The organism is Rhizobium sp. 01N424, assembly GCF_056399485.1.
This window is the reverse complement of the sequence record NZ_JBFTRK010000012.1, coordinates 56,735-144,153: the sequence shown is the minus strand read 5'-3', so window position 1 is coordinate 144,153 and position 87,419 is coordinate 56,735. Positions and strand designations below refer to the sequence as shown.

The following is an 87,419-nucleotide window of genomic DNA, read 5'->3' as shown; positions in this document are numbered from 1 at the left end:
GAGGCTGGAGATCGAGGTGGGCGTCAAGGGCGCAAGCTCGATGCCAGGCCGGGTGAATTTCATTGCCGCGGCACCGCCGGCCGCACCGATTGCAAGGACCGCAAAGGCCGCAATTCCGAAAGCCGCCAGATGCGTTGCCGGCCGGCGCGGGCCGCCCCTGCGGAGCGGCCGCTCAGGCGAGGTGTCGGGAGCGTCGTTTTCCATGGACATGATGCTGTCTCCAGTTCGTTGTGACTGGAGGATGATAGGCGTGTCCGGATCGACGCAGGCTGAACGTCGCGGTTCAGTTTCAGTTAAGCAAACGCGCCCTAGTTCTCACGAAGACATCAGAGAAACTGGGTTCACGATGCGCGTATTGCTGGTCGAAGACGACGACGATCTTTCCAGGCGGATTGCCGCCAGCCTGCGGACGGAAAACTTCGTGGTGGATGTCGCCAGGAACGGAGAGGATGCCGAGCACGCTGGCCTGACTGAGATCTTCGACGTCGCCGTTCTTGACCTTGGCCTCCCGAAGATCGACGGCGTTGCGGTTCTCAAATCCTGGCGAAGTGCGGGCAGGTCGCTTCCTGTTCTCGTGCTGACGGCCCGCGACGGCTGGCCCGACAAGGTGGCGGCTTTCAAAGCGGGGGCGGACGATTACCTGACCAAACCCTTCAGGGTGGAGGAGCTCATCCTGCGTCTTCGGGCGCTGGTCCGGCGCTCGACGGGCCATGCTTCGTCGCAGATATCGTGCGGCGATCTTACATTCGACGCGCAGCTCGGTACATTTGATCTGGCTGGTCTTCCGCTGAAGCTGACCGCATTCGAATGGCGGGTCCTGTCCTGCCTGATCCTTCGCAAGGACGCGATCGTCGACAGGCGAGAACTCATCGAACGGGTCTACGAGGGCGATGCCGACGTGGATTCGAATTCCATCGAGGTGATCATCGCCAGGCTCCGGCGCAAAATCGGCAGCGACAGGATCGAAACGGAGAGGGGGCGCGGCTACAGGCTGACGGATATTCGATGAGAGTACCGTTGCTGTCTTCGCGCCGCACGATCGCAGGCCGCCTGATCGCCTTCTCCGTCCTCTACGCCGCCGCAGCACTGCTCATCGCCTCGCTGGTCTTGTGGTTCATCGTTGCCGCCGTGGTCCGGGAGCAGGTTGATCAGCGGCTCGACATGCAGATCGACGCGGTCAAAAGCGCATTATCAGTAAACGCGGATGGAAGTCTTGCTCTGGCAGGTAATCTCGACGGGCCGCCGTTCGATCGCCTGGGTTCGGGATGGTACTGGCAGGCGCGCGTGGGCGAGCACCGCATTGCTTCAAGATCTCTGGCCGATGGCAGCGTCTCGGACCCGCCGCGCCCGTTCGATTGGCGCCGGATCCTGACGGGGGATCCGCAGCCTGCCGAAGGCTCCAGTGACCGGGGTCAGGCTCTGCATTTTCGCGTCGGCCAGGTGTTCGTTGGAGGTGTTTCGGTTGAAGTCCTGGCGGCCGCGCCGCGCCATGCCCTGACCGCGCCCGCGTTGCGCGCGCTGTCCTACCTGATCCCTGCCATGGTGGTTCTCGGCTGTTGCCTGGTCGTGGGGATAGTTCTGCAGGTTCGCTACGGTCTTGCACCCTTGCGCACGCTGTCTGGGCAGCTCTCTGAGATTTCGGCAGGGCGCCGCCGAGACCTTTCGCCTGCAGAAGTCGAGGATCTTGATCCTGTCGTCAACGACATCAATCGATTGCTCGACGACAACAGGGCGCGGTTGCAGGAAACAAGGCTGCAGTTCGCGAACCTAGCACACGGACTGAAGACACCTGTGGCCAGCCTTTACCTCGCACTTGATGACAAGAACGATCCAGGCCGAGAGGCGCGTCAGCTTGTCAAGCGTATCGACCGGAAGATTCGGCATCATCTCGGAAGTGCCAGAGCCGTTGCCGCCGGAGGTGGTTTGGGCTTTGAAACCGAGGTGCGGCCCAGGGTGAATGACCTGCTTCAGGTCATGTCGGCGATCTACGTCGATCGCAAACTCGCGGTCGCCAATGGCGTCATAGACGACCTTGTCGTCAACTGCTCGCCAGAGGACGTCGACGAGGTGATGGGTGCCATCATCGACAATGCCTTCAAATGGGCGGCGACATCCATCGTTGTGAAGGGCGTGCGCGAAGGGAAAATGCTGCTCTTGACTGTCGAGGATGATGGGCCGGGCATCGACGCTGGCCGTCTGGCCGAGGCGGTCTCACCTGGCGTGCGGCTGGATGAGACTGTGCCCGGACACGGTTTCGGCCTCTCGATAGCACAGGAGCTCGTCGGGCTCTTCGGCGGCAAGCTTCATCTCAAGCAGAGAGAAGGTGGAGGACTGGCAGCAACCGTTGCATTCCCGCTGTCGATTACCCTGCCCTAGGCGACCGCTGGCTATGTCGCGCAGACGTTTTAGGATGCATTGGCGCCCCTTCCGGGAGCCATCGGGGCCTGATCAGCCCTTCTGTTCGAAGTGCTCTTCCAAATCTTCCCAGCTGACGTCCATTGGCCAGGCCGCCGATATCAACGGAATGGCGACGTGACCGTAATAAAATGAAAGTTGGCCCTCGGCCTTGCTTTCGCCTTCGCCAGCGATCCGGCTCGTATAGATCGCGGAGATCAATCCGGTTCGATCGGATCCCGATTGGCAGTGAATCAGGATCGGTTTCGGCGCGGCAGCCATAATTGCCACGATCTCGTCGGCGCGTGTCAGCGCAAGTTTTTTCGAAGCCGACATTCCGAAATCGACATGTTCGACGCCGAGTTCCTGGGCTGTTTGGATTTCCGCCTGATACCAGGCCGCGTTCTGCTTCTCTCCACGCAAATTGATAATGCTCTTGATGCCGTGTTCCTTCACATAGGTATCAAGCTGCGAAGGCGTCGGCTGTGCAGAGCGGTAGAGCTGCCCCTCGATGACAGTGTGAAAATTGCCGACGACCTGGAGGTAGACCGCGTAGCCGCCCAGAGCTCCCGCGACCGAGAAAGCCATCCCGAATGCAATGGAGAGTTTGGTCCGGTTCTTCATTTTTGCCTCGCAAATCGCTCGCTACGAGGCAGATGGAGTGATTTCCTGACGGACACCTGAATGTCGGTTTCATGACTATTTGCAGAAGAACGCAGCGCAATCAGGCTGCCCATGCCGCGGCATCAAAGCAGACGTTGACCGCCAATCCAGGTGCGTCATCTGCGAGGTCTATATGGGCAGAATGCAGATCGGCGATGGCTCTTACGAGGCTGAGACCCAGTCCGTTGCCCGGCGTGGTGCGGCTCTTGGAAGCGCTGTGCTCCGCTTCCGTTATTCGTTTCCTGAAGCGGAGCAAGCGTCGGAAGCGGGATCTACGCCAAAACCGACGAGAGAAACTCCCGCGTGCGCTCTTCGCGTGGCGTGCCGAATATCTCGTCGGGTGCGCCCTGTTCGCAGATACGTCCCTTGTCGAAGAAGCAGACGCGGTCCGAGACTTCCCGGGCGAAACGCATCTCGTGGGTGACGAGCAGCATGGTCAGGTCATGCTCGTGCGCCAGGCCGCGGATCACCGAAAGCACTTCGCCGACCAGCTGGGGATCGAGCGCCGAGGTCGGCTCATCGAAGAGAAGCACCCGTGGGCGCATCGCCAGCGCACGGGCGATTGCCACGCGCTGCTGCTGGCCGCCGGAGAGCTGGGAGGGATAGAAATCCTTCTTGTCGGCCAGCCCCACCATATCGAGCAGCTTGAGCGCACGCGCCTCGGCCTCGGCCCGCGCGATGCCGAGTACCCGGAGGGGCGCCTCGACGACATTGCGCAGAACGGTCATGTGGGGAAACAGGTTGAAGCTCTGGAACACCATGCCGACATGGTTCCGGATCTGGCGCAGATGGCTTTCTGAGGCCTTGAATGGACCCTTGCCGTGCGGTTCGTGATAGGACAGGCCCTGTAACGTCAGCTTGCCGTCCTGAAAGGGCTCGAGTGTCATGAGGATGCGCAGCACGGTCGATTTGCCCGAACCGGATGGGCCGATCAGTGTCACCTTCTCGCCCTGCATGACGCTGAAGTTGAAGCCGTCGAGGACCGTCAGGGGACCGAAGCGCTTCGCGACATTGGAAAATTCGATGATGGGCGGATTGTTGTTTTCGGTCATCGCAAGGGGATTCCTGCTTTCGGAAGAGCTTTCTGTAATCGGTGGAGACCGGCCGAGCAGATCAGCGTCAGGAGAAGGAAGATCAGGCCGACAAGGGTCAGCGGGACGAGATATTCGAAGGTGCGCTCGCCGATCATGTTGGCGAGGCCCATCATTTCCATAACGGTGACAACAGACAGAACCGGCGTTTCCTTGATCATGGCAACGAGATAGTTGCCCATCGCGGGAACAATGCGCGGGATGGCCTGCGGGATGATGATGTCTCGATAGGCCTGCATTCGCGTCAGATTGAGCGCCGTTGCCGCTTCCCACTGGCCGCGGGGTACAGCCTCGATCCCGCCTCGATAGACCTCCGAGGTATAGGCCGCATATTGCAGACCGAGCGCCAGCGCGCCGGTGAGAAAGGCGGGTAGTACGACGCCGAAATCGGGCAGCACGTAATAGAGAAAGAACAGCTGCACGAGCAGCGGCGTGTCGCGCAGGAACTCGACGATGAAGGCCGTCGTCCAGGAGATCGCCACCACGCGGCTGCGGCGCAGCAGCGCGAAGACGAGACCAAGCACGAGCGCGATGGCAAAGCCGGCGGCCGCCGCCTTCAACGTGACCGTCAGGCCGATCAGGATGATGGGCAGGATCGAGCTCGTAAAGGTGAGCCACGTCGTCGTATCCCATTCATATCCGTACATCATGTGATCAAATCCTCACGGGCGGGGCATCGGCGGGAAGGCATGGCCGCGCCGCACGAAACGCTCGATCACGCGGATCGCCACCATCAACACCAATGACATGGCGAAGTAGCAGACCAGCGTGATCGAATAGATGCTGGCGCTATTCAGCGTGATGTTGCGGATCGATTGTGCCGCGAAGGTGAGATCGGCAATCGAGATCAGCGATACGAGCGAGGAGAGCTTCAGCGTCTCGATCGCCAGATTGCCGAAAGCCGGCATCATCTCGACGATCGCCTGCGGCAGCGAGATGCGAAACAGCGTCTGGAAACGGCTGAAATTCAGGGCGCGGGCGGCCTCCTGCTGTTGCACCGACACGGATGTCAGCGCGCCGCGGACGATCTCGGCACCGTAGCCGCCGGCATGTGCCGCCAGCACTAAAATTCCGGTGGTGATCGGATCGAAGCTCAGCCCGACAAGCGGCAATGCGTAATAGAACCAGAAAAGCTGGACGAAGAGCGAGGTGCCGCGAAAAAGCTCGGTGTAGCAGAGCGCGACGGTCCTCAGCACCGGTCCGCCCTCGACGCGCAGGATGCCGAAAACGAAGGCAAGCACCGCGCCGACGGCGAGCGAGGCCAGCGTGATCGTCATCGTGATCATCGCACCGTGCCAGATCATCGGCAGGTAGGCTGTCCAGTTCATGCGGAAGTCTCCTGGTCCTTAGGAGTGGCGCCCGATCAGCGGTGATCGAGCGCCTTTTGCCGTTACTTGCCGGCGCAGAGGTCTTCGACCTTCTTGCCCGCCGCCGCAGCGATGCTCTGTTCGGATACACCGTACTTGGTCAGGATCGCCTTGTACTCATCCGTCTTGCGGAACTCGACAAGAGCGGCGTTGAAGGCATCGCGCAGTTCCTTGTCCTCGGGGCGGAAGGCAAAGCCGCCATAATTGCGGACCGGCGCCTCCTTGACGATCGGATCCTCGAACGGCGCGGCCTGCTCGACCTGTGCCTGGCCCTTTGCCAGTGCCGCGACAGTCAATTCCGTCGCTGCATAGGCGTCGGTGCGGCTTTGAACGGTCGGGATCGCGTCGGCATTGGCCGGAATGAAGACGATCTGCTCATCCTTGACGCCGACGGCGCGCAGGAAGTCGACATTGTTGGCGCCCGAAACGACGGCAACCGTCAGCGACGGGTCCTTGGCGATATCGGCATAGGTCTTCAAGCCCTTTGGATTGCCCTTCTTGACGAGCAGGCCTTCGCCATAGGAGGAGTTCGGCTCGGTGAAGGCAACCTGCTTGCAGCGTTCCGGCGAGATATTCTGCTCGGCGGCGGCAAAATCGAAGCGCTTGGCCTTGAGGCCGGGGATCAGCGTACCGAACGGCGTCACCGTCCAGTTGATCTCGGCAATCCCCATGGATTTCAGCACGGCGCTGGCGACATCCGGGCCGATACCGGCAGAGGTGCCGTCGGGCTGCATGTAGGAATAGGGCACTTCGTTGGCCGTGGCAGCGCGGATATAGCCCTGCTCCTTGACCTCTGCGAGCGTCAGGGCGCTGGCAGATGTTACGCCCAGGATCAGGGCAAGGGCGGAAAGGCCGGCGATCGTCTTGATAGGCATGCGAATTCTCCTCTGGTTAGGGTTTGCGGTCCGTTTTCGGATCTCGCGTCGGTTTCTCTTGGTTATGTCTCTCCCGTGACCGTGGCGATCACGGAAAGGCAGTCGCCGGCCTTTATCAGGCCGGGTACGTGGCGAGCCGCGAGCACGCCATCCATGGCGGTGCGGTACTCGATCGGTGCGAGGCCGGTCTTGCCGGCCGGATAGACGCGGGCGATGATCTCGCCGTTTCTCACGGGATCACCGAGATCTACGGCGAAGGCGATCAGTCCCTCATCCTCGGCAAAGGTGAAGCAGTCGCTCGATGGCATATCCAACCAACGAGTGGGCGTGACATTCGGTTCACCCGAAAGGATCCCGGCATGCCGCAAAAGATTGAGGCTGCCCCGGCGCGCAATCCCGATCGAGCGTGCCGTGGCCGTCCCGGCGCCGCCGAGTTCGGTGGTAACGAAGGTCTTGCCCATCTCTTCTACCGTTGTGTCGAGCATGCCGACAGCGTCGATCTCCAGCATCCTCATGGAGAAGGGGGCAGCGAAGGCGGCGACGGCATTAAAGCAGCGCGCCTCCTGATCCTTGTCCGGGAGTTCGTGCGCGGCGGCATAGGGCAGGAAGTCCAATGTCCTGCCGCCCGAGTGGAAATCGAGAACGATATCGGCGAGCGGGAGCAGATGTCGCGTGACGTAATCGGCGATCTTCTCGGTCACCGTGCCATCTGGGCGGCCTGGAAAGCTGCGGTTCAGGTTTCCCCGATCGATCGGCGACGTCCGCGTTCCGGCGCGAAAGGCTGGATAGTTGAGCGCCGGAACGATGATGATGCGACCATTCACTTCGGAAGGATCCAGGGTCTGCGCCAGTTCGAAGAGTGCCGCCGGCCCTTCGTACTCGTCGCCATGGTTGGCGCCGGTCAGAAGTGCCGTCGGGCCTTTGCCATTGGCGATGACGCAGATCGGGATCATCACCGAGCCCCAGGCGCTGTCATCACGGCTATAGGGCAGGCGCAGATGTCCGTGCTGCACGCCCTTTGCGTCGAAATCGACGGAGGGCGTAATCGGCGAGGGACGGAGCGCAGCGCTGGTCGGCATCGCCTCAGCCCTTCACGAACAGTTGGCGCGGCACGTTCGACAGGCATTCGACGCCGGTCTCGGTGATCGCTATACTCTCGGTGATCTCAAGCCCCATATCTTCCAGCCAGAGGCCGGTCATGAAATGGAAGGTCATGCCGGGCTTCAGCTCGGTGCGGTCGCCGGGACGCAGGCTCATGGTGCGCTCGCCCCAATCCGGCGGGTAGGAAAGCCCGATCGGATAGCCGGTGCGGTTGTCCTTGATGATACCGTATTTCTTCAGGACGGCGAAGAAGGCGTTGGCGATATCTTCGCAGGTGTTGCCGGGCTTGGCAGCCGCAAGACCAGCTTCCATGCCTTCGAGCGTTGCCTTTTCGGCATCGAGAAAGGCTTGCGTCGGCTTGCCGAGGAAGACGGTGCGCGACAGCGGGCAGTGATAGCGCTTGTAGGCGCCTGCGATCTCGAAGAAGGTGCCTTCGCCTGAGAGCATCGGCTTGTCGTCCCAGGTCAGGTGCGGCGCGGATGCGTCGGCGCCTGATGGTAGAAGTGGCACGATTGCTGGATAGTCGCCGCCGAACTCCGGCGTTCCCCGGATGCCCGCGTCATAGATTTCTGCGACGAGATCGCATTTGCGCATGCCAGGCTCGACCACCTCGACGATGCGCTTGTGCATAAGTTCGACGATCTTGCCGGCCTTGCGCATGTAGTCGAGTTCGGTCGGGCTCTTGACGGCACGCTGCCAGTTGACGAGGCCTGCGGCATCCTTGAAGCGGGCATTCGGCAGGTTCTTCTGCAACGAGGCGTAGGCAGCCGCAGAGAAGTAATAATTGTCCATCTCCACGCCGACCGTGAGGCCCGACCATTTTCGCTCGTCGATGATCTTCGAGAGCAGGTCCATCGGGTGCCGTTCGGTCGACTGCACATAATGATCGGGATAGCCGACGATGTTGTCGTGGTGGAGGTAAGCGGTGCGCCTGGCGCCGTTGGCGTCCTGCTTGCGACCATACCAGATCGGCTCGCCTGATGGCGGCACCAGCACGCATTGGTGCACATAGAAGGACCAGCCGTCGTAGCCGGTAAGCCAGTGCATGTTCGACGGGTCGGTAACGACCAGCAGATCGATGCCGGCCTTTTCCATCGTATGACGGGTCTTGGACAGGCGCTCGGCATATTCCTCACGCGTAAAGTTCAGCGTCACACTCACGCGGCATCTCCCATTTCTCTTTTGTTTTCGATTGTCTGGCCGCTGTCTGCCGCGACGGCGCGGCTGACGGCCAGATTGGCGATCGCGGTGTCCTGCACACCGGTGCCCGTCAGGTCGGCGAAGGTTATGTCTTCGGCACTTACGCGGCCCCTTGCCTTGCCGGCGATCACCGCTCCAAGTTCTGCAAAATGCTGTTCCGATGTGGCAAAACCGGCTTTGATGGCGTGGTGCAACTCGCCGAGAATGCATGTCTGCGACAGCCGGTCGGCAATGTAGGTGGTGCGGGCGAAGACGGCCGGATCGATCTCGTTCTTGTGTTCGGAATCCGATCCCATCGCTGTCAGATGCTGGCCGCGTTCGAGCCACTCGGCCATCAGGATGGGCTTCTCGGCCGGCGTCGTGGTGACGATGATGTCGCTGCCGCGTATGGCCTCGCGCGGATCGGCAAAGGCGGTAACGTCGATCCCGTATTGCCGTGCGCAGTCTGCGGCCAGCTTCTCTGCTTTTGCGTGATCACGCGCCCAGATGCGCGCCGATCTGATGGGACGAACCAGCATCAGTGCCGCAAGCTGCAACTGCGCCTGCATGCCGGCGCCGAAGATTGTGGCGACGGAGGCATCTCCTTGCGACAGATGGCGGGCGGAAACGGCACCGGCTGCCGCGGTGCGCACGTCTGTCAGGTAGCCGTTGTCGAGAAGAAGAGCTTCCACCAGGCCCGTCTTGGCGCTGAACAGGATCATCAAGCCGTTGAGGCTGGGAAGGCCAAGCTTCGGATTGTCGAAGAAGCCAGGGCTCACCTTGATCGCGAAGCCGTCGAAACCCGGCACATGGGCCGTCTTGACGTCCACTTCGCCGCGGAACTCGGGAATGTCGAGACGCAGGATCGGCGGCATCGCAACCGGCTGGGTCGCAAGCGCCAGAAACGCCTGCTCGACGCAGTCCACAGCGGAAACATCGAGGCTGACGACGGCACGAAGGTCCCTTTCCGTCAGGATACGAATGCGGCTCATGCGGCGCCTCCCGCGATGATGTGGCGGTGAACCCCAGGATCGATATTGCCGCCCGATAGGATCACGGCCGTAAGGCCCGAGAGCGCGACCTTGCCTGCAAGGATGGCGGCGATGCCAACGGCACCGGCACCCTCGACCGTCTCGCCTTCTTCGCGCGCGGCATGGCGAATGCCCATTGCGATCTCGTCTTCGGTCAGCAATACAACCTCGTCGAGCAGATCGCGGCACAGCTGGAAGGTCACGCGGTTCGAGAGGCCGATACCGCCACCCAGCGAATCCGCCAGCGTCTCTTCCTCGCGCACGGCAACAGGTCTACCGGCGGCGATCGATGCATGCATCGCCGCGCCGCGCTCCATCGAGATGCCGATGATCCGCACCCGAGGCTTCAGCGACTTGACCGCGACAGCGATGCCAGCCGCCAGCCCGCCGCCGGAAAGGGGGACGAGAATGGTCGTGAGATCCGGCAGGTCCTCGACGATCTCGAGGCCGATCGTGCCTTGGCCGGCAACGACGTCGGCATGGTCGAACGGCGGGATCGGCATCAGTCCATGGCTTGCGACGAGCCGCTCGACCTCGTCCTGCGCATCGTCCTGCGAGACGCCGACAATGCGGATGTCCGCACCCAGCGCCCTTATGGCTTCGACCTTGTTGGCGGGCACCAGCGACGACATGCAGATCGTTGCCGGGATGCCAAGTGCGCGCGCTGCAAAAGCGACGGCCCGGCCGTGATTGCCGGTCGAGGCGGTGACGAGACCACGCTCGCGTGCGGCCGGATCGAGCGAGAGGATGGCGTTTGTCGCGCCGCGCAGCTTGAAGGCGCCGATCGGCTGGCGTGTCTCGAGCTTCAGATGAACGGGTTGGCCGGCATGCCTGGAGAGCGCAGCGGAGTAAACGAGCGGCGTGCGCGTCACGCGGTCCCGGATGCGGGCGGCAGCGCGCTCGATATCAGCCAGGCTGACCGGCAGCGTCTCGTCGTCTGTTGATCTCGGCAGTGTCTCGCTCTTCATGATTGTCATGTTGAGAGCGAACTAAAATCATGTCAATTATTATATTGTAATGATTCAATGATTGTGCCAAGAGCCGGACGTCAGCCGATGGAGCCGACGTCATAGACGGGCGGCAGCTGCTCGAAGGCCTGCCGCACGGTCGCCAGCGCCTTCCTGAGGCTCTTGTGGCTCATTCGTCCGCCAAGGCAGATGCGGATGCCGCCGCCGTGGCCGGGGCCTGCAATGAAAGGCTCCGATGGCGTGACAGCGACCTTCTGGTTGGCGAGGGAGCGCACCAGGCCGTCCTCGGTCCAATGTTCAGGCACTTTCAGCCAGGCGCAGAGTGACAGCGGGTGGCTGGATGCGAAATGGGCGCCGAGGATTTCGGCTGCGATGGTTTGGCGCGCGCGTGCTTCCTCCCGCTGTATTGTCAGCAAATGCTGCGCCGTGCCGTTCTCGACCCAGCGCGTGGCGATTTCGGCGGTCAGGTAGGTGCCGCTCCAGCTCGACACGCGCAGAATGGAGGCCGCGCGGATGGAATAGGCGGGTGGGACGACGAGATATCCGACCCTGAGGCCCGTCAGCACCGTCTTGGTGAAGCTTGTGGCGAAGAAACCGAGGTCAGGCAGCAGCTCGCTGATCGAGGGCAGGTCCTCCTCGATCATCAGCCTGTAGACCTCATCTTCGACGACGAAGACGCCGTAACGCTGGGCGATCTCGGCGATCGCGCGCCTGCGCGCCGCGCCGGCAACGTGGCTGGTCGGATTGTTAAGCGTCGGAATGAGGACCAAGGCCCGTACGCTACCCGCGGCGCAGGCGGCTTCCAGGGCATCGGGCAAAATTCCTTCAGCATCGGTGGGCAATCCCTTCAGGCTGAAGCCGAGGATATTGGACAGGCCGATGATGCCGTGATCGGTGAGATTTTCGCACAGCACGACATCGCCGGAGCGGATGATGCAGCTGAGCGCAAGGAAGATGCTATGCGCCGCTCCGTTGGTCACCAGGATGCGCTCGGCGCCGGCGCTGACGCCCATCGGCCGCAGCCAGAGCTGCGCTGTCTCGCGATGGCGGTCGAGCCCGGCGATCGGACGGCAGGGCCGCATGAAGCTGGCGATATCGCTGTCTGCGAGCTCGCGGAAGATTTCTCGGGAAGCGTCCTCATGCGCGTCTAGATAGACGGCGCGGATGATGGAAAGGTCTAGCACTTCGTTTTCGCTGTGGTCGAGCATCATCCGGCCTGCGCGGTCGGTCACGCGCGGCCTGACGAAGGTGCCACGGCCGATCTCGCCACTGAGATAGCCGAGCCTTTCTGCTTCCTTGTAGGAGAGGCTGACGGTCTGGACCGACAGCCCGATTTCGCGCGCCAGATCGCGATGTGTCGGCATCCGATCCATCGGCTTGAGAAGGCCGGAATCGATATCGGCGATGATACGCTCGGTCAAAGCCGAATGCTTCGTCTCGCCCTTTTGCTTTGCTAGGCTCGGGCGCCAATTGACCGGTTTTGTCGCGGAAATCGGTTTTGTGGCGAGCGGATTGGCTTGGCGGCGCATGAATTGTCTCGTTCTAACGGAAAGTATTTCATGACATTATGCACGTTCCGAACAAAAAGATGAAGCGCTGAGCATAGTGAGCGGCGTTCCTCACGACCCTTCGTCCGGTATATTCAGGATTTCGGCGTCGTGATGTCTCCAAACCCCGCCGCCGTCACGGTCACGACGGTGAAGTAGAGCGCATCAACGAAGCCTTCGCCTCCCGCTCTTATCGAAGAACGACTGAATGACGGAGCCTGTCCTGGTAAGGGCTTCGCTATCTAACACGATGGTGCCGCTGAGCGGCCCCATGCCCGGATCACCGTCGACCTGGAAGGCACGGCGCGGGCCGGCGGCGGCCTGTTCCTGTCCGCGCGCGACTTCGCCCGTCTTGGCGATCTGATCCGCCGCGGCGGCGCACGCGACGGAAAACAGATCATTCCCGCGGACTGGATCCGCGACACCACGACCGGCGGCAGCCGTCATGCCTGGACAACCGGCAACTTCGCCCCCTGGCTCCCCTCCGGCTCCTACCGGAACCAATGGTACCAGACCGGCAACGCCGACGGCGCCTTCTTCGCACTCGGCATCCACGGCCAATGGCTCTTCGTCAACCCGCGCGCAGACCTCGTGATCGTCAAATTCTCGTCACAGCCGAATCCGGTGGATGATGGCCTGAAGCAGATGAATATGGCGCTATTCGATGCGATTGCGGAGATCGCTGGATAGGGCGGTGGTAACGCAGGCGGCGGAAGCTCGCCCGCCGGCGGCGTCAATTGTCCCCGGCGAATTCGACGGATGAGATTTCGACCGACCAATCCAGGTCGCCCGGCGACGGGTTGCCAGGCAGGGTTTGCAGGCCGCGATACGAATTGAGCGCCCAGCACGTGCCGTAGGTCTCATGCGGTCCGATGATCTTGTAGCTGGACAGATAGTCCGAGTAGGTTTCGATGCTGAAACCTGGACGTTTGGCGATCAGGCGAAAACGCACCGTGTTGATCGCGCGGTCCGATCCGTTGGAAAGTTCGACGAAAACCGGCTTGTCCGCTGTCTCACAGCCGCGCGTTGAACTCTTGCCCACCACGAGCCTTGCCATGTCATCGCGACCGGACTGTTGGGAGTAAAAATATGCGGCAATGCCCCCGCCGGCGACAATGAAGACCGCAAGAGCAATTAATGCAGGCCGGGGAAACAGAAAGAAGAAAACAACAAATACAACGACGGCAACGATCAACAATATCATCTGGCGATGCCCCTTTGATGATGACCTAGTGTCATTGGCCCGGACATGCAAGGCTGGGGCCTGGGATGATCGTTTCATCCGCTAGCTATCGGCGCGTATAGGGCCATGCCATTGTGGCAGGAGAGGTTCGTCCTCGCCTTCGGATCTGCGGCTCGATGCCCTCTTGTTTTCGATTGCCAATGCCGTGACGCTGACGGTGCGCCAATCGGATCGATAACGCGGCTCTCTGGAGGGCCAGAACCATGCCTGATGTTGCAGACGCCAGTTCGAAGCCCGTGCTCGTGTGGACCGGCTTTCTGGCGATGTGCATAGGCATGTTCATGGCCATCCTCGACGTTCAAGTCGTTGCGACTTCGCTGCCGACAATCCAGTCAGCGTTGGCAATCGACCCGGACCAGATGAGCTGGATACAGACCGCCTACCTGATCGCTGAAGTGGTCGCGATACCCCTGACCGGTTTTCTGACGCGCCTCCTCAGCATGCGGTGGCTGTTCGTCGCCTCCCTGAGCCTCTTTGTTGTCGCGTCGGCCGGCTGCGCCACGAGCGGCAGTTTTGACGGCCTCGTTGCCTGGCGCGTTCTTCAGGGCTTCTCCGGCGGCACATTGATCCCCTCGGTATTCTCGGCGGTCTTCATCCTTTTCCCCGCGGAGCGGCAAACAATTGCGACGACTATTGCCGGCGTCCTCGCGGTTCTCGCGCCGACGGTCGGGCCTATCGTCGGCGGCTGGCTGACGGAGACCTATTCGTGGCACTGGCTGTTTCTGGTCAACGTCATCCCTGGCATCCTCGCGGCACTGGTTGCCGCGCGATCGCTGCCGCGGGAAACCGGCGACATTTCCGAGCTCCGAAACCTTGACATATCAGCGCTTATGCTGATGGCGGCGAGCCTCGCATCACTGGAAATCGCCTTGAAGGAGGCTCCGACCAGCGGCTGGGGGTCGCTCTACGTCATCTCGCTTCTCATCTTGTCGATCGGATCGGGATTTGCCTTCGCCGCGCGGACGTTGCGCCGGTCGCGGCCGCTGGTGAACCTCAACAATTTCCGCGACCGGAACTTCCTGGCGGGATCGATCCTCAGCTTCATCCTTGGCATCGGCCTGTTCGGATCGGTCTATCTGATGCCGGTCTTTCTGGCTTTTGTCCGCGGACATAACGCCCTGGAGATCGGCATGACCATGCTTGTCACCGGGATAACCCAGCTTGCGACGGCACCGATCGCCGTGGCGCTGGAAAAGCGCGTGGATGCCAGGCTGTTATCTGCCTTCGGCTTTGCGCTATTTGCGGCGGGTATCGCCATGAGTGCCTTCCAGGATCCACGTTCCGATTACGATGCGATGTTCTGGCCGCAGGTTGTCCGCGGCGCCGCGATCATGTTTTGCCTTCTGCCGCCAACGCGCCTGGCGCTCGGAACGCTGCCACCAGACCGGGTCCCGGATGCGAGCGGGCTCTTCAACCTGATGCGCAACCTCGGCGGCGCCATCGGTATCGCTCTGATCGACACGATCATCTACACCCGGTCGGATCCGCTGGGGCAGGCGCTTTTGGTGCGGCTGCAGGCTGGGGATGTAAAGGCCGCGGCATTCGCTGGAATTCCAATGCAAATGATCGCTGGTCAAAAAGGACCGCTGAGCGAGGAGACGATGGCGGCGATCGACCCGCTTGTGCAAACTGCGGCGACAGTGCTGGCCCTCAACGAGGCATGGATGGTCATGGCCGTTCTTACAGCGTGCGCGATGCTGTGTCTGCCCTTTGCCCGAAGAGTTGCTTCGGCCGGGTGATGCAGCAGGGTGATCGACCACGGAATACTTGTCCACCAAAACATTCCACGGTTTGAAACCTCACTTCTCGGCTTCTTTATGAAATATATTTCATTGCATGAATTATATTGACAGTACTCATTGCCTCAAGCTAACTGACATTACCGGCGTTCGAGGAGGAAATCCGGTTTCACGAAAAAGGCGCAAGCGCGCCGTCGGCTTTTTGGGAGGGGCTTCGGCCTCGAGGAGGAACTTTGCGCAATTTTCTAGGCACAACTGCGATAGCCCTTTTGGCTGCCGCGACATTGAGCACTGCAGCATCGGCAGCGGAAACAGACAACCCGTTTCGTTGCAAGCCGGGCGAAAAATACGTGATGAACGTGATGGTTTCGGGCGTCGAATACTGGTTTCCGGTCTATGAAATGTTCAAGCAGGCAGGTCAGCAGCTCGGTTGCGAGACCGCCTATACCGGCACACCGGAATATGACGTCAACAAGCAGATCGCGACCTTCGATCAGGCTCTGGCTCAGAACCCAGCCGGAATTCTCGTTCACCCGATGAATTCTGACCCCTTCATCGAGCCGATCAACCGGGCGATCGACCAGGGCACGGCCGTTGTCACCTTCGCGGCGGATTCACCGCTTTCCAAGCGCATTTCCTTCATCACCTCGGACAACACGCGCGAAGGCACCTATGCCGCTGATGCGATTGCCGAGAAACTGGGTGGTAAGGGCGAGTATGCGGTTCTGGAAAATCCGGGACAGGACAACCACGACAAGCGCATCGCCGCCTTCATCGCCCGCATGGATGAAAAATATCCGGACATGAAGCTCGTCGGCCGGGCTGCTTCGAACCAGGATCCGAACAAGGCCTACCAGGGCCTGATGAGCCTGGTTCAGGCACATCCGAACCTCAACGCCGTCTTCATGCCGGAAGCGAACTCTGCAATCGGTGCGGCTCAGGCCAACAAGGAAAGCGGCGGCAAGATCCTGGTGATGTGCGCCGACGTCAACGCCAATATTCTCGACATGATCAAGGCCGGCGAAGTGTTCGGTTCGATCAATCCGAACCAGGGCATGCAGGGCTATATGGGCTTCATGATGCTTTGGCTTGCCAAGCATCCCGAACTGATCGATCCGATGAACGATGCCAAGCGTTCGGGCTTCAACCCGATGAGCATTCCCTTCGTCGATAACGGCCTGTCGATCGTGACGGCTGCCAATGCCGATGATTTCTATTGGGACAAGTATCTGAAGCGCCGTGGTACCAAGGGTATCGAGGAATAAGCTTTCAGCAAGGCTGCCTGGGGTGAGGAGATTCCGGGCAGCCACGCAGAGCAGGAAGGAGGGAGATTGTCATGGTTCACGCGCCGGTCTTGGAGATACGCAATGTCAGCAAACGCTTTGGCGCGATCAAGGCTCTGACAGAGGTGACGTTTTCCCTTGAAAAGGGCGAGGTTCATGCTCTCTGCGGTGAGAATGGCGCGGGAAAATCGACGTTGATGAACATCATCGCCGGCGTATTGCAGCCGAATGAGGGAGAAATCCTTGTCGATGGCGCAGCGGTCAAGATCGCTTCCCCTGCCTTTGCCCAGTCGCTGGGTATCGGCCTCGTTCACCAGGAAATCGCGCTCTGCCCGGATGCGACGGTTGCCGAGAACATGTTCATGGCGGCAACCAACCGCCGCCGCTCGCCCTTCATGAATTTCGCCAGGCTGGAGCGCGAGGCGCAGGCGGTGATGAACCGCCTTGCTCCGATCGACGTCCGCCAGAAGGTCTGCGATCTGCCGATCTCGAGCCAGCAGCTGGTCGAGATCGCCAAGGCGCTGACGCTCGACTGCCGCGTCCTGATCTTCGACGAGCCGACGGCGGCGTTGACCGAGGCTGAAGCGCAAGTATTGTTTGGCATCATCAACGATCTGAAAGCCCAGGGCATATCGATCGTCTATATCAGCCATCGCATGGCCGAGATCTTCAGTCTCTGCGACCGGGTCACCGTCTTTCGCGACGGACGTTATGTTTCGACGGAGAACGTGTCCGAAATCACGTCGGAAGACATTGTCCGCCGTATGGTCGGCCGCGAAATCACGCAGCTCTATCCCGAAAAGCAGCCTGTTTCCGAGCGCGGGGGAGAGCCCATTTTGTCCATCCGCGATCTCGGCGACGGCAAGCGCTTCCATGATGTCAGCTTCGAGCTGCGGAAGGGGGAAATCCTGGGGATCGGCGGTCTGATCGGCTCCGGCCGGACGGAGATCGCGGAAGGAATCTGTGGCCTGCGCACCGTAACCGAAGGCGACGTCAAGCTGGAAGGCAAGGCATTGCGGACGGCATCCTATGCAGATGCGGTTCGGGCGGGCGTGGTCTATCTGTCGGAGGATCGCAAGGGTTCTGGCGTCTTCCTCGATCTGTCGATCGCGCAGAATATCGCCGCTCTCGATCTGAAATCGCTGACCGGGCGGTTCGGGCTCCTGAACACGAAGGCGGAGGCAGAACGGGCAACGGATCTCGCGCGCCGCCTGGGCGTCCGCATGGGTGGCATCGACATGCCGGTCTCATCGCTTTCCGGCGGCAACCAGCAGAAGGTGGCGATCGCCAAGCAGCTGGCGGTCGATCCGAAAGTTATCCTCATGGATGAGCCGACCCGCGGGATCGACGTCGGTGCCAAGTCCGAGATTCACCGGCTGCTTCGCGATCTCGCGCGGTCCGGGATCGGCATCGTCGTCATCACCTCGGAGCTGCCCGAGCTGCTCGGTCTTTGCGACCGGGCGGTCGTCATCCACGAAGGCCGGGTTGCCGGCGAACTCGAAGGCGAGGCGATGACCGAAGAGGCGATCATGCGGCTAGCCTCCGGTGTCGGCACGCGGCAACACTTCACAACAAAGGCATCAGAGCATGCCGTCTGAAGAAAAAGCAGGGGCAGGAGACCAAACAATGACAGATCACGCATTGGCGGCGGCGAAGGAACGGCCCTCTTCCTGGAAGAGATTCGGAACGATGCGGGAGGCGGGGCTGATCGCTATCATTCTCGCACTGTGCGTGCTCATGAGTTTCGCCTCTCCACACTTTCTGACGCTCGGCAATTTCAGAGCCATGCTGATGTCCTTCTCAGTGGAAGGCATCGTCGTGGTCGGCATGACCATCCTTCTGATCGTCGGCGGTATCGATCTGTCCGTCGGGTCCGTCGTCTGTTTCTCGATGGTGCTGTCAGGCTCGCTGTTTCTGATGGGCCTCGATCCGTGGAGCGCGTCGCTGATCGGAATTCTCGCGAGTGCGCTGATCGGTTGCGCGATGGGTTTCTTTGTCACGGTCATCGGCCTCAACCATTTCATCACCTCGCTCGCGGCGATGGTCATCGTGCGTGGGGTCTGCCTGATCATCACCAAGGGAACGCCGCTCTCGCTGTTCACGCTGCCGCCGTCGTTCAAGGCGGTCGGGCAGGGAACGTTCTACGGGGTGCCTTACGTCATCCTGATCTTCGTGGCGGTCGTTGCCATCTTCGATTTCCTGCTGCGCCGGGCGACCGCCTTCCGCAAGGTTTTCTATACCGGCAGCAATGAAAAGGCAGCGCTCTATTCCGGGATCAAGACAGACCAGGTGAAGTTCTGGGTGACGGTTCTCTGCGCCACGCTGTCAGGTGTCGCCGGCGTCATCTACATGTCGCGCTTTGGTGCGGCCACCCCGACCTTCGGCGTCGGCATGGAGCTTAACATCATCGCGGCAGCTGTTATCGGCGGTGCATCTCTCAGCGGCGGGTCCGGGACAATCCTGGGTGCTATCCTCGGCATTGCACTTCTTTCGGTCGTCACCAGCTCGCTCATTCTGCTCGATGTCTCGGTTTACTGGCAGGACATGATCAAGGGCTGCATTCTGCTGGCGGCGGTTTCCATCGACCATTTCCTTCACAAGCGGAAGGCTATCTGACATGCGGATTGCAAAACCGAAATCTCCCGCCGCACCGCGCGAAGAAATCGTCATTGCGCGGCAGATGCATCAAGCTCTGGTGCTGCACTTCCTTGAAGGACTGACGCAGGCACAAATCGCCGACCAGCTTGGCATCTCGCATGCCACCGTCAACCGGCTGATCAAGCGCGGGCGCCAGCTCGGCCTCGTTGAAATCAAGATCAAATCGCCGGTCGAGCCGTTGGTCGACATGGAAGAACAGCTTCTGGCTCTCGGCGGCATCAGCCGTGCCATCGTGGTGCCGACCGTCTCCGACAATCCGCAGACGGCTTTGCAGGCGGTTGGCGAGGCGGCAGCACGTCTGCTTCTGGAGCAGATTGCCGACGGGGACACGATATGCATCACCGGTGGCAAGGGCGTCAGCGCTGTCGTTGCCGGTCTTCAGGCGCCGCGCCGTTTCGATGTCGAAGTCATTCCGGCAACGGGCTGTGTGCAGGGCAAGCACTATACCGATGTGAACCACGTCTCGACGATGATGGCGGATAGGCTGGGGGGCCGGTCATACCAGATCCACGCGCCTCTCTTTGCCGACAGCGCGGCCGAGCGCGGCATGCTGATCAACATGCGTTCGGTTGCCGATGTCTTCAAAAGAGCGCGTGAGGCCAAGGTGGCGATCGTCGGCATCGGCTCGATCCTATCCGACGACTCCAGCTATTACGATCTCCATCCGTCTTCCAGCACCGACCGCGCCGCGATCGAGCGCTCGGGTGCCTCATGCGAACTGCTTGCTCACTTGCTCGATGACGCAGGCGATATCTGCGACTACAGCCTCAACCGTTCTCTCGTGTCGCTGACGCTGCCGGAATTCGCGTCGATCCCGACGAAGATCGGCGTGGCAAGCGGGCCGAACAAGGCGGGTCCTATCCTCAGCGTCATGCGCGGCCACCATCTCGATACGCTGGTCACCGACGAGGCGACCGGTGCACGCGTTCTGGCGCTTGCAAGCTCGGAAGGAGGACGCGCATGAGCGGGCAGCAATTGACACGCGAAATCGGACGTTCGGGCGTCGCCGCCTCGGCGGTCGGCCTTGGCACCTGGGCTATCGGCGGCTGGATGTGGGGCGGCACGGACGAGGCGGAATCGATCTCCGCGATCCAGGCCTCGCTCGACGCCGGTGTGACCTTGATTGACACGGCGCCGGCCTATGGTCTCGGCCGGTCGGAAGAAATCGTTGGCAAGGCGCTCGCCGGCCGACGCGACAAGGCGGTCATCGCAACGAAGTGCGGCCTGGTCTGGCATACGGACAAGGGAACGCATTTCTTCGATCAGGACGGCAGGCCTGTTCACCGCTATCTCGGCCGCGATGCGATTTTCCATGAAGTCGAAGAGAGCCTGCGCCGCCTGGACACCGACTATATCGACCTCTACATCACGCATTGGCAGGACCCGACGACGCCGATCGAAGAAACGATGCGGGCGCTCGAAGATCTGAAAACATCAGGCAAGATCCGCGCGATCGGCGCCAGCAATGTCAGTGCCACCGAGCTCAAGGCCTGTATTTCCGCTGGCGGTCTGGATGCCATCCAGGAGCGTTTCAGCATCATCGACAGAGAGATCGAGGCCGATTTGTTGCCGCTGACCGGCGCAAACGGCATTGCGACGCTGAGCTACTCTTCTCTCGCACTTGGCCTCCTGTCCGGCGCGATCGGGCCTGAGCGGGTCTTTTCCGGGGATGACCAACGGCGGGACAATCCGCGCTTCTCTGTGGCTAACCGCGAGAAGGCGCTGGCTTTTGCCACGGCCATCCGGCCGGTCGCCGACAAGCACAGGGCCAGCATCGCGCAGACGGTCATCGCCTGGACGCTTGCCCAGCCCGGCGTCACTTTCGCGCTGTGCGGCGCCCGCAATCCGGCACAGGCGATCGACAATGCCCGGGCCGGAACCATACGGCTGGACGCGGAAGATCAGTCGGCCATCGACGCAGCCATCTCAGCGAAACTGACCGATATGGACAGGTAACGGATCGCCATCATGAATCGTGAAGAGACGTTGGACGGGCTTCGCCAAAGCCCGAAAGTGGACGTGTGTGTCATTGGCGGCGGTATCAACGGCATCAGCGTCTTCCGGGAGTTGGCGCTACAGGGGGTCAATGTGCTTCTCGTCGAGAAGCACGATTATTGCTCTGGTGCGAGCGCGGCGTTGTCACGCATGGTGCATGGCGGCCTTCGCTACCTGGAGAATGGCGAATTCAAGCTGGTGCAGGAATCGCTGATGGAGCGTGACCGGCTGCTGCGCAACGCCCCGCACTATGTTGCCCCTCTGCCGACGACAGTGCCGGTTTTCGATATCTTCTCGGGGCTCGGCAACGGCATCGTCCGCTTCCTGGGCTTGACCCGCCGGCCAAGCCGACGCGGCGCCGTTGCGATCAAGGCGGGGCTCTGCATCTATGACTTCCTGATCCGCAAGCGGGCCATGATGCCGTTGCACCAGTTTCGCAGCCGGCGGGCCACTCTCGCCAAGTGGCCGGCGCTCAATCCTGATATCCGGAGCTCCGCCACCTACTACGACGCCTGGGTGAGCCACCCGGAGCGGCTTGGCATCGAACTGCTGGACGACGGACTGTCGGCGCAACCACAGGCGCGTGCATTGAACTACGCGGAGATCACCGGGAAAGCCGGCGGCTATGCCCTCCGCGACAGTATCGGCGGCGCGTTGGTGGCGATCGAGCCGGCACTCATCATCAACGCAACGGGCGGATGGATCGACATTACCAACAACACGCTCCTTATGCCGGATGCCCGCCCGGCACCTCTGATGGGAGGAACCAAGGGCTCGCATCTCATCATCGACAATACGGCTCTCCACGATGCGCTTGGCGGCCACATGATCTATTACGAAAACGAGGATGGCCGGATCTGCATCCTGTTTCCCTATCTGGGCAAGGTGCTGGTCGGCTCCACCGATATTCGCGTCGAAGACCCGGAAACGGTGCGCTGCGAGGCCGACGAGCGCGACTATATCCTCCAGTCGCTTGCCTTCGTCCTGCCGGGGATCGAGATCCGGCCGGAAGAGATCAGCTTTCAGTTCTCCGGCGTGCGGCCGCTGCCGGCGAGCACGGACAGTTTCACCGGCCGCATCCCACGCGATCATTTCTGCACGGTCATCGACGCCGATGACGGCGGTGCGGCGGTGGTGTGCATGATCGGCGGCAAATGGACGACGTTCCGGTCCTTCGGCGAATTGGCAGCAGACATCGCGCTGGAACGGCTGGGCAGGCAGCGGCAGATCTCGACCGCTGACCGGGCAATCGGCGGCGGGCGGAGATTTCCACTCGATCGTGCAGCCTGGATCGCTGAAGCCGCGGCGGGAAAAGGGCTCCCCGCGGCGCGCATGGCAGCGCTTTTCTCTCGCTACGGCACAGAAGCGGAGGCGATCGCGAGCTTCATCGCAGCCGCACCCGATGCAAGCATGCCGCATGCGGACTACTCGGCGCGCGAACTGCTTTTTCTTATCCGCAACGAAGCGGTCGAACGGCTGGACGATGTGCTTCTCAGGCGAACCACCCTTGCCATAAGCGGTGATCTGTCCCTGCAGATGGTGGATGCCGTGCTCGATCTTATTGCAACCGAGAGATCCTGGACGCCGGCGCAGCGCGAGGCCGAACGCGCCCGCTTTCTCACCCTCTTGCGCGAACGTCACGGCGTTGCCGAAAGCACACTTTTCGAACGGAATGAACAAAGGAGCATGGAATGCGAAACAACAGCAAAGTCCGGATGAACAGGCTGTTCGGTGGTGGCCGTTGCCTGGACGTGGCAATCGATCATGGAGTGTGCAACGAGCCGTCGTTTCTGAGCGGCCTGGAAGACATGCAAACGGTCGTCCGGGCCCTGGTCGATGCGGCGCCCGATGCAATCCAGATGAATTACGGCCAGGCCGACCTGCTGCAGGATGTTGCGGGCAAAGACAAGCCGGCGCTGGTCATGCGCGTCGATATGGGCAATCCGTACAACAGCACGCGCCACCGCCACATGTGGGCCGTGCTGCAGAACGAGGCGGAACCTCTGATCGGCGCCATCGAGATGGACGCGGCCTGTGTCGTCGTCAATCTGTTCATGCTGCCGGATGAGCCGGACCTGTTCCGCCAATGTGTCCAGAACATCGCCCGCATCCGTGCGGATTGCGACAAATACGGCATGCCGCTGATGATCGAACCGCTGGTGATGCAGCCGGTCGACAAGGCCGGCGGCTATATGGTGGACGGTGACGCCGACAAGATCGTCACCCTGACCCGCCTTGCCCGTGAGATGGGAGCCGATATCGTCAAGGCAGACCCGACGACCAATGCCGAGGATTTTCACCGGGTTGTCGAGGCGGCGCGGTGCCCGGTGCTGGTGCGTGGCGGCGGCAAGGAAGACCTTCGTGCCGTCTTTGGCAAATCGGCGGCCTTGATGCGGCAGGGCGCGGTCGGCATGGTCTATGGGCGCAACATCTATCAGCACGCCAACCCCAGTGCGGTTGTTCGAGGATTGATGGCGATCGTGCATGACGATGCTGGCGGCGACGATGCCTTCGAGCTTTATCAGCGCGGCTAAGACTCAATAAAAACCTTGGGAGGGGTTCCGCATGGCACGTTATCTACTGGGGCTGGACGCCGGCAACACGGTCATCAAGGCCGTGATTTTCGACGCGGAGGGCAATGAAATTGCCGCCGCATCCGCGGAGGGACACAGCCGGATGCCGCATCCCGGCCACGTAGAGCGTGGGCTCGACGAACTCTGGTCGAATGCCCGCAAGGTCATTCGCCGCTGCATTGAGCAGGCCGCCATCGAACCCGGGGATATTGCCGGCGTCGGCTGTGCCGGTCATGGAAACGGCCTCTATGCACTGGATCGGGGCGGAGAGCCGCTGCTCGGCATCCAATCGCTCGATACGCGAGCCGCTGCGCTGGTGGAGGAATGGCAGTCGCAAGGCGTCGGCGATCGGACACATCCGATCGCCCGGCAGCGTCCCTGGCCATCGCAGACGCCAACCTTGCTGGCCTGGCTGAAGCGTCACCGGCCGGACCTGTTCAATCGTATCGGCACGGTGTTCCTCTCCAAGGATTTCGTCGTCAACCGGCTGACCGGCCGCCGTGTCAGCGATGTGTCCGATATGTCCGGAGCTGGCCTGCTCAATCTTGCCGAGCGTCGCTATGACGCCGCACTGATGGAGGCCTACGGTCTTGGTGACCAAATGGATCTCCTGCCGCCGCTGATCGAAAGTGCGGATATCGCCGGTACGGTGACTGAAGAAGTCTCCCGGCAAACGGGACTTGCCACGGGCACGCCTGTGGTCGGCGGGCTGTTCGATGTGGTCGCGTCGGCCCTCGGCTCTGGCGTATCGCGCACCGGCAGTGCGTCGATCATCGCAGGTACGTGGAGCATCAATCAGGTTATCATCGATGGCCCCGACCTCGACGGGCCGGTCTTCATGTCATCGACCTTCGATCGCACCCGCTACATGGCGATGGAGAACAGCGCCACCTCGGCTGCCAATCTCGAATGGCTGGTCAAGGAGTTCTTCGAGGGCGATCACTCAGCGGCCAGTTCGCCATTTGACGCATGCTGCGCGCTAGCTGGGGCGATCGATCCGGCCGCAGACGATCCGCTCTACCACCCCTATCTCTATGGTGCTCAGCAGGACGGCCATGCGCGCGCCGGCTTCTACGGCATTGCGGGTTGGCATAGCAAAGGCCATCTGGTGCGCGCGGTGCTCGAAGGTGTCGCGTTCGGTCACCGTCAGCATATCGAGACGATCCGGAAGGCAGGCGCAGTCTTCAACGAAGCGGTGCTGTCAGGGGGTGGATCGCGAAGCCTCATCTGGCCACAGATCTTCGCCGATGTGCTTGGCGTTCCCGTCACCGTTGCCCGCTCGCGTGAGACCGGCGCACTTGGCGCTGCGATCGCGGCCGGCACCGGCGTCGGTCTTTTCGCAGACTTTGAAGCAGGTGCCGAAGTAATGGTCCGCGTTGAGCGGCACTACCGGCCGGACACCACGCTGGAAGCGCATTATGCACGACGCTACGCGCTCTACACCGACATCGCCGAGGCGATGGCGCCCCTTTGGCGGCGGCTGACGGCAGTCCCTCCTGCTTCGGCGGAGGCCGCGGCTTGACCATGCACAGAGATGAGACGCCGGTTGATGCAGGAACCTATGACTTCATAATTGTTGGCGCTGGATCGGCAGGGTGTGTCTTGGCAAACCGGCTGTCGGCCAATCCAAACAATCGCGTTCTGCTTCTGGAAGCTGGCGGAAGTGACCGTTACCACTGGGTCCATATTCCGATCGGATACCTCTTCTGCATGGGTAATCCGCGGACGGATTGGATGATGACGACGATGCCGGAGGCTGGCCTCAACGGGCGTTCGCTTCCCTATCCGCGCGGCAAGCTTCTCGGCGGCTGCTCCTCGATCAACGGAATGATCTACATGCGCGGCCAGGCCGCCGACTATGATGGGTGGCGTCAGGCGGGCAATGCCGGTTGGGGCTGGGACGACGTCCTTCCATATTTCCGCAAGTCGGAAGACAACTACCGGGGAAGTTCCGAAATCCACGGCGCGGGCGGTGAATGGCGCGTGGAGCGTCAGCGCCTCTCATGGCCCGTTCTCGATGCCTTTCGGGATGCGGCCGAGGAACTCGGCATTCCAAAGACGGATGATTTCAATGGGGGCGACAACGAGGGCTCCGGTTATTTCGAGGTCAACCAGCGGGGTGGGATGCGCTGGAACACCACAAAGGCCTTCCTCCGGCCCGCCATGAGATGCCCCAATCTCCGCGTCCTGACCGCGGCGGAAACGGAAAAACTCCAGTTCGACGGCCGGCGGGTCACCGGCGTCCGCTTCCGGTCGAACGGCAAAATGCATCATGCGCAAGCTTGCCGCGAGGTCATCCTTTCCGCCGGCGCGATCAACTCGCCGAAGATATTGGAGCTCTCCGGGATCGGCAGACCCGATGTTCTTCAATCGGCCGGAATCGATGTGGTTCACCCGCTTGATGGCGTCGGCGAAAACCTGCAGGACCACCTGCAAATCCGCACGGTCTTCCGTATCGAAGGCGCAAGAACGCTGAACCAGCTCTATCACAACCTTCTTTCCCGCGCGGGAATGGGGTTGGAATATGCACTGCGCCGCTCCGGCCCTCTTTCCAAGGCCCCGAGCCAGCTGGGCATCTTCGCAAAAAGCGATCCGTCGCTGGCAACCGCGGATCTTGAGTATCACGTTCAGCCGCTCAGCACCGACAGGCTCGGCGAGCCGCTGCATCGCTTCCCTGCCGTCACGGTCTCTGTGTGTAACCTCCGCCCCGAAAGCCGCGGCACGGTCCATATCTCAGGGCCAGACACGTCGGTAGCTGCGGATATAAGGCCAAACTATCTCTCGACCGCCGGCGACCGTATCGTGGCGGCGAGATCGATCCGTCATGCCCGCAGTCTGATGCAGGCCAAGGCAGTGTCGCGCTTCGCGCCCAAGGAGATGCTGCCGGGCGCAGAGTTTCAGAGTGACGAAGACCTGATCCAGAGAGCGGGCGATATAGCGACGACGATTTTTCATCCGGTTGGAACATGCCGGATGGGAAGCGATGAACATGCAGTCGTTGATCAGGAATTGCGTGTCAGAGGGATTGTGGGGCTGAGGGTCGTCGATGCGTCTGTCATGCCGACGATTGTGTCGGGCAATACCAATTCACCTGTCATTATGATTGCCGAGAAGGCCGCCGACATGATTGCCAATTAGCCGGGCTGTCGTGATGCGGCACCGCCCAAGACATTGAGCCACGCCAGGCAAACATCACGCGTGCTTCTTGCCGTCAACGACGGTTCGCCGAACGTATCGGACGTCACCTTGGAGCCTGAACTGATCGTCCGAGGCAGCACCCGATAGAGATAGCTTCGGGATAACTGCGCCTTCCGCCGAAGCTATTCGGCTCGCCGCCTTTACCGATATGTCCGGCAAATTAGAAAAATAATTTAGCGGGTCGTAAAGCGAAGGAATTAATAGCCTATCAAATTTCTAGATTTCATCGAATTTTATGTCGCGTTCCGATGCTTCCGGTGGCCGATCCCTTCGCCATCGCAAATGGAACCGAGGAGGAATTCGGTGGCACGACAGATCAGATTGGGCGCGTTTCTACCTGGCGGTGGCCAGCATATTGCTTCGTGGCGCCACCCGGACCAGCCGGTCGATGGCGCAACCAACCTCCAGTTCCACATCAAGCTCGCGCAGGAAGCCGAACGCGGCCTGTTCGATGCCTATTTCCTGGCTGACGGGCTCGCGGTTGCCTTTGGCGGCGGCATCGAAGGCGGAAACGCAAGGGTCGTCGGATTTGAACCCGTGACACTTTTCTCCGCTCTTGCGCCGTTTACAAAGCATCTGGGCTTCATCGCCACAGCATCGACGACCTATGAAGAGCCATATTCGGTGGCCCGCAAGTTCGCCTCGCTTGATCTGATTTCCGGCGGGCGAGCGGGATGGAACGTCGTCACGACAGCGACGGAAGCAGCAGCCCGGAATTTCAACCGGGACCAGCAGCTTCCCCATGCCGCACGATACCGCCGCGCAGCCGAGCATGTGAGTGTCGTCAAGAAGCTCTGGGAAAGCTTCGAGGACGATGCCTTCATCCGTGATCGCGAAAGCGGTGTTTATTTCGACGTGAACAAGGTCCACCGTACGGATCACCGCGGCGAGCATTTCAAGGTCGAGGGACCGCTGAATGTCAGCCGCTCCCCGCAGGGTCACCCGGTCATCGTTCAGGCGGGCCAGTCCGACGACGGCCGCGACCTTGCCGCGGCTACCGCCGAGGTGATTTTCACCGCCCACCAGAAGCTCGATACCGCGCAAGAGTTCTATCGCGACATCAAGGCCCGTGCCCGGACGCATGGACGCAATCCAGCTCATGTTCTGGTCATGCCGGGCGTCTCGCCATTTGTCGGCCGGACGGAAGCCGAAGCGCGCGAAAAATACGAACGTCTGACGAGCTTGATCATCGAGGAAGACGGTCTCGCTCTCATCAACGCATTAAGCGGCGGCGAGCTTGATCTTGCCGGCGCCGATCTCGATGGCCCGCTCCCGGCAGCGCCGCCGACGGAAGGGATGAAAAGCCGCCAGGACTTGATCCGCCGCATCGCCGACGAAAACAATTTCTCGATCCGGCAGCTTTACCAGTGGATCGCCTCCGCAAGGGGACACTACACGATCGTCGGCTCGGCCGTGCAGATTGCCGACACGCTTCAGGAATGGTTCGAAAATGAGGGGGCGGACGGCTTCAACATCCTGCCGCCGTGGCTGCCCACCGGCCTCACGGACTTTGTCGATCTGGTGATCCCGGAGCTGCAGCGCAGAGGGCTGTTCCGCACCGCCTACGAGGAGAACACGCTCCGCGGCAATCTCGGCCTTCCTTTCCCGCATACCCGCTGGGCAAGCGCAGCGTCTGAAGCCGCGGAATAGCAAAAAGCCAACAAGGAGACATGCAGATGGCAATCAATGATGACCAGCCAGCCGTATTGCAGGGCTTTCAGGCCGGAGCTTTCTGGCGGGAAGGGGCAGGCAGAGAGTTTCTTTCTTTCACCGGAAACATCTTCTCCCGCTGGGGGCTTCTCATCGCATTCGCCGTCTTCTGGCAGATCGCACCGTCAATGGGCTGGACCAACAAGGCCGTCCTGCCGCCGCTCAGCATCATTGTCCAGGCGCTCTGGAACGGAATTGCCGCTGGTACCTTCTCGAATGATATCCTGATCAGCCTGCAACGGGCCGGTATCGCCTTCGGAGCGGCGGCTGCCGTCGGTATCCCGCTCGGGCTGTTCATGGGGCAGATCCGCGTCATCGAGCGCGCCCTCGACCCGATCCTCCAGCTTTTCCGCCAGACCTCTGCGCTTGCGCTCTATCCCGTCTTCATTCTGCTGCTCGGGCTTGGCGAAGCGTCGAAGATCTTCGTCATTTTCTGGGCGACGCTGTTTCCGATCCTCCTGTCGACGATCGGCGGGGTGAAGCAGGTCGATCCCAAGCTTCTCGAAATGGCACGCGTCTATGGCGCCGGCCGCTTGACCATCTTCCGCCGTGTCGTGCTGCCGGCGGCATTGCCCCAGATTTTCGTCGGGTTGCGCCTTTCCGCCACGACAGCCCTCCTGCTCTTGATTGCTGCGGAGATGATCGGCGCGAATTCCGGCGTCGGTTTCCAGGTCATGAATGCGCAATACAACTTCCAGATCCCGATGATGTTTGCCGCGATCCTGCTTCTGGCGCTGCTCGGGCTATCCGCGAACTTCGTCCTCGAACGCCTGCAGGCCCGGCTTTGCCGTTGGACCAGGGTCAAGAACTGAAACGCATGCTTCTCAGCCCGACAAAGGGCTGATCCACCAAAACTCAGGAGATTGAAATGCACATTCTGCGCCGTTCCGGCGGTCACGCCCTCGCGCTCACCGCCGGCCTGTTTCTAGCCGCTTCCACCAGTTTCGCCGCCGCTGCCGAACCGGAGCAGGTGACGATCCGGTTCCTCGCCAGCCAGGGTGGCCTTGCTGCCCACGAACTGGCGGATGCGCTGGGCTACTTCAACGGCACCGGCATTACGCTCAAGAATGTCGGTTACGCGCAGGGCGGTCCGGCATCGCTCTTTGCACTCGCCTCCGGCGATGTCGAGCTCGGCAGCGCTGCGACCGCAGCCGTTTTGAACTCGGTCGCCAGCGGCAATGATTTCATCGCGGCCTATGCTTCGAACGGCATCAACAAGACGACGGAAAGCATTTTCTACACGCTTGACGGAAGTCCGATCCATTCGATCAAGGATCTGGCCGGCAAGACGATCGCCGTCAACACGCTTGGTGCGCATCTGGACTACACGGTCCGTGAGGCGCTTCATTCGGTCGGCCTTCCCGAGAATGCCGCAAAGCTCGTCGTCGTGCCGGGCCCGCAGCTCGAGCAGGTCCTTCGCTCGAAGCAGGTTGATATCTCCGCGTTCGGCTATTGGCAGAAGACCTTCGAAGGCGCTGCCCTGAAAAATGGCCCGCTGCAGAAGGTCTTCGGGGATACCGACGTTCTCGGCGAAATCGCCGGCGGCTTCGTCGTTCTGCGCCGCGATTGGATCAAGGAGCATCCGCAGGCTGCCAAGGTCTTCGTCGAAAAATCCGAAGCGGCCCTCGAATATGCGCGCCTGCATCCCGAAGAGACGAAAGCCGTCATCGCAAAGGTGCTCGCTTCGCGCGGTGAGAATGCCGATATCGCCCAGTATTTCACCGGCTACGGTGTGCGCGAAGGTGGCAAGGCGGTGACCCGCGATCTGCAGTTCTGGATCGACATCCTGGCACGCGGCGGCGTTCTTCAGCCGGGCCAGCTCAAGGCCGAGGATATTCTCTACAATCCTGCCAACTTCGCAGTCGCGAACTGAGGAGATCAGCGATGAGCATCGCCGAACCGGCAGTCCGTGGCGAAGTCACGATCCGAAACCTCTCGAAATCCTATTCGATCAAGGGCCGTCGTCTCGACGTGCTTCAGGGCGTCAGCAATCACATTCGCGCTGGGGAAAGTCTTGCGATCGTCGGTGCATCAGGGTCGGGCAAGACAACGCTGCTTCGGGTGCTTGCGGGGCTTGAGGATGCCGATCGCGGCGAGGTTCTGATAGACAGGCAGCCGGTTCGCGGTGTTGGCCGCGACCGGGCGGTTATTTTTCAGGAACCGCGGCTGCTGCCTTGGCTGAGCGTGCTCGACAATGTCGCCTTTTCGCTGGAAAATCGTGGGCTAGGCAAGTCGGAAGCCCTTGCAAGCGCCAGGCATTACATCAAGCTTGTCGGCCTCAGCGACTTTGCCGATGCCCTGCCATCGCAGCTTTCGGGCGGCATGGCGCAACGCGTCGGCATCGCGCGGGCGCTTGCCGTCAAGCCCGAGATCCTGCTGCTGGACGAGCCGTTCGGAGCGCTCGATGCGATGACGAAAATCACCATGCAGGAGGAGCTGGCGCGCATCTGGCGCGAAGAGCGGGTGACGATGATCCTCGTTACGCATGATCTCGAGGAAGCCGTCTATCTGGCCGACAGGGTGCTGATCCTGCCCAAGGACAAAGGCGGGCGGACGCGCGAGATCGAGGTCGATCTTCCAAGGCCGCGAAACCGCAGCGAGCCGCGCTTCGTGCGGCTGCGCGAACAATTGCTGAATGAATTTGGCCTGCATTGATGGCGCGCCGCAAGCGCGTTTGAAGGGAGACTTTTATGCCTAGACGTGACCGCCAAATGAGCCTCGGTGCTTTCCTGCTCTATACGGGACATCATGTTGCCGCATGGCGCCATCCAGGCGCATCCGACAGCACCCGCTTCCGGGACTTTGCGCAATTCGCACGCATCGCCGAAGATGCCAAGTTCGATGCTGTCTTCCTTGCAGATGGCGTCAGCGCCCGTATCAACGATGCGGCGGCCGCGAGCCGCAAGGCTCATTCCGGGTTCTATCCCTTCGAACCCGTCACGTTGCTATCGGCCTTGTCGGCGGTCACGAGCCGGATCGGCTTGGTGGCGACGGCATCCACCTCTTTCTCCGATCCCTACAACCTTGCGCGGCAGTTTGCGTCGCTCGATCATCTTTCGGATGGCCGGGCAGGGTGGAACCTCGTTACCTCTGCGGATCAGGGCGCCGCCTTCAACTTCAGCCGCGACGCCATCATTGCACATGCCGATCGTTATCGGCGAGCTGAAGAGTTCGTCGATGTCGTGACCGGCCTGTGGGATAGTACCGATGATGACGCCTTCAGCCGCGACCGGGAGAACGGGATCTATTTCGATCCCGAGAAAGTCCGCGCGCTTGACCACCGCGGCACCTTCTTCCAGGTGCGCGGACCGCTGAATATTCCCCGACCTCCTCAGGGACGGCCTGTCGTCATCCAGGCGGGCTCCTCCGAGCCGGGCAAAGAGCTTGCGGCACGAACGGCAGAAGCGGTTTTCACGGCACAGCAGACATTGGCGGGCTCGGTTGCCTTCTATAGCGATCTGAAGGGGCGTCTCTCGAAATACGGGCGCTCCGCGGATGACCTCAAGATTCTGCCCGGAGTTTTCCTCGTCGTCGGAAAGACCAGGCAGGAAGCGAGCGACAAGTTCGAGCAGTTGCAAAGCCTTCTTGAGCCGTCTGTCGGGCTGGACATGCTCGCCGATCTTGCGGGCGTGGAGGACATAAGGACGATGCCGGTCGATCTGTTGATATCGGATCTGCCGGAGACCGAGGGCGGGAAGAGCCGGAGGGCGCTTTTCCTCGAGCTTGCGGCTCGCGAGAACCTGACGCTTCGTCAGCTTTACGAGCGCGTGGCGGGCGCCCGCGGCCACTGGCAGATTGTCGGTTCCGCCGAGGAAATCGCCGACGAATTGGAGGAGCGTTTCGTCAACCATGGGGCCGACGGTTTCAATATCATGTCACCGGCGCTGCCCTGGGGCCTGTCGGACTTCGTGGAGCTCGTCGTCCCGGAACTGCGCCGCCGCGGCCTCTTCAGGCAGGAATATCAGGGGCATACGTTGAGGGATCATCTCGGTCTTTCCCGGCCAGGCTTGCAGCAGGGCGCACTTCCGAAGGTGGCGGCCGAGTGATGTGAGGGCGCGCGCGCTACGGCGATCGCTTCGGATGCCGTGCGGGAAACGCGGCGCCCGTTCTCAGTGAATGGACGTATCGTGCTCGGAACGCCGGCCGTAACGGCGCAGAGCTTGGCCTAAAAGCTCCACCATTTCCATTTCGCCGCATCGCCGCGCCAGATCATGCGCCTGCAGGCAATGCCAGAAGAGCCTCTCCGATGGCATCGGCTGGCCGATTGACGGGTAGACAATGCCCGCATAGTGCGAGGGCGTGCCGTTCGCGTCTCGAAAGCATCGCCCGAATGCCGAGACGCCGACCTCCGTGGCATCCGGCCGCACGATCCGGTAGTCGCGCTGGTAAGCTTCGCCCGTGACGATCGCTTCGTGAATGGCCTTGGCAACATCTGGTCTGTCGTCCTCACGGATGCGGTCGAGAAACCGGACGATCGGCAGACCACGCTCGGCTTCGCGCGAATCCAGCCCAAAGAGATCGGCCAACGCGGCATCGGCATAGACAGTGTCGTCGCTCAGCTGCCACATGAATATCCCGGCATCGGCGGACCGCGCTGCAGTGTCTTCGGTCATATAGTCGTTCATCCGGCCGCCGCCCCAAACTGAAACATTTTACGGTCCTTTAATCTCATCTGCGGAATCGTTTTGCTATCCCGAGAAATCGGGATGCGGGCAAATATTTCAAGGCGTTAGCTTTCTAACATTGATCGGCATTGCGACGCCTGGTCGGAGTTCGGCCTTCACACAATTGGTGCATTAAACTGCACATTGTCGGCGTCCTCCGGCGTTCGGGATACGGTTTCCGGTCAAAAGGGGCGTTCTTCCACATCAGGGCAGCCGCCACGCAGCAGAGATGCCACTGATCTGGTACGGCTTCGGAACGGCTCCTGCAGCCGAGACCGTGCGAAAGCGCGGCTATGCAACAGATCTGCAGGAGTAGAGAACGGCGTCTGCTGTGTTGCGGCTCCCATTCGCGGCCGGTCAGGCGATGTCGTCGGCGCGATTTCCGCCTCGGCGGTGGAACTGCGGATGACGCCCGAGCGCATCGCGTTTCTGGGACCGGAGCTTTCCAAGTCGCAACCGATATCTCCCATCGGCTGGGCTGGCGCTCTCCCGATCAGGGCAATCGCGGCCATTCCGAATTCAACGACGTTTTCAGCGACTGAGGGCAGCTCGCCCCGTTCTCGATCTCATGGTCAAATCCGCGCGACGGCACGCAGCTCTTCGGCGGTCGTGACGGGAAAGCCGAAGAATTCGAGATAGGCCGGAATCTGCTCGAAGAGCATGTCGGTGCCGACCTGGAATTTGCAGCCTCTGTCGCGCGCGGCGTCAAGGAACGGCGTGATCTCGGCTTTCATCACGACTTCGCCGACGAAGGTTTCCGGCGATAGACGCGAGACATCGACGGGCAGCGGATCGCCCTTGCGCATGCCAAGCGGCGTCGCGTTGACGACGATGTCGAAACCATCGGGATCATTCGATCCTGACGTTACCGCCGTTTGCGGATAGTGTGCGTTCAACCGGGCCTTCAATCCATTCAACGCTGTCTCGCTGGCGTCGTGAAGCGCAATGTGCTTCACACCCGCGGCGGCAAGGGACGCGGCGATCGCCGATCCGACGCCGCCGGTGCCGACGATAAGAACCTTGGTGCCCTCGACCCGCTGGCCCTTGCGGACCAACCCGCGGACGAAACCTTCGCCATCGAACATGTCGCCGATCAGCTGCCCGTCAGCGCCGAGCTTTACCGCATTGCAGGATCCTGCCACCTTCGCATTTGTCGAGATCTCGTCGAGCAGGCCCATCGTCGTGGTCTTGTGCGGCATGGTGACGAGGGCGCCATGGATATTGGACAGACGGAAGACCAGCTTCAGAAAATCGGGATAGTCTTGCGCCTTGCATCCCATCGGCACGACGACGGCATCGATGCCGTGCTTGTCGAAATAGGGATTGTAGATCAGCGGCGCCTTGAAGGTTTCCGTGGGGTAGCCGAGATGGGCAATCAATCGGGTCGTGCCGCTGATCATGACAACCGTTCCTTCTCGCGCCGTGCATCGGCCTTGAGGTGAACGGTCATCCCTGAACGCGCCGATGCCTTGATCGCTTCGATGACGCGCAGTGTCTCCAGACCTTCCCGTCCGCTGACGAGTGGATTGGCGTTGCCACAGATGACGTCGCAGAAGTGATTGAGCTGAGCGGCAAGCGGCTCGACGGCATCGAAGGGCAGGCGCTCCTTGACGAGGCGTTCCAGCCAGTTCGGGGCTCCGGCGTTTGTCCAGAGCGTCATTTGCGGAATGGAGAGCGAGCCGGCGGTGCCGCCGATCTGGTAGCATATCTGATCCTGCCGGGGGTAAGACGGGTTCTCACCCGCCGTCATTTCCCAACTCCAGGGCGATGCTGCGGCGTCCGACGCGTTGAACGTGGCGAGGACACCGCTTTCAAAGCGCATGACCACGACAGCGGTGTCTTCGACCGGATATCCGCGTGCCGAACTTGACTGCATGGCGTGCACGCTGTCGACATTCCCGAAGAAGTACCGGAAGAGATCGACGTCATGGATCATGTTGATGAGGATCGGGCCGCCGCCTTCTTCGCGCCGCCACTGAGCGGTGAAGTAATCCTCAGGCTTGGCAACCCAAAAGGTGCCCTGCGCCGTCAGCACCTTGCCGAGCCGTCCCGTCTCCAGAGCGGCTTTGACGGCTTGAGCCATGGGGTTATGGCGGCGGTGATGACCGACGAGGATCGGCACACCTGCGGCCTCCGCCGAGGTGACGATGATTTCGGCGCCAGCGGCATCGTCGGCGATAGGCTTTTCGATGAGAGCCGGCAGCCCTGCTTGAACCGCTTCAATGGTATTTTCGACATGCAACTGGTTCGGTGTCGCGATGACGACGCCGTCGAGCGTGCCGCCTGCGAGCGCTGCGGCAAGCGAGGGGAACCATGGCGCTTTCTTCCCTGCCGCATATTCGCGGGCTGCATCCGTCGGATCGATGATCGCGGCAAGTGCCGTGCGCCGTCCGGCGCCGATCGCCTCGATATGGCGCTTGCCGATCAGGCCCGCGCCCATGACCGCGATTTTCAGGGATGCCGTCTGCTGGTGGGTCGCCATTGCACTCGAACCTAGTTACGCAGGATTTCGCCAAGAAACTGGCGGGTGCGCTCGTGGCGCGGATTGGTGAAGAACTCGGCCGGGTGCGCCTCCTCGACGATCGCGCCGCTGGCCATGAAGATGACCCGGTCGGCGACCTGCCGCGCGAAGCCCATTTCATGGGTCACGCAGATCATCGTCATGCCCTCCTCGGCGAGACTGATCATCGTATCGAGCACTTCCTTGACCATTTCCGGGTCAAGCGCCGAGGTTGGCTCGTCGAACAGCATCACCTTCGGGCGCATGCACAGCGCCCTGGCGATCGCCACGCGTTGCTGCTGGCCGCCGGAAAGCTGGACCGGATATTTGTTGGCCTGCTCGAGGATCTTCACTCTGGCGAGCAGCGAGCGGGCGCGTTCCTCGGCTTCGGCCTTTCCTGCGCCAAGCGCCCGCATCGGTGCCAGCATGCAGTTTTCGAGCACCGTCAGATGCGGGAAGAGATTGAACTGCTGGAAAACCATGCCGACTTCGCGGCGGATCGCATCGATCGCCTTGGCCTGGTTGCCAAGCAGGATGCCGCCAACGCGGATCTCGCCTTTTTCGTAGCTCTCCAGATGGTTGATGCAGCGGATAAGGGTCGATTTGCCGCTACCCGAGGGGCCGCAGAGCACGATCCGCTCGCCGGTGCGTACCGACATGTTGATGTCGTGAAGCGCCTGAAATGCGCCGTACCATTTCTCCACGTGGCTCATGGTGATCATGGTTTCGGTCGATGATGTGGAAAGGCTGGTCATGGTCTGGTTCCCATCGCGGCGGTCAGCGGGCGGCAGAGGCGGCGAAGCGCCTTTCAAGCCGCGCACCAAGGATCGTCAGCGGGCAGCACATCAGGAAATACAGCGCGCCGACGATGCCGAAGACGGTCAGCGGCTCAAAGATCTGGTTGGAGATCATGTTGCCGGCGCGGGTGAGCTCGGTGAAACCGACGATCGAGGCGAGCGACGTTCCCTTGATCAGCTGTACGAGGAAGCCGACGGTGGCGGGGAGCGAGATACGGATCGCCTGCGGCAGGATCACGTCCTTCATCCGCGACATATATTTGAGGCTGAGGGCCTTTGCCGCCTCGGTCTGGCCGCGCGGTACGGCATCGATGGAGCCTCGCCAGATTTCGCCGAGATAGGCACTGGCATGGAGCGTCAGGCCGATGGCGACCGCCAGCCAAGCGTCGAGCTTCAGCCCGATCAGGGCGAGGCCGTAATAGACGACGAAAAGCTGCATCAGCAGGGGGGTGCCCTGGAAAACCGCGATGTAACCGGCCGTCGCCCGCTCCAGCAGCGGGATCTGCGACGTGCGCGCCAGCGCCACGCCGAGCCCGGCGATGCCGCCGCAGACAAAGCCGATGGCCGAAAGAAGAACGGTCCATTTCAGACCGATCAGGAGGAAGATGAATTCTTCTCTGCCCATGGCTGCCTCCTACTTGACCGGATAGGTGAAATATCGGGCCGAAAACAGTGCGAAGAGGCGCATCATCAGCCAGGAGATGACGAGGTAGAAAAGCGTTACCGTGAAATAGACCTCGAAGCTTCGGAAACTGTCCGACTCGATGCGCTGGGCAACCGATGTCAGTTCATAGGCCGAGATCGCCGAAACGATGCTGGTCGAAAGCGTCAGCAGCACGAACTGGCTGGTCAGCGACGGGAAAATCGCCCGCAATGCCGGCTTCAGGATGATAAGACGGAAGACCTGTGCCTTATGCAGGCCAAGCGCCAGCCCGGCCTCCATCTGGCCCTTGGGCACCGATTGCACGCCGCCCCTGATGATCTCGATCGCGTAGGCGCCGCCATTGATGCCGAGCGCAATGATCGCCGTCGGCGTCGGATCGAGCCGGATGCCGGCAAGCGGCAGGGCGAAATAAAGGAAGAAGATCTGCACCAGAAACGGTGTGTTGCGGATCAGCTCGACAAAGCCAATGATCAGCCAGCGGACCGGCTTCAGCGGAGAATCCCTCAGCGCCACGCCGCCAATGCCGATGACGATTGCGAGCAGCATGCCGCAGATCGCCAGGAGAAACGTGCCGAGGCAGCCAAGCAGTAGGCTCGGGAGCCCATCGATGACAGGCGTAAAATCAAGCTGGTAGTTCATGTTTTCGCCGCTCCCACCATGCCTGCCATAGCCTCGATGGCGAGTTCGTAGCCGCGGGCGCCGAAGCCGATCATGATGGCGGTGGCGATGCGCGACACGAGGGACTTATGGTAGATCTCTTCCCGGGCATGGACATTGGAAATATGCAACTCGATCTTCGGCGGATCAAAGGTTTTCAAGGCGTCGAGAAGTGCGATCGAGGTGAATGTATAGGCGGCCGGATTGATGATGATGCCGCAGGCTTCCTTGCGGGCCTGGTGGATGCTTTCCACCAGCTCACCTTCGAAATTGGTCTGGCGGAAATCGACCTCGAAACCCAGGCTCGTTGCCTTGGAGAGGCACATCTGCCGGATATCGGCGAGCGTTGTTGAGCCGTAGATGCTGGGCTCGCGTTCACCGAGCAGGTTCAGGTTCGGTCCGTTGAGGACGAAGATGGTCTTGGTCATGTCGCGCATCTCAAACGGGATAGATTTCGGGCGCAGGGCCGGATTGGCGGGCATCGCGATGCCCGCCTTGGGTTTGGATAGTTGCGAGCTTTTGGCTCAGTTGACGGCGAACGGAATGCCTTCGAGCTTCTCCGGGAATTCCGGTACCGGCACCTTCATCCACTTGTCGTAGATTTTCTTCAGCTCGCCATTGGCCTTGATCTTGTCGACGAAGGCGTTGATCGAGGCGTTGATTTCCTTCTCGCCAAGGCGGGTGCAGGCGCCGTTGTAGAGCTTCTGGAATTCAAGCTTGTTCTCGAATTCGCCCGGGCGGGCCTTCTCGACGCGATCCATGTAGAAAATGTTGCCGCCGAGGGCCTGTACCTGGCCGGAGACCAGCGCCTGTACGCTCGGCGCATCGCCGTCGAAGCGGCGGATGGTTGCCGTCGTCGGGGCGTTCTTGGTCACCTGCGTGTCCTGTGCAGCGCCTTTGGCTACGCCGATCGTCAGGTTCGCCATGTCGTCGTTGGTTTTGATCGACATCGTTTTCGGCGCGATCAGCACGATGGCATTGGCGACATAGGGCTTGGAGAACTGGACGGCCTTGGCGCGGTCCGGCAGCATTGCCATGGTGGCGAACAGCACGTCCACGCGGCCGGTCGTCAGGGCAGGAATGCGGTTATTGACCTCGAGCGGCACGAATTCGACCTCGACGCCCAGTTCCTTGGCATAGAGCGTGGCGATGTCGGCGTCGAGACCATCCTGCTTGCCGGCGCTCGTAACGAAGCCCCAGGGCGGATTGTCGCCCTGAATGCCGACGATCAGCTTTCCGCGCGCCTTGATTTCGTCCGGTGTGATGGCGGCTGCCGGGCTTGCAAGCCCAATCGCGGTCACGAGAGCCGCGGCTCCCAGCATCGCATTACGGCGTGTCAGCATCGATTTGAACATGTGTTTCCTCCTCCGTTTGCCGGCCGTCCGACTGCAGCAGTCATCCTCTCCCCGACCGTATGCCGCCATAATTGCCAGAGGTACGATTTCAAATCAACCTATTTTTCAAGAAACCTATGATGATTCATAATTCACCAACTGAATTGAAATCCTCACGACATTCTGCATAATGCCCATAGCCGATTTCCGCGGAGATCTGCGTAGCCGCCCATCCGGCGGCACAGCATGAAAGGATTCCAGATATGAAGACCTCGATTGCCACGGTGAGCATCAGCGGCGAGTTGCCCGAAAAGCTCGAGGCCATCGCCAAGGCCGGTTTCGACGGCGTGGAGATTTTTGAGAACGATTTTCTGGCCTATGACAGCAGCCCTGCCGAGGTCGGCTGCATGGCGCGAGACCTCGGTCTGGAGATCACGCTGTTTCAGCCTTTCCGCGACTTCGAGGGCATGCCGGAGCCACTGCGCGGCCGGACATTCGATCGTGCCGAGCGCAAGTTCGATGTGATGCAGGAACTCGGAACCGACCTCGTACTCGTCTGCTCCAATGTGTCGTCCGTAGCCCTTGGCGGCATCGACCGTGCCGCCGCCGATTTCCATGAGCTCGGAGAGCGCGCGGCGCGAAGAGGGCTGAAGGTCGGCTACGAAGCACTTGCCTGGGGCCGCTTCATCAACGACCATCGCGACGCCTGGGAAATCGTGCGCCGCGCCAATCATCCCAATATCGGGTTGATCCTGGACAGCTTCCACTCGCTGTCGCGCAAGATCGATGTCAATTCGATCCGTTCCATCCCGCCGGAAAAGATATTCATCGTCCAGCTCGCCGATGCACCGCTGATCGACATGGATCTGCTCTATTGGAGCCGTCATTTCCGCAACATGCCGGGAGAGGGCGATCTGCCGGTCTCGGCCTTTGCCGAGGCGGTCGCCGCAACCGGCTATGATGGCTATTTTTCGCTGGAGATCTTCAACGACCAGTTCCGTGGCGGTTCGACGCGCGAAATCGCGGCCGATGGCCACCGCTCGCTGATCTATCTCGGCGATCAGGTCAGCCGGAGCACCAAGACAGCAATCGGGGCAGCCATGCCGCCGCGTGCCCCTGCCGAGGGGATCGGTTTCATCGAGTTCGCGACCGACGAGGACGAGGCGGGCGAACTTGAAGACCTCCTTAAGGCGCTTGGGTTCCGCAAGGCGGGCGTGCATCGCTCCAAGAGGGTCAGCCTTTACCAGCAGGGCACGATCCGCATTCTCGTGAATGTCGATCCGGCCGGCTTTGCCAACGCGGCCTACGCTGTGCATGGCACTTTTGCATACGCGATGGCACTGGTTGTCGATGATGCTGACGCGGCCTACAGGCGGGCGCTGGCGCTGGATGCCGAGCCTTTCCGCCAGACCGTTGCCGAAGGCGAGCTGGAAATCCCAGCCATTCGCGGTGTCGGTGGGGGGCTGATCTATCTGATCGACGGCAAGAGTCCGCTCGGCCATTTTTCGGAAATCGACTTCGAACCGGTGGAAGGCGATGGCAATGCGGATGCAGGGCTTCTCGACGTCGATCACATTGCACAGACCGTTTCCTACGATGAGATGCTGACCTGGATGCTGTTCTACACCTCGATCTTCGAGACCCGGAAAACGCCGATGGTTGATATCATCGATCCCGGCGGCGTGGTGCGAAGCCAGGTCATCGAAAATGCCAGCGGATCGCTTCGCATCACCATGAACGGCGCTGAAAATCGCAGAACGCTTGCCGGTCACTTCATCGCGGAGAAATTCGGCTCGGGCATCCAGCATCTGGCCTTCTCGACAGCCGATATCTTCGCCACCGCCAAAGCGCTGCGCGAAAAGGGTTTCAAGGCGTTACACATCTCGCCCAACTATTACGACGACGTCGAGGCCCGCTTCGGGCTCGATCCCGATCTCAGCGAACGGTTGAAGGCAGAAAACATCCTCTATGACCGCGACGACGAGGGTGAGTATTTCCAGCTCTACAGCGGGACCTACGGGGAGGGGTTCTTCTTCGAGATCGTCGAGCGCCGTGGCTATCGCGGCTACGGCGCGCCGAATGCGATCTTCCGGATTGCGGCGCTGAAGAAGCAGATGCGGCCGGACGGCATTCCGAAGGACGCCTTCTGACTGCCATCGCTAGGCGATGCGGCAGCTTTTCACCACATGTTCAACGCCGCTCGATATGTGGCGGCGGATGACGGCGCGGGCGCCCTCGAGGTCCCGCTTCAGCGCGAGTTCGAAGAGGAGCCTGTGATCGTCGACAACCGCCTTGCCGCGAAAACTCCGCGCCAGCATATGATAGCGCAGGAAACGGTCGAAGACGGAAGACAGCGTTTCCATCAGTGTCGCCGAATTGCAGGCGGAGACGATCGCCTGATGAAACTGCCAATCGTAGCGGACCCAGTCGATCGTGCGTGAGGCGTCGCCGGCAAGCAGCCTTTTTTCGGCGGCTGCTAGCTTGTGATGGGCGGCGACGATACGCCCCTCCCATTCGAGATTCCCTGCGGCAAATGACAGGCCGATGGCATGGGTCTCCAGCACAGTGCGAAGATCGGCGAGTTCCTCCAACTCCTTGAGCGAAGCGGGGCTGACTTCGAAGCCGCGCTGGCCTTCGGCGAGCACCAGGTTTTCGGTGGTCAGGCGGCTCAGGATCTCGCGCAGCGACGACACACTGATGGAATAGTGCTCCTTTGCCTGCTCCAGCTTGATCTTCGCACCCGGCGCCAATGTCCCGGAGATGATATCCTGACGAATTTGCCGGGAGACGACGTCGCTGACAGTCTCGGAATGTTCACCGGTCACTTTGAGCATTGGTTCCTCTACGTCCCGCACCACGGTGCGTGGAATACATTATCCTGCCGATAGGCGAATGGTCGCCAGCGAACCCTTGCTCAGCGCATGTTCGACGCCCTGCTGAATATGCCGCTGCAATATTCTCTTCGCCGTCGTGATGTCGCGCTGAAGTGCCGCCTCCAGCAGTTGCTTGTGCTCTTCTTCGGCAACGCCGCCGCGATAGGACAATGCCACCATCTGATATCGCAGATATTTGTCGAACACCGCCGAATGCGTTTCCATCAGCAGGCGCGATCCGCAGGCCGAGATCAGAGCCTGGTGAAATTCCCAGTCGTAGCGCTTCCAGTCTTCCGCCCTGCTGGTATCGCCCGAGGCCATCACCTCTTCCATGCGCGCCAGCTTGTAATGGGCCGAGACCAGCCGCGCTTCCCATTCGACATCGCCCTGTTCGAAGGCCTGCTCCAGCGCGTGCTCCTCGAGAAGCAGACGCAGCGCTGCTGTCTCCCTGAGGTCGGCGACCGAAACACGCGCGACTTCGAAGCCGCGCTGCCCCTCGGCAACGACGAGGCCTTCTGATGTCAGGCGGTTGAGAATCTCTCGCAGTGTGCTGACGCTGGTTTGGTAGGCGATTCTCAGATTTTCAAGCTTGAGCTTCTGCCCCGGCGAAAGCCGCCCGAAAATGATATCCGCCCTTATTTGCCGGTAGCCGCTCTCTGCGACGGTCTCGTTTGAGATTTCGTTCAACGGCCATTACCTCTGATATTCCTGTTTCCTTCATATATAACGGAATAAGTATGCCGTATTCAACAAGCGAAAATGCGATTGGCGGCCATCCTGCGGGTGCTGAACCCTGCTCGCCGGATCTATACGGGATGGCAAGCGTCTTGACGGATCTCGCAGCGATGTTCTGCGGCAGCCTTGCCGTGCTGTTCCACCGGCACTGCGCACATCTGGTATGGGCACGCGCTACCGGTGATTTGTTCTTCCGTCCGGTCGTGGCGGGCAACGGTTTTTCAATCTGGACCGCGACCTTGAACGGATCTGTGTTTCAGTCCGCTCGATCGTCTCTATGCTGGGTCCATCGACGCCCGCAGGATACGAGGACTTTCATGACGGCCCTGAACGACGCCAACCCATCCGGCAGTGCGCTGCCTGTGCTTGATATCTCGCAGTTTCATGGCCGGGAACGCGATGCTTTCGTGGCAGAGCTCCGCCATGTGCTGCATGATCATGGCTTCTTCTATCTCACCGGGCATGGGGTCGAGCAGGCTTTCATCGACGATGTCATTGCCGCGTCCAAAAGGTTCTTCGCGCTTCCGATGGACGAGAAGCTGAAGATCGAGATGATCAAGTCACCGCATTTTAGAGGATACAATCGCGCCGGGCAGGAACGCACGCGCGGCGAACAGGATTGGCGCGAGCAGCTCGACATCAACACCGAAGGCACGGCTGCGGAGATCGGTCCCGGCACGCCGCCATGGAAATGGCTCCAGGGCCCGAACCAGTGGCCGGAAGCCCTTCCTGAACTGAAACCGCTTCTTCTCGCCTATCAAGCTGAAGTGACAAGGATTGGCATCGATATTTTGAAGGCCATCGCTGTTGCGCTCGACCAGCCGGAAGATGTCTTCGCCGGTATCTACGATCCGCAGCCGTCGCAGCTTCTGAAGATCATCCGGTATCCGGGCCGGGATGTCGCCGAGACCGATCAAGGCGTCGGGGCACACAAGGATGGCGGCTTCGTCACCGTTCTTCTCCAGGACAAGACGCCCGGCCTGCGCGTTCGCACAGAGGCCGGCGAGTGGACCAGCGCGCCGCCGGTTCCCGGCACCTTCGTCATCAACACGGGCGAACTCCTTGAACTGGCGACAAACGGTTTCGTCCGTGCGGACGTGCACGACGTCGTCGCACCGCCCCGTGGCGTCGAGCGGTTCTCCGTGGCGTTCTTCCTGGGCTCGCGTCCCGATGCGACGATACCGGTGATCGAGCTTCCCGAAGCGCTTCGCAGCAGTGAGCGTGGCGTGACCTCAGATCCGCTGAACCCGATCTTTCGCGAAGTGGGGATCAACCAGCTGAAGAGCCGCCTGCGATCTCATCCTGATGTCGCTCAGGCCCATCATGCTGATCTGGCGAAATCCATTCTCGGATCATAGCCCGGCCCAAAGCCGGGCTGGCAACACTTCCAGTTTCCTAGATGCCGGATCCATCGAGGTTCTGATGGTCGTCGCCCGCCCAGGGCGCCGGCATCGAGCTGCGTCCGAGATTTGCGGAAGGCATCGGCATCCAGCACTTCAATTCCGGTTCGGCATATTCGATGATCTGCCCGGGCGAGGAATCCGACGCGCGCCAGCCTTCGCCGCCAAACTGATCGCCATTCGACCAATAGGCGAGATCGACTTCCGCCGATCCCTGCTCGGACGGACGGATCGTCACCAGAATCCGGCTGCCGTCTCTCGGCGCACTTGCCATCTGGCGCCAGCGGTCCAACTCTTCCACCGTTTTCTCCTCCTGCCTTGATACGCTTGTAAATGTCGTCCTGACATCGGGAACGGTCAACTTAAACTTTCAGCAGGTCCGAGGACCCGATGCCAACTTCCAGACATAGGCCGCGCGCCCCAGAAGATGCTGGCCTTTTCGTATTTCAGGCGCTAGCGCTGTGGCTCAGACGGGATCGAGCATGAAAGGGCATTTGAATGATCGAGAGAATTGGCTTGGCGGCGCGTTGGAGCGACGCGGTGGTCGTCGGAAACCTGATCTTCCTCGCCGGCCATACGGCTGAAACCACCCGTGGCCAGCCGGTGCGGCTGCAGACCGAGGATGTTCTGGCCAGCCTCGACGATACGCTGGCGCAGGCGGGCGTCAGCAAGGAAAATCTCGTCAGCGTCACCATCTATCTCTCAGACATTTCGGGGTTTGACGAGATGAATGCGGCTTGGGATGCGTGGGTTCCGGCGGGACATGCGCCGGCTCGTGCAACGGTCGAGGCCAGGCTGGCTTCGCCTGACCTCTTCGTTGAAATGACGGCGATCGCGGCGAAGTAATCGTCCCGTCAGTCTCGCAAAGCAGATGCGGGATCAGCGGGCGCTGAAGGCGACCTTGGCGATCTCGTTGGCCAGCTGGTCCTGTGTGTAGGGCTTTCCAAGCCTTGCGACATCGAGATCGACTCCTGGGGGAAGCTCGGCATAGCCGGACGCAATGAGGATCGGCAGAGCCGGCGCGATGGCGCGCACGGCTCTCGCCAGGTCGCCGCCGGTCATGCCGGGCATGGAATAGTCGGTGATGACAAGATCGAAAGCCGATCCGTCACCGAAAAATTCCAGCGCCTCCGTTCCTGAATGGGCTTCGACGACGTCATGCCCGAGATCCATCAGCATGTCGGCAGAGCTCATCGCGATGAGAAGGTCATCATCGACAAGCAATATCCGCTTCGGCCCAGACGCATTGCCGGCAGCCTGTGGCGGGATGACGATCAATTCCGGCTGTGCAGCGCTGGAGATCGATACAGGTATCCACAACTCTGCCGTCGTGCCCTTGCGAACTTCGCTGGTCAGTTTGAGGTCGCCCTTCAGCTGCGATGCAAGGCCATGGATCATCGACAGGCCGAGACCGGTTCCCTTGCCGAGCTCCTTGGTCGAGAAGAACGGCTCGATCGCCTTTTTCAGCGTCTCCTCGTCCATTCCGTGCCCCTGGTCGGCGACGGAAAGGATGACATAGCTGCCAGCCGCTAGCTCTGCCGTCCCGGATATCTGCTCGGATTGTCTGAGTTCGATACGAATGGTGCCGCCGTCAGGCATCGCGTCACGGGCATTGACGGCGAGATTGAGCAGCGCCAGTTCGACCTGGTTTGCGTCTGCGGAAACGAGGGGAAGATCATCCGGCACCAAGGTTTCGACAACTATAGTCGATCCGACGGAGCGCTTGAGAAGGTCTTCCATGCCAAACACCAACGCCCGCATATCGACCGGGTCGATGCGAAGATCCTGCCGCCTGGAAAAGGCCAGCAGACGCTGAGTCAGCGACGCGCCTCTCCTGGCGCCCTGCTGGGCGCCGTCGATCAGGCGCAGCGCCCTGGCGTCGTCTCCCGCATGTTTGCGCAGCAGTTCAAGATTGCCGAGAACTGCCATGAGAAGATTGTTGAAATCATGCGCGACCCCGCCGGTCAGCTGGCCGATCGCCTCCATCTTTTGAGCCTGCCTCAACTGTTCTTCGGCGCGCTCGCGCTGACTCACCTCTGCCATGACGACCGCGTGCGCCTGTTCCAGCTCGCGGGTGCGCTCGGCGACACGCTCCTCCAGAAGCTCGTTCAGCTGCCGCTGGTGTTCCTCCGCCTTGAGGCGGTCGGTAATGTCAGCCGAAACGCCGACAAGTTTGATCGCCTTGCCCCACCGGTCCTTGTAGAGCTGTGCCCGGATTTCGGCCCAATGCACCGATCCGTCTTTCCAGATCGTCCGGTACTCGATCGAATAATCCGCTCCGCTTTCGATCGTCGCCCGGACTGCGGTCAGCATCCGGCCGACATCTTCTGGGTGAATGATAGCGAGCAGATCGGTATACGAAAACGCATCGTTCGGGCTGCGTCCGAAAATCGCTTTGCAGGTCGCCGATGTGGTCAGCTCGTTGGTGGTGAGATCGAGCTCCCAGGCGCCAAGCCGGCCGGCGCCGAGCGCGGTCTGCAGGCGGCGCTCACCCTCATCGAGAGCCTCGATCCGCGATCGTGCCTCATATTGCCGCCGGCGCCCGCGCATGGCGGAACGCGCCACGCTGATGAAGGTGGTTGCATGGAACGGGCGCTCAACGAAGCTGACATTTCCGAGCACTTCCGAGAGCCGGGCGGCAGCCGGATTGCGTTCGGGGCCGCCACCGCGATTGGTGAGGATGATGAAGGGAAGGTCGGACCAGCTCGGCTGCACTTCGATCCAGGCGGAAACGGCGCGCAGATCGGCGGAACGAAATGCTTCCTCGGTGATAACGGCAAAGGCGACAGCGTCGCCAAGGTTGGCGGCAAAGGACGGCAGATCGGACACGATCCTTGCCTTGATGCCTGCCTCCTGCAGGAGAGACGCTGCAATTTTCGAATCCCGGCCGACTGGAGCGTAGATCAGGCCGATGGTATCGCTGTTAGGAATCGGTGCCGTCCTCATCTGACAATGGAAGGAGCGGCTGTCTTTCTCCAACGAAATTCGGGACGCCGCGCAGCACTCCCTGGAACCCCGAGAGCGGTTCGCCAAGCGACAGTCCGGCATTGGAAATTCGAAATTCGCGGATGGTATCCTCGTGCGGCCCAGTTCGCTTCTTGATGACGGAGACCGCGCGGCGCACCTTGCCCAAGGCTTCGAAATACCGGAGCAGGATGACGCTGTCGGCGAGATAGGTGACATCGACGGGCGACTTCATGTCGCCGACAAGACCGTGCTGGGCGACGGTCAGGAACGTATTGGCGCCTTGCCGGTTCAGATATTGAAGCAGCTCATGCATGTGCAGAATGAGGGCGTTTTCTTCCGGCATCGCGGCCTGATAGCCGTTGATGCTGTCGATAATGACCGTTTTTGCGTCATAGCTGGCAACCCTGTCTCTGACACGCTGCGTAAACTCTCCCGGTGAAAGTTCGGCCGCATCCAGCTGCTCGATATGGATAGACCCGTCGTCGCGCATCTTTTCAAGATCGATGCCCATCGACTTTGTACGTGCGAATAGGAGCCCCAGTTCCTCATCGAAAATGAAGATCGCGGCCCTCTCGCCCCGCTGTACCGCCGCATTGACGAATTGCAGGGTAAACAGGCTTTTGCCGGTACCAGCCGGGCCGATCAGCAAGGTGCTGGATCCACGCTCGATGCCGCCGCCCAGAAGACGATCGAATTCGTGCAGCCCGCTGGAGAGGGTGGTCCGCTCGAACCCGGTCTTGTGCTCAATAGCGCGCAGGCGCGGGAAGACTGCGACTCCACCGGTTTTGATGACGAAGTCGTGGTAGCCGCCGCGGAACGACTGGCCGCGGTACTTGATGACCCTGAGGCGGCGGCGCTCCGACCCATAGTTAGGCGCCAGCTGCTCAAGATGGATGACGCCGTGGACGACGCTGTGCACCGTCTTGTCGAGGCTATCGGACGTCATGTCGTCGAGCAGCAGGACGGTCGCATCCGATCGCGAGAAAAAGTGCTTCAGCGCCAGAATCTGCCGGCGGTAGCGGAGCGAACTCTGCGCAAGCAGGCGGATTTCCGACAGGCTGTCGATAACGACACGCTGCGGCTTGATCCGCTCGAAGGCCTCGAAGATCAGCTTGGTCGTTTCTCCAAGTTCCAGGTCCGACGAATAGAGCAGGCTTTGCTGCTGGTCGGCGTCGAGCAGACTTTCCGGCGGCACGAGTTCGAAAATCTCGACCCGCGAGTCGATCTCCATACCGTGCGACCTGGCGCAATCACGAAGCTCCTCATCGGTTTCGGAGAGGCTGATGTAGAGACAACGCTCGCCGAGTGCGGCACCCTCGAGAAGGAACTGCAGCGCGATCGTCGTTTTCCCCGTGCCGGGAGATCCTTCGAGCAGAAATACATGTTTGCGGGTAAACCCGCCGGCAAGCACATCGTCGAGGCCCTGGACGCCAGTCTCTGCCTTGCTCATCAATACCTTATCCATGCTTCCTCCGAATTCGCTAAAATACTTAGGGCGGATAGCGCATGGTAACAAGGCGGTAGCCGCGCACGAAAACCGGGTGTCATCGTGGCGCAGGCGCTACTGATTTCGGGCATCACTAGCGGGTGCCGCGAGCGTCGAGACGTTTGGCGGGCCGCCGCATGCCCCTTTCAGGGCTGTGGCGGCCAGCGTCGGGTTACTTGGCGATCTTGTCCTGGGTCTTGGTCTCGAAGTCCGAGGCATCGTGCCGCTCGTGCAGCTGTTCGGACGGGTCGCCATGGACGCGGTTGACCATCCGGCCGCGCTTTACGGCGGGGCGTTCGGCGATCTCCTGCGTCCAGCGCTGCAGATGCTTGTAACTTACGACGTCGAGGAACTCGCCGGCCTCGCCATAGGCCTTGCCCTGCGCAAGATTGCCGTACCACGGCCAGATCGCGATGTCGGCGATCGAATATTCGTCGCCAGCCATGTATTTGTTATCGGCAAGCTGGCGGTCGAGCACATCAAGCTGGCGTTTGACCTCCATCGAGAAGCGGTCGATGGCATATTTGATGTGAATCGGCGCATAGGCATAAAAGTGGCCAAAGCCGCCGCCGAGATAGGGCGCCGAGGCCATCTGCCAGAAGAGCCAGTTCATGGTCTCCGTCTGCGCCTTGTGATCTGCCGGAAGGAAGGCGCCGAACTTCTTTGCCAGATAGAGCAGGATCGATCCACTCTCGAAAACGCGGGTCGGCTCTGGCGTCGAATGGTCGAAAAGGGCAGGGATCTTCGAGTTCGGATTGACGTCGACAAAGCCGGAGCCGAATTGGTCGCCGTCACCGATCCTGATCAGCCAGGCATCGTATTCCGCGCCTTGGTGGCCGAGCGCCAGCAATTCCTCGAGCATGATGGTGACTTTGACACCGTTCGGCGTGGCGAGCGAATAGAGCTGCAGCGGATGCTTGCCGACCGGCAGAACCTTGTCATGGGTTGGTCCGGCAATCGGCCGGTTGATATTGGCGAACTGGCCGCCATTACCCTTGTCCCAGGTCCAAACCTTGGGGACTTCGTATCCTGCCGGGAAATTGTCGGCGGGGTTCTTCTCTGCCATTTTGTCGGTCCTTTTCAATCGGCGCATTCTGGTTCAGGTTGAGAACCTAACGACAAATGTCACGCTTTCAACCGCTTCACGGCGGATATTGCTGCAAAGCGGCAAATGGGCGCTGGCGAAGAGAACAGGAGAGGGAAGGGCGTCCGTGCAGCCCTGCCTGGGCGACCATGCAGCGGCACCATTCGCGCGACGGAAGATGTGCCCGCAGGGCGGGCACATCGGTTTTCATCTGAAACTCAGGCCTTGAAGAAAGCCAGGAGGTCGGCGTTGATGACGTCGGCATGGGTGGTTGCCATGCCGTGCGGCAATCCCTTGTAGACCTTCAGCTCGCCCTTCTTCAGGAGCTTGGCTGAAAGCAAGGCGGAATCGGCGATCGGCACGATCTGATCGTCGTCGCCATGCATGACGAGGACGGGTACGTCGATCGCCTTGAGGTCGTCGGTGAAGTCCGTCTCGGAGAATGCCTTGATGCAATCGTAATGGGCCTTGGCGCCGCCCATCATGCCTTGGCGCCACCAATTGTCGATGACCCCTTCGGAAACCTTCGCGCCAGGCCGGTTGAAGCCATAGAAGGGACCGGCAGGAATATCGTGGAAGAACTGCGCGCGGTTGGCGACCAGCGCGGCGCGGAAGGCGTCGAACACCTCGATCGGCAGGCCGCCCGGGTTCTTGTCCGATTTCAGCATGATCGGAGGAACGGCGCCGAGCAGCGCCGCCTTGGCAACGCGGCCGCCACCGCCATGCTTGGCGACATAGCGCGCAACCTCACCGCCACCCGTCGAATGGCCGACATGGATGGCATCCTTCAGATCGAGATGCTTGGCGAGTTCGGCAACGTCGGCTGCATAGGTGTCCATATCGTTGCCGGTCGCCGTCTGGCTGGAGCGGCCGTGCCCCCGGCGGTCATGGGCGATGACACGGTAGCCCTTGTCGAGGAAGAACAGCATCTGGGCATCCCAGTCGTCTGCACTCAGCGGCCATCCATGGTGGAAGACGACCGGCTGGCCCTTGCCCCAGTCCTTGTAGAAGATCTGCGTGCCGTCCTTGGTGGTGAAGGTATTGCTGCTCATCGTAGTGTTCTCCTTTGGCGATTGCTTGGTCTTGGCTTCTGCGCTTTGGGCAAGCGGAATGGCGGCCGCGGCGGCGAGGCCCAATCCGGCGGCCATCACTCCGCGACGGGTTGCTTGAATGTCAAACTGGCTCATCTCGGATCTCCGTGTTATATGTTTCGCAATACTTATTATCGCGATAAACAAAAGCTAGCGTCTCATTCCGCGCTTGTCCAGAGAAATAATTATCGCGATAATATTTTTTGCGGTATATGGAGCGAAGACGACTGGAGATTGCCTATGCCACTGCCTCTCGATAACCAGCTTTGCTTTTCGCTCTATGCCACCAGCATCGCCATCAACCGCACCTACAAGCCGATGCTCGACGCCATGGGCATCACCTATCCTCAGTATCTGGTGCTGAATGCGCTGGGCGAGGATGACGGCATGACGATCGGCGCCATCGCCGAGCGGCTATCGCTGGAATCGAGCACCGTCACGCCACCGGTCAAGCGAATGGAGCAGGCTGGCCTTGTCGCGCGGCGCCGGAGCAAGGAAGACGAACGGCAAGTGCATGTCTGGCTGACCGATGCCGGAAAGGCTCTGCTGCAGCAGAGCAACTGTCTCGGCGAGACGCTGCTGGCGCGTTCAGGCCTATCGATGGAAGGCATTGGAGCGCTGAATGAGAACGTAAAGCGGCTTCGCGCCGCGCTGACGAGCGAAGAATAGCGGTATCGAAACAGCTAAGGGCTTGAGCCGCCTACGCAATGCGAGGCAGCCCAAGCGCGTCTCCAATTGTTTGTCGTCACGGTATCCGGCGCTACTCCGCCGCCAGCCGCGCGCCGGTCCGCCGGTAGGTTGAGCCCGGATGCGGGGCCACGAGCCTCGGCCCTTGCCCCCCCAGCTTTTCGCGGAGCGCGCCCTTGCGGTAATCGGTCTTGTAGACGCCGCGCCGCTGAAGCTCGGGGACAAGAAGATCGACGGCATCCTCGAAGCTCTCGGGGGTCACCGCGTAGGCGAGGTTGAAACCGTCGACGTCGGTATCCTCGACCCATTCCTGCATCAGGTCGGCGACCGTCGATGGCGAGCCGACGAAGACCGGACCGAAGCCGCCGATGCCGACCCAGTCGGCCATCTCGCGCACCGTCCATTCCTTGTTCGGATCGATAGTGGTGAAGGTCTCGACCGCTGACTGCACCGCGTTCGTATGGCGATGGCGCAGCACTTCGTCCGGGCCGAACTGGCCGAAATCGATGCCGGTCCATCCCGAGATCAGGGTGAGGGCGCCTTCGAGCGAGGCATACTTCCGGTATTCGTTGAACTTGCGTTGTGCCTCCGCGTCGGTCTCGCCGAGGATCACGGTCTGCAGGTTGAAGGCAAGAATTTCGCGCGGATTCCGTCCGGCGCGCTCGGCCGCCTCGCGGACATTCGCGACATAGCGCTTCAGGACAGGCTTGGAGGGGGCAGCAACGAAGATGCATTCCGCGTGTGCACCGGCAAAGTCCTTGCCGCGGCTGGAGGCACCCGCCTGGTAGAGAACCGGCGTGCGCTGCGGCGATGGTTCGCTAAGATGGATTCCGGGCACCGTGAAATGCTTGCCGGCATGATTGATCGGATGGACCTTTTCGGGATGGGTGAAAATGCCGGCATCCCGGTCGCGCACCACGGCGTCATCTTCCCAGCTCCCCTCCCAAAGCTTGTAGCAGACGTCGAGATATTCATCGGCGAGATCATAACGGTCGTCGTGGTTCGTCTGCGCCGGCTGGCCGATATTCAGCGCGCCGCTGTTAAGATAGGAGGTGACGATGTTCCATCCGACCCGGCCCTTCGTCAGGTGGTCCAGTGTCGAGATCCGGCGGGCGAACGTATAGGGGTGCTCGAACGACAGCGAAGCCGTCAGGCCGAAACCCAGATGCTCGGTGGCGTAGGCCATGGTTGGAATGATCTGCAGCGGATCGTTGACCGGAACCTGTGCGGAATGGCGAAGGGCTGCATCGACATTGCCGTTCAGCACGTCGTAGACGCCGAGCACATCAGCAATGAACAACCCGTCGAATTTGCCGCGCTCCAGGGTCTTTGCCAGATGCACCCAGTAATCGAGATCCTTGTAGTTGGCGGATTTGTCGCGCGGATGCCGCCAGAGACCTGGCGACTGATGTCCGACGCAATTCATATCGAAGGCGTTCAGCCTGATTTCACGTGTCATGCGCTTGTTCCTGAAGCGGCGGCCGATCGATGTCAGGCCGCGGCGGTTTTCCGGTTGATGAAGCTGAAGGCCAGCACCGCAAAGATCAGCGTTCCTGTCGCGACCTGCTGCCAGTAGAAATTGAGGCCGGTCAGGAGCAGGCCGTTGGCGACGACGCTGAGAAGCAGGACGCCAAGGACGGTGCCGGGAATGTTGGGGCGGCCGAGCGGCGAAAGTGTCGTGCCGATGAAGGTTGCGCCGATGGCATTCAGAAGAAAGGCATTGCCCGAGGAGGGGATGTAGACGGTGACCGTCGCCGTCAGCACAAGGCCGGCGATCGCGGCGATCACGCCTGCGAGGATGAAGGTCGCACCGACGGGTATGCCAAGGTTGATCCCGGAATAGCGAACCACGCTTGGCTGGATGCCGATCGACAGCACCACGCGTCCGAAACGCGTCCAGGCGAGGATCGCGGCCGATGCGGCGATGACAGCTGCGGCGATCACCAGCGGCACCGGTACGCTGGCGATCGTCCCGTGCCCGAGAAACCGGAACGCATCAGGGATCCCTGATGGCGGAAGATAGACCGGATTGCCGCCGTTGGTCAGCAGCTGCTGGATGCTGCGGCCGATGAACAGAGTGCCGAGTGTGGCGAGGAAAGGTGCCACGCCGATGACGGAAACCAGTACCGCATTCACAGCGCCGACGAGTGCGCCCGCGGCGAGTCCGGCAAGGGCGGCCAGCGACACAGGCTCGCCAGCGAGCACGAGGGAGACGAAGGCGAAGCTTGCGAAATCGACCGCCGTGCCGACCGAAAGATCTATACCCCCGGCCGTGACGGCGAATGTCATGGCGATCGAGACGATCGCCAGCAGCGTGAAGTTATTGACGAGGATGCTCTGCAAGTTGCCGACGGTCAGAAATGCCGGCGCGAGGATCGAGAACAGCGCGAAGACCCCGACCAGAGCCGCGATCAGTCCATAGCGGGCAAGGTTAGCGATCGACCCCTCGGCGAGTTTCAAGCCGGCCATATCAAGCCTCCCGTTTGCGCAGCAGGGTCGTGGCCGAGACCACGATGAGGATGAGAAGACCCTGGACGCCGCTGACCAGTGTGCTCGGGAGGTTGAGAAGCTGGAAGCCGTTGGTCAGGAAGCCGACGAACAGCGCCGAGATCAATGTTCCCGGAATTGTTGGAACCAGACGGCGCGAGAACACCGAGCCGAGAAGCGCGATGACCACGACGGGGAGCAGCGCTTCGCCGGAACCGGTGGTGCTGCCGCTGAGATAGGAGACCGAGAGAATGCCGGCCACCCCGCCGCACAACCCGCTGGCAATGAAGGCGCCTGCGAGCAGGCGCTTGACCGGCAAGCCGGCGGCCCGCGCAGCATCCGGAAACTCGCCGACTGCATAGAGCCGCAGGCCAGCCGGCGTGTATTGGATGATCGCCCCGGCAAGGGCGGCAAACCCGAGCAAGATATAGGCAAGGAACGGGATGCCGAAGCTGTCTGACGAGGAGATCGCCGTCAGGAAATCGGTCGATGCCGGAACGACGGTATTTTGCGTCAGCACGAGCTCCAGACCGGCGGCTATATTCATTACTGCGAGTGTCGCGAGCAACGGCACGATACCGGCGAGCACCACCGCGGCTGCGTTGACCGCACCAATCGAAAGGCCGGTCAACAGTGCTGCGCCGGCAGCAGCCGGGTCGCTGAAACCCAGCTGGATCAATGTCGCGTAGACTGCGGCGCTCACGCCCATATTGGCGGCAAGAGAAAGGTCGATGCCGCCGGTGACGACATTGGAGCCGCCGGCGATCAGCACCACCGTCAGGCCGATTGCCAATATCCCTGAAATTGCCGATTGGCCGAGCACATTGCCGATATTGCCGACAGAGAGGAAGTAAGGCGCAGTGAGTGCAAACGCGACCAGGATGACCGCGAAGACGAGCAGCGAACCGAAACGAAGGATCGCCGCTGCCGAGGCGCCGCCGGCGCGCGGTACATCGGCGAGATAATCCGGGGAGGGAGCGACCTGGATATCAGCCGACATGATGCAATCCTTCCGAAGCGCCCGTCGAGATCGCAAGCACTTCATCGGTTGTGGTTTCTGCTGAGGCGAGTTCACGGATCAGCCGTCCGCGGAAGAACACCAGAATGCGATCGGTGATGCCGACGAGCTCGGGCAGGTCGGAAGACAGCACGACGACGCCAGCGCCGCGCGCCGCAAGCTCACCGATCAGCGTGTAGATCTCGACCTTCGAGCCGATGTCCACACCGACTGTCGGCTCGTCGAGCAGATAGATCTCGGAATGGCGGCTCAGCCATTTTGCGATCGCCACCTTCTGTTGGTTTCCGCCCGACAGGGTGCGTACCAGCGCATTCCCGCCGGTCGTTTTGATCTGCAGACGCCGGATCAGGTCATCCGTGTCGCGCCGCTCGCCCGCCAGCTTGAGGAACCCGAAGCGGCTGTAGCGCGATAGGCTCGGAAGCGTGATGTTTTCGGTGACGCTGAGGTCGAGGCTGACGCCGTTTCCGCGCCGGTCCTCGGGAACGAGCGCGATATGGCTCTCGACCGCCGCCGATGGGCTCTTCGGGTCGATGGTCCGTCTGCCCGTCTTGATCGTGCCGTCTGCGGCGCGCTGGAGGCCGAAGAGCGACCGGATGAGATCCTTGGCGCCGGAGCCGAGAAGCCCGGTGATGCCGAGCACCTCGCCGCGGCGCAGGGTGAAGCTGACATTGTCGAAGCGGCCGGGCGCCGACAGGCCACTAACGTCCAGAATTGCGTCTCCGAGTTCGACCTTTCGCTTGGGGAACATCTCGCCGATATCGCGTTCTATCATCAGGCCTGCGATCGTCGTGGCAGGTGCCTCGCTGATCGGCAGGGAAGCGACGCTGAGCCCGTTGCGCAGCACCGTCACATGATCGCAGAGGTCTTCGATCTCGTTGAGATAGTGCGAGATGTAGATGATGGTCACACCTTCGTCGCGAAGGCGGCGGATCAGCTGGAAGAGGATATCGGCTTCGCGCCGGACGAGGGCAGCAGTCGGCTCATCAAAGACGAGAACCTTCGGCTTATGGAGCAGCGCCCGAGTGATCTGCACGATCTGCCGCTCGGCCGTCGATAGCTGGCTGATCAGCGCGTGTCTTGGCAGATTGACGCCGAAATAGTTTGCAAGCAGCTCTTCGGCGCGCTTCTGCATCGCCCGGCGATTGAGAAACGGCGTTCGAGCGATACGCCGCTCGTGACCGAGAAACAACGCCTCGCCGACCGTGAAGGTTGGAACCAGCAGCCGGTCCTGGTGGATGAAATGGATGCCGAGTTCGTCGCAGAGATGCGGCGTGAGCCTCTCATATGGCTTGCCATCGACCTCGATCGATCCGCCGTCCGGCACATGGAAGCCGGCAAGGAGCTTGATCAACGTCGATTTGCCGGCCCCGTTCTGGCCGACAAGGCCGTGTACCGTGCCGCGCCGGACGGCGAGCGATGTTCCGGCCAGCGCCTGCGCACCGCCGAAGCGTTTCACGACCCGGTCGAAGCGAATGATGACGTCGCCGGTTTCAGCTGTCGGCGCCACTGCGGATGCACTCATGTCGGATTGTTCCAGAATTTTGGAGTGTGGACCCTCCCGCAATCGAAAGGGTCCGCCTCAAGATCAGCCGATGCCGAGTTTCTTGATGATGTCGGAGACATTCTCCTTGTTGGCGAGCAGCGCCGGGACATAGCTTTCGCGCGGCAGTGTCTGGCCAGACAGCAGCTTGGCAACATTGCGGATGGCGACGCGGCCGATCTCGGCTGGCTGCTGCGCCGCGTCGGCGCCGGCGGGCGACTTCGGATCGGCAACGAGCTGCAGAACCTCGGGGCTGCCATCGACACCGTAGGTGCGGATTTCATTGCGTCCGGCGGCTGCGATCGCCTGGGTGGCGCCAAGCTGCGGAATATCCCATGCAGACCAGACGGCCTTGATCGAACCCTTTTCCGGATACTTGTTCAGGATCGCGGTGATCTGCGTGAAGGCGTCCTGTACGGTGTTGGGGATCACATCCCGCAGTTCCGGCTGGATGATCTTCACCTTCGGGAAGTACTTGACGACGTTGACGAGCTGGTCGTAGCGAATGGCGCAGGGCGTCACGCCGTAGAAGCCGTTGAAGACGACGATATTGCCTTCGCCGCCGATATCGGAAACGAGCTGCAGCGCCAGGTCCTTGCCGATACCCCAGTTATCCGAAGTCGTGTTGTTCAGCGAATTCGTCGAGCCGACATCGACGGTCAGGACGGGGATCCCCGCGTCGCGCGCCTTCTTCAGCCACGGGTCGATGACGCTCAACGTCCCCAGGATCTGCACGAGCGCGTCTGGCTTCTGTGCCACGAGCGTCTGCAATTGGGCGATCAACTTGCCGTCGTTGCGGCCGGCGTCGACGGCGATCGGCTCGCCGCCGAGACGCTTCACCTCTTCGATCTGGGCATTGTAGACCTGAAGATCGAAGTAGTGGTCGGTGCCCGTCGCGCTGATGGCAATCCGCTTGCCCTTCAGCGAGAGCGCTGCATCATCGGCGCGCGCTACCGGCGCCGTCAGCAGGCTGGTACCTGCAAAGGTCGCTCCTGCGACCGCTGCAAACTTCAAGATTTCACGGCGTCCAAGGCCGTCCCCAATTTCCTTAGTCATGGCCATATCCCTCAATTTCAATAGTACATAAAATATATGGAAATAAAGGACAAAGGAGGTACGTTATTCCAAAAGTTCAGAGTGTTGGCGAAAATTTGGCGGGCCGGGCAGGGCTGCTAGCGATCAGCATTGCGGCCCAAGCCGAAGGTCAAGGCCAGCGCGCCGACCAGCACGGCGCCCTTGACGAAGTCCTGCGTATAGTAGGGCGCATTGAGCATCGTCAGCCCGTTGAGCAGGACGCCGACGAAGACGGCGCCCGCAACGGTCCCAAGCACATTCGGGCGGCGCAGGTTAAGAACGGCAAAGCCGATCAGCGACGCTGCGACGGCATCCATTAGCAGTGAACCGCCGGATGAGACATCGCCGCGCCCGACACGTGCGGCAATGACGATGCCGCCCAATGCGGCGAGTGATCCCGATATGAGGTAGGCAAGCGTCTTCAGCCGTATCGTTGAAGCACCGGCAAGCCGCGTCGCCAGTTCATTGCCACCGGTGGCAAAAAGCAGGCGGCCTATGCGCGTGTGTTCGGTCAGCACGTATAATGTGACGGCTACGGCTGCCATCAGCACGACCGAGACCGGCAATGTGGCGAAAAGGCTGTATCGGCCGATCATCAGGAATGCCGGATCGAAGGCGCCCGATGCCTTCGATCCGTCGGGCAGGATGAGCCCGGGAGAAATCGAGCGGCCAGCAGTCGGAATAAGCTGCAGGCCAGACAGCAGAAACATCATGGCGAGCGTCGCCAGGAGATCAGGAACCCGCAATCTGACGATCAGCAGGGCGTTGATCAGCCCGACCGTTGCGCCAAACGTCAGCACCAGCGGCACGGTGATGAAGGCATCGAGCTGCCAGACGATCATCGCGTAGCTTGCCGCCATGACGCTGGAGGCGGCGATGGCGCCGATCGAGAGGTCGAAGCCGCCGACGGCCAGCGTCACCGTAACGCCCGCGCCGAGAATCGCGACGACCGAGACGGCTTGGAGGATGCTCATCAGATTGGCGACGTTCACAAAGGCCGGTTCGGCGATGCCGAAGCCGATCACCATCAGGCCAAGCAAGATGAAGACGGCACCCGATCGCAGCGAGCGGCCAAGCGCCATGGCACGGCCGGCAATACTTTGCCGAGCGGGCTCCTTGCTCCGCGTTTCAAAGGCGTCATCGTCGATGCTCGTCATATCGTTGGTCCATGTGTGGTGAGGGTTTCGCTGACCGGAAGGAGCGTATGGCCGTCGATCGTCACGATGCGATCGGCCACCTCGAGAGCTTCTTCCGGATCCGACGTTCCAATCAAAGTGGCGCGGTCCCGGCGCGAGCGGATCGCCTTGATGATGTCGTGCCGTGCGCCGACATCGACGCCCTGGAAGGGCTCGTCGAGCAGCAGCAGCCGGCTCGGCTCGGCCTCCCAGCGGCCAAGAACCGCCTTTTGCTGGTTGCCGCCGGAAAGGGCCCAGACCGAGGCAAAGGGACCGGCAGCCTTGATGCCGATCCGGGAAATGGCGAGCGTCGCTTCCCGCGCTTCGCGCCCGCCCGCGATCAGGCCGAACGGATACCATTTCTTCAGATGGGGAAGACTGATGGTGGCGGCCAGCGAGTTTCCCGGCCAGGCGGCAGGCATGAGAGACGCGCGATGCCGGTCTTCACCCGCCATCGCAACGCCTGCCGCAATCCCATCCGCCGGTGACCTCGGGTGATAGGCTTTGCCATCGAGCTCCATTGTGCCGCCTGCAAAGGAGGCCGCGCCGAAGATCGCCGACAGAAGCCGGCTCTTGCCGGCGCCGAGCACGCCGGTAAGAGCCACGACCTCGCCTTCGGCGATCTCGAGATCGAACGGTACGCTCGACGGCAGCAGCCTGATATCGCGCATCGCCAGAACGGCTGGGCCAACAGCGTCTCGCGCCGCGGGCCGTGCCAGTTCGAGCTTGCGGCCGATCATGGTCTCAAGCGCACGGGAGAAGTCGATCGGCTGCGAGAAACCCTCGACGACCCGCCCGCCGCGCATGATGACGGCGCGGTCGGCAATCGCCCTCAGGTCGGCGGTTCTATGAGAGATATAGAGGATCGCCAGACCCTTTGCGCGCAAGCGGCGCAGGACATCGAACAGGCGCTGGCTTTCGTCTCCCGAAAGACTTGCGGTCGGCTCGTCGAGGATCAGCAGTTCGGCATTGTTTGCAAGCGCGCGTGCGATAGCGGCAAGCTGACGGTCGGCGGTGCTGAGATCGGCGAAGTCCCGGTCGAGCGGGAGGTCGAAGCCGGCAGTATCGAGAATGGCGCGTGCCTGCCTGCGCACGCTCCTGCGCGATATGAAGAACGGCGCCGAGCCCTCGGCGAAACGGTTGAGAAGCAGGGTATCTGCGACCGTCAGCCCGGCCGCTCCGGCGAGATCGGTCGATTGATGAACGGTCACCACCCCGGCTCGCGCCGCTTCAGATGGCGTTTTCGGGGCGAACGGCCGGCTGTTCAGTTCAATCAGGCCGCTATCTGCCGGAAAGACGCCCGAAAGGATTTTCACTAGTGTCGATTTGCCCGCGCCGTTGGCGCCCATCAGCGCAATGATCTCGCTGCGCTCGATCGACAGGCTCGCGTCGGCGAGCGCGACTGTGGATCCAAATCTGTGGGTGATGTTTTCGACGTGAAGAAGCGGCATCAATCATATCCGGGCTTTCGGGCCGGCATATTGGACCGCCGGGGGCGTCCCGTTCCAGGCAAGCGATTGCCCGTGCGGGCTGTGTTGCGAAACAAAGAATCTCCCGGGGCTCCGAAAATCGGATGATTTAATCTACTAAAAACATAGAGTTTATATCTAATAATTTCATGCGCCGCCGGGATCGTTCTGCCCGTCAGACGGTGCCTGCCATCGATCACAAGGACAGCGACGATGAAATCTCTTGCACGGCTTGCTTTTTCTGCAGCCGCCCTCTCCGCATCTCTCTCCGCCGCCGCCTTTGCCGGTGGCCTGAGCGGCGCCCCGGCTCCCTTCGACAAGGGCGGGGTCAAGGTGGCGCTGATCAGCTACATCTCCGCTGGCGATTTCTTCCAGGCCTATCAGGCCGGTGCCGAGGCTCAGGCGAAGGCACTCGATATCGATCTCCGCGTCTTCCCGGGGCGCCAGGACGCGGCCCAGCAGCGCGAGCAAATCCTGCAGGCGATCAATCTCGGCGTGGCCGGTATCGTCGTCGATCACGGCCTGCCGGAATCGCTGAGCGACGTCGTCCAGCAGGCAGTGGACAAGGGGATCAAGGTCGTTGCCTTCGACGTCAACCTCAACAATCCAAAGATCCCGCAGGTCGAGCAAAGCGACCATGAGCTTGCCCAACTTGCCCTGAAACAGGCAGTCAAGGACAACGGCACCAGCTTCAAGGCGGGCTATGTCTACGTCGCGGGCTTCGCGCCTCTCGACCGCCGCAACGAGGTCTGGGAAAAGTTCAAGGCCGAGAATTTAGGCGTCACCGAGAAGGCCCGCTTCGGCAATGTCAGCGACACCACGGCGACCTCGACGGCCGACCAGGCAAAGGCGGCGCTGACCGCCAATCCCGACATCAATGTCGTCTTCGCACCCTATGACGAGTTCGCCCGCGGCGTGAAGCTTGCGGCCGGTGACCTCGGTATCTCCGGCAAGCTGAAGATCTATTCGGCCGACGTTTCGACCGCCGACATCCAGGAGATCACCGAAGAGGGCAGCCCGTGGGTCGCAACGGTCGCGACCAATCCGGCCGTCGTCGGTGCCGTATCGGTTCGCGCAGCAGCCCTGCAGATCGCCGGGCAGGACGTTCCCCACCAGATCACCGTCAAGCCTGTGCTCCTGACGCAGGAGGGCCTGCGCGCCGCCGGTGTCAAGACGATCGAGGACCTCGCCCAGAAGATCCCGGAATTCAGCGCCAGCGATGCGGTGACCGCGAACTGGATCCCGGCAAAGCTTTTCTAGGCTGACATTCTCGATCTCCCGGCGGGGACCACGAGGCCCCGCCGGCTCCAATTTCATAGAACCGGAGTTTTCATCATGAGCCAGTCCAATGTCGTCTTTGCGGCCAATCGCAGCACGACGCGCGAGGACCTTTTTACCCGTGCGGAGGAGATCTCGGCTGATCTTTCCGCCCGCGCAGGCGAACTTGACCGCGATGGCCGTCCGCCGATCGGCGAGATCGTCAAGCTGAAGAACGCCGGCCTCCTAAACGCACTCCACGATATCAAGATCGGCGGAGGCGGGCTCGATTGGGTGGATGGTCTGCGGCTGGTGCGTATCCTCGCGCGCGGCGAAAGCTCCATCGGCCAGCTGCTCGGCTACCACTACGTCAACAGCCAATATATCAACTGGGCATTCGACGAGCCCCGCGCGCAGGCACTGAGTTCCGAGACGGTGGCAAAGAGCCTCTATTGGGGAGCAGCGGTCAATCCGCGCGATCCGGGCCTCGTGCTGACGCGGCGCGGCAACGGCTATGTGCTGAACGGTCGCAAGTCCTTCTCCACGGCAGCGCACGTGTCAGACTATATCAATGCCAATGCCGCGCTTGATGACAAGATTGCCGGTTTTGCAGTGCCGACAAGCCGGCCGGGATACAAGGCGAATGATGACTGGGACAATTTCGGCCAGCGTCTTTCCGACAGCGGCAGCGTCGAGTTTCATGATTTCCCCGTCTATGAGGACGATTTCGTCGCCGCACCCGCGCCGGCAGATGAGGCTCCGCCGGTGCTCTCGACCTTCAACACGCCGCTGATCCAGCTGGTCTTCGTCAATTTCTATCTGGGAACGGCAGAGGGCGCGCTGAACGCTGCCGTCGACTATGTCCGCACGACGACCCGCCCCTGGGTGACGTCGAATGCGGCCCGCGCTGCCGACGATCCCTATATTCTTGAAAGGGTCGGCGAGCTCACAGCGGCGGTCAAGGCATCGGCAGCACTTGCCGATGTCGCAGCCGCGGTGGTGCAGGAGGGGCTGGCGAAGGGGCATGCGGTGACGGCGCGCGAGCGCGGCGAAGCTGCCGCCGAAGCCTATGCCGCCAAGGTGCATGCGACCCATGTGTCGCTGGATGTCACCTCGCGGGTCTTCGAGCTGATGGGCGCCCGCGCGACGGCGGAAAAATACCGTTTCGACCGCTTCTGGCGCAATGTGCGCACGCACACGTTGCACGACCCGGTGTTCTACAAGGCCAAGGAAGTCGGAGACTTCGTGCTGAACGGCCGAATACCCGACGTCAGCCTCTATAGCTGAGGTCATTGTTGCGAAAACAAGAAACCCCTTCGCGGCTGTGCGGAGGGGTTTCGTTTTATTCGTCAGAGCGCGCCGTTCTTCCGTGGAATGACGCCGTTCAGATGGTAATTGCCGACGACGTGATATTTCCAGCGGACGGGGTCATGAAGCGTGTGGGTGCGGGCATTGCGCCAGTGCCGGTCGAGATTGAGTCCCGTCTTCACCGAACCCGTTCCCGCCAGTTCGAACAACGTCGCCGTCGCCTCAAGGGCGATCTCCGTGGTCAGCACTTTTGCCGCTGCGACAGCAAGGCTGGCCTCGACCACCTTCTCTTCACTTGTATCGGCCTGCGCGGCATCGACCTTGCGTCCGGCACGTTCGAGAAGCGCGCCAGCGGCTTCCAGTCTGATAGCGATCTGGCCGGCCTTAGCGATCGTCAGCGGGTCGTCGCTAGCGCGCTCGGCGCCGCTGTTCATCCACGGCCGCGCCTTGTGCGTGACGAAATAGACCATCTCCTTGAAGGCCGCCCGGGCGATGCCGAGATCGACGCCGGCGTGAATGATCTGCCCGACGGAACCGATGGTCGAGGGCCGCTCGAAACCGCGGTGATGCGACACCACCGCGGCGCGCTCGACGAAGACGTTGTTCAGGATCGTGGTGCCGCTGCCCGTGGTGCGCTGGCCGAACCCATCCCAGTCATCGACGATTTCGATACCCTCGGTTCCTTTGGGCAGAAAGGCCATCACCAGATGATCCTCCTCATCCAGTGCGAAAACGGTGATCCAGTCCGCAAAGATCACGCCGGTCGAATAGTATTTCGTGCCATTGATCCGGTAGCCGCTGCCATCACCGGTTATGCGGGTCTCATAATGTCCAACCGTCTTGGTGCCGCGTTCGGACAGCGCGTTGCCGAACCGGCGCCCGGCCAGGGCTTCGGCGAAGAAGGTTTTCTTCTGGTCTTCGCTGCCGTCGGTCCGCAGCGCCTCCAGAATGTAGAAATGGTTCTGGGGGATCTGGCCGAGCGAACCGTCCGCTTCCGAAATAATGGCGGTGATCTCAGCGAGGACTGCGTTGGAAATGCCAAGACCGCCGAAGTCTTTCGGCACGGTGATTGCCAGAAGACCGGAGGACGAAAGCCGGTCGAGCTCTTCGAAGGGTAAATTTCTTTCGGCATCCCGCTGCGATGCAGTTTGCGCGAAGCTCTCTGCAAGCTCACGGGCGATCCGGATGGCCTCGTCTTCCGTCGCTATGCGGTGCGCGGCAGGCCTTGCTGCAGGAGGTGAAAAAGGCGCGTTCATGGTCGCTTCCTGTGGAATAAGCCGTGGCACCGTGCGTGGTGGGCCGGGGTTGATTGTCCCGCGCATCTAGGCACCAAAGCGTAGGGCCTCACAACAATATAAATTCCATAAAAATTATGGAGAATAGAACTCCATTTCTCCACGGCAGCTTGGCTGCAGCATAGTCTCTATCGATTGCAGGCTGGCGCCGGTCGAGACAAGCCGGGTCGGCGGTGTTTTAGCCGGACGCTTTGGAGGCGATGACAGATATGATGGGCGCAAAGACGGAAAAGACGATCGTCCTGCTGCTCTGCGCCGGAACCGTTGCCTCGCTGTTTCTGGCCTTCGGCTAGGGAAGCGCTTTCAGATCACGTAATCCGGTTCGGAAAGGCTCTGGTCCATCGTGACGCCGGGCAGGCCGGAATGGGGCTTGCCGACCACCCGCGCCGGACGCCTGCAACGGATGTATAGGGGGCGACGGATGCGATGACGACGCTGCCAGCGCCAACCTTTGCGCCCATGCCGATCTCGATATTTCCGAGAATCTTGGCACCCGCGCCGATCAGGGCGCCCCTTCGGACTTTCGGATGCCGGTCGCCATCCTGCTTGCCGGTTCCGCCGAGCGTGACGTTCTGGAGAATGGAAACCTCATCTTCCACTACGGCGGTCTCGCCGATAACCAGCCCGCTGCCGTGGTCGAGCATGATGCTCTTGCCCATCTGTGCTGCCGGGTGAATATCGACGCCGAAAATCTCCGAAACCCGGCGCTGCAGATGCCTTGCCATATGCAAACGCTTCTCGTGCCACAGCCAGTGGGCGACGCGATGCGCCTGCAGGGCGGCGAAACCCTTGAAATACAGAAATGGCGTCAGGATCTCGGCGTTTGATGGATCGCGCTCGCGCACGGCGATCAGGTCGGCAACGGCTTGCTCAATGATATCCGGCTCCGAGACCAAGGCTTGCGCGACCGCGGCCAGGAGTTCGTGCTGATCCAGATCGTGATCGGCAAGTTTGTGAGCGATGCGGTTGGCAAGCGCCTCGGCAAAACTGGAATGGTAGAGGATCGCCGCATTCATTGGGCGTACAAGCGCCCGGTCCTTCGCCGCCGCGTCGGTTGCCTCCCGGCACAGCGCGCTCCAGATCTCGGCTCTTGCGAGCGACAAGGGCGCAAAATTCGAGAGCTCGTTCAACATGGCATGCGGACTTGCCATGCCTTTTCCTCCAGCCGGCCACTCAGGACTTCAGATTAGGGCCGCCGCGCCGGGGACAGAACGCATAGAGTTCGCGCATTGCAGACCAGGGGATAATTTTCCTCCCGGATTGGCGCTAAGCGCGCAAAAAACAATCCCGATATCGCCGCCTTGTCGACAGCGGGCGGTAGCGTCTTCACGCTTAACGCGGTGAACGGCACTCCGCCTGCCCACCCTTGCCAGTGGCGTAGGTGTTGTCGGTCGGATTGTAGGACGGGAATTTCTTGGCGCACCACTTGATGTGGGCAATCTCCGCAGGCGACAGAAGCCAGTTTTCAGCTGCCGCGGCCTTACCGGTTTCGGCGGAATAGGCGGCAACGGATGCGTTGGTTTCGGAATTGCCGGCGACGGCCGGGGGATCAATGCGGAAGGCAAACGCGGAGGATGCGCCGGACATCACAATCGCGGCGGTTACCGCGCATGCTGCCAGAGATTTCGCCACCGTAGACATTTGCCAACTCCAATCGTCGATCTGCACATCAACGGAGAGACCAGCGGTTTTGTTCCGGAAGTGCTGCTGGGCAGGCAAACGGGCTCGGGCAGGGATGTTACTTTTCGACGATCGCGATCTTGCCGTCTTCGGAGATCAGCGGGAACACGCCGGTATAATCCCTGATCGAGGGATGATCCGGAAACACCGCCTTGTGGCCGGCGGCGGTGATCACCATGACTTCGGCTCCGGCAGCCTCTCCAGCCTTCACCCCGGCTTCGACATCTTCGAACACGAGGCAGCTTTCCGGCAGCACGCCGAGCTTTCTGGCGCCAAGAAGATAGCATTGCGGATCGGGTTTTCCGGAGGTCACGTCATCGCCGGTCACGATCTGCTGTGGGACAGGCAGCCCGGCGGCTTCCAGCCTGCGGATCGCCAGCGCCTTCGTGGACGAGGTAACGATCGCCCAGCGTTGCGGCGGCAGCGCCGCCAGAAATTCAGCAGCGCCCGGAATGGCGACGATACCGTCCACATCCTCGATTTCGGCCTGTGTGATCTTTGCGGCCTCAACCTCGGGATTGACGCCCGGAAGATTCAATTGCCGGATCGTGTCGACGCCCCGCTTGCCGTGCATGGTCGGCAAGAATTCGACGGGATCCAGCCCGTGACGTTCGGCCCAGACACCCCAGACCCGTTCGGCGGCAGCCGTCGAGCTGAGGATGGTTCCGTCCATATCGAAGAGAAAACCGGAAAAGCGTCTTTTGCTGTCGAGAGGCACGTGCAGACCCTCCAGGATCGGTCTCGGGCGTTCCACCTTATCGCCCGCCGAAGGTGTATTGAACAGCGCAGGATTGGAGAATCTTCCGCTGCACCAGAGTGAACCAGCCGCATTGCGTATTTACGGCTGGTTCACCATGACCGCCGCATCTGCCTTCGCAGACCCCGAATGCCGGTTAAGTGTTTCCTGAAACTCGCTCCCGAGTCGCCTCAAGAATAGGAACGTGATGAGCTATCTGACATTCGACGTTCAATCGCTTCTGCGCGAGCTCGACCAGTTCGCGTCGGAGCTTTCGGGCCTTGCGAAATCGGTCGAAGTGACGGCCCTCGAACTCCGGTTCGCCATGCTGCGCGCGATGATCGAAGACTGCATGGGCATCAGTTCGTCAAACGACAATCTTGCCCGCGAAAGCCTGGATGGAGCCGGACATGCGAGCTGACACCGCGGTGCTCCGCACCTCGCTTGCGCGCATTCGCGCCGAAGCGCAGCAGATACAAGCCGCCGAACTGCCGGCGAAGACCACGGCTTTCATCGCCGAGCTGGAGCGCCTTGCCGTGTCATTGCCTGAGATGACCGATATCGCCAGGCGCAACGAGCTGGTCAGGATCGGGGAATTGGCGACGGCGCTTTCCACCTGGATCGGCGATCGCAATCCTGGTGCCTCTGCCGCCTTCGAAGAGGCGGCCCTTTCGCTGGGCATGATCCAGTCCAGCGAGAGCGAGTTGCTGGAAGCCATCGTCGGCGTGGCGCGATCGGCGCTCGCGCTTCTTCGCGGGTAAGGGATCCAAGGGTACGGCAGCGGGCTCAATGGCCGCCGCGGGATTCAGGATTGATGGTCAGGACGGTCGCTGCCAGTGCATCCCTGACGTTGTAGCCGATATCACCTTCGGCCTTGATGAGAACGTAAAACACCCGCACCGCCTTCAATTTGGCATCGACGGCATCCGTTTCGGCGTCGCTGACGAGTGTGACAATATGGGCCCTGTCGGTCTCGGCTGTGCCGAGAGCCTTGAGTTGGGGCAACACTTTCACCCAGTCCTGAAGTTCGGGAAGATAGACTAAAAAGCGATTCACAGTGTGCTCCTTCAATAAGGAGCAACGTCCTATCACTATGGCCCGTGACGCCAGCGTGACACCACCAAAGGTCTTCGCTGAGCGGCCGGATGGAGCCCGGCGGCTACCGGGGATATGCAAGCCGGGACCCAAAGACGCCCGGTTTGCCATTCATACGAATCGGTCGGCGATGTCCGGCGGTCTGCCGCGCTTCGGCGTCAGGCGGCCAGCGAATCCTCATCATCTGCCAGATAGTCCAGCAGATCGTAGAGTACCTCCGTCTCGTCCTCGGTCTCAGGACGTTTCGTCGGCGGAACGTTCTTGACGGGCGCCTTGGCCCGTTGCCGGAAGGTTGCCCGGGGAACCCGGACTGTATTTGCGCGTCTGTTTGCCATCTGCTGCCTCACGCGTAACAAGGAGGATCAAAAGCTTAAGGCCTCACTTAATCACCAAACGCTTGAATAGTCGCGTGACGCCGGCGTGACATGGGGATGCTGGAGACGGGCGGACGCCGCCATCAGTTCACGTTGCCTTCGCACATCGGCACGGGCCGCGCCGGCTGAGGGGGATGGTCCGCCTTGTACTGGGCGATGACCGGCTCGAGTTTTTCCTTTGGCCAGAATGCCGGCGTGCCGATCGCCTTGAGGCAGGATGCATTCCAGTAGGGGCCGTTCGGCGCCAGCGTGCGGCCACCGGCGACGGACTGCGCGACGGCTTTGATATCCTTGGATTCCGGGTAGATATAGAGCGTCGTCGGATTGCCATCGATCATCGAAAGCACCTTCGGCGCGTCCGATGGCGACCAGCTGGTGCAGCCGTCGCTCCGCCCGCCTGCATAGGTGACGAGCTTTCCGAGCGGAACATAGCCGGTGCTGTTCGCATAGGTGCTCTCAGGCTTCTTCTGCATGCAGATCCCCGAGACGAGGGCCGCCGCATGGCCGCCGATGGCGCGTTGCCTTGCATTGGCCGTCTCTCCGATGCCGTCGAACTGCACGAAGGAGCGGATGAAGGCGGCTTCGCGATCGGCACTCGTGCGGTAATAGCCCTTGAAGGAAGTCTTGATCTCGCTGGTCAGATAGGCGCCGCCGGCGGTCAGATTGGAATCGAGGGCGTTGCCAAAGTTTTTGGCGCATTCCCGGCCGTTGGAAAAGTTTGCCACGCCCTGGAGGTTGCGGCCACCGCCATGTCCTGCGGAAATGACGCGAAACGATCTGTCGGCCTCGCAGATCACATAAAACCGGCCATCCGACAGATCGCCCGGGTCATTCGGCCGGGTCGCGTCCATGGCGAAATAGCACTCGTTTCGAACCTTGCCTTCGGCGACTTTTGAGAGATAGAGGCGGCGTGCCCGCTCCAGCACTGGCAGGGCGATCTGGCCATTGGCCTCGCCGACATAGGTCATCAGCCAGTCCGGGATCGGCAGACGCCCGTCGGCCCCGGATGCCTGTACCGCCGCCGTGACCGACATGAACAGGCTCGCAAAGCCAAGGAGCAGGGATCTTTTAGGCACGGCGCATTCTCCCGGATAGTCTCTCGGCGCATTCGGCCGCCGAACGGTTTGATAGATCTGACCCACGCTCATCCATCAGGGTTGAAGAAGTCTTAACACCGCACTTCCAGTCTTGTCGCGACGATCTGAGAGTAGTCGCTGCCCATCGGATCGTTGAAGAACAGCGTGGTCAGCATTGCCTGGTTTTCGGCCAGAATCTGCTTTGAATCCGGCCGAACGACCTTTCGCGTGCAGCGGTTGAAACCGTCGCCGGATGTCTTCAGATCCGCGTCACTTCCGAAATCGAGCGCCGTGTAGAGCGACGGATCGTAAACGCCGAATACCATCAGGCCCTTCAGCGGTGTCCGTTCCGCGGGCTTCTGCGTGAACGACAGGATCAGCGATCCATCCTCATAGGCCGCGTGCATCACATCGGGCTCGGCGAGCTTGATGGCTTTGCCGTTGATGGTGATCTTGGTGTAATAGTCGTATTGCGCCAGTGACTTGCGCACCGTCTTTGCGACAGCCGTCAGTTCGGCAGGTTCAAGCTTCGAATTGCCGTTCTTGTCGAAATCCAGCAGCACAGAGGAAGAGAAGACCTCGTCGAAGCGCCAGGTGTCGCGCAATTCGCCGAGGCTGCCATCGGTGCCCGCTACTGCTTCGAACTTGGCATCGACGAAGATGTGTGGGTGGGCAAGCGCGCCCGTCGGCATCCCGCCCATGACAAGCAGGGTTGCAGCAGCAATTCGGCGTCGAAACGATCGGGAGCTCATAGGACGTGACTGCGCGGAGATTGTGCCCGATTTAAGTTGAACCGATCCCGATAACGGTCTGTTTTTTCTCGCCACGCTAACGGATGGCGGACACGGCTTCAGGAAACACTGTTCCATTGCCATGAGTCTTGGTAATGAGGCGCCCTATATCATTCAGCCGGCTCAATCAGGTGCTATCATGGACGAAAACAAATTCCTTTCACTGTGCAAGGGCGGAAAGTTCAAGGAAGCGCTGGCGCTGGCGATCGAAGGCGGCGAGAAGCAAAAATACACGCCCAGCCGCTTTTCCATGGACAAGAAGACCGGAAAGCCGATTTTCTATCGCGGTAACAAGCGCGTCGAGATGGATGATAACGGCGAGTGGCTGATCTCCAAGAACACGCAGGTTTGATGCGGGCCGCCGGAAGGCCGGTCACGTCGTAAGAACGACCGCCCCGCCAGCCAGACCCGCACCTGCCGCGGTCATCAGAAGGTTCTCTCCTGGCGCGAACGGCCGTCTGCTGTTCTCGACCGAGAGTGAAAGCGGTATGGTTGCAGCGGAAGAATTGCCATATTCGGCGATCGTGCTGACGGCCTTGCTTTCCTCGATCGCCAGATTGCGGCGGATGGCATCGGAAAGACGCGCATTCGCCTGATGCGGAATGAAGCGGTCGATGGCTGAGGCGGTCCCGACCGACTGGGCGACGGCTTGAAGCGACGTTCTTGTCATCAGATCGACGGCACGGGAGAAGACCTCGCGCCCGTCGCGCATCGACATCAGCACTTCGTCGCCCGGCGTCTGCCGCGTGAACGGTTTGGAGCTCCCGCCCGCCGGAATGCCGATCAGATCATAGCCGCTACCATCGGACGCCAGCGCGGCGGCCCTGAGGCCGCTTCTCCCATCGCTGCAGGGCGCGAGCACGACGGCTCCCGCGCCGTCGGCGAAAAGCACGGCGCTGGCGCGTTCGGCAGGATTGATCCGGCGGCTGAGAATGTTGGCAGCGACGACCAGCACCGGCCGCCCCTGGGCGCGCACGAAACCATCCGCCAGCGTCAGCGCATAAAGAAAGCCGGAACAGGCGCCGGCAAGGTCGATCGCACCGGAATTCTTGAGCCCGAGCTTGTGGGCCAGAAGCGGCGCAGACGGCGGCAACAGATGATCGGGCGTCGATGTCGCAAGCAGGGTGAGGGCCACATCGTCAGCTGCAAGACCGGAATTGCCGATCGCCATCCGGCCGGCTGCCGCGGAAAGGCCAGTCAGCGTGTCACCCTCGCTTGCCCAGTAGCGCGATCGGATGCCGGTGCGCCGTTCGATCCAGCCATCCTCCAGGCACAGCCGGTTTTCGATCTCCGCATTGTGGACAACGCGCGACGGGACGGCGTGGCCGAATCCTGCGAGCCTGGAGGAAAGAAGCGCCGTCACAACCCCACCTTTGCCAGCGCGAGCGAAGCCACCTCGTCGATGGCGTCATAGGCGGCAGCAAGGTCGGCCGCAGTCGTGCAATAGGGCGGCATCAGGTAGATGACATTGCCAAGCGGCCGCACGAGCAACCCGCGCTCGCGGAACAGCCGCCGCAGATGCGGGCCGGCCTCGGCAAGATAGCCGCCCACGGGGACCACCAGATCCAGGGCGGCGATCGTTCCGCATTGCCTGACGCCCGTAAATCGCGGGTCGTTTTCGAAGCGTTTCAGGTGGGCCGAATGCTGCGCGGCCAGCGCATCGATCCTTGCGTCGACAGGCTCGTCGCGCCAGATCTTCAGGTTGGCCACAGCCGCGGCACAGGCGATCGGGTTCGCCGTGTAGGAGCTCGAATGAAAGAAGGTCTTGCGCCGGTCTGAGGACAGATGCGCCTCGAAAATATCCGGCGTGCAGAGCGTTGCCGCCAGCGGCAGGGCCCCACCGGTCAGGCCTTTCGAGGTGCAGAGGATATCCGGGCTGACGCCTGCCTGCTCGCAGGCGACGCGGGTTCCAGTCCGGCCCCAGCCGGTCATCACCTCGTCGGCGATAAACAGCACGCCATACCGCCCGGCGATTTCCTTCAGAGAGGAGAGAACGCCGCTTGCATAGAATTTCATGCCGCCCGCGCCAAGCACTAGCGGCTCGATGAGAATGGCGGCGGTCCTTTCGGCGCGGCAGAAGCGTTCGAAAGCATCGAGCGTTTCCTGCTCGCGGCCGGCTTCGGGAAAAGGCAGGCGATCGACGCCGAAGAGCAGCGGTTCGAACGGGGCGTTGAAAACGCCGCGTTCTCCCGCCGACATCGTGCCGATCGTGTCGCCGTGATAGGCGTGTTCCATCACCACGATGCGGTCTCGCGCGATACCGCGATTGTGAAAGGTGCCAAGCGCCATCTTGATCGCGACTTCCACGGCGGTCGAGCCGCTGTCGGAATAGAAGACGTGCTGCAAACCGGGTGGAGCGAAGGCGAGCAAGCCTTCCGCCAGCGCTTCAGCTGGCTCGTGCGTGAATTCAGCAAAGATCACCTGGTCGTAGGCCTCCGTCGCCTCGCGGATCGCGGCCATGATGGCCGGGTGGCGATGGCCATGGGTGATGACCCACCAGGAAGAAATCGCATCCAGAATACGATTGCCATCCTCGTCGAAAAGATAGCTACCTTCTGTCTTTACGATGCGCTTCATCGCTGGTTCGAGGGCGTGCTGGGTGAACGGGTGCCAGACGGGAGAGGAGCTCATGCGTAGTTCTCCAGCATCACCCGCGTATTGAAATTCTCGTGAAATGCCTGGGCGAGGCTTTCACGCGTCAGATTGTCCAGCATCGGCAGCCGCCCGAGAATCTCGACCTGTCCGATGGTGGCGATCGTCGCCTGCGTGTCGGCGTTCTCGGGCCCGATGAAGGCGACGCCGCAAATCGGGATGGCGCGGCGGCGCAGCGCCTCGAGGGAGAGCAGTGTGTGATTGATGGTCCCAAGTGCGGTTCGTGCGCAGAGGATGACGGGAATGCGCCACTGCGCGAAGACCTCGGCAAAGACGGTGGTAGCCGCCAGCGGCACCAGCAAGCCGCCCGCGCCCTCGATGACCAGCGGCCCTTCGCTTTGCGGCGGTAGAAGCTTGCCTGTATCGATCTCAACCCCATCGAGGCGCGCGGAAAGATGCGGCGATAAGGGCGCTGTGAGACGATAGGCTTCAGGCAGGATATGGCCTGATGGCAGTCCGCTCAGTCGGGCGACGGTCTGGCTATCCGTCTCATCCTCAAGGCCGGACTGGACCGGTTTCCAGTAGCGGGCGCCGAGCGCACCGGCTAGACCTGCCGCAAAGACGGTCTTGCCAATGCCGGTATCCGTGCCGGAGACCACGAAACGCGGTGTCATCTATTGTTTTCCTCCATGACGGTGGCGAGGCCATCGATCATGCTGGCGATCTGGTCGCGGTCTGTATTGAGTGTGATCGACAGGCGCAGCCGCGCGGTGCCATCGCGTACCGTGGGCGGGCGAATGGCGCGGATGTCGAAACCATGATCCTGCAGGCAATCGGCAATTCGGACCGCCTGCGCATTGCCACGGATGATCACGGGCTGGATCTGCGATCCGCTCGGCTGGACGCCAAGCCGACTCTTCAGTTCGTCGCCGGCGAACGAAACCAGTTGCTGAAGGCTGATGCGCAGCTCCGGTTCATCCTCGACCATCCGCAGCGCCTCGCGCACGCCGGCCGCCATGAGCGGCGAGGGCGCCGTCGAATAAATGAAGGCGCGGGCGCGGTTGACGAGGTAGTCGGCAAGCGCCCGGGGAGCGGCAAGCAAAGCGCCGGAAACGCCGAGCGCCTTGCCGCAAGTATGAAGCGCCAGCACATTCTCCCGGCCCTCAAGCCCGGCCGCCAGCCCCCGTCCGCCTGGGCCGAGCACGCCGGTCGCGTGCGCCTCGTCGATGACAAGAAAGCCGTCGTGACGTTCGGCAATGTCAGCAAATGCCGCGAGCGGTGCGCGGTCGCCATCCATGGAGTAGAGGCTTTCGACGGCAACCCAGGGATGGCCCCGGCCACCCTGCTTGCGCCATTTCCCGATCGCGTCGTCGAAAGCATCGGCATCGTTGTGAGCGACGGCGGTCGAGGCCGCCTTGCTGGCTTCGATGCCTTCATGCGCGCTCGCATGGATCAGCGCATCATGGACGATCAGATCCTCACGCTTCGGAAGCGTCGAGAAAAGCGCGGAATTGGCGGCATAGCCGCTGCCAAAATAGAGCACGCGCTCCGCCCCGAAGAAGGCTGCTGCTTCGGTCTCCAGCGCCTCGTGTTCGGGATGATTGCCGCGCAGCAGCCGAGATCCCCCGGCGCCAACCGGAACGCCCCGCTCCATCGCCGCGGCGATAGCCGCCTTGAGACGTGGCGCACAGGCCAGAGCGAGAAAGTCGTTGGAGGTGAAATCGGCGCCGCGCTGCGGGGCCAGATGGCGCAGGCGTGTCTTTCGCTGCAGGCCATCCAGTGTCGCAATATAGCCGGCGAGTATCGCTGCGGTCACAGCGCCGGCTCCAGTTGCATTGGTGACAGGCCGAGGCGTCGGAAAAGCGCCGTGTCGTGGTCTTCGCCGGGATTATCCGTCGTCAGCAGCGTATCGCCGACGAAGATCGAGTTGGCGCCGGCGAAGAAACAGAGCGCCTGCATTTCGTCGCTCATTTCCGTCCGTCCAGCCGAGAGCCGCAGGTGGGATGTCGGCATCAGAATGCGCGCGAGCGCGATCGTCCGGATGAAATCGATCGGATCGACAGGGGTGGCATGTTCCAGCTTGGAGCCCGGGATGGCGATCAGCTGATTGATCGGAACGCTCTCCGGCGCCACCGGCAGGTTTGCGAGCGCCAGCAGCATGGAGATCCGGTCATCGACCGTTTCGCCCATCCCCAGGATGCCTCCAGCACAGACCTTGATGCCGGCAGCCCGCACAGTCTCCAGCGTATCGAGCCGGTCTTCGAAGCTCCGTGTGGTGATGATTTCGGAGTAGAAGCGCTCGGACGTATCGATGTTGTGATTGTAGTAGTCGAGGCCCGCTTCCGCGAGCCTGTCTGCCTGCGTGGCCGAGAGCATGCCGAGTGTCATGCAGCTTTCCATGCCAAGTGCCTTCACGCCCTCGACCATGGCGGTCAGTGCGTCCAGATCGCGATCCTTCGGGCTGCGCCAGGCGGCCCCCATGCAATAGCGAGTCGCCCCGGCATCCCTTGCCTTGCGCGCCTCTGCGAGAACGCGCTCGACTTCCATCAGCTTCGACGCCTTCAGCCCGGTCGGATTGTGCGCCGACTGACTGCAGTATCCGCAATCCTCCGCACATCCCCCCGTCTTGATCGAGAGGAGCCGGCTCATCTGCACGGCATTGGGATCGAAATTGGCGCGATGAACGGTTTGCGCCCGGAAGAGCAGATCATTGAAAGGTAAATTATAGATAATATTTGCGTCGTCTAACGTTTTGGTCGGTTTGCGCGGAGCGTGGCGTGCTTCAAAGTCGGTATTCCGAACGATTTCTGGCATTCTTCTCGCCTCAAGATTCAAATTATGGATAGAAAATATATTTTATCGATAATTTGGCAAGCCGTAATTCCGGAGTGTGATTTCTGGCCGGTTGAGACGGAAGCTTGCCCGCTGGCTTACTATCGTTAGCGCGGCTGCAGCCCCGCGGAACCCGAGTTGTTGCGGCGGCCGGTGGCACGCGTTAGTGATGTCGTCATGCTGGATAAAGTCGATGAGCGCCTCGGCGCGCGGGTGCGTATTGAACGGGAAATTCGCGGCTGGTCGCTGACCGAGCTCGCGAAGCGTTCGGGTGTTTCCCGCGCGATGATCCACAAGGTCGAGCGCGGCGAGGCAAGCCCGACGGCAATGCTGCTGGCGCGGCTTTCTGGCGCTTTCGAGATCAGCATGTCGACACTGATGGTGCGTGCCGAGATGCAGGAAGGGCTGTTGCTGCGCAAGGACGACCAGCCGGTCTGGATCGATCCCGTTACCGGTTATGCGCGCCGCCACGTCTCGCCGCGATCGGCGACGCCGATCGATGTGATCGATGTCGATTTCCCGCCGGGCAAGGAATCGGGCTTTCCCGCCTCGTCCTATGCCAATCGCAAGCACCTCGTCTGGGTGTTGGCGGGCGAACTTGTCTTCATTGAAGGCGGCGTCCGCCATGAGATGCGGGAAGGGGATTGCCTCGAACTCGGCCCGCCCAACGACTGCATCTTCCGGAACGAAACGACCGAACCCTGCCGTTATGCGGTGATCGTTCTTCGTGAGGCCTGACCGAGCGGATCGTGCTACTATAGTGGTACGATCAGCATAGCGGAAAACGACGCCTGCTGCACTGGACAGCTTGCAGCGCCGGCTTCCTTCAGTCCCGTGTGCACGGAAATGCCGCCTTGACACAGATCGAATGTCCATCATATTGGCATCAATGATCCACGATAGTGGACAACTGCGTGCCGTGAGCAAGATAGGGAATCGATGATGCCTCGCCAGATCCATCTGAATGCCTTCGATATGGTCTGCCCGGGCCACATCCAGCAGGGCATGTGGACGCATCCGCGGGACCAGTCCGACCGCGTCAACGATCTGCAATATTGGATGGAATACGCGAAGAAGCTCGAATCCGGTCTGTTCGACAGCATCTTCTTTGCCGATGTCCTCGGTGTGTATGACGTCTATGGCGGCAGTCCGGATGCGGCGGTGCGCGGCGGGGTGCAGATCCCCGCCAATGATCCGACAATCGTCATTCCGGCTATGGCGGCGGTCACCAGGCATCTCGGTTTCGGCGTTACCTGCAATCTCACCTATGAGCAGCCGTTTCTGTTCGCCCGGCGGATGTCGACGCTCGATCACATGACCGGCGGCCGCATCGGCTGGAACATCGTCACCGGCTATCTCGACAGCGCCGCCCGCGCCATCGGCCTCAAGGGGCAGACCGCGCATGACGACCGCTATGATCTTGCCGACGAATATATGTCGCTGGTCTACAAGCTCTGGGAAGGATCCTGGGACGAAGACGCTGTTATCGCCGATCGCCGGAATGCGATGTTTGCCGATCCGTCAAAGGTTCGCGTGATCCACCACGAAGGACCGCAATACAAGGTCGATGCGATGCATCTCTGCTCGCCGTCGCCGCAGCGCACGCCGGTGCTTTACCAGGCGGGGTCTTCGCCGCGCGGGCGCGAATTTGCAGCGACCCATGCGGAATGCGTCTTCGTCAACGGCCAGAAGAAAGAGGATGTCCGCGGTATCACCGCCGACATCAAGGCGCGGGCGCAAGCGAAAGGCCGGTCGGCCGAGGACGTCAAGGTGTTCCTGGGCGCTAGCCTCGTTCTCGGCAGGACCAATGTCGAAGCGAGGGAAAAGTTCGAGGAATACAAGCGCTACGTCAGTTCCGAAGCGGCGCTGGTGCATGCGGCCGCATCGCTCGGTATCGATTTTTCGAAATACGATATCGACGAGCCGATCGAGACGGGCAAGAGCCAGGCGATCGTCTCCAATGTCGAGATCATCAATAAGGCGGCGGGTCCGCAATGGACGCGCCGCAAGCTTCTCGAGCAGATGGTGCTCGGCAGCCGCCAGACCCCGTGGGTCGGTTCAGCCGAAGAGATTGCAGATATGCTGATCGGCTGGAGCGGCGAGACCGGCGTGGCGGGCTTCAATCTGTCGCGTACCGTTGCGCCTGAGAGCATCGAGGATGTCATCGATCTGCTGATCCCGTTTCTTCAGGAGAAGGGCGTCTACAAGACGTCATACGCAGAAGGAACCTACCGCGAGAAGCTGTTCGGCACGGCACGCCTGCCATCGACCCATTCGGCCGCGCAATATCGCGGCGGAGCCGGCTCCCGGTAGCAGCTCTCAGCATCATCAGGAAGGATTGAACGTGGTCGATAAAACTGCGTATCGCGATGCCATGGCCGGGCTTGCGGCTGCGGTGAATATCATCACCTCGGATGGAGCCGCAGGCCCTGCGGGCTGCACTGTATCGGCGGTCTGTTCGGTGACCGACGAGCCGCCGACGCTGCTGGTCTGCATCAACCGCTCCAGCGCCAATAACGAGATCATCCGCCGGAACGGCAATCTCTGCGTCAATATTGTTTCCGCCGAGCAGAAAGAGATCGCGATGCAATTCGCGACGAAGGGATTATCGGTCAGCGAGCGCCTTGCCAGTGCCAACTGGAGCACACTTGAAACCGGAGCGCTGGTGCTTGATGGCGCAGTCTCCGCCATCGATTGCGAGGTCGATTCTGTTTCGGAGGTCGGCACTCATACGGTTTTCTATTGCCGTGTGAAGGCGGTCCGCAATCAGCCGGGCCGCGATGGATTGATCTATTTCGGACGCGATTTTCATCGGGTGGCGACCAGGCCGGTCAATGCGGCCGGACCTGCGGCCTGACACGATGCGCGGGCTAGTGACATCTGCCGCGGGCAATCCGTCGGCCAAGCCAGCCGGGCGCAAGGCCGTTTCGCTGGCGATCATCCTCGCGGCGCAGGTGGCGGCGATGAGCGTGTGGTTTTCGTCGAGCGCGGCAATCGCCAGCATCAAGCAGCAATATGCGATCGGCGCCTCGCAGGAGGCAATGCTGACCACGGCCGTGCAGATCGGCTTCGTGGCCGGAACGGTCGTGTCGGCGCTTCTGTCGCTGGCCGACCGTTTCGATCCGCGGCGGCTGTTTGCGCTGTGCGCCGCCGTCGCCGCTGTCGCCACGGCGTGTCTCATCTTCATGCCGCCTGTCGGCGCCGGCGTGATAGCGCTGCGTTTCCTTACCGGCATCTGCATGGCGGGCGTCTACCCGGTCGGCATGCGCATGGCGGCGACCTGGGCAAACCGCGATCTCGGCCTCCTGATCGGTCTTTTGGTCGGCGCTCTGACGCTTGGCTCAGCCAGCCCGCATCTTCTGGCGGCGATTGGCGATGTCGAATGGCGTGCGATCTACGGCGTGGCTTCGGCATCGGCGCTTGTCGCCGCTCTGCTGATCACCTTCGCCAAGCTTGGACCCAACATCCGCCGTGCGCCATCGGTCGATCTATCGAAGATCGCCGAAAGCTGGCGCCGGAGGTCGTTGCGGCGCGTGAACCTCGGCTATCTCGGGCATGTGTGGGAGCTCTATGCCATGTGGGCCTGGCTGCCGGTCTTCCTGCATCAGTCGTTTGCGGCGCGCGGTCTTCAGAACGCCGACACCAAGGCGGCCTGGCTGACCTTCGCCACCATCGCTGCCGGGGCGGCCGGCTCCTGGCTGGGCGGGATCGTCGCCGACAGGCGGGGCCGGACTTTCGTGACAACAACCGCGATGAGTGCCAGCGGCATATGCGCGCTACTGATCGGCTGGCTCTACTCCGCGCCACTGTTCCTGCTGATGCCGGTCGCGATCATCTGGGGCATCACCGTGATTGCCGACTCCGCCCAGTTTTCGGCCTCGGTCGCGGAGCTTGCGGAGCCCGGCTCAGTCGGGACATTGCTGACGGCGCAGACATGCGCGGGCTTTCTGCTCACGATGGTCAGCATTCACCTCGTTCCCGAGGTCCGGGCGCTGCTCGGCTGGCCGGGCGCCTTCACGATGCTTGCGCTGGGTCCCTTCGCGGGATGTGCCGCGATGTTGAGGTTGCGGCGCGAGCCGGAAGCACGGCTTCTGGCCGGCGGCAGGCGTTAGCCGGGCTGCAAGCCGCAGCCGTTTTCGATTGGAAACATCCGCAGAGACGATCCGCCCGGTTGCCAAAAAGCCATAATTGTTCCACCTACATCGGTCATTGATACGCGGCACCAAGAATTGGAACAGAGCTGAATGCGCATACAATACGGTTTATTCGGATTATTCCTTGCAATCGCGCCGTCCGCATATGCCCTGGAAGCTGCATCGCCGCCTGTATTGGAGCCGCTGAAGCAGCAGGCCCAGGCTGCGCAAATGAGCGCGCAATTTCTGACCCGTTACAGCTACAGGCCCGTCGCACTCGATGATGCGCTGTCGGCCAAGATCATGGATCACTTCATCAAGTCGCTGGATCCGGACCGGATGATCTTCCTGAAGGCAGACATCGACAAGTTCATGGCCGACAAGAGCAAGATCGACGACGCCATCGAGAAGCAGAACCTGCAGATCCCGTTCACGATCTTCAACGTCTATGAGCAGCGCGTCGTCGATCGCATGAATTATTCGCGCGGCCTGCTGAAGCAGGGATTCGATTTCAGCGTGAAGGAAGACTATTCCGTGCTGCGCGACAACGCCCCGTGGCCGCAGTCCGAAGCCGAGTCCGACGATCTCTGGCGCAAGCGCGTCAAGAGCGACTGGCTGCGGCTGAAGCTTGGCGGCAAGGCGGACGATGCCATTCGCGATACGCTCGACAAGCGCTATGAAAACGCTCTGGAGCGCGCCTACAAATACAAGAGCGACGATGTCTTCCAGTCGTTCATGGACGCCTATACCAATTCCGTCGATCCGCACACGGACTATTTCGGCGCCTCGGCCTCTGCCGATTTCGACATTTCGATGAAGCTGTCTCTGGTCGGCATCGGCGCGGTCCTGCAGGAACGCGACGACTACACGACGATCCGCGAACTCGTGCCCGGCGGCCCGGCGCAGCTCTCCGGCAAGCTCGCCGTCGGCGACCGCATCATCGGCGTCGGCCAGGGCGAGAATGGCGCGATCAAGGAAGTGCTCGGCACGCGTCTCGACGAAGTCGTGCAGATGATCCGCGGTGAGAAGGACTCCGTCGTGCGTCTCGACATTCTGCCCGCAGAAGCCAGTGCCGACGGCAGCCATCACATCATCAGCCTGGTGCGCGACAAGATCAGCCTCGAAAAACAGGCGGCCCGCAAGGATATCCTCTCGGTCAAGGACGGCGATGCCACGCGCAAGATCGGCGTGATTACCCTGCCGGCATTCTACGAGGATTTCGAGGCGCGTCGGAAGGGCGACCAGGACTACAAGAGCGCCAGCCGCGATGTCGCCAAGCTGCTCGAAGAACTGAAGCAGGACAATGTCGACAGCGTTCTGATCGATATCCGCAACAATGGCGGCGGCTCGCTCTCCGAGGCGATCGACCTGACCGGCCTCTTCATAGGCAATGGCCCGGTCGTTCAGCAGCGCGGCACGGATGGCAAGGTCGTGGTCCAGAGCGCCGATTTCCAGGAGCCCCTGTGGACTGGTCCGGTGGGCGTGCTCATCAACCGCGGCTCGGCTTCGGCATCGGAGATTTTCGCCGCGGCGATCCAGGATTACGGACGCGGCGTGATCATCGGAGAGCCGAGCTTCGGCAAGGGCACCGTCCAGACCGTCGTCGATCTCGACGAGATGGCGCATAACAGCAAACCCAAATTCGGCGAGCTGAAGGTGACGATCGCCCAGTTCTTCCGCGTCAACGGCGGGACGACGCAGCTGCGCGGCGTGACCCCGGATATCGCCTTCCCGGGTCTTTCCGACCCGAAAACCTTCGGCGAGACGAGCTATGATAACGCCCTGCCATGGACGGAAATCAAGCCTGCAAAATATAAGCCTTTCGGCGACATCAAAAGTGTGCTGCCACAGCTGCAGAGCCGCCATGATGCACGCGTCAAGACCGATCCGGGCTACCAGAGTCTGATTGAGGACATTGCCGACCTGAAGGCGCAGCGCGACAAGGGGCTTATCTCCCTCAACGAGGCCGAGCGCCGCAAGGAACAGGCCGCCCGCGAGGCGCGCCTGAAGGCGCGCGCCGATGTCAGCGGCGAAGACACGGGTCCGGATGACGGCCTGCAGTCAAACGAGCGCAGCCTCAGTGCGGATATTGCGATCGAGAATGCCCGCAAGAAGGCGAAGGACGTGCTGCTCGACGAAGCCGGCGCTATTCTTGCCGACGAGACGGCCCTGAAATAGGCCTTTCAGGGGCCGAAGAAACAATCGCGGGCGCGGCGAAAGCCGCTGCCCGCGCCTGTTATTTCCACTCCCACAGTTTCTTCGAACTGTGCGGGCGCGCTGAGACGATCGCGGCAGGATTGCCGGCGGCTGTCACATAGCGGGCAGCGTCTTCGGCATCGTTGACGCCGGCAAAGATCATCTTCATCGATTTCTTGGAGGCCGCACCTTTCGCCCGGTGCTCGAAGCTGATCACCGCATGAGGATATTCCTCATTGAGGCTGATCATCGGATCGCCCGTCAGCGCGATGTGTTCCTGCATCGCCAGGAATGACAGGACACGATCCCTGGCCATGTCGGGCGCAATCGGCTTGTTGCCTGCCGGCGTTCGGGCATGGGCCATGGTGTCGATCTGGCCCTTGCGCTTGCGCGTCTCGTAAACCAGTAGGTTCGCCCCCATCGCCAGTTCGGCGTGGAGATCGAAGGTCTGGTACCGGTCGCTATTGCCATGCAGATCGTCCAGGGCTGCCTTCAGATCCTGGATGTAATCGGTGTATCGCGATGCTGTCATGGGTCGTCCGCCTTCGATATCTGACCGCGCAATCGCATAGCGCCATCAGGCATGCAATAGGCGATGTCGATCAGGCAGGTGACAGACCGCTTCTCCTGGCGCCCGCCTATTGCGGGAACAGGAACGTTATCCCGGCGCGGAAGCCCCAGCCGTTCGGTCCGTTCTCGGGCGCTTCGGCCCAGTAGCGGGCACCGACCTGGAAGCTCACCGGTTGTTCGCCGAACTTCAGGAGCTTTGCCACCGAAAAATTGATCGGCACGGCCCACTGGTCGTTCTTCCAGTATAGGTGTTTTCGGTGTTAAGCGAGAAAGTCCAGGCGTCAGGGGTGGTGTAGGATATGAAGGGCTGCAGGAAGGTGGAGCTGATATCAGGGCGATCGCTGTTGCCTGCGACGGACCAGATGTGATTGGCGAGCGCGCCGTAGGTCCAGGGGCCATCCTGCTTCAGGACGACGGCGGTCGGGCCGAGCCCCCACTTGCCGCTGCCGAGCATCGTGTCCGTTGCGGTCGGTAGCAGGAAGACCGGGCCGGCGCCCCAGACGATGCCGCCCGGTCCCGGTTCCTTCGGCGAAACGAAGAAGCTTTGGGCTCTGGCTTCATGCGTTGGTCTCCGATTGGGATCTGCACTTCGCCGCAAGTTTCAGAACCGGATCGTCATGCCGATGATCGGGCCGTGCTGGATCATGTCGTAGGTGAAGCCGTCACTGCTGTAATCGACGCCCTGGGCGCGGTATCCGAGCACGGCTGACATGGTGTCGTTGAACTTGTAGCCGAGGCCGGCCAGCACATCCCAGTCGAGGTCGGCGCCGCCCGCACCAATCATCGCCCAGCTGTCATGTAGACATTGTCAGTGAAGGAATAGCTGCCCTTGAAACCAACAAGACCATCAACCCAGTTGGCGCTGTCGGTTCCCTCGAGATTACCGATCAGGCCGCCACTCAGGCGGATGGTGGTTTCGGCATGCCAGAAACGGGCGCCCGCCAGAATGTCGAGGCGCGCCTGCGGGTCTTCGTAGATCGTGTAGGCGGCACCCAGCAGCGCCGTGAAGGTCACAGTCTTCAGATCAACGTCGTCGGCGATGATGCCGCGCGGCGTGGCGGAGTCGGTGGTCACCCTGGCATAGCTGATATCGGTGAAGATGCTGAATCGGTCGTAGCGGGCATCGCCTGCTCCCATGAACGCGAAATCCAGGGTCGAGATGATGTCGCCGAAATCCTGGCTGACATCCACGGTCGGCAAGCCGAACACCTGGCTTTCTCCATCGAGACCGGCAGTCCAGAAATAGGGAGAGAACGAGAAACTCCAGCCGTCGGGCCGCTCGGGGGATGGTTGCGGCGCTGTTACCGGCAAGCAGATCGGCAGCACCCGCAGGCGCGGCGAAGGCGGCCAGTGCCGCAACACCAATGATAAATCGAATCTTGCTGTGCATGTGTCGTCCCCTCGGCCTTGGCCCTTGTCACACTTCTGCTGCCGCAGCTGCTTTCGCCTGCTGCGCCTTGATGGTGGCGGCGGCCGCGGCCGCTCCACCCTCTCGCTCGTCGCCACCGACATTGACGGTCGGCTGCGCGAATTCGATGCCATTTGCCCTGAAGGCTTCCCGGATCCGCAGTTGCGCCTTGCGGCGTATGTAGGTCTCAATGCCTGGTACCGTGGTCATGCCGAAGCCCAGCACGATGCCGTAGTCGCCGAATTCCTCGACGCCCTTCATCTTCAGGGGTTCGATGAAGAGCGGTCCGAGTTCGGGATCTTCGAGCAGTTCGGCGCCGATCTTCTTGGTCAGCTTGCGGGCCTTTTCGACATCGGTGTCGAAGCCGACAGAAATCCGGAACTTGTCGATCACCCAGTCCCGGCTCATGTTTTCGACCGCGCCGAGCTCGCCGAACGGGACGGTGAACACGGGGCCGCGGTAATGCCTGAGCCGGACCGATCGCAGGCTGAAGCCCTCGACCGTTCCCTTGTAGTTCTTGGCCTGAATGTATTCGCCGACGCGGAAGGCATCGTCGAGCATGTAGAAGACGCCGCTGATGATGTCCTTGACCAGCGTCTGCGATCCGAAGCCGAGTGCCACGCCGAAGATGCCTGCACCGGCGATCAGCGGCCCATCTCCACGCCAAGCTGGGCGAGGATGATCAACGCCGCCATGACGGCAAAGGCGGTCCAGGCCGTCGTCTGGGGCATGCCTGCCGTGAACTACGATCTGATGCGGCAGGAGATGCTGAACAAGACACCGGGCAAGGTCGGCCAGGTCATCTATTGGGGCAAACCGCTCGACTGGAAGAACCAGACGCTGACGCCAAATCCCGATGCGCTTTACTTTATGGCGTTCTTCGACACGAAGGACGGGCCTGTCGTTCTCGATCTTCCTGCAGCAGAGGCGAAGGGTTTCTTCAACGGCAATATTGTCACGGTCTGGCAGCAGCCGCTTGAAGATGCCGGTCTGCTCGGCGCGGACAAGGGAAAGGGAGGAAAATTCCTCATCCTGCCGCCTGATTACAAGGAAACACCGCCTGACGGATACATCCCGCTGAAATCCAATGTCTACGGCAGCTATATACTGTTCCGCTCCAATATGGCGAGCCATGACGCTGCCGATGTTCAGGCCTCCATCGAATATGGAAAAAAGATGAAGGTCTATCCGCTCTCGGCAGCGGCCAATCCCCCTCAGACCGTGTTCAGCGATGTGAAGGACATCGTTTTCGATTCGACGATCCAATGGGACGCGCGCTTCTTCGACAATCTCAATCGCGTCGTCCAGGAGGAGCCGTGGATCGCGCGTGACCGGGTCATGATCGATCAGCTAAAGTCGCTCGGCATCGAGAAAGGCAAGCCCTTCAAGCCGGATAGTCACCTCAAATCGTTGCTGGCAAAGGCCATGAAGGAAGCGCAAGTCCTGCTTCAAGCAAAATACGATGACGGTTTTGCGCCGTTTTTCAGCGAGACCAGCCGTTGGACCTTTCCAGGCTATGCCGACGTCGTCACGGCCGCCCAAAAGGATTTCGACGATGCGGATTCCTATCCTGTCGATCATCGCGGGGTGATCTACACGATGGCCTACATCGGCATCAAAAGACTGGGCGCCGGTCAGTTCTACTCGATCTCCATCCGCGACAATGACGGCCGCGCCTTCGACGGGCGCCACACCTGCAAACTGAACGTGCCGGCGAATGTGCCTGTTCAGCAATATTGGTCGGTGACCGCCTATGACCGCAAAACCCATGCGCTGATCAAGAACGTTTCGCGCGCCAGCCGATCCTCGCAGATTCCGGATCTCGCAAAGAATGCCGATGGTTCCATTGATCTGTATTTCGGGCCAAAGCCGCCGAAGGGCAAGGATGCCAATTGGGTCCCCACCGATCCGAAGCGGCGCTTTGAGTTGATGTTCCGCGCCTATGGGCCAACCAAGGATTTCTTCGACAAGAAATGGGTACTGTCCGATGCCGTCAGACTTCAGTAGGCCGCCGCCCGACCTTCTTGCCGTAGCGGGCCCGTTCACATCGGGCTTAGCGTCTGCTCCAATGCGTCCAGAAACTGATCGGCATGATCGCGGGTGAAGACCAGCGGCGGGCGGATCTTCAGGACGTTGGCGTCAGGGCCGCTGGCGCTGATCAGCACCTGTCTCTCCCGGAGGCCATTGACGATGCGCCCTGCAAGCGATGCCGACGGCCTGCCGTTCTCGACGATATCGGCCCCGATGAAGAGCCCTGCACCGCGGATATCGCCGATCCCCGGAAAGCGGGTCTTCAGCGCTTCGAGTCCGCGCAGGAAGTGGGTGCCGACGTCGCGGGTATGGGCAATGAGATCCTGATCCTTGATGAAACGCAGCACGGCCATGCCTGCGGCGGCGGCGACAGGATTGCCGCCGAATGTGTTGAAGTAGCGCGAATTCTTGCCGAATTCGGCGATGACCTCGGGTCTGGCGATCAGTCCGGCGACGGGATAGCCGTTGCCCATCGGCTTGCCCGTCGTGACCAGATCGGGCACGACGCCGTGGCACTGGAACCCCCACATCGCCTCGCCTGTTCGCCCGAAGCCAGGTTGCACTTCATCGGCGACGAAAATGCCGCCCGCCGTCCGGATCGCCTCGACAGCCAGCTTGAGGAAGCCGGTATGGCCGGGGATGACACCGTCGCTGGAGAAGATCGTATCGACGATCAGCATCGCCGGCTTGATGCCATGGCGTTTGAGATCGGCAATTGCGGCCTTCACGCCAACGGCAAAGGCGGCCTCCATCTGTTCAGGCGGAAGCGAAGGATCGGGTGCGGCGACGGTGCGCACATGCGTTCCGAGATCGACATTGGGGCCGAGCGAGGGTGAGAAGGCGGCAACTGTTGCCGTGACGCCGTGATAGGCATGCGCCGTTACGATGATGCCGGTTCCGCCGGTATAGCTGCGGGCGATCCGCACGGCCAGATCGTTGGCCTCGCTGCCGGTGCAGGTGAACATGACCTGGCTGAGTTCATCCGGGCATGTCGCGGTGAGAGCCTCGGCGTAGTCGAGGATGTTTTCGTGCAGGTAGCGCGTATGCGTGTTCAGCGTTTCGGCCTGGCGGGCGATCGCCTCCAGCACCGCCGGATTGCCGTGGCCGATGGAGGCAACGTTGTTATAGGCGTCGAGATAGGCGCGTCCTTCTGCGTCGTAGAGCCAGACGCCTTCGCCGCGTACGAAATGCAGGGGCCGTTCGTAAAACAGCCGGTAGGCCGGTCCGAGTACGCGTTCGCGCCGCTTGATCATCGATTGCTCGGCAGCGCTCAGGCGCTCGAAATCGCCGGCTCCGAATGCGTTGGCCATGGTCATGCTGAGTCTCCGATAGTCTGCCGGAAGAAGGCGGCAAGCGCTTCGTCGCTATGATCCGCCAGGCGAATGAGCCCGGCAAGGGCTGCCGGGTGGTTGCGCAGGATGTAGTCGCGGTTTTCAGGGTAGAGGCTGGCACGCCATTCCGGGATGAGAACGGTCATCGCCAGCCGCGTCCGCAGAAGACAGGGCAGTGCCGAAAGCTCGTCTGCGGAGAGCGGGCGGACCGCATGATAGGCCTGAAGCATCGCAACGATAGCCTCCATCCCGTCGTCACCGCCCGCCTGATAGGACAGCGCCACGGCGAGATCGTTGACCAGCGGCGCCTCGACGAGATCGCCGAAGTCGATGACCCCGGTGATCTCCGCAGGGTCGTCTGCCGCTACGAGAATGTTGTGCGGATTGAAATCGTTGT

At 61.4% G+C, this 87,419-nt stretch carries 82 protein-coding genes and 7 pseudogenes (1 of these 89 cut by a window edge); 34 read left to right on the top strand and 55 right to left on the bottom strand.

Annotated elements, in window-relative coordinates; all coding sequences use genetic code 11:
- Nucleotides 1-210, bottom strand: a pseudogene (locus tag AC1DNK_RS25115) (hypothetical protein); the annotation flags it as partial.
- A gap of 136 nt (nucleotides 211-346) precedes the next feature.
- Here AC1DNK_RS25115 and AC1DNK_RS25110 point away from each other — a divergent pair.
- Nucleotides 347-1,009 carry a response regulator gene (locus AC1DNK_RS25110; RefSeq protein WP_112390065.1) on the top strand — a complete coding sequence of 221 codons (663 nt, stop codon included), beginning with the start codon at nucleotides 347-349 and terminating at the stop codon, nucleotides 1,007-1,009.
- The gene (locus AC1DNK_RS25105; protein WP_477943848.1) at nucleotides 1,006-2,376 is read left to right on the top strand and encodes a sensor histidine kinase; all 1,371 of its coding nucleotides are present in this window, start codon (nucleotides 1,006-1,008) and stop codon (nucleotides 2,374-2,376) included. Before AC1DNK_RS25110 ends, AC1DNK_RS25105 begins: the two co-directional genes overlap by 4 nt.
- A gap of 72 nt (nucleotides 2,377-2,448) precedes the next feature.
- Here the strand turns inward: AC1DNK_RS25105 and AC1DNK_RS25100 are convergent, their stop codons facing one another.
- The 12 genes and pseudogenes from AC1DNK_RS25100 to AC1DNK_RS25045 all read right to left on the bottom strand — a co-directional run.
- Entirely contained in the window at nucleotides 2,449-3,018 is a 570-nt protein-coding gene (locus AC1DNK_RS25100) for a dual specificity protein phosphatase family protein (RefSeq protein ID WP_477943847.1), read from the bottom strand.
- 100 nt (nucleotides 3,019-3,118) lie between these two features.
- Nucleotides 3,119-3,268 (bottom strand): annotated as a pseudogene (locus AC1DNK_RS25095) (two-component sensor histidine kinase); the annotation flags it as partial.
- A gap of 61 nt (nucleotides 3,269-3,329) precedes the next feature.
- Complete coding sequence (gene ehuA / locus AC1DNK_RS25090) at nucleotides 3,330-4,109, bottom strand: ectoine/hydroxyectoine ABC transporter ATP-binding protein EhuA (RefSeq protein ID WP_112390062.1); 780 nt, start codon at nucleotides 4,107-4,109, stop codon at nucleotides 3,330-3,332.
- Nucleotides 4,106-4,798 (bottom strand): ectoine/hydroxyectoine ABC transporter permease subunit EhuD, encoded by a 693-nt coding sequence (ehuD, locus tag AC1DNK_RS25085; RefSeq protein WP_112390061.1) that lies wholly within the window; start codon nucleotides 4,796-4,798, stop codon nucleotides 4,106-4,108. Before ehuD ends, ehuA begins: the two co-directional genes overlap by 4 nt.
- A 12-nt stretch (nucleotides 4,799-4,810) precedes the next feature.
- Nucleotides 4,811-5,476: an ectoine/hydroxyectoine ABC transporter permease subunit EhuC gene (gene ehuC / locus AC1DNK_RS25080; protein ID WP_477943846.1), complete on the bottom strand. Its 666-nt coding sequence runs from the start codon at nucleotides 5,474-5,476 to the stop codon at nucleotides 4,811-4,813.
- Nucleotides 5,477-5,538: 62 nt separating this feature from the next.
- Nucleotides 5,539-6,390 carry an ectoine/hydroxyectoine ABC transporter substrate-binding protein EhuB gene (gene ehuB / locus AC1DNK_RS25075; protein WP_112390059.1) on the bottom strand — a complete coding sequence of 284 codons (852 nt, stop codon included), beginning with the start codon at nucleotides 6,388-6,390 and terminating at the stop codon, nucleotides 5,539-5,541.
- Between the two features lie 62 nt (nucleotides 6,391-6,452).
- Nucleotides 6,453-7,469, bottom strand: coding sequence for a N(2)-acetyl-L-2,4-diaminobutanoate deacetylase DoeB (doeB, locus tag AC1DNK_RS25070; protein WP_112599053.1), 1,017 nt, complete (start codon nucleotides 7,467-7,469; stop codon nucleotides 6,453-6,455).
- Nucleotides 7,470-7,473: 4 nt separating this feature from the next.
- Nucleotides 7,474-8,652 carry an ectoine hydrolase DoeA gene (gene doeA / locus AC1DNK_RS25065; protein ID WP_477943845.1) on the bottom strand — a complete coding sequence of 393 codons (1,179 nt, stop codon included), beginning with the start codon at nucleotides 8,650-8,652 and terminating at the stop codon, nucleotides 7,474-7,476.
- The gene (gene eutC / locus AC1DNK_RS25060) at nucleotides 8,649-9,662 is read right to left on the bottom strand and encodes an ectoine utilization protein EutC (protein ID WP_477943844.1); all 1,014 of its coding nucleotides are present in this window, start codon (nucleotides 9,660-9,662) and stop codon (nucleotides 8,649-8,651) included. The genes doeA and eutC overlap by 4 nt, the downstream gene beginning before the upstream one ends.
- On the bottom strand, nucleotides 9,659-10,678 hold the full coding sequence (gene eutB, locus AC1DNK_RS25055; protein WP_477943843.1) for a hydroxyectoine utilization dehydratase EutB: 1,020 nt from the start codon (nucleotides 10,676-10,678) through the stop codon (nucleotides 9,659-9,661). Before eutB ends, eutC begins: the two co-directional genes overlap by 4 nt.
- A 71-nt stretch (nucleotides 10,679-10,749) precedes the next feature.
- The gene (gene ehuR / locus AC1DNK_RS25050) at nucleotides 10,750-12,198 is read right to left on the bottom strand and encodes a MocR-like ectoine utilization transcription factor EhuR (RefSeq protein ID WP_112390054.1); all 1,449 of its coding nucleotides are present in this window, start codon (nucleotides 12,196-12,198) and stop codon (nucleotides 10,750-10,752) included.
- A gap of 122 nt (nucleotides 12,199-12,320) precedes the next feature.
- Nucleotides 12,321-12,407, bottom strand: a pseudogene (locus tag AC1DNK_RS25045) (ion channel); the annotation flags it as partial.
- Nucleotides 12,408-12,495: 88 nt separating this feature from the next.
- On the opposite strand from AC1DNK_RS25045, the gene AC1DNK_RS25040 reads away from it, so the two are divergent.
- Complete coding sequence (locus AC1DNK_RS25040) at nucleotides 12,496-12,906, top strand: serine hydrolase (protein WP_477943855.1); 411 nt, start codon at nucleotides 12,496-12,498, stop codon at nucleotides 12,904-12,906.
- Between the two features lie 43 nt (nucleotides 12,907-12,949).
- Here the strand turns inward: AC1DNK_RS25040 and AC1DNK_RS25035 are convergent, their stop codons facing one another.
- Nucleotides 12,950-13,420 (bottom strand): hypothetical protein, encoded by a 471-nt coding sequence (locus AC1DNK_RS25035; protein WP_112515162.1) that lies wholly within the window; start codon nucleotides 13,418-13,420, stop codon nucleotides 12,950-12,952.
- 242 nt (nucleotides 13,421-13,662) lie between these two features.
- Here AC1DNK_RS25035 and AC1DNK_RS25030 point away from each other — a divergent pair, with 242 nt between their 5' ends.
- The 15 genes from AC1DNK_RS25030 to AC1DNK_RS24960 all read left to right on the top strand — a co-directional run bounded on the left by AC1DNK_RS25030 (nucleotide 13,663) and on the right by AC1DNK_RS24960 (nucleotide 32,661).
- Nucleotides 13,663-15,198 carry a DHA2 family efflux MFS transporter permease subunit gene (locus AC1DNK_RS25030; RefSeq protein WP_477943842.1) on the top strand — a complete coding sequence of 512 codons (1,536 nt, stop codon included), beginning with the start codon at nucleotides 13,663-13,665 and terminating at the stop codon, nucleotides 15,196-15,198.
- 233 nt (nucleotides 15,199-15,431) lie between these two features.
- Entirely contained in the window at nucleotides 15,432-16,463 is a 1,032-nt protein-coding gene (locus tag AC1DNK_RS25025) for a substrate-binding domain-containing protein (protein WP_112390050.1), read from the top strand.
- Nucleotides 16,464-16,534: 71 nt separating this feature from the next.
- Nucleotides 16,535-18,079: a sugar ABC transporter ATP-binding protein gene (locus AC1DNK_RS25020; RefSeq protein WP_477943841.1), complete on the top strand. Its 1,545-nt coding sequence runs from the start codon at nucleotides 16,535-16,537 to the stop codon at nucleotides 18,077-18,079.
- Between the two features lie 28 nt (nucleotides 18,080-18,107).
- Nucleotides 18,108-19,097 carry an ABC transporter permease gene (locus AC1DNK_RS25015; protein WP_112515323.1) on the top strand — a complete coding sequence of 330 codons (990 nt, stop codon included), beginning with the start codon at nucleotides 18,108-18,110 and terminating at the stop codon, nucleotides 19,095-19,097.
- Between the two features lies 1 nt (nucleotide 19,098).
- Nucleotides 19,099-20,103, top strand: a complete 1,005-nt coding sequence (locus tag AC1DNK_RS25010) for a sugar-binding transcriptional regulator (protein WP_477943840.1) — start codon at nucleotides 19,099-19,101, stop codon at nucleotides 20,101-20,103.
- Entirely contained in the window at nucleotides 20,100-21,095 is a 996-nt protein-coding gene (locus tag AC1DNK_RS25005) for an aldo/keto reductase (protein ID WP_477943839.1), read from the top strand. The genes AC1DNK_RS25010 and AC1DNK_RS25005 overlap by 4 nt, the downstream gene beginning before the upstream one ends.
- 12 nt (nucleotides 21,096-21,107) lie before the next feature.
- Entirely contained in the window at nucleotides 21,108-22,853 is a 1,746-nt protein-coding gene (locus AC1DNK_RS25000; RefSeq protein ID WP_477943838.1) for a glycerol-3-phosphate dehydrogenase/oxidase, read from the top strand.
- Nucleotides 22,826-23,668, top strand: a complete 843-nt coding sequence (locus AC1DNK_RS24995) for a class I fructose-bisphosphate aldolase (protein ID WP_442209603.1) — start codon at nucleotides 22,826-22,828, stop codon at nucleotides 23,666-23,668. The genes AC1DNK_RS25000 and AC1DNK_RS24995 overlap by 28 nt, the downstream gene beginning before the upstream one ends.
- 31 nt (nucleotides 23,669-23,699) lie before the next feature.
- On the top strand, nucleotides 23,700-25,229 hold the full coding sequence (locus tag AC1DNK_RS24990; RefSeq protein ID WP_477943837.1) for an FGGY-family carbohydrate kinase: 1,530 nt from the start codon (nucleotides 23,700-23,702) through the stop codon (nucleotides 25,227-25,229).
- Between the two features lie 2 nt (nucleotides 25,230-25,231).
- Nucleotides 25,232-26,845: a GMC family oxidoreductase gene (locus AC1DNK_RS24985; protein ID WP_477943854.1), complete on the top strand. Its 1,614-nt coding sequence runs from the start codon at nucleotides 25,232-25,234 to the stop codon at nucleotides 26,843-26,845.
- A 363-nt stretch (nucleotides 26,846-27,208) separates the two neighbouring features.
- Nucleotides 27,209-28,555, top strand: coding sequence for an LLM class flavin-dependent oxidoreductase (locus tag AC1DNK_RS24980; RefSeq protein ID WP_477943836.1), 1,347 nt, complete (start codon nucleotides 27,209-27,211; stop codon nucleotides 28,553-28,555).
- 26 nt (nucleotides 28,556-28,581) lie between these two features.
- A complete protein-coding gene (locus AC1DNK_RS24975; RefSeq protein WP_112390040.1) occupies nucleotides 28,582-29,427 on the top strand; it encodes an ABC transporter permease in 846 nt (281 codons plus the stop codon).
- Between the two features lie 56 nt (nucleotides 29,428-29,483).
- Nucleotides 29,484-30,488, top strand: coding sequence for an ABC transporter substrate-binding protein (locus tag AC1DNK_RS24970; protein WP_477943835.1), 1,005 nt, complete (start codon nucleotides 29,484-29,486; stop codon nucleotides 30,486-30,488).
- Nucleotides 30,489-30,499: 11 nt separating this feature from the next.
- Nucleotides 30,500-31,270 (top strand): ABC transporter ATP-binding protein, encoded by a 771-nt coding sequence (locus AC1DNK_RS24965; RefSeq protein ID WP_477943834.1) that lies wholly within the window; start codon nucleotides 30,500-30,502, stop codon nucleotides 31,268-31,270.
- 35 nt (nucleotides 31,271-31,305) lie between these two features.
- Nucleotides 31,306-32,661, top strand: coding sequence for an LLM class flavin-dependent oxidoreductase (locus AC1DNK_RS24960; RefSeq protein ID WP_477943833.1), 1,356 nt, complete (start codon nucleotides 31,306-31,308; stop codon nucleotides 32,659-32,661).
- A gap of 63 nt (nucleotides 32,662-32,724) precedes the next feature.
- On the opposite strand, the gene AC1DNK_RS24955 is transcribed toward AC1DNK_RS24960, so the two are convergent.
- Nucleotides 32,725-33,240, bottom strand: a complete 516-nt coding sequence (locus AC1DNK_RS24955) for a PAS domain-containing protein (protein ID WP_477943832.1) — start codon at nucleotides 33,238-33,240, stop codon at nucleotides 32,725-32,727.
- 183 nt (nucleotides 33,241-33,423) lie between these two features.
- Here AC1DNK_RS24955 and AC1DNK_RS24950 point away from each other — a divergent pair, with 183 nt between their 5' ends.
- Nucleotides 33,424-33,918, top strand: a complete 495-nt coding sequence (locus tag AC1DNK_RS24950) for an IclR family transcriptional regulator domain-containing protein (RefSeq protein WP_477943831.1) — start codon at nucleotides 33,424-33,426, stop codon at nucleotides 33,916-33,918.
- Here the strand turns inward: AC1DNK_RS24950 and AC1DNK_RS24945 are convergent.
- The 7 genes from AC1DNK_RS24945 to AC1DNK_RS24915 all read right to left on the bottom strand — a co-directional run bounded on the left by AC1DNK_RS24945 (nucleotide 33,852) and on the right by AC1DNK_RS24915 (nucleotide 39,252).
- A complete protein-coding gene (locus AC1DNK_RS24945; RefSeq protein ID WP_477943830.1) occupies nucleotides 33,852-34,679 on the bottom strand; it encodes a shikimate dehydrogenase family protein in 828 nt (275 codons plus the stop codon). The genes AC1DNK_RS24950 and AC1DNK_RS24945 overlap by 67 nt on opposite strands.
- Nucleotides 34,676-35,761 carry a Gfo/Idh/MocA family protein gene (locus AC1DNK_RS24940; RefSeq protein ID WP_477943829.1) on the bottom strand — a complete coding sequence of 362 codons (1,086 nt, stop codon included), beginning with the start codon at nucleotides 35,759-35,761 and terminating at the stop codon, nucleotides 34,676-34,678. Before AC1DNK_RS24940 ends, AC1DNK_RS24945 begins: the two co-directional genes overlap by 4 nt.
- Before the next feature lie 11 nt (nucleotides 35,762-35,772).
- Nucleotides 35,773-36,501, bottom strand: a complete 729-nt coding sequence (locus tag AC1DNK_RS24935) for an amino acid ABC transporter ATP-binding protein (RefSeq protein WP_112390091.1) — start codon at nucleotides 36,499-36,501, stop codon at nucleotides 35,773-35,775.
- Nucleotides 36,502-36,556: 55 nt separating this feature from the next.
- The gene (locus tag AC1DNK_RS24930; protein ID WP_477943828.1) at nucleotides 36,557-37,201 is read right to left on the bottom strand and encodes an amino acid ABC transporter permease; all 645 of its coding nucleotides are present in this window, start codon (nucleotides 37,199-37,201) and stop codon (nucleotides 36,557-36,559) included.
- A gap of 9 nt (nucleotides 37,202-37,210) precedes the next feature.
- Nucleotides 37,211-37,879: an amino acid ABC transporter permease gene (locus AC1DNK_RS24925; RefSeq protein ID WP_112390032.1), complete on the bottom strand. Its 669-nt coding sequence runs from the start codon at nucleotides 37,877-37,879 to the stop codon at nucleotides 37,211-37,213.
- Nucleotides 37,876-38,325: a type II 3-dehydroquinate dehydratase gene (aroQ, locus tag AC1DNK_RS24920; protein WP_112599079.1), complete on the bottom strand. Its 450-nt coding sequence runs from the start codon at nucleotides 38,323-38,325 to the stop codon at nucleotides 37,876-37,878. Before aroQ ends, AC1DNK_RS24925 begins: the two co-directional genes overlap by 4 nt.
- A 96-nt stretch (nucleotides 38,326-38,421) precedes the next feature.
- On the bottom strand, nucleotides 38,422-39,252 hold the full coding sequence (locus tag AC1DNK_RS24915) for a transporter substrate-binding domain-containing protein (protein ID WP_112599020.1): 831 nt from the start codon (nucleotides 39,250-39,252) through the stop codon (nucleotides 38,422-38,424).
- A gap of 242 nt (nucleotides 39,253-39,494) precedes the next feature.
- On the opposite strand from AC1DNK_RS24915, the gene AC1DNK_RS24910 reads away from it, so the two are divergent.
- Entirely contained in the window at nucleotides 39,495-41,381 is a 1,887-nt protein-coding gene (locus AC1DNK_RS24910) for a bifunctional sugar phosphate isomerase/epimerase/4-hydroxyphenylpyruvate dioxygenase family protein (RefSeq protein WP_477943827.1), read from the top strand.
- A gap of 9 nt (nucleotides 41,382-41,390) precedes the next feature.
- Here the strand turns inward: AC1DNK_RS24910 and AC1DNK_RS24905 are convergent, their stop codons facing one another.
- Both AC1DNK_RS24905 and AC1DNK_RS24900 read right to left on the bottom strand, forming a co-directional pair.
- Nucleotides 41,391-42,065 carry a GntR family transcriptional regulator gene (locus AC1DNK_RS24905; protein WP_477943826.1) on the bottom strand — a complete coding sequence of 225 codons (675 nt, stop codon included), beginning with the start codon at nucleotides 42,063-42,065 and terminating at the stop codon, nucleotides 41,391-41,393.
- Nucleotides 42,066-42,104: 39 nt separating this feature from the next.
- The gene (locus AC1DNK_RS24900; RefSeq protein WP_112390028.1) at nucleotides 42,105-42,791 is read right to left on the bottom strand and encodes a GntR family transcriptional regulator; all 687 of its coding nucleotides are present in this window, start codon (nucleotides 42,789-42,791) and stop codon (nucleotides 42,105-42,107) included.
- 365 nt (nucleotides 42,792-43,156) lie between these two features.
- Here AC1DNK_RS24900 and AC1DNK_RS24895 point away from each other — a divergent pair, with 365 nt between their 5' ends.
- Nucleotides 43,157-44,197: an isopenicillin N synthase family dioxygenase gene (locus tag AC1DNK_RS24895; protein WP_477943825.1), complete on the top strand. Its 1,041-nt coding sequence runs from the start codon at nucleotides 43,157-43,159 to the stop codon at nucleotides 44,195-44,197.
- A gap of 37 nt (nucleotides 44,198-44,234) precedes the next feature.
- On the opposite strand, the gene AC1DNK_RS24890 is transcribed toward AC1DNK_RS24895, so the two are convergent.
- Nucleotides 44,235-44,540, bottom strand: coding sequence for a hypothetical protein (locus AC1DNK_RS24890; protein ID WP_112390022.1), 306 nt, complete (start codon nucleotides 44,538-44,540; stop codon nucleotides 44,235-44,237).
- A gap of 197 nt (nucleotides 44,541-44,737) precedes the next feature.
- Between AC1DNK_RS24890 and AC1DNK_RS24885 the strand changes: the two genes are divergently transcribed.
- Nucleotides 44,738-45,085, top strand: a complete 348-nt coding sequence (locus AC1DNK_RS24885; protein WP_112599014.1) for a RidA family protein — start codon at nucleotides 44,738-44,740, stop codon at nucleotides 45,083-45,085.
- A 33-nt stretch (nucleotides 45,086-45,118) separates the two neighbouring features.
- Here the strand turns inward: AC1DNK_RS24885 and AC1DNK_RS24880 are convergent, their stop codons facing one another.
- The 4 genes from AC1DNK_RS24880 to AC1DNK_RS24865 form a co-directional block, all read right to left on the bottom strand.
- A complete protein-coding gene (locus AC1DNK_RS24880) occupies nucleotides 45,119-47,185 on the bottom strand; it encodes an ATP-binding protein (RefSeq protein ID WP_477943824.1) in 2,067 nt (688 codons plus the stop codon).
- Entirely contained in the window at nucleotides 47,163-48,671 is a 1,509-nt protein-coding gene (locus AC1DNK_RS24875; protein ID WP_477943823.1) for an ATPase domain-containing protein, read from the bottom strand. Before AC1DNK_RS24875 ends, AC1DNK_RS24880 begins: the two co-directional genes overlap by 23 nt.
- A 193-nt stretch (nucleotides 48,672-48,864) precedes the next feature.
- Nucleotides 48,865-49,758, bottom strand: a complete 894-nt coding sequence (yghU, locus tag AC1DNK_RS24870) for a glutathione-dependent disulfide-bond oxidoreductase (protein WP_477943822.1) — start codon at nucleotides 49,756-49,758, stop codon at nucleotides 48,865-48,867.
- 236 nt (nucleotides 49,759-49,994) lie between these two features.
- Complete coding sequence (locus tag AC1DNK_RS24865; RefSeq protein ID WP_477943821.1) at nucleotides 49,995-50,828, bottom strand: alpha/beta fold hydrolase; 834 nt, start codon at nucleotides 50,826-50,828, stop codon at nucleotides 49,995-49,997.
- A 279-nt stretch (nucleotides 50,829-51,107) separates the two neighbouring features.
- On the opposite strand from AC1DNK_RS24865, the gene AC1DNK_RS24860 reads away from it, so the two are divergent.
- Complete coding sequence (locus tag AC1DNK_RS24860; RefSeq protein ID WP_477943820.1) at nucleotides 51,108-51,536, top strand: MarR family winged helix-turn-helix transcriptional regulator; 429 nt, start codon at nucleotides 51,108-51,110, stop codon at nucleotides 51,534-51,536.
- 91 nt (nucleotides 51,537-51,627) lie between these two features.
- Here the strand turns inward: AC1DNK_RS24860 and AC1DNK_RS24855 are convergent, their stop codons facing one another.
- From AC1DNK_RS24855 to AC1DNK_RS24825, 7 genes are all read right to left on the bottom strand, one after another.
- Entirely contained in the window at nucleotides 51,628-53,013 is a 1,386-nt protein-coding gene (locus AC1DNK_RS24855; RefSeq protein WP_477943819.1) for an LLM class flavin-dependent oxidoreductase, read from the bottom strand.
- Nucleotides 53,014-53,045: 32 nt separating this feature from the next.
- The gene (locus AC1DNK_RS24850) at nucleotides 53,046-54,023 is read right to left on the bottom strand and encodes an ABC transporter permease (RefSeq protein ID WP_477943818.1); all 978 of its coding nucleotides are present in this window, start codon (nucleotides 54,021-54,023) and stop codon (nucleotides 53,046-53,048) included.
- Nucleotide 54,024: 1 nt separating this feature from the next.
- A complete protein-coding gene (locus tag AC1DNK_RS24845; protein WP_477943817.1) occupies nucleotides 54,025-55,041 on the bottom strand; it encodes an ABC transporter permease in 1,017 nt (338 codons plus the stop codon).
- Nucleotides 55,031-56,581, bottom strand: a complete 1,551-nt coding sequence (locus tag AC1DNK_RS24840) for a sugar ABC transporter ATP-binding protein (protein WP_477943816.1) — start codon at nucleotides 56,579-56,581, stop codon at nucleotides 55,031-55,033. Before AC1DNK_RS24840 ends, AC1DNK_RS24845 begins: the two co-directional genes overlap by 11 nt.
- A gap of 63 nt (nucleotides 56,582-56,644) precedes the next feature.
- The gene (locus tag AC1DNK_RS24835) at nucleotides 56,645-57,655 is read right to left on the bottom strand and encodes a sugar ABC transporter substrate-binding protein (RefSeq protein WP_477943815.1); all 1,011 of its coding nucleotides are present in this window, start codon (nucleotides 57,653-57,655) and stop codon (nucleotides 56,645-56,647) included.
- A 116-nt stretch (nucleotides 57,656-57,771) separates the two neighbouring features.
- The gene (locus AC1DNK_RS24830; RefSeq protein ID WP_477943814.1) at nucleotides 57,772-58,830 is read right to left on the bottom strand and encodes an ABC transporter permease; all 1,059 of its coding nucleotides are present in this window, start codon (nucleotides 58,828-58,830) and stop codon (nucleotides 57,772-57,774) included.
- The gene (locus AC1DNK_RS24825; RefSeq protein WP_477943813.1) at nucleotides 58,827-60,299 is read right to left on the bottom strand and encodes a sugar ABC transporter ATP-binding protein; all 1,473 of its coding nucleotides are present in this window, start codon (nucleotides 60,297-60,299) and stop codon (nucleotides 58,827-58,829) included. The genes AC1DNK_RS24830 and AC1DNK_RS24825 overlap by 4 nt, the downstream gene beginning before the upstream one ends.
- A 231-nt stretch (nucleotides 60,300-60,530) precedes the next feature.
- Here AC1DNK_RS24825 and AC1DNK_RS24820 point away from each other — a divergent pair, with 231 nt between their 5' ends.
- Both AC1DNK_RS24820 and AC1DNK_RS24815 read left to right on the top strand, forming a co-directional pair.
- Complete coding sequence (locus tag AC1DNK_RS24820; RefSeq protein ID WP_477943812.1) at nucleotides 60,531-61,577, top strand: substrate-binding domain-containing protein; 1,047 nt, start codon at nucleotides 60,531-60,533, stop codon at nucleotides 61,575-61,577.
- Between the two features lie 75 nt (nucleotides 61,578-61,652).
- Nucleotides 61,653-62,861, top strand: a complete 1,209-nt coding sequence (locus AC1DNK_RS24815) for an acyl-CoA dehydrogenase family protein (RefSeq protein WP_477943811.1) — start codon at nucleotides 61,653-61,655, stop codon at nucleotides 62,859-62,861.
- 62 nt (nucleotides 62,862-62,923) lie between these two features.
- Here the strand turns inward: AC1DNK_RS24815 and AC1DNK_RS24810 are convergent, their stop codons facing one another.
- The 4 genes and pseudogenes from AC1DNK_RS24810 to AC1DNK_RS24795 all read right to left on the bottom strand — a co-directional run bounded on the left by AC1DNK_RS24810 (nucleotide 62,924) and on the right by AC1DNK_RS24795 (nucleotide 66,530).
- Entirely contained in the window at nucleotides 62,924-64,138 is a 1,215-nt protein-coding gene (locus tag AC1DNK_RS24810; protein WP_477943810.1) for an SfnB family sulfur acquisition oxidoreductase, read from the bottom strand.
- 342 nt (nucleotides 64,139-64,480) lie between these two features.
- Nucleotides 64,481-65,310, bottom strand: a pseudogene (cysE, locus tag AC1DNK_RS24805) (serine O-acetyltransferase).
- Between the two features lie 199 nt (nucleotides 65,311-65,509).
- Nucleotides 65,510-65,818, bottom strand: a complete 309-nt coding sequence (locus AC1DNK_RS24800; protein ID WP_442209547.1) for a BA14K family protein — start codon at nucleotides 65,816-65,818, stop codon at nucleotides 65,510-65,512.
- Nucleotides 65,819-65,915: 97 nt separating this feature from the next.
- The gene (locus AC1DNK_RS24795) at nucleotides 65,916-66,530 is read right to left on the bottom strand and encodes an HAD-IA family hydrolase (protein WP_477943853.1); all 615 of its coding nucleotides are present in this window, start codon (nucleotides 66,528-66,530) and stop codon (nucleotides 65,916-65,918) included.
- A gap of 271 nt (nucleotides 66,531-66,801) precedes the next feature.
- Here AC1DNK_RS24795 and AC1DNK_RS24790 point away from each other — a divergent pair, with 271 nt between their 5' ends.
- Nucleotides 66,802-67,014: a hypothetical protein gene (locus AC1DNK_RS24790; RefSeq protein ID WP_112390004.1), complete on the top strand. Its 213-nt coding sequence runs from the start codon at nucleotides 66,802-66,804 to the stop codon at nucleotides 67,012-67,014.
- Nucleotides 67,004-67,354 carry a hypothetical protein gene (locus AC1DNK_RS24785; protein ID WP_477943809.1) on the top strand — a complete coding sequence of 117 codons (351 nt, stop codon included), beginning with the start codon at nucleotides 67,004-67,006 and terminating at the stop codon, nucleotides 67,352-67,354. The genes AC1DNK_RS24790 and AC1DNK_RS24785 overlap by 11 nt, the downstream gene beginning before the upstream one ends.
- 25 nt (nucleotides 67,355-67,379) lie before the next feature.
- On the opposite strand, the gene AC1DNK_RS24780 is transcribed toward AC1DNK_RS24785, so the two are convergent.
- The 4 genes from AC1DNK_RS24780 to AC1DNK_RS24765 all read right to left on the bottom strand — a co-directional run bounded on the left by AC1DNK_RS24780 (nucleotide 67,380) and on the right by AC1DNK_RS24765 (nucleotide 69,890).
- Complete coding sequence (locus tag AC1DNK_RS24780; RefSeq protein WP_112390002.1) at nucleotides 67,380-67,649, bottom strand: hypothetical protein; 270 nt, start codon at nucleotides 67,647-67,649, stop codon at nucleotides 67,380-67,382.
- A 197-nt stretch (nucleotides 67,650-67,846) separates the two neighbouring features.
- Nucleotides 67,847-68,023 carry a hypothetical protein gene (locus tag AC1DNK_RS24775; protein WP_477943808.1) on the bottom strand — a complete coding sequence of 59 codons (177 nt, stop codon included), beginning with the start codon at nucleotides 68,021-68,023 and terminating at the stop codon, nucleotides 67,847-67,849.
- Nucleotides 68,024-68,145: 122 nt separating this feature from the next.
- Nucleotides 68,146-69,096, bottom strand: coding sequence for a hypothetical protein (locus AC1DNK_RS24770; RefSeq protein ID WP_477943852.1), 951 nt, complete (start codon nucleotides 69,094-69,096; stop codon nucleotides 68,146-68,148).
- Between the two features lie 134 nt (nucleotides 69,097-69,230).
- The gene (locus tag AC1DNK_RS24765; protein ID WP_477943807.1) at nucleotides 69,231-69,890 is read right to left on the bottom strand and encodes a DUF1007 family protein; all 660 of its coding nucleotides are present in this window, start codon (nucleotides 69,888-69,890) and stop codon (nucleotides 69,231-69,233) included.
- 178 nt (nucleotides 69,891-70,068) lie between these two features.
- On the opposite strand from AC1DNK_RS24765, the gene AC1DNK_RS24760 reads away from it, so the two are divergent.
- Complete coding sequence (locus tag AC1DNK_RS24760; protein WP_477943806.1) at nucleotides 70,069-70,281, top strand: hypothetical protein; 213 nt, start codon at nucleotides 70,069-70,071, stop codon at nucleotides 70,279-70,281.
- 21 nt (nucleotides 70,282-70,302) lie between these two features.
- Here AC1DNK_RS24760 and AC1DNK_RS24755 read toward each other — a convergent pair whose 3' ends face one another.
- The 5 genes from AC1DNK_RS24755 to bioB are packed head-to-tail and all read right to left on the bottom strand — an operon-like array spanning nucleotide 70,303 to nucleotide 75,335.
- Nucleotides 70,303-71,292 carry a beta-ketoacyl-ACP synthase III gene (locus AC1DNK_RS24755; protein WP_477943805.1) on the bottom strand — a complete coding sequence of 330 codons (990 nt, stop codon included), beginning with the start codon at nucleotides 71,290-71,292 and terminating at the stop codon, nucleotides 70,303-70,305.
- On the bottom strand, nucleotides 71,289-72,560 hold the full coding sequence (locus AC1DNK_RS24750; protein ID WP_477943804.1) for an adenosylmethionine--8-amino-7-oxononanoate transaminase: 1,272 nt from the start codon (nucleotides 72,558-72,560) through the stop codon (nucleotides 71,289-71,291). Before AC1DNK_RS24750 ends, AC1DNK_RS24755 begins: the two co-directional genes overlap by 4 nt.
- Nucleotides 72,557-73,195: a dethiobiotin synthase gene (bioD, locus tag AC1DNK_RS24745; protein WP_477943803.1), complete on the bottom strand. Its 639-nt coding sequence runs from the start codon at nucleotides 73,193-73,195 to the stop codon at nucleotides 72,557-72,559. The genes AC1DNK_RS24750 and bioD overlap by 4 nt, the downstream gene beginning before the upstream one ends.
- Nucleotides 73,192-74,337, bottom strand: a complete 1,146-nt coding sequence (locus tag AC1DNK_RS24740; protein WP_477943802.1) for an 8-amino-7-oxononanoate synthase — start codon at nucleotides 74,335-74,337, stop codon at nucleotides 73,192-73,194. Before AC1DNK_RS24740 ends, bioD begins: the two co-directional genes overlap by 4 nt.
- Nucleotides 74,334-75,335 (bottom strand): biotin synthase BioB, encoded by a 1,002-nt coding sequence (bioB, locus tag AC1DNK_RS24735; protein ID WP_477943801.1) that lies wholly within the window; start codon nucleotides 75,333-75,335, stop codon nucleotides 74,334-74,336. Before bioB ends, AC1DNK_RS24740 begins: the two co-directional genes overlap by 4 nt.
- Before the next feature lie 195 nt (nucleotides 75,336-75,530).
- Between bioB and AC1DNK_RS24730 the strand changes: the two genes are divergently transcribed.
- The 5 genes from AC1DNK_RS24730 (at nucleotide 75,531) to AC1DNK_RS24710 (ending at nucleotide 81,664) form a co-directional block, all read left to right on the top strand.
- Nucleotides 75,531-76,091 (top strand): helix-turn-helix domain-containing protein, encoded by a 561-nt coding sequence (locus AC1DNK_RS24730; protein WP_477943800.1) that lies wholly within the window; start codon nucleotides 75,531-75,533, stop codon nucleotides 76,089-76,091.
- Between the two features lie 204 nt (nucleotides 76,092-76,295).
- Entirely contained in the window at nucleotides 76,296-77,666 is a 1,371-nt protein-coding gene (locus tag AC1DNK_RS24725) for an LLM class flavin-dependent oxidoreductase (protein ID WP_477943851.1), read from the top strand.
- A 31-nt stretch (nucleotides 77,667-77,697) separates the two neighbouring features.
- A complete protein-coding gene (locus AC1DNK_RS24720) occupies nucleotides 77,698-78,210 on the top strand; it encodes a flavin reductase (protein WP_477943799.1) in 513 nt (170 codons plus the stop codon).
- A complete protein-coding gene (locus AC1DNK_RS24715; RefSeq protein ID WP_477943798.1) occupies nucleotides 78,188-79,465 on the top strand; it encodes an MFS transporter in 1,278 nt (425 codons plus the stop codon). Before AC1DNK_RS24720 ends, AC1DNK_RS24715 begins: the two co-directional genes overlap by 23 nt.
- Before the next feature lie 132 nt (nucleotides 79,466-79,597).
- A complete protein-coding gene (locus AC1DNK_RS24710) occupies nucleotides 79,598-81,664 on the top strand; it encodes a carboxy terminal-processing peptidase (RefSeq protein ID WP_477943797.1) in 2,067 nt (688 codons plus the stop codon).
- A gap of 58 nt (nucleotides 81,665-81,722) precedes the next feature.
- On the opposite strand, the gene AC1DNK_RS24705 is transcribed toward AC1DNK_RS24710, so the two are convergent.
- The 4 genes and pseudogenes from AC1DNK_RS24705 to AC1DNK_RS24690 all read right to left on the bottom strand — a co-directional run.
- Nucleotides 81,723-82,214 carry a hypothetical protein gene (locus tag AC1DNK_RS24705; protein WP_477943796.1) on the bottom strand — a complete coding sequence of 164 codons (492 nt, stop codon included), beginning with the start codon at nucleotides 82,212-82,214 and terminating at the stop codon, nucleotides 81,723-81,725.
- A 106-nt stretch (nucleotides 82,215-82,320) separates the two neighbouring features.
- A pseudogene (locus tag AC1DNK_RS24700) lies at nucleotides 82,321-82,799 on the bottom strand (transporter); the annotation flags it as partial.
- Nucleotides 82,800-82,853: 54 nt separating this feature from the next.
- Nucleotides 82,854-83,642, bottom strand: a pseudogene (locus AC1DNK_RS24695) (hypothetical protein).
- A 27-nt stretch (nucleotides 83,643-83,669) separates the two neighbouring features.
- Nucleotides 83,670-84,361, bottom strand: a pseudogene (locus tag AC1DNK_RS24690) (mechanosensitive ion channel family protein); the annotation flags it as partial.
- Here AC1DNK_RS24690 and AC1DNK_RS24685 point away from each other — a divergent pair.
- Complete coding sequence (locus tag AC1DNK_RS24685; protein ID WP_477943795.1) at nucleotides 84,354-85,667, top strand: DUF1254 domain-containing protein; 1,314 nt, start codon at nucleotides 84,354-84,356, stop codon at nucleotides 85,665-85,667. The pseudogene AC1DNK_RS24690 and the gene AC1DNK_RS24685 overlap by 8 nt on opposite strands.
- Nucleotides 85,668-85,702: 35 nt before the next feature.
- Here AC1DNK_RS24685 and AC1DNK_RS24680 read toward each other — a convergent pair whose 3' ends face one another.
- Both AC1DNK_RS24680 and AC1DNK_RS24675 read right to left on the bottom strand, forming a co-directional pair.
- Nucleotides 85,703-87,007 carry an aspartate aminotransferase family protein gene (locus tag AC1DNK_RS24680; RefSeq protein ID WP_477943794.1) on the bottom strand — a complete coding sequence of 435 codons (1,305 nt, stop codon included), beginning with the start codon at nucleotides 87,005-87,007 and terminating at the stop codon, nucleotides 85,703-85,705.
- On the bottom strand, nucleotides 87,004-87,419 hold the final stretch of the coding sequence (locus AC1DNK_RS24675) for a phosphotransferase (RefSeq protein WP_477943793.1). 637 nt of this gene lie beyond the right edge of the window; 416 of the gene's 1,053 nt are visible here — the last part of the coding sequence; its start codon lies off the right edge, out of view; the stop codon is at nucleotides 87,004-87,006. The genes AC1DNK_RS24680 and AC1DNK_RS24675 overlap by 4 nt, the downstream gene beginning before the upstream one ends.

What these genes read in the sequence shown, in the direction of transcription:
- AC1DNK_RS25110 (WP_112390065.1), top strand. Translation starts at nt 347, where the DNA reads ATGCGCGTATTGCTGGTCGAAGACGACGACGATCTTTCCAGGCGGATT.
- AC1DNK_RS25105 (WP_477943848.1), top strand. Translation starts at nt 1,006, where the DNA reads ATGAGAGTACCGTTGCTGTCTTCGCGCCGCACGATCGCAGGCCGCCTG.
- AC1DNK_RS25100 (WP_477943847.1), bottom strand. Translation starts at nt 3,018, where the DNA reads ATGAAGAACCGGACCAAACTCTCCATTGCATTCGGGATGGCTTTCTCG.
- ehuA (WP_112390062.1), bottom strand. Translation starts at nt 4,109, where the DNA reads ATGACCGAAAACAACAATCCGCCCATCATCGAATTTTCCAATGTCGCG.
- ehuD (WP_112390061.1), bottom strand. Translation starts at nt 4,798, where the DNA reads ATGATGTACGGATATGAATGGGATACGACGACGTGGCTCACCTTTACG.
- ehuC (WP_477943846.1), bottom strand. Translation starts at nt 5,476, where the DNA reads ATGAACTGGACAGCCTACCTGCCGATGATCTGGCACGGTGCGATGATC.
- ehuB (WP_112390059.1), bottom strand. Translation starts at nt 6,390, where the DNA reads ATGCCTATCAAGACGATCGCCGGCCTTTCCGCCCTTGCCCTGATCCTG.
- doeB (WP_112599053.1), bottom strand. Translation starts at nt 7,469, where the DNA reads ATGCCGACCAGCGCTGCGCTCCGTCCCTCGCCGATTACGCCCTCCGTC.
- eutC (WP_477943844.1), bottom strand. Translation starts at nt 9,662, where the DNA reads ATGAGCCGCATTCGTATCCTGACGGAAAGGGACCTTCGTGCCGTCGTC.
- eutB (WP_477943843.1), bottom strand. Translation starts at nt 10,678, where the DNA reads ATGACAATCATGAAGAGCGAGACACTGCCGAGATCAACAGACGACGAG.
- ehuR (WP_112390054.1), bottom strand. Translation starts at nt 12,198, where the DNA reads ATGCGCCGCCAAGCCAATCCGCTCGCCACAAAACCGATTTCCGCGACA.
- AC1DNK_RS25035 (WP_112515162.1), bottom strand. Translation starts at nt 13,420, where the DNA reads ATGATATTGTTGATCGTTGCCGTCGTTGTATTTGTTGTTTTCTTCTTT.
- AC1DNK_RS25030 (WP_477943842.1), top strand. Translation starts at nt 13,663, where the DNA reads ATGCCTGATGTTGCAGACGCCAGTTCGAAGCCCGTGCTCGTGTGGACC.
- AC1DNK_RS25020 (WP_477943841.1), top strand. Translation starts at nt 16,535, where the DNA reads ATGGTTCACGCGCCGGTCTTGGAGATACGCAATGTCAGCAAACGCTTT.
- AC1DNK_RS25015 (WP_112515323.1), top strand. Translation starts at nt 18,108, where the DNA reads ATGACAGATCACGCATTGGCGGCGGCGAAGGAACGGCCCTCTTCCTGG.
- AC1DNK_RS25010 (WP_477943840.1), top strand. Translation starts at nt 19,099, where the DNA reads ATGCGGATTGCAAAACCGAAATCTCCCGCCGCACCGCGCGAAGAAATC.
- AC1DNK_RS25005 (WP_477943839.1), top strand. Translation starts at nt 20,100, where the DNA reads ATGAGCGGGCAGCAATTGACACGCGAAATCGGACGTTCGGGCGTCGCC.
- AC1DNK_RS25000 (WP_477943838.1), top strand. Translation starts at nt 21,108, where the DNA reads ATGAATCGTGAAGAGACGTTGGACGGGCTTCGCCAAAGCCCGAAAGTG.
- AC1DNK_RS24995 (WP_442209603.1), top strand. Translation starts at nt 22,826, where the DNA reads ATGCGAAACAACAGCAAAGTCCGGATGAACAGGCTGTTCGGTGGTGGC.
- AC1DNK_RS24990 (WP_477943837.1), top strand. Translation starts at nt 23,700, where the DNA reads ATGGCACGTTATCTACTGGGGCTGGACGCCGGCAACACGGTCATCAAG.
- AC1DNK_RS24985 (WP_477943854.1), top strand. Translation starts at nt 25,232, where the DNA reads ATGCACAGAGATGAGACGCCGGTTGATGCAGGAACCTATGACTTCATA.
- AC1DNK_RS24975 (WP_112390040.1), top strand. Translation starts at nt 28,582, where the DNA reads ATGGCAATCAATGATGACCAGCCAGCCGTATTGCAGGGCTTTCAGGCC.
- AC1DNK_RS24970 (WP_477943835.1), top strand. Translation starts at nt 29,484, where the DNA reads ATGCACATTCTGCGCCGTTCCGGCGGTCACGCCCTCGCGCTCACCGCC.
- AC1DNK_RS24965 (WP_477943834.1), top strand. Translation starts at nt 30,500, where the DNA reads ATGAGCATCGCCGAACCGGCAGTCCGTGGCGAAGTCACGATCCGAAAC.
- AC1DNK_RS24960 (WP_477943833.1), top strand. Translation starts at nt 31,306, where the DNA reads ATGCCTAGACGTGACCGCCAAATGAGCCTCGGTGCTTTCCTGCTCTAT.
- AC1DNK_RS24955 (WP_477943832.1), bottom strand. Translation starts at nt 33,240, where the DNA reads ATGAACGACTATATGACCGAAGACACTGCAGCGCGGTCCGCCGATGCC.
- AC1DNK_RS24945 (WP_477943830.1), bottom strand. Translation starts at nt 34,679, where the DNA reads ATGATCAGCGGCACGACCCGATTGATTGCCCATCTCGGCTACCCCACG.
- AC1DNK_RS24940 (WP_477943829.1), bottom strand. Translation starts at nt 35,761, where the DNA reads ATGGCGACCCACCAGCAGACGGCATCCCTGAAAATCGCGGTCATGGGC.
- AC1DNK_RS24935 (WP_112390091.1), bottom strand. Translation starts at nt 36,501, where the DNA reads ATGATCACCATGAGCCACGTGGAGAAATGGTACGGCGCATTTCAGGCG.
- AC1DNK_RS24930 (WP_477943828.1), bottom strand. Translation starts at nt 37,201, where the DNA reads ATGGGCAGAGAAGAATTCATCTTCCTCCTGATCGGTCTGAAATGGACC.
- AC1DNK_RS24925 (WP_112390032.1), bottom strand. Translation starts at nt 37,879, where the DNA reads ATGAACTACCAGCTTGATTTTACGCCTGTCATCGATGGGCTCCCGAGC.
- aroQ (WP_112599079.1), bottom strand. Translation starts at nt 38,325, where the DNA reads ATGACCAAGACCATCTTCGTCCTCAACGGACCGAACCTGAACCTGCTC.
- AC1DNK_RS24915 (WP_112599020.1), bottom strand. Translation starts at nt 39,252, where the DNA reads ATGTTCAAATCGATGCTGACACGCCGTAATGCGATGCTGGGAGCCGCG.
- AC1DNK_RS24910 (WP_477943827.1), top strand. Translation starts at nt 39,495, where the DNA reads ATGAAGACCTCGATTGCCACGGTGAGCATCAGCGGCGAGTTGCCCGAA.
- AC1DNK_RS24905 (WP_477943826.1), bottom strand. Translation starts at nt 42,065, where the DNA reads ATGCTCAAAGTGACCGGTGAACATTCCGAGACTGTCAGCGACGTCGTC.
- AC1DNK_RS24895 (WP_477943825.1), top strand. Translation starts at nt 43,157, where the DNA reads ATGACGGCCCTGAACGACGCCAACCCATCCGGCAGTGCGCTGCCTGTG.
- AC1DNK_RS24885 (WP_112599014.1), top strand. Translation starts at nt 44,738, where the DNA reads ATGATCGAGAGAATTGGCTTGGCGGCGCGTTGGAGCGACGCGGTGGTC.
- AC1DNK_RS24880 (WP_477943824.1), bottom strand. Translation starts at nt 47,185, where the DNA reads ATGAGGACGGCACCGATTCCTAACAGCGATACCATCGGCCTGATCTAC.
- AC1DNK_RS24875 (WP_477943823.1), bottom strand. Translation starts at nt 48,671, where the DNA reads ATGGATAAGGTATTGATGAGCAAGGCAGAGACTGGCGTCCAGGGCCTC.
- yghU (WP_477943822.1), bottom strand. Translation starts at nt 49,758, where the DNA reads ATGGCAGAGAAGAACCCCGCCGACAATTTCCCGGCAGGATACGAAGTC.
- AC1DNK_RS24865 (WP_477943821.1), bottom strand. Translation starts at nt 50,828, where the DNA reads ATGAGCAGCAATACCTTCACCACCAAGGACGGCACGCAGATCTTCTAC.
- AC1DNK_RS24860 (WP_477943820.1), top strand. Translation starts at nt 51,108, where the DNA reads ATGCCACTGCCTCTCGATAACCAGCTTTGCTTTTCGCTCTATGCCACC.
- AC1DNK_RS24855 (WP_477943819.1), bottom strand. Translation starts at nt 53,013, where the DNA reads ATGACACGTGAAATCAGGCTGAACGCCTTCGATATGAATTGCGTCGGA.
- AC1DNK_RS24850 (WP_477943818.1), bottom strand. Translation starts at nt 54,023, where the DNA reads ATGGCCGGCTTGAAACTCGCCGAGGGGTCGATCGCTAACCTTGCCCGC.
- AC1DNK_RS24845 (WP_477943817.1), bottom strand. Translation starts at nt 55,041, where the DNA reads ATGTCGGCTGATATCCAGGTCGCTCCCTCCCCGGATTATCTCGCCGAT.
- AC1DNK_RS24840 (WP_477943816.1), bottom strand. Translation starts at nt 56,581, where the DNA reads ATGAGTGCATCCGCAGTGGCGCCGACAGCTGAAACCGGCGACGTCATC.
- AC1DNK_RS24835 (WP_477943815.1), bottom strand. Translation starts at nt 57,655, where the DNA reads ATGACTAAGGAAATTGGGGACGGCCTTGGACGCCGTGAAATCTTGAAG.
- AC1DNK_RS24830 (WP_477943814.1), bottom strand. Translation starts at nt 58,830, where the DNA reads ATGACGAGCATCGACGATGACGCCTTTGAAACGCGGAGCAAGGAGCCC.
- AC1DNK_RS24825 (WP_477943813.1), bottom strand. Translation starts at nt 60,299, where the DNA reads ATGCCGCTTCTTCACGTCGAAAACATCACCCACAGATTTGGATCCACA.
- AC1DNK_RS24820 (WP_477943812.1), top strand. Translation starts at nt 60,531, where the DNA reads ATGAAATCTCTTGCACGGCTTGCTTTTTCTGCAGCCGCCCTCTCCGCA.
- AC1DNK_RS24815 (WP_477943811.1), top strand. Translation starts at nt 61,653, where the DNA reads ATGAGCCAGTCCAATGTCGTCTTTGCGGCCAATCGCAGCACGACGCGC.
- AC1DNK_RS24810 (WP_477943810.1), bottom strand. Translation starts at nt 64,138, where the DNA reads ATGAACGCGCCTTTTTCACCTCCTGCAGCAAGGCCTGCCGCGCACCGC.
- AC1DNK_RS24800 (WP_442209547.1), bottom strand. Translation starts at nt 65,818, where the DNA reads ATGTCTACGGTGGCGAAATCTCTGGCAGCATGCGCGGTAACCGCCGCG.
- AC1DNK_RS24795 (WP_477943853.1), bottom strand. Translation starts at nt 66,530, where the DNA reads ATGGACGGAACCATCCTCAGCTCGACGGCTGCCGCCGAACGGGTCTGG.
- AC1DNK_RS24790 (WP_112390004.1), top strand. Translation starts at nt 66,802, where the DNA reads ATGAGCTATCTGACATTCGACGTTCAATCGCTTCTGCGCGAGCTCGAC.
- AC1DNK_RS24785 (WP_477943809.1), top strand. Translation starts at nt 67,004, where the DNA reads ATGCGAGCTGACACCGCGGTGCTCCGCACCTCGCTTGCGCGCATTCGC.
- AC1DNK_RS24775 (WP_477943808.1), bottom strand. Translation starts at nt 68,023, where the DNA reads ATGGCAAACAGACGCGCAAATACAGTCCGGGTTCCCCGGGCAACCTTC.
- AC1DNK_RS24770 (WP_477943852.1), bottom strand. Translation starts at nt 69,096, where the DNA reads ATGTCGGTCACGGCGGCGGTACAGGCATCCGGGGCCGACGGGCGTCTG.
- AC1DNK_RS24765 (WP_477943807.1), bottom strand. Translation starts at nt 69,890, where the DNA reads ATGAGCTCCCGATCGTTTCGACGCCGAATTGCTGCTGCAACCCTGCTT.
- AC1DNK_RS24760 (WP_477943806.1), top strand. Translation starts at nt 70,069, where the DNA reads ATGGACGAAAACAAATTCCTTTCACTGTGCAAGGGCGGAAAGTTCAAG.
- AC1DNK_RS24750 (WP_477943804.1), bottom strand. Translation starts at nt 72,560, where the DNA reads ATGAGCTCCTCTCCCGTCTGGCACCCGTTCACCCAGCACGCCCTCGAA.
- bioD (WP_477943803.1), bottom strand. Translation starts at nt 73,195, where the DNA reads ATGACACCGCGTTTCGTGGTCTCCGGCACGGATACCGGCATTGGCAAG.
- bioB (WP_477943801.1), bottom strand. Translation starts at nt 75,335, where the DNA reads ATGCCAGAAATCGTTCGGAATACCGACTTTGAAGCACGCCACGCTCCG.
- AC1DNK_RS24730 (WP_477943800.1), top strand. Translation starts at nt 75,531, where the DNA reads ATGCTGGATAAAGTCGATGAGCGCCTCGGCGCGCGGGTGCGTATTGAA.
- AC1DNK_RS24725 (WP_477943851.1), top strand. Translation starts at nt 76,296, where the DNA reads ATGCCTCGCCAGATCCATCTGAATGCCTTCGATATGGTCTGCCCGGGC.
- AC1DNK_RS24715 (WP_477943798.1), top strand. Translation starts at nt 78,188, where the DNA reads ATGCGGCCGGACCTGCGGCCTGACACGATGCGCGGGCTAGTGACATCT.
- AC1DNK_RS24710 (WP_477943797.1), top strand. Translation starts at nt 79,598, where the DNA reads ATGCGCATACAATACGGTTTATTCGGATTATTCCTTGCAATCGCGCCG.
- AC1DNK_RS24705 (WP_477943796.1), bottom strand. Translation starts at nt 82,214, where the DNA reads ATGACAGCATCGCGATACACCGATTACATCCAGGATCTGAAGGCAGCC.
- AC1DNK_RS24685 (WP_477943795.1), top strand. Translation starts at nt 84,354, where the DNA reads ATGACGGCAAAGGCGGTCCAGGCCGTCGTCTGGGGCATGCCTGCCGTG.
- AC1DNK_RS24680 (WP_477943794.1), bottom strand. Translation starts at nt 87,007, where the DNA reads ATGACCATGGCCAACGCATTCGGAGCCGGCGATTTCGAGCGCCTGAGC.